The sequence below is a fragment of the Bacillus sp. FAU20 genome (assembly GCF_056033865.1).
In genome coordinates this window covers 230,686-346,028 of the sequence record NZ_JBVYHY010000022.1, presented here as the reverse complement: position 1 = coordinate 346,028, position 115,343 = coordinate 230,686, and the positions used below count along the sequence as shown (strand labels likewise).

Annotated in this window: 100 protein-coding genes, 1 pseudogene and 1 riboswitch; of the genes and pseudogenes, 65 read left to right on the top strand and 36 right to left on the bottom strand. The window is 35.7% G+C overall.

Features of this window, described 5'->3' with window-relative positions; translation table 11 throughout:
• Nucleotides 1–40 precede the first annotated feature (40 nt).
• The 4 genes from AC0OM3_RS20025 to AC0OM3_RS20010 all read right to left on the bottom strand — a co-directional run bounded on the left by AC0OM3_RS20025 (nt 41) and on the right by AC0OM3_RS20010 (nt 6,551).
• Entirely contained in the window at nt 41–979 is a 939-nt protein-coding gene (locus tag AC0OM3_RS20025) for a glycosyltransferase family 2 protein (RefSeq protein WP_000175830.1), read from the bottom strand.
• 96 nt (nt 980–1,075) lie between these two features.
• Nucleotides 1,076–3,742, bottom strand: coding sequence for a YfhO family protein (locus tag AC0OM3_RS20020; protein WP_474212804.1), 2,667 nt, complete (start codon nt 3,740–3,742; stop codon nt 1,076–1,078).
• Nucleotides 3,743–4,051: 309 nt separating this feature from the next.
• On the bottom strand, nt 4,052–5,473 hold the full coding sequence (locus AC0OM3_RS20015) for an oligosaccharide flippase family protein (protein WP_000856136.1): 1,422 nt from the start codon (nt 5,471–5,473) through the stop codon (nt 4,052–4,054).
• A 97-nt stretch (nt 5,474–5,570) separates the two neighbouring features.
• Nucleotides 5,571–6,551, bottom strand: a complete 981-nt coding sequence (locus AC0OM3_RS20010) for a glycosyltransferase family 2 protein (protein WP_061884814.1) — start codon at nt 6,549–6,551, stop codon at nt 5,571–5,573.
• A gap of 225 nt (nt 6,552–6,776) precedes the next feature.
• Between AC0OM3_RS20010 and AC0OM3_RS20005 the strand changes: the two genes are divergently transcribed.
• Nucleotides 6,777–8,054: a glycosyltransferase family 39 protein gene (locus AC0OM3_RS20005; protein WP_474212801.1), complete on the top strand. Its 1,278-nt coding sequence runs from the start codon at nt 6,777–6,779 to the stop codon at nt 8,052–8,054.
• Nucleotides 8,055–8,130: 76 nt separating this feature from the next.
• Here the strand turns inward: AC0OM3_RS20005 and AC0OM3_RS20000 are convergent, their stop codons facing one another.
• From AC0OM3_RS20000 to AC0OM3_RS19990, 3 genes are all read right to left on the bottom strand, one after another.
• A complete protein-coding gene (locus AC0OM3_RS20000) occupies nt 8,131–8,487 on the bottom strand; it encodes a DUF2304 domain-containing protein (RefSeq protein WP_001121769.1) in 357 nt (118 codons plus the stop codon).
• A 6-nt stretch (nt 8,488–8,493) separates the two neighbouring features.
• The gene (locus AC0OM3_RS19995) at nt 8,494–9,222 is read right to left on the bottom strand and encodes a glycosyltransferase family 2 protein (RefSeq protein ID WP_000021478.1); all 729 of its coding nucleotides are present in this window, start codon (nt 9,220–9,222) and stop codon (nt 8,494–8,496) included.
• A gap of 217 nt (nt 9,223–9,439) precedes the next feature.
• Entirely contained in the window at nt 9,440–9,952 is a 513-nt protein-coding gene (locus tag AC0OM3_RS19990) for an acyl-CoA thioesterase (RefSeq protein ID WP_000412126.1), read from the bottom strand.
• Nucleotides 9,953–10,250: 298 nt separating this feature from the next.
• Between AC0OM3_RS19990 and AC0OM3_RS19985 the strand changes: the two genes are divergently transcribed.
• A complete protein-coding gene (locus AC0OM3_RS19985; RefSeq protein ID WP_001015620.1) occupies nt 10,251–11,564 on the top strand; it encodes an ArnT family glycosyltransferase in 1,314 nt (437 codons plus the stop codon).
• 242 nt (nt 11,565–11,806) lie between these two features.
• Here the strand turns inward: AC0OM3_RS19985 and AC0OM3_RS19980 are convergent, their stop codons facing one another.
• From AC0OM3_RS19980 to AC0OM3_RS19970, 3 genes and pseudogenes are all read right to left on the bottom strand, one after another.
• Nucleotides 11,807–12,613 carry a methyl-accepting chemotaxis protein gene (locus tag AC0OM3_RS19980; RefSeq protein WP_431521029.1) on the bottom strand — a complete coding sequence of 269 codons (807 nt, stop codon included), beginning with the start codon at nt 12,611–12,613 and terminating at the stop codon, nt 11,807–11,809.
• Nucleotides 12,611–12,988, bottom strand: a pseudogene (locus AC0OM3_RS19975) (protoglobin family protein); the annotation flags it as partial. The pseudogene AC0OM3_RS19975 and the gene AC0OM3_RS19980, both read right to left, overlap by 3 nt.
• A gap of 256 nt (nt 12,989–13,244) precedes the next feature.
• Nucleotides 13,245–13,877, bottom strand: a complete 633-nt coding sequence (locus tag AC0OM3_RS19970) for a trimeric intracellular cation channel family protein (protein ID WP_474212798.1) — start codon at nt 13,875–13,877, stop codon at nt 13,245–13,247.
• Nucleotides 13,878–14,371: 494 nt separating this feature from the next.
• Between AC0OM3_RS19970 and AC0OM3_RS19965 the strand changes: the two genes are divergently transcribed.
• The 8 genes from AC0OM3_RS19965 to AC0OM3_RS19930 all read left to right on the top strand — a co-directional run bounded on the left by AC0OM3_RS19965 (nt 14,372) and on the right by AC0OM3_RS19930 (nt 23,759).
• Nucleotides 14,372–15,844: an O-antigen ligase family protein gene (locus tag AC0OM3_RS19965; RefSeq protein ID WP_000880762.1), complete on the top strand. Its 1,473-nt coding sequence runs from the start codon at nt 14,372–14,374 to the stop codon at nt 15,842–15,844.
• A 95-nt stretch (nt 15,845–15,939) separates the two neighbouring features.
• Nucleotides 15,940–17,049 (top strand): glycosyltransferase family 4 protein, encoded by a 1,110-nt coding sequence (locus AC0OM3_RS19960; protein WP_001221237.1) that lies wholly within the window; start codon nt 15,940–15,942, stop codon nt 17,047–17,049.
• Nucleotides 17,050–17,070: 21 nt separating this feature from the next.
• The gene (locus tag AC0OM3_RS19955) at nt 17,071–17,811 is read left to right on the top strand and encodes a WecB/TagA/CpsF family glycosyltransferase (RefSeq protein WP_000290757.1); all 741 of its coding nucleotides are present in this window, start codon (nt 17,071–17,073) and stop codon (nt 17,809–17,811) included.
• 214 nt (nt 17,812–18,025) lie between these two features.
• Entirely contained in the window at nt 18,026–19,225 is a 1,200-nt protein-coding gene (locus AC0OM3_RS19950) for an MFS transporter (protein ID WP_000521103.1), read from the top strand.
• Between the two features lie 218 nt (nt 19,226–19,443).
• Complete coding sequence (locus AC0OM3_RS19945; RefSeq protein ID WP_474212794.1) at nt 19,444–20,160, top strand: LytR/AlgR family response regulator transcription factor; 717 nt, start codon at nt 19,444–19,446, stop codon at nt 20,158–20,160.
• A gap of 122 nt (nt 20,161–20,282) precedes the next feature.
• Nucleotides 20,283–22,358 carry a carbon starvation protein CstA gene (gene cstA, locus AC0OM3_RS19940; protein WP_000854320.1) on the top strand — a complete coding sequence of 692 codons (2,076 nt, stop codon included), beginning with the start codon at nt 20,283–20,285 and terminating at the stop codon, nt 22,356–22,358.
• Nucleotides 22,351–22,554: a YbdD/YjiX family protein gene (locus tag AC0OM3_RS19935; RefSeq protein WP_000914506.1), complete on the top strand. Its 204-nt coding sequence runs from the start codon at nt 22,351–22,353 to the stop codon at nt 22,552–22,554. The genes cstA and AC0OM3_RS19935 overlap by 8 nt, the downstream gene beginning before the upstream one ends.
• Before the next feature lie 146 nt (nt 22,555–22,700).
• On the top strand, nt 22,701–23,759 hold the full coding sequence (locus AC0OM3_RS19930; RefSeq protein ID WP_000942903.1) for a GGDEF domain-containing protein: 1,059 nt from the start codon (nt 22,701–22,703) through the stop codon (nt 23,757–23,759).
• Between the two features lie 87 nt (nt 23,760–23,846).
• Here AC0OM3_RS19930 and pdxK read toward each other — a convergent pair whose 3' ends face one another.
• On the bottom strand, nt 23,847–24,671 hold the full coding sequence (pdxK, locus tag AC0OM3_RS19925) for a pyridoxine/pyridoxal/pyridoxamine kinase (RefSeq protein ID WP_000174252.1): 825 nt from the start codon (nt 24,669–24,671) through the stop codon (nt 23,847–23,849).
• A gap of 134 nt (nt 24,672–24,805) precedes the next feature.
• On the opposite strand from pdxK, the gene AC0OM3_RS19920 reads away from it, so the two are divergent.
• The 3 genes from AC0OM3_RS19920 (at nt 24,806) to AC0OM3_RS19910 (ending at nt 27,863) form a co-directional block, all read left to right on the top strand.
• Entirely contained in the window at nt 24,806–26,377 is a 1,572-nt protein-coding gene (locus AC0OM3_RS19920) for a GAF domain-containing sensor histidine kinase (RefSeq protein WP_474212791.1), read from the top strand.
• Nucleotides 26,378–26,397: 20 nt separating this feature from the next.
• Complete coding sequence (locus AC0OM3_RS19915) at nt 26,398–27,045, top strand: response regulator (RefSeq protein ID WP_000695799.1); 648 nt, start codon at nt 26,398–26,400, stop codon at nt 27,043–27,045.
• Between the two features lie 191 nt (nt 27,046–27,236).
• Complete coding sequence (locus AC0OM3_RS19910) at nt 27,237–27,863, top strand: FMN-dependent NADH-azoreductase (protein WP_000246723.1); 627 nt, start codon at nt 27,237–27,239, stop codon at nt 27,861–27,863.
• A 61-nt stretch (nt 27,864–27,924) separates the two neighbouring features.
• Here AC0OM3_RS19910 and AC0OM3_RS19905 read toward each other — a convergent pair whose 3' ends face one another.
• Nucleotides 27,925–28,596: a transcriptional regulator YeiL gene (locus AC0OM3_RS19905; protein ID WP_474212789.1), complete on the bottom strand. Its 672-nt coding sequence runs from the start codon at nt 28,594–28,596 to the stop codon at nt 27,925–27,927.
• 108 nt (nt 28,597–28,704) lie between these two features.
• On the opposite strand from AC0OM3_RS19905, the gene AC0OM3_RS19900 reads away from it, so the two are divergent.
• The 4 genes from AC0OM3_RS19900 to AC0OM3_RS19885 all read left to right on the top strand — a co-directional run bounded on the left by AC0OM3_RS19900 (nt 28,705) and on the right by AC0OM3_RS19885 (nt 33,404).
• On the top strand, nt 28,705–29,400 hold the full coding sequence (locus tag AC0OM3_RS19900) for a YjjG family noncanonical pyrimidine nucleotidase (protein ID WP_151522596.1): 696 nt from the start codon (nt 28,705–28,707) through the stop codon (nt 29,398–29,400).
• Nucleotides 29,401–29,582: 182 nt separating this feature from the next.
• Nucleotides 29,583–29,687, top strand: a riboswitch (SAM riboswitch).
• A 92-nt stretch (nt 29,688–29,779) separates the two neighbouring features.
• Entirely contained in the window at nt 29,780–31,078 is a 1,299-nt protein-coding gene (locus AC0OM3_RS19895; protein ID WP_474212786.1) for a bifunctional O-acetylhomoserine aminocarboxypropyltransferase/cysteine synthase, read from the top strand.
• A complete protein-coding gene (gene metA / locus AC0OM3_RS19890) occupies nt 31,062–31,967 on the top strand; it encodes a homoserine O-acetyltransferase MetA (RefSeq protein WP_001121539.1) in 906 nt (301 codons plus the stop codon). The genes AC0OM3_RS19895 and metA overlap by 17 nt, the downstream gene beginning before the upstream one ends.
• A 141-nt stretch (nt 31,968–32,108) precedes the next feature.
• The gene (locus AC0OM3_RS19885; RefSeq protein ID WP_000659099.1) at nt 32,109–33,404 is read left to right on the top strand and encodes a homoserine dehydrogenase; all 1,296 of its coding nucleotides are present in this window, start codon (nt 32,109–32,111) and stop codon (nt 33,402–33,404) included.
• A 30-nt stretch (nt 33,405–33,434) separates the two neighbouring features.
• Here the strand turns inward: AC0OM3_RS19885 and AC0OM3_RS19880 are convergent, their stop codons facing one another.
• Nucleotides 33,435–34,061, bottom strand: coding sequence for a YczE/YyaS/YitT family protein (locus tag AC0OM3_RS19880; protein ID WP_163051024.1), 627 nt, complete (start codon nt 34,059–34,061; stop codon nt 33,435–33,437).
• 97 nt (nt 34,062–34,158) lie between these two features.
• Here AC0OM3_RS19880 and AC0OM3_RS19875 point away from each other — a divergent pair, with 97 nt between their 5' ends.
• Genes AC0OM3_RS19875 through AC0OM3_RS19855 form a run of 5 tightly spaced genes read left to right on the top strand, consistent with a single transcriptional unit; the run spans nt 34,159 to nt 38,624 of the window.
• Entirely contained in the window at nt 34,159–35,136 is a 978-nt protein-coding gene (locus AC0OM3_RS19875; RefSeq protein WP_474212784.1) for a LacI family DNA-binding transcriptional regulator, read from the top strand.
• Between the two features lie 10 nt (nt 35,137–35,146).
• Entirely contained in the window at nt 35,147–36,028 is an 882-nt protein-coding gene (locus AC0OM3_RS19870) for an SGNH/GDSL hydrolase family protein (RefSeq protein WP_002164264.1), read from the top strand.
• The gene (locus AC0OM3_RS19865; RefSeq protein ID WP_000207704.1) at nt 36,025–36,942 is read left to right on the top strand and encodes an ABC transporter ATP-binding protein; all 918 of its coding nucleotides are present in this window, start codon (nt 36,025–36,027) and stop codon (nt 36,940–36,942) included. The genes AC0OM3_RS19870 and AC0OM3_RS19865 overlap by 4 nt, the downstream gene beginning before the upstream one ends.
• A complete protein-coding gene (locus AC0OM3_RS19860) occupies nt 36,935–37,927 on the top strand; it encodes an ABC transporter permease subunit (RefSeq protein ID WP_001206477.1) in 993 nt (330 codons plus the stop codon). The genes AC0OM3_RS19865 and AC0OM3_RS19860 overlap by 8 nt, the downstream gene beginning before the upstream one ends.
• A gap of 19 nt (nt 37,928–37,946) precedes the next feature.
• Entirely contained in the window at nt 37,947–38,624 is a 678-nt protein-coding gene (locus tag AC0OM3_RS19855) for a uracil-DNA glycosylase (protein WP_000432516.1), read from the top strand.
• Between the two features lie 41 nt (nt 38,625–38,665).
• Here the strand turns inward: AC0OM3_RS19855 and AC0OM3_RS19850 are convergent, their stop codons facing one another.
• The 3 genes from AC0OM3_RS19850 to AC0OM3_RS19840 form a co-directional block, all read right to left on the bottom strand.
• Nucleotides 38,666–38,959 (bottom strand): DUF3817 domain-containing protein, encoded by a 294-nt coding sequence (locus AC0OM3_RS19850; RefSeq protein WP_000953396.1) that lies wholly within the window; start codon nt 38,957–38,959, stop codon nt 38,666–38,668.
• A 209-nt stretch (nt 38,960–39,168) separates the two neighbouring features.
• Nucleotides 39,169–39,990: a Cof-type HAD-IIB family hydrolase gene (locus AC0OM3_RS19845; protein WP_000221382.1), complete on the bottom strand. Its 822-nt coding sequence runs from the start codon at nt 39,988–39,990 to the stop codon at nt 39,169–39,171.
• A 228-nt stretch (nt 39,991–40,218) separates the two neighbouring features.
• On the bottom strand, nt 40,219–41,502 hold the full coding sequence (locus AC0OM3_RS19840) for a purine/pyrimidine permease (RefSeq protein ID WP_000847032.1): 1,284 nt from the start codon (nt 41,500–41,502) through the stop codon (nt 40,219–40,221).
• A 95-nt stretch (nt 41,503–41,597) separates the two neighbouring features.
• Between AC0OM3_RS19840 and AC0OM3_RS19835 the strand changes: the two genes are divergently transcribed.
• The 3 genes from AC0OM3_RS19835 (at nt 41,598) to AC0OM3_RS19825 (ending at nt 43,317) form a co-directional block, all read left to right on the top strand.
• Nucleotides 41,598–42,590 carry a potassium channel family protein gene (locus AC0OM3_RS19835; protein ID WP_474212835.1) on the top strand — a complete coding sequence of 331 codons (993 nt, stop codon included), beginning with the start codon at nt 41,598–41,600 and terminating at the stop codon, nt 42,588–42,590.
• 6 nt (nt 42,591–42,596) lie between these two features.
• Nucleotides 42,597–42,884 carry a YwdI family protein gene (locus tag AC0OM3_RS19830; protein WP_001167350.1) on the top strand — a complete coding sequence of 96 codons (288 nt, stop codon included), beginning with the start codon at nt 42,597–42,599 and terminating at the stop codon, nt 42,882–42,884.
• A gap of 64 nt (nt 42,885–42,948) precedes the next feature.
• Nucleotides 42,949–43,317 (top strand): DUF423 domain-containing protein, encoded by a 369-nt coding sequence (locus AC0OM3_RS19825; RefSeq protein ID WP_000688315.1) that lies wholly within the window; start codon nt 42,949–42,951, stop codon nt 43,315–43,317.
• Nucleotides 43,318–43,348: 31 nt separating this feature from the next.
• On the opposite strand, the gene gerQ is transcribed toward AC0OM3_RS19825, so the two are convergent.
• The 4 genes from gerQ to hemQ all read right to left on the bottom strand — a co-directional run bounded on the left by gerQ (nt 43,349) and on the right by hemQ (nt 46,614).
• Nucleotides 43,349–43,777 (bottom strand): spore coat protein GerQ, encoded by a 429-nt coding sequence (gerQ, locus tag AC0OM3_RS19820; RefSeq protein ID WP_000068651.1) that lies wholly within the window; start codon nt 43,775–43,777, stop codon nt 43,349–43,351.
• A 27-nt stretch (nt 43,778–43,804) separates the two neighbouring features.
• A complete protein-coding gene (cwlJ, locus tag AC0OM3_RS19815; RefSeq protein WP_000538154.1) occupies nt 43,805–44,227 on the bottom strand; it encodes a cell wall hydrolase CwlJ in 423 nt (140 codons plus the stop codon).
• Nucleotides 44,228–44,399: 172 nt separating this feature from the next.
• The gene (locus AC0OM3_RS19810; protein ID WP_000722878.1) at nt 44,400–45,671 is read right to left on the bottom strand and encodes a serine hydrolase; all 1,272 of its coding nucleotides are present in this window, start codon (nt 45,669–45,671) and stop codon (nt 44,400–44,402) included.
• Between the two features lie 199 nt (nt 45,672–45,870).
• The gene (hemQ, locus tag AC0OM3_RS19805; protein WP_001287595.1) at nt 45,871–46,614 is read right to left on the bottom strand and encodes a hydrogen peroxide-dependent heme synthase; all 744 of its coding nucleotides are present in this window, start codon (nt 46,612–46,614) and stop codon (nt 45,871–45,873) included.
• Nucleotides 46,615–46,869: 255 nt separating this feature from the next.
• Between hemQ and pta the strand changes: the two genes are divergently transcribed.
• Complete coding sequence (gene pta, locus AC0OM3_RS19800) at nt 46,870–47,841, top strand: phosphate acetyltransferase (RefSeq protein WP_000067215.1); 972 nt, start codon at nt 46,870–46,872, stop codon at nt 47,839–47,841.
• 48 nt (nt 47,842–47,889) lie between these two features.
• Here the strand turns inward: pta and lipL are convergent, their stop codons facing one another.
• On the bottom strand, nt 47,890–48,735 hold the full coding sequence (lipL, locus tag AC0OM3_RS19795; protein ID WP_000071947.1) for an octanoyl-[GcvH]:protein N-octanoyltransferase: 846 nt from the start codon (nt 48,733–48,735) through the stop codon (nt 47,890–47,892).
• A 127-nt stretch (nt 48,736–48,862) separates the two neighbouring features.
• Nucleotides 48,863–49,549 (bottom strand): RsfA family transcriptional regulator, encoded by a 687-nt coding sequence (locus tag AC0OM3_RS19790; RefSeq protein WP_000868368.1) that lies wholly within the window; start codon nt 49,547–49,549, stop codon nt 48,863–48,865.
• Between the two features lie 284 nt (nt 49,550–49,833).
• Between AC0OM3_RS19790 and AC0OM3_RS19785 the strand changes: the two genes are divergently transcribed.
• The 6 genes from AC0OM3_RS19785 (at nt 49,834) to AC0OM3_RS19760 (ending at nt 55,846) form a co-directional block, all read left to right on the top strand.
• Nucleotides 49,834–50,058 (top strand): YuzB family protein, encoded by a 225-nt coding sequence (locus AC0OM3_RS19785; RefSeq protein WP_000526079.1) that lies wholly within the window; start codon nt 49,834–49,836, stop codon nt 50,056–50,058.
• A gap of 312 nt (nt 50,059–50,370) precedes the next feature.
• Nucleotides 50,371–51,426, top strand: coding sequence for a FecCD family ABC transporter permease (locus tag AC0OM3_RS19780; RefSeq protein ID WP_000388294.1), 1,056 nt, complete (start codon nt 50,371–50,373; stop codon nt 51,424–51,426).
• On the top strand, nt 51,423–52,439 hold the full coding sequence (locus tag AC0OM3_RS19775) for a FecCD family ABC transporter permease (RefSeq protein ID WP_061884804.1): 1,017 nt from the start codon (nt 51,423–51,425) through the stop codon (nt 52,437–52,439). Before AC0OM3_RS19780 ends, AC0OM3_RS19775 begins: the two co-directional genes overlap by 4 nt.
• Before the next feature lie 15 nt (nt 52,440–52,454).
• Nucleotides 52,455–53,267: an ABC transporter ATP-binding protein gene (locus tag AC0OM3_RS19770; RefSeq protein WP_000212068.1), complete on the top strand. Its 813-nt coding sequence runs from the start codon at nt 52,455–52,457 to the stop codon at nt 53,265–53,267.
• A 190-nt stretch (nt 53,268–53,457) separates the two neighbouring features.
• On the top strand, nt 53,458–54,396 hold the full coding sequence (locus AC0OM3_RS19765; RefSeq protein WP_000787724.1) for an ABC transporter substrate-binding protein: 939 nt from the start codon (nt 53,458–53,460) through the stop codon (nt 54,394–54,396).
• 145 nt (nt 54,397–54,541) lie between these two features.
• Nucleotides 54,542–55,846, top strand: coding sequence for an HD domain-containing protein (locus AC0OM3_RS19760; protein ID WP_000262742.1), 1,305 nt, complete (start codon nt 54,542–54,544; stop codon nt 55,844–55,846).
• A gap of 39 nt (nt 55,847–55,885) precedes the next feature.
• Here AC0OM3_RS19760 and AC0OM3_RS19755 read toward each other — a convergent pair whose 3' ends face one another.
• Nucleotides 55,886–56,071, bottom strand: coding sequence for a 2-hydroxymuconate tautomerase (locus AC0OM3_RS19755; RefSeq protein ID WP_001147171.1), 186 nt, complete (start codon nt 56,069–56,071; stop codon nt 55,886–55,888).
• A gap of 112 nt (nt 56,072–56,183) precedes the next feature.
• Here AC0OM3_RS19755 and AC0OM3_RS19750 point away from each other — a divergent pair, with 112 nt between their 5' ends.
• Complete coding sequence (locus AC0OM3_RS19750; RefSeq protein ID WP_000372452.1) at nt 56,184–56,858, top strand: site-2 protease family protein; 675 nt, start codon at nt 56,184–56,186, stop codon at nt 56,856–56,858.
• 25 nt (nt 56,859–56,883) lie between these two features.
• Nucleotides 56,884–57,393, top strand: a complete 510-nt coding sequence (locus AC0OM3_RS19745; RefSeq protein WP_000136678.1) for a YwhD family protein — start codon at nt 56,884–56,886, stop codon at nt 57,391–57,393.
• A gap of 34 nt (nt 57,394–57,427) precedes the next feature.
• Here AC0OM3_RS19745 and AC0OM3_RS19740 read toward each other — a convergent pair whose 3' ends face one another.
• Together AC0OM3_RS19740 and AC0OM3_RS19735 are read right to left on the bottom strand one after the other, a co-directional pair.
• Complete coding sequence (locus AC0OM3_RS19740; RefSeq protein ID WP_000372968.1) at nt 57,428–59,479, bottom strand: transglycosylase domain-containing protein; 2,052 nt, start codon at nt 59,477–59,479, stop codon at nt 57,428–57,430.
• Nucleotides 59,480–59,580: 101 nt separating this feature from the next.
• Nucleotides 59,581–60,306: a glycerophosphodiester phosphodiesterase gene (locus tag AC0OM3_RS19735; RefSeq protein WP_000595028.1), complete on the bottom strand. Its 726-nt coding sequence runs from the start codon at nt 60,304–60,306 to the stop codon at nt 59,581–59,583.
• Nucleotides 60,307–60,458: 152 nt separating this feature from the next.
• Between AC0OM3_RS19735 and AC0OM3_RS19730 the strand changes: the two genes are divergently transcribed.
• From AC0OM3_RS19730 to speB, 4 genes are all read left to right on the top strand, one after another.
• Entirely contained in the window at nt 60,459–60,866 is a 408-nt protein-coding gene (locus AC0OM3_RS19730) for a MerR family transcriptional regulator (protein ID WP_000276560.1), read from the top strand.
• A 5-nt stretch (nt 60,867–60,871) separates the two neighbouring features.
• Nucleotides 60,872–62,035, top strand: a complete 1,164-nt coding sequence (locus AC0OM3_RS19725) for an MFS transporter (protein ID WP_000444234.1) — start codon at nt 60,872–60,874, stop codon at nt 62,033–62,035.
• Between the two features lie 186 nt (nt 62,036–62,221).
• Nucleotides 62,222–63,049, top strand: a complete 828-nt coding sequence (gene speE, locus AC0OM3_RS19720; protein WP_000424696.1) for a polyamine aminopropyltransferase — start codon at nt 62,222–62,224, stop codon at nt 63,047–63,049.
• A gap of 216 nt (nt 63,050–63,265) precedes the next feature.
• Nucleotides 63,266–64,138 (top strand): agmatinase, encoded by an 873-nt coding sequence (gene speB, locus AC0OM3_RS19715; protein ID WP_001209827.1) that lies wholly within the window; start codon nt 63,266–63,268, stop codon nt 64,136–64,138.
• Nucleotides 64,139–64,526: 388 nt separating this feature from the next.
• On the opposite strand, the gene AC0OM3_RS19710 is transcribed toward speB, so the two are convergent.
• Complete coding sequence (locus tag AC0OM3_RS19710; protein WP_474212771.1) at nt 64,527–65,564, bottom strand: PTS sugar transporter subunit IIC; 1,038 nt, start codon at nt 65,562–65,564, stop codon at nt 64,527–64,529.
• 233 nt (nt 65,565–65,797) lie between these two features.
• Here AC0OM3_RS19710 and AC0OM3_RS19705 point away from each other — a divergent pair, with 233 nt between their 5' ends.
• Nucleotides 65,798–66,160 carry a YxeA family protein gene (locus tag AC0OM3_RS19705; RefSeq protein ID WP_000779931.1) on the top strand — a complete coding sequence of 121 codons (363 nt, stop codon included), beginning with the start codon at nt 65,798–65,800 and terminating at the stop codon, nt 66,158–66,160.
• A gap of 25 nt (nt 66,161–66,185) precedes the next feature.
• On the opposite strand, the gene AC0OM3_RS19700 is transcribed toward AC0OM3_RS19705, so the two are convergent.
• Entirely contained in the window at nt 66,186–67,172 is a 987-nt protein-coding gene (locus AC0OM3_RS19700; RefSeq protein ID WP_074595000.1) for a S66 family peptidase, read from the bottom strand.
• 202 nt (nt 67,173–67,374) lie between these two features.
• Between AC0OM3_RS19700 and AC0OM3_RS19695 the strand changes: the two genes are divergently transcribed.
• The 5 genes from AC0OM3_RS19695 (at nt 67,375) to AC0OM3_RS19675 (ending at nt 71,119) form a co-directional block, all read left to right on the top strand.
• The gene (locus AC0OM3_RS19695) at nt 67,375–67,812 is read left to right on the top strand and encodes a YwiB family protein (protein ID WP_000414867.1); all 438 of its coding nucleotides are present in this window, start codon (nt 67,375–67,377) and stop codon (nt 67,810–67,812) included.
• Nucleotides 67,812–69,482: an arginine--tRNA ligase gene (argS, locus tag AC0OM3_RS19690; RefSeq protein WP_001086444.1), complete on the top strand. Its 1,671-nt coding sequence runs from the start codon at nt 67,812–67,814 to the stop codon at nt 69,480–69,482. The genes AC0OM3_RS19695 and argS overlap by 1 nt, the downstream gene beginning before the upstream one ends.
• Before the next feature lie 153 nt (nt 69,483–69,635).
• Nucleotides 69,636–70,163, top strand: coding sequence for an RNA polymerase sigma factor (locus AC0OM3_RS19685; protein WP_002164261.1), 528 nt, complete (start codon nt 69,636–69,638; stop codon nt 70,161–70,163).
• Nucleotides 70,150–70,464: a hypothetical protein gene (locus AC0OM3_RS19680; RefSeq protein ID WP_001206382.1), complete on the top strand. Its 315-nt coding sequence runs from the start codon at nt 70,150–70,152 to the stop codon at nt 70,462–70,464. The genes AC0OM3_RS19685 and AC0OM3_RS19680 overlap by 14 nt, the downstream gene beginning before the upstream one ends.
• Nucleotides 70,448–71,119, top strand: a complete 672-nt coding sequence (locus tag AC0OM3_RS19675) for a hypothetical protein (protein ID WP_000568891.1) — start codon at nt 70,448–70,450, stop codon at nt 71,117–71,119. Before AC0OM3_RS19680 ends, AC0OM3_RS19675 begins: the two co-directional genes overlap by 17 nt.
• A gap of 26 nt (nt 71,120–71,145) precedes the next feature.
• Here AC0OM3_RS19675 and AC0OM3_RS19670 read toward each other — a convergent pair whose 3' ends face one another.
• The 4 genes from AC0OM3_RS19670 to map form a co-directional block, all read right to left on the bottom strand.
• Nucleotides 71,146–71,520, bottom strand: coding sequence for a hypothetical protein (locus AC0OM3_RS19670; RefSeq protein WP_000738221.1), 375 nt, complete (start codon nt 71,518–71,520; stop codon nt 71,146–71,148).
• 146 nt (nt 71,521–71,666) lie between these two features.
• Nucleotides 71,667–73,067 (bottom strand): M28 family metallopeptidase, encoded by a 1,401-nt coding sequence (locus AC0OM3_RS19665; protein WP_001232221.1) that lies wholly within the window; start codon nt 73,065–73,067, stop codon nt 71,667–71,669.
• Nucleotides 73,068–73,556: 489 nt separating this feature from the next.
• On the bottom strand, nt 73,557–82,928 hold the full coding sequence (locus AC0OM3_RS19660; RefSeq protein WP_474212766.1) for a SpaA isopeptide-forming pilin-related protein: 9,372 nt from the start codon (nt 82,926–82,928) through the stop codon (nt 73,557–73,559).
• 777 nt (nt 82,929–83,705) lie between these two features.
• Entirely contained in the window at nt 83,706–84,500 is a 795-nt protein-coding gene (gene map, locus AC0OM3_RS19655) for a type I methionyl aminopeptidase (RefSeq protein WP_139032807.1), read from the bottom strand.
• A 157-nt stretch (nt 84,501–84,657) separates the two neighbouring features.
• Between map and AC0OM3_RS19650 the strand changes: the two genes are divergently transcribed.
• The 4 genes from AC0OM3_RS19650 to AC0OM3_RS19635 are packed head-to-tail and all read left to right on the top strand — an operon-like array spanning nt 84,658 to nt 88,021.
• On the top strand, nt 84,658–85,560 hold the full coding sequence (locus AC0OM3_RS19650; protein WP_474212764.1) for an ABC transporter ATP-binding protein: 903 nt from the start codon (nt 84,658–84,660) through the stop codon (nt 85,558–85,560).
• Nucleotides 85,557–86,291, top strand: coding sequence for an ABC transporter permease (locus AC0OM3_RS19645; protein ID WP_001202431.1), 735 nt, complete (start codon nt 85,557–85,559; stop codon nt 86,289–86,291). The genes AC0OM3_RS19650 and AC0OM3_RS19645 overlap by 4 nt, the downstream gene beginning before the upstream one ends.
• Nucleotides 86,292–87,422 carry a sensor histidine kinase gene (locus AC0OM3_RS19640; protein WP_474212762.1) on the top strand — a complete coding sequence of 377 codons (1,131 nt, stop codon included), beginning with the start codon at nt 86,292–86,294 and terminating at the stop codon, nt 87,420–87,422.
• Nucleotides 87,419–88,021: a response regulator transcription factor gene (locus AC0OM3_RS19635; protein ID WP_000619252.1), complete on the top strand. Its 603-nt coding sequence runs from the start codon at nt 87,419–87,421 to the stop codon at nt 88,019–88,021. Before AC0OM3_RS19640 ends, AC0OM3_RS19635 begins: the two co-directional genes overlap by 4 nt.
• A 38-nt stretch (nt 88,022–88,059) precedes the next feature.
• Here AC0OM3_RS19635 and AC0OM3_RS19630 read toward each other — a convergent pair whose 3' ends face one another.
• Nucleotides 88,060–89,811, bottom strand: a complete 1,752-nt coding sequence (locus tag AC0OM3_RS19630) for a M4 family metallopeptidase (protein WP_001109502.1) — start codon at nt 89,809–89,811, stop codon at nt 88,060–88,062.
• Nucleotides 89,812–89,979: 168 nt separating this feature from the next.
• On the opposite strand from AC0OM3_RS19630, the gene plcR reads away from it, so the two are divergent.
• Entirely contained in the window at nt 89,980–90,837 is an 858-nt protein-coding gene (gene plcR / locus AC0OM3_RS19625; protein ID WP_474212760.1) for a transcriptional regulator PlcR, read from the top strand.
• Nucleotides 90,838–90,924: 87 nt separating this feature from the next.
• Nucleotides 90,925–91,071 (top strand): quorum-sensing peptide PapR, encoded by a 147-nt coding sequence (locus AC0OM3_RS19620; protein WP_000734730.1) that lies wholly within the window; start codon nt 90,925–90,927, stop codon nt 91,069–91,071.
• Nucleotides 91,072–91,087: 16 nt separating this feature from the next.
• Here the strand turns inward: AC0OM3_RS19620 and AC0OM3_RS19615 are convergent, their stop codons facing one another.
• The 3 genes from AC0OM3_RS19615 to cls form a co-directional block, all read right to left on the bottom strand.
• Nucleotides 91,088–93,766, bottom strand: a complete 2,679-nt coding sequence (locus tag AC0OM3_RS19615; RefSeq protein ID WP_061884796.1) for a DUF4084 domain-containing protein — start codon at nt 93,764–93,766, stop codon at nt 91,088–91,090.
• Nucleotides 93,767–93,892: 126 nt separating this feature from the next.
• On the bottom strand, nt 93,893–94,846 hold the full coding sequence (gene uvsE / locus AC0OM3_RS19610) for a UV DNA damage repair endonuclease UvsE (protein ID WP_000586777.1): 954 nt from the start codon (nt 94,844–94,846) through the stop codon (nt 93,893–93,895).
• A 31-nt stretch (nt 94,847–94,877) separates the two neighbouring features.
• Nucleotides 94,878–96,071, bottom strand: a complete 1,194-nt coding sequence (gene cls, locus AC0OM3_RS19605; RefSeq protein WP_474212757.1) for a cardiolipin synthase — start codon at nt 96,069–96,071, stop codon at nt 94,878–94,880.
• Between the two features lie 597 nt (nt 96,072–96,668).
• On the opposite strand from cls, the gene AC0OM3_RS19600 reads away from it, so the two are divergent.
• The 8 genes from AC0OM3_RS19600 to pyrG all read left to right on the top strand — a co-directional run bounded on the left by AC0OM3_RS19600 (nt 96,669) and on the right by pyrG (nt 106,585).
• On the top strand, nt 96,669–98,780 hold the full coding sequence (locus tag AC0OM3_RS19600; RefSeq protein ID WP_001086769.1) for a (Fe-S)-binding protein: 2,112 nt from the start codon (nt 96,669–96,671) through the stop codon (nt 98,778–98,780).
• Nucleotides 98,781–98,789: 9 nt separating this feature from the next.
• The gene (locus tag AC0OM3_RS19595; protein ID WP_474212754.1) at nt 98,790–100,073 is read left to right on the top strand and encodes an acetyl-CoA C-acetyltransferase; all 1,284 of its coding nucleotides are present in this window, start codon (nt 98,790–98,792) and stop codon (nt 100,071–100,073) included.
• A gap of 49 nt (nt 100,074–100,122) precedes the next feature.
• On the top strand, nt 100,123–100,974 hold the full coding sequence (locus AC0OM3_RS19590) for a 3-hydroxybutyryl-CoA dehydrogenase (protein ID WP_000538874.1): 852 nt from the start codon (nt 100,123–100,125) through the stop codon (nt 100,972–100,974).
• A gap of 73 nt (nt 100,975–101,047) precedes the next feature.
• The gene (locus AC0OM3_RS19585; protein ID WP_474212752.1) at nt 101,048–102,178 is read left to right on the top strand and encodes an acyl-CoA dehydrogenase; all 1,131 of its coding nucleotides are present in this window, start codon (nt 101,048–101,050) and stop codon (nt 102,176–102,178) included.
• A 21-nt stretch (nt 102,179–102,199) separates the two neighbouring features.
• Nucleotides 102,200–103,339, top strand: coding sequence for an acyl-CoA dehydrogenase AcdA (gene acdA, locus AC0OM3_RS19580; RefSeq protein WP_000545543.1), 1,140 nt, complete (start codon nt 102,200–102,202; stop codon nt 103,337–103,339).
• Between the two features lie 66 nt (nt 103,340–103,405).
• Nucleotides 103,406–104,035 (top strand): TetR/AcrR family transcriptional regulator, encoded by a 630-nt coding sequence (locus AC0OM3_RS19575; RefSeq protein ID WP_000238603.1) that lies wholly within the window; start codon nt 103,406–103,408, stop codon nt 104,033–104,035.
• 154 nt (nt 104,036–104,189) lie between these two features.
• Nucleotides 104,190–104,720, top strand: coding sequence for a DNA-directed RNA polymerase subunit delta (gene rpoE / locus AC0OM3_RS19570; RefSeq protein ID WP_000346280.1), 531 nt, complete (start codon nt 104,190–104,192; stop codon nt 104,718–104,720).
• 257 nt (nt 104,721–104,977) lie between these two features.
• Nucleotides 104,978–106,585 carry a CTP synthase gene (gene pyrG / locus AC0OM3_RS19565; protein WP_000170460.1) on the top strand — a complete coding sequence of 536 codons (1,608 nt, stop codon included), beginning with the start codon at nt 104,978–104,980 and terminating at the stop codon, nt 106,583–106,585.
• A 32-nt stretch (nt 106,586–106,617) separates the two neighbouring features.
• Here pyrG and AC0OM3_RS19560 read toward each other — a convergent pair whose 3' ends face one another.
• Nucleotides 106,618–107,142 carry a DUF2529 domain-containing protein gene (locus AC0OM3_RS19560; RefSeq protein WP_000912412.1) on the bottom strand — a complete coding sequence of 175 codons (525 nt, stop codon included), beginning with the start codon at nt 107,140–107,142 and terminating at the stop codon, nt 106,618–106,620.
• A gap of 201 nt (nt 107,143–107,343) precedes the next feature.
• Between AC0OM3_RS19560 and spo0F the strand changes: the two genes are divergently transcribed.
• From spo0F to AC0OM3_RS19525, 7 genes are all read left to right on the top strand, one after another.
• The gene (spo0F, locus tag AC0OM3_RS19555) at nt 107,344–107,712 is read left to right on the top strand and encodes a sporulation initiation phosphotransferase Spo0F (RefSeq protein WP_000398594.1); all 369 of its coding nucleotides are present in this window, start codon (nt 107,344–107,346) and stop codon (nt 107,710–107,712) included.
• 210 nt (nt 107,713–107,922) lie between these two features.
• Nucleotides 107,923–108,780: a class II fructose-bisphosphate aldolase gene (locus AC0OM3_RS19550; RefSeq protein ID WP_001131855.1), complete on the top strand. Its 858-nt coding sequence runs from the start codon at nt 107,923–107,925 to the stop codon at nt 108,778–108,780.
• 332 nt (nt 108,781–109,112) lie between these two features.
• A complete protein-coding gene (gene murA / locus AC0OM3_RS19545) occupies nt 109,113–110,402 on the top strand; it encodes a UDP-N-acetylglucosamine 1-carboxyvinyltransferase (RefSeq protein WP_474212748.1) in 1,290 nt (429 codons plus the stop codon).
• A gap of 116 nt (nt 110,403–110,518) precedes the next feature.
• The gene (gene glpX, locus AC0OM3_RS19540) at nt 110,519–111,484 is read left to right on the top strand and encodes a class II fructose-bisphosphatase (RefSeq protein WP_000442340.1); all 966 of its coding nucleotides are present in this window, start codon (nt 110,519–110,521) and stop codon (nt 111,482–111,484) included.
• A gap of 568 nt (nt 111,485–112,052) precedes the next feature.
• Nucleotides 112,053–113,324: a transcription termination factor Rho gene (gene rho, locus AC0OM3_RS19535; protein ID WP_001053903.1), complete on the top strand. Its 1,272-nt coding sequence runs from the start codon at nt 112,053–112,055 to the stop codon at nt 113,322–113,324.
• Between the two features lie 874 nt (nt 113,325–114,198).
• On the top strand, nt 114,199–114,444 hold the full coding sequence (locus AC0OM3_RS19530; RefSeq protein ID WP_000643433.1) for a type B 50S ribosomal protein L31: 246 nt from the start codon (nt 114,199–114,201) through the stop codon (nt 114,442–114,444).
• A 108-nt stretch (nt 114,445–114,552) separates the two neighbouring features.
• Nucleotides 114,553–115,140, top strand: a complete 588-nt coding sequence (locus AC0OM3_RS19525) for a thymidine kinase (protein ID WP_000280859.1) — start codon at nt 114,553–114,555, stop codon at nt 115,138–115,140.
• Nucleotides 115,141–115,343 lie beyond the last annotated feature (203 nt).

The following is a 115,343-nucleotide window of genomic DNA, read 5'->3' as shown; positions in this document are numbered from 1 at the left end:
TATAAAAAAGTTACTTCTACCTACAGAAGTAACTTTTTGGTTATGCCTTTTGTTTAACTTCACTAACTTTCTTTTCAGCTACAATAAAATGCGGTCTACGTTTTGTTTCATAATAAATACGACCGATATATTCACCAATAACACCGAGGAATATGAGTTGAATACCACCAATAAATAGTATAGCGGAAATGAGAGTAAAATAACCAGGAACTTCCACACCACCAAGGATGATTTGAACGAACGTAGTGATTACGTATAAAAGTCCTAAAATGGTTGTTAGTAATCCAAGATATATAGATAGACGTAACGGTTTATTATTGAATGAAATTACACCATCAATTCCGTAATTTAATAATTTTGAGAAGGTCCATTTACTCTCTCCTTCAGAACGTAATACATTTTCATATTCAATGATTAATTCGTTATAACCGATCCAAGAGAATAAACCCTTTGAAAATCTGTTGTATTCACTTAAAGACACTAAAGAATCCACTGCTCTTCGACTTAAAAGTCTAAAGTCACCAATACCATCTACTAATTCAATATCTACAAACTTATTCATTACCTTATAGTAAAGACGAGAGATGAAAGAGCGAACGGGTGAATCACCAGTTCTTGTCCTTTTTGCAATGACTTGGTCGTAGCCTTCGTTATATCCTTCTAACAGTTCTTTTATTAACGTAGGAGGGTGTTGTAAGTCAGCATCCATAATAACAATTGCATCGCCTGTAGCATATTTTAAACCTGCTAACATTGCTGCTTCTTTTCCGAAGTTTCGACTAAATGATATATAATGTACCGATGAATCTGAACTAGCTAAATCACGTAAAATATTTAATGTATCATCTTTACTACCATCATTAACAAAAACAAATTCATAATCGGTAGTTAATTTATGAATTTCAAGAGAAGTCTCTGAATAAAAGGCTCGAAGCACCTTTTCTTCATTGTAGCATGGTACAACGATTGAAAGAGTCATTTTTGACACTCCTTGTTTGTAGTGGGTTAAAACAATGTTATGCGTTTTTATATGAAGCTATCCAATTTGATAGCTTCATGATTCATTGATTGCTCATTATTGCTTTTTAAAAGAAAATTTCCGTCGTGTTTTTGGATTTGTGAAAATTAGTAAAGCTACACAAATAATTAGTGAGATGATTGATATAATCATACCTAATTTGAAGTAAGGTGTAACGTAAGTCATTTCGATTACATGTGAGCCTTTTGTAATGGGAACACCGATAAAGGCAGAATTTGCTTTCGTAAATTCTTTTTCTTTTCCATCAACTTTTATAGTCCAACCTTTACTATATGGAACAGATAAATATAGGAGCCCGTCTTTATTTGAGTTGATATCCCCTTTTAAATAATTGTTCTTATAATAAATATTTTCAAGCCTATTTTCAGTTAATTTTTTTGTTTCTTTTTGTACACTTTCATAGTTTACGATATTTGCTTGTAAGTCACCTAATTCATACTCACCTGCCATATCAATAGAGATAGTTAGGTTTTCTGGACGATCATTGCCTAAATTGTAAACAAATCTTTCTAACGGATACGAGTATGCACCAGCATCGTCACCTTTTCCTATTGTTTTTCCATTAACAGTTGCATTGAATGTACCTGTATTTTTCAATTTTAATTCTATCAGTAGATCACCAGGCGTATTAGGATAATTGATAGGTACAATCATATTTCCAAAGCCATGAACAATTAGTTTTTTTCCTTCTTTTTCCATGTTTTCGAATTTTGCTTTTTCCGTTTTAATAGATACTGCCTTTGATTTAAGGTCTTGTTTATTAAAATGATTTAATGAAAATTCTTTTGTATTATTAACGACAACAGCATGTAATAATAATTGATCACGCTGAGCGAAGTTTAATTTAGAAAACTCTTCTTCACTTATAGCCGAATCATATACATATCCTAACGGTAAGGAATAGTCATTTTTGTAAATATTATATGGTCCTACTTGCTGTAATAGTTTATATCCATAAGGTACATTCTTTGGATCTGTATCAGCACTTAATACGCGATATTTTATACCAAGCATATTTTCAAGTAGTAGTCGACTGTCAGTTTGATAAAACATTGAAGGTGTATCGTACATTTGGAATACGCCATATTTATTTTTCATAAAGTCATGGACATAATAATTAACCAAGCTTTGATACGTACTTACGCCATGATATCCTTGTAGCATTGGTGTGTTATATTCGCTATATGGATTAAGAATACGATAAAAGTCTTTATCATTTTCTTGTATGTAGCGAATTGCAGCAATTTCTTCGCTATTATCATAGCCTGGTTCGTGTAACTTTTCAGTTGAAATTTGACTCTGTCCGTAAACGGTGCTAAGTATATTATTCGCATACATATAATTCATAGAAATTGTGCTAACGAGTACGTTCAATACAACTAAAAATTGTATGAAGGGTTTAGAAATATAACGCCATAGACATACTGTAATAACAGAAAGAACGACAGTTCCGAGTAAAATGTTATCAACGTCTTGTAAAGGTTTATCAGTTACATTTATATTTATTTTTCTATAAAATGCATAAATGAATAATCCAATAGGCACTAATAAACTTATTAAATAAGGTAATTTGTAGTCTTTCTTATGAATAATCATCCAATCTAGAATGTATGCAATTGTTTGGGAAATTACAAATACAAATAAATAAAACCATCTAGATTGCATTGCTGAAAAACCATTAAACACAGAATATGTATATGGAAGCATAAACAGAATAAACATGAATAACGTAAAGAATACTTTATTTTTAATGAGTTTATCACGTATAAACATTCCAAATACGATTAAGAATAAAATTAAAGCTGGTAAAGCTAATTGATGATTTTCAGCATTATACATGAAGAAAATATTTTCCATTAAATCTTTATAAAATTTATCTTCAAATAATAATGGTATCTCAAACTTTTTTGATAATCGATCAGCGCTAAATACGGCATTAACTGATGGGAGGAAGCAAACGGCGGCTAAACCGAGTGATAATGCATACAATAAACCGATTCTAATATAATAAGTTAGAAAAGAGACAATCGTTTTATTTTGTTGTGTCGCAAAGTATTGGAATAATGCATAAATGAATATGAAAATACTTGTGATAAAAGCAAAATAAAAGTTTGATGCTAACATTAAAGTAGCAGCAATTAGGAAAAGTCCGCGCTTCTTTTCGATAATATATTTATCAAGCCCCCATATTACTAATGGTAAAAATACAATAGCATCAGCCATGAAATCCCATAGTAAAGAGTGGCGGATGAAAGTAATACAGCCACCATATATAATAGCAGCAACAAAAGATGAGAATGCTGTTTTATTATGGTAACGTAAAGAACCATACATGAATACCATAGCTAAAAAGTTTTTTAAAATACTCATGTATAATTTCACGTCATATACTTGCTCAAGACTTAGTTTAGGTAGTAACAGTGTAATCCAGAAAAATGGTGATGTGCTGTAATAATAACTAAACTCTCCAAATAAATCTCCACCTAACCCATAATCAAAGGACCAAAAAAGGTTGCCATCTTTAAAGGCATGTTGTAGAAGAAACGTAAAGAAGCCAAATTGACGTAACGCATCCCCTGTACCAGAAAAGGCTTGATTAGATGTTAAAAAGAAATAATGAAAAGCAAAAGCGCACAATAATAATATTGGCATAATTATCATTGTTTTCTTGGAAAAGAATTTATTATTCGGCTTTATGCTCATAAAAATTGATAATCCTCCTTTGAAAGTCGTTACATGTAACAACTAGTTTTTAGGTAGCATATAAAAACACACCAATTTTTAAAGGTGTGTTCTTTAGTTTTAACATGAGAAAATATATATTTTTGTTGAAGCATATATATTTTTACAAGCGTTGGAGTTCATAGTTTACATGTAATTTAGTATAAGGCATTCTCAGAAAGTAAGTCAATTTGAGCTGGAATATATAGCATTTTTTTACTGAAGAAAAATGATAGTATATAAAAAAAGCAAAAAGCTTTTCCTATTTAAAAATGGAAAAGCTTTTTGCTTTTAAGCGTGTTTGCGAATGAACTTTTGTTTTATAAACCCTAAAACAAATCCACGTATTTGAGGATCAATTACAATTCCGATCATACCGTATAGTATACCAGTAAGAGTTAAAGCAACTAATGGTGGTAAGTCGATTAATGCAATTCGGTATATACCGTAACTAATAATAAAGGCTAAGGAATTAAATATAATTCCTTTAACTAATAATTGCATGCCTTTACGAATAAAGAGGGTAAATCCGATTAATAGTGTAATTTCGGTAAGGATAGCTGCGGCAGCTGCCCCCATCATTCCATATTTACTACCTAATACAATATAACCTATGATGGCAACAACTAATCCAATAGTCATTGTTGTTGCACGTTTCCATTGCTGGCCAATCGTTGTTAAATTATCGGCTAGTGGATAGTTAATTGATTGTAAAATAACCATAAACGCTAGAATAGCAAGAGCGTTACCAGCGGGAGCGTATTCTTCTCCTAATAAACTAACAATCCAGAAACTTGGATCAGCAATAAAGGGGATAGAAATTCCCATTCCTAAAAAAGACATAAGTTTTAATTCAAAACTTGATAATTTTCTATGTTCTTCAATATTTTTCTCATTACCAAAAGCAAAAAGCCTTGGATAAAAGGCAGCTGCAATTACTCCAGGTATTTGATATAGTACAGCAGGTATTTTAGATGCAGCACCAAAGAATCCAACTTGATTATATGTTGAAACCTTTTCTAATATAATAGGGCCCAATTGTGGTAAGAGCATAATGATGATTCCGTTGATTGTGAAAATAAGTAATTGATCTAAAATGCCTTTATCCCAACCCTTATGAACTTGTGTATAACGTATTGTCATTATAAAGGCGATAACACCTGTTACAAGACTAGATACCCCGTACATAGCAGCAACCATCATAAGTGACCATTGGAAAGACATCCCTAGTAATAGGGCAGCAGCAGCTGTTACACCTTGTAGCACAGAAATAATAGCTGTAAATTGCATGCGTTCTGTTACTTGGAAGTAAGCCATTCCAACACCTTGTAAGGTTGCTCCGAACATTGTTGGTAGAACAACCCAATATACCATCGCACGTAAGTAAGCATCGGGATAGAAGAACTGGGCAAAAATAGCGAAAAGTACAGAAATTACGATAGCTAATATTAAACGAATACGTAAATAACTACTTATTAGCACGCTAATATTGGCATCGCTTCTCGTTCCTTCACGCATAAAGGTATGTGTCAAACCTGCATCTGTAAAGTAACAAATAACAGCTGAAACTGCTAACGCAGTTGTAAACATACCGTAATCACTTGGAGAAACATATCTTGCAAAGAAAATTGTTGCAATAGCCAGTACAAAACGTACAGTAATGTTTCCCACAAACAGGTAGGATGCGTTTTTTAGAATTTTATTTGTTTTCATGAGAAAAGACCTTTCTATTCTTTAGGACCCGGTTAGCTTGTCCTATTTGTAAATTTGATTTGTTCACAGAAAGAGAGAGTATCGTTATATTTTCAGTTTAAGAAAACAGAAATTTAATTCGTACAAACCAAAGCATTGCATATAGTTTTTTACTACGCTTTCCATTCTTTGAATAGATTTTACGGCAATATTTCCTTATATCTTTTTTGATTAATTGAACTTGTGATTTATCTAATCGAGAGTTTTCTTTAATATATATACAAGCGTTATTGATGACTGTATAAGGGAATAAATAAGTCTCAAGAATCTCAATCAGTGACTGAGGGTCTTTTGTAATGAAATCTTGAGATTTATTATGTACCCAATCTTTCATACGATTGAATACTTCCAACTCTTTTGTCGTTTTTAATTCATAATCTTTATACTTAGAAGAAAGATTTCCTTCTGATAAAATTCTATAATAAGTTAAGTATTCATCGACATAACATACATTTGTCACACTCATAAGTTTAAATAAAAACTCTAAATCTTCGCCCCAACTACATCCTGGTGTAAAACGAATGTTATGATCCATTACGATGGATCGTTTGAAAATCCAAGTACTTGTTTGAGCAACAACTTGATGTGTTAGGAATGCTTTTGCCATATCACCTTTAATAAAGTTTGTTGTATGTTCAACCTTCTCGCCTGTTTCTTCGTAGAAATTCATATAACCACAATAGCACGCGTCCATTTCGTTTTTATGCATACTTTTGACTTGCTTCTCAATTTTAGTTGGATGCCATAAGTCATCACTATCAAGGAAAGCGATATATTTTCCGCTAGCATTTTCGATACCTGTATTACGGGCTACCGAAACACCTTGGTTTTTTTGATGAACGTATTTTACTTGCCCTGGGTATTTTTCAGCAAGGTTTTTTACGATAGAAGGTGACTGATCTTTACTTCCATCATCTACAATTACAATTTCGATGTTTTTATATGTTTGATCTAGTATTGACTGTATCGTTTCTTCAATATATTTTTCCGTGTTATACAGGGGTATGACAACAGAAACAAGTTGCTTTTGTTCCATCATAGAATTTTTATCTCCTCAAGTTTTTTATGTCTTGCATCATATATACAAGCCTTTGGAAAGGAAGAAGATTACAAGAACATCTGTATAAGTTTAACGCATATAAACTTTGTAAATCAACTTTCTATTGTTGTACTTTGTATAAAAAGTATTTATTATAGAACGTATTGTGTTGTAAAAATATAGAAAAAAATTTTGAAGGTTATGTATCTGAAGGGAGAAGATGAGATGTTAGGGCGATTTACTCGCAAATCTAATATAGTCCTTTTAGGGATTATTATGATTGTCGGGTTTGCACTTCGTTTTGCAACTTTACAAACACATGGTGCAGATCTATCTATAGCTAGCGATGATATAGGTTATCAAAAAACGGCAAATATTTTATTGGAAACAGGGATGTTAACATACCATGAACCAGATAAACCAACGATTCATATTATGCCGGGTTTTCCAGCCTTATTAGCTGCTGTATTTTACTTTTTTGGAAATGGCAGTGAAGGTATTTTTATAGCCAAATTAATCATTATTCTATTAGGAGTACTTAGTATTTTGCTAACTTATAAGATTGGTACTTATTTATTGAATCCTGCTGCAGGATTAATAGGTGCTTTCTTATTAGCTGTGTATCCTCCAGAGATTGTTATGGAAAATTTAACTTTAACAGAAGGGCCGTTTCTACTCCTTTCATTAGGATTAGTATATTGGAGTTTAAAATTAGCTGATACTCATAAAACGAAACATCTTCTGATTGTATTAATTTTCTATTTTTTAGCACTGTACCTCCGCGTACAAATTGCCTTATATCCAATCTTATTATTTGGGTATCTTTTAATGAAACGCTATCCATTCCGGGTTATGATGAAGCAGGCGATTATAAGTATAGGAATAGGACTTATCGTACTTGGACCATGGTGGGCCCGCAATTACATTCAATTTGATAAATTTATCCCACTAACTGCAGGGGCAGGGAATCCGTTATTACTTGGAACGTATCAAGGGGAAGGTTACCCAGAAGGTAAGGATATGGGGGAACTTGAAATAGAATTACATGCAAAGTACCCTAATCTTGAAGCGCATGAATTTATGGAGTTAGAAGAAAAAATAGCCATTGATAAAATGAAAGAATGGTGGAAAACGAATAAGGGCTCTATGATAGAGAGTTATTTAGTCTTGAAACCAGAAATTCTTTGGAAAAAACCGTATTATTCTATAGAGCATAATATTGAAGTATTCAATGTTTCTGCAAAGGATATGAATGAAATATATAATTTTATTAAGACGACGTTTTTAATATGTACAGTACTTTCATTTATTTTCCTTTTAAAAAGGTGGAGAGAGACTACATTTTTATGGTCAATCCTTTTACTGCAAACAGCTTTAACGTGTTTTTATGTTGCATATGAACGATATGCATTACCGTTAATACCATTCTTATTTATTATAATTGGAGTAGGGACCGTGGCAACGATTATGAAAATTAATAAATTATTGATTAGAAAAAAATAATTTGCAATAAAAAACATCTTAATTTTTTTAAAAAATTAAGATGTTTTTTTGTATATATTAATATTTAAATAGAAAACTATTCGTTATCGGTTTCAGTTTGCGTTACTTTTAATTTTTGCTTTAATAACGCATAATCTTGCGTTAATGTTACAAGTTGATGATGTAATTTAGAAATTTTTCTTGTTAAGTCAAAAATTAAGATGAAACAGAATAATAGTCCAAATAAAAATAAAACAGATGGAGGATATTCTACGTGTAATAGTTGTCCAATCCAATTTATAATTTTTTCAGTAGAACTTAAAATTGCCATTGAAACACAAACAAAAATCCATAAAATGGCATATTTAGTTTCTAAAGCTCCACGACGAATGGAATTAATAATTAATAAAAATAATAATAGAATGAAGATAAATGAAAAGGTAATTATAGGCATTTATTATCAACCTTTCACAATTTTTTGCATCAATATAGCAAGGCTTACTTTAATCATGTAATATGCAGATTTAAGAGGTGTAATAGAAGATTGTCCCCCTTGGCGCTCTTGCATATTTACAGATATTTCATTAATGCGTAATTTTTTCTTTTTTAAATGAATAAGGACTTCTGGTTCTGGATAATCTTTTGGATAATTATGTGCAAAAATCTTAATTACTTCTCGATTGATAGCACGATACCCAGAAGTTGGATCCATAAAGGTTTGTTTTGTTAGTACTTTCAGTAGAGCAGTAAAATAAAAAATACCAACTCTTCTGGAAATACTACCTTTATAAGCTGTTTTCTCTGTAAAACGTGAACCTAGCACCATATCGCATTGGTCTTCAGCAATAGGTTTTATAATTTTGTACAAGTCATCAGGATTATGTTGCCCATCAGCATCGAACTGAATTGCAATATCATATCCATTTTCATAAGCGTATTTATAACCAGTTTGTACAGCTGAGCCAATACCTAGGTTATATGGTAAGTTCACAAGGTGAACAGGAAAATCATTTACGATTTGAGCTGTTTTATCATGTGATCCATCATTAATAACGCAAATGCTTAATTCTGTAAAATGCTGTTTTAGTTTTAATAGTCTTGTTAATGTATCTGCAATTGCTTCTTCCTCGTTATACGCAGGAATAATAATTAACGTTTTTGGTATTGAAATTGGTACCTCAATAGACATTATCGCACCATCCCTTATATACTTAATTATATTATAGTTATTTTTAAACGAACCTTATCTAATATACCATTAATAGTATAGCAAAATAAAGGAAAAACTGGTGGGTTATTTTAGGAGACAAACAGTAAATAAAAGATAAGAGCTGGAATTTTTTTATAATAAAAAATACATGCAAGGATGAAATAAACCTGTGCATGTATGAAGTGAGAGTAGCGTATTATATATTCCATGGCTTACTTAAAGTTAAAACTTCAGCCATCTCTTTACTTTTTAAACGTCCCTTTTTTCGGTTTTCCGCGCGTTCTAAACCGGTTGTGTGTAACCAATGTTCTTCCTGAGTTTCAGGGAGTACTTGTGGTACGGACGAAGGTTTTCCATCTTTTATTGCCACAAATGTAATAAAGCAAGTAGCGGCAATTCTACGCTCGCCTGCTAATAAATTTTCTGCGATTACTTTTACGAAAACTTCCATTGAAGATTTCCCTGTATAACATACAAATGCTTCATAACAAACAGAATCAGCTTGGTGAATTGGAGTTAAAAAATCAACTGAATCAATAGATGCTGTTACGCAATGTTTACGACTATGTCTTGCAGCCGCAATCGAAGCAATACTATCAATTTCTGCTAATAATTTCCCTCCAAAAAGTGTTTGGTGATTATTTAAATCGTTAGGAAAAACACGTGTTGTCTTAATTGCTTTAGATTCTCGCATGAATTTCTTTTCCATATATTCAGCCCCTATAGTCTGTTTTCAATCAGAATAATATGTGTAAGTGGATTACTCATATTAGATATTTAATGAAGTAAAGTGTATTCCAAAAGAGGATTATTTAAACTTCTGTATTTGTATTCATGTAACTGAAAGAAAATTTATTTTATCTAAAATGTAGTGTAAAAGAGGATTCGCTTACATTGCAAGTAAAAAGTAATGACTATGTATTTGTCATAGAAATTCTCTATCAGCCGTGTACCCATTCATGGTAGAATCGTTTTGTTATGAATGGAAATAGAGGTGCAATGGACATATGAATCATATACAAACAAATTTTTCATCTTTCTTCAATAAAATTATGATCGGTGCGATGCTCGCATTTTTTGTTTATAGTTGTTGGGCAGCATTTGAGACAAGTAAGCAATTTTTTGGAGGAAGTACAACAAGTGTAACAATCATATTGGCAATTTTCGTCATACTCATTTTGCTAGTGACATCAATTCTACAATATCGTTTTACAGATAAACAATTTCTTACTTTTCTTATAAGTATAACTATAGTTGTAAGGCTTAGTATGCTGTTATTTGTAGATGCTCCAATAATTGGTGATATGAAAGTGATGTATGAGTCTGCAAAGCAGATTGCAATTGGTAATAATATAGGGACTGTAACTCATTTGCCTTTTATTATATATGAGTCAATAATTATTCGTATATTTGGTGATACATTATTCGCTTTACAACTATTTAATGTGTTATTTTGCGCAGGAACCTCATTTTTTATTTATCGTATTGCGGCAATGGTTTTTGGAGAAGAATGCGGTCGTATTGCTTCCGTATTTTATGCTCTGTATATTCCAAATATATTCATGAGTTCCGTATTAACTCCTGAGTCACTTGCAATATTTTTATTTTATTTTGCTTGTTACATACTTTTATATAAAGGATTAGATCATCCTTATATGTGGGTGTTTTCGGCAATTTTATTTGCATTTAGTAATATGATTTTCCCAATGGGATTATTTCTTCCTATTTTTATCACGGTATATGTATTATTAATCGAAGTATTTCAATCAGCAACGAAACAAAAGGTGTTACTAAAGATGATAGGGATACTTATTCTATTTTATAGTGCCCATTTTGGTGTGAATTATGGAATTAAAACAATGGGGATGTCACAATATACGATTGCAAATGAGACGTATGTTCAATCTGTTTTAATTGGAAAAACCCAACATGAGGAAAAAATATCAAAAAATCAAAGTGTAACAGAGCATATTGATCAAAAGTTAAAAGAGATTGAGGGAGAAAGATTTAAACTTTTAGAACCGATAATAAATCAGTTTTCAGATGAGGGGATAAATTCTATTCTTTTCAAATGTGAAAAACTGATATATATAGCAGTAACATTGTTTATGACTATAGCTCTATTACACTTCCTTATTAAGAAACAACAAAATGAGGGATATATGTTGTTCTTATTTTTCATTAGTGGCTACGTATTGTTAAAGCTCTTCCAAGTAGATATGGCATATTACAATGTAATTATGCCAGCATTGTTTATTTTGCAGAGCTTTGGTGTTTATATGAGTTATGTGTATTGTCAAAAAATATTTTTCAGAAAATAAAAAGAATCCATTCTGGATTCTTTTTTGATGGGAGATGAAATTTAGTAGTCAGTGTAGATGAAAAGTATGCCTGACCTGAATTTTATCCCGCTATTTTCTAGGCAGTAAGACCCCCATCTCCAAATTCAGCGAAAGCAAAGAAATTAGGTGGGAACCCTGCTGCTCGTAAAAGCCTGATTGGTGAGGGCTCATAATCAGTGGGGAATGAACAAAACTCCCACTGATTAAAGTTTTACTTTATCTTATCGATTTAGTTCTAGTTGCAAATTATCGGCTGTTAGAGCCATTTGTGAGGAGTCATCTTGAATTCCTTTCATTACTTGTGAAATAGCTTGTAGTTCGTGTTCAATTTTCTTATTCTGTTCTTTTGAGTTAGACATATCTTGTACGATTTCTTGGAAGTATCGATCCGTTGCCGACATACTATCCGTTCCTTCCGATACGAGAGAGCTAATTTGTTTCACGGAAGACGAGACACGGGTAATTTGTTCATTTGTTTTTTCGACGAGCTTTGTAACGTTAAATATAGATTCTTTCGTTTGCTCTGATAATTTTCGGATTTCACCAGCAACAACAGAAAACCCCTTCCCAAATTCTCCAGCACGCGCAGACTCGATAGCAGCGTTTAGTGCGAGTAAATTTGTTTGCTCCGCAATTGATTTAACAATATCTATGATTTCATTAATTTTGTTAGAAATATTAAGAAGTTCATGAGTATCTGTAATAATCGTTTCCATATTCATTTGAATAGATCCCATTCGTTTATTCTGCTGGTTTAATTGTTCTTTCCCTTTATTCGCTTTTTCTTCAGATGTTGTAGCTAATGATGTACCTGTTTTAGCGATCTCTACAATAGTTTCAGATTTGGCGGTTAGTTTTTGAATAGAAGAGCTTGTTTTTTCAGATACAGCAGCTAGTTCTGTTGCGATATGCGTAATTGTCATAGCAGTTAGTTCTTTTTCTTTTTCATGCTCTTTTTGCATTCTTTCATATTCAGATTCATAAGCTGCAAGAACAAGTTCTTGTTCAAGAGTGAATAATTTATTTATGACATTTATAGAATAGGAAAAATCATCGATTGTCGTTATTTTTGTTTGCAAAATCTTCATGATAGAGCGGAATAATTCTTGATAAGCAGCAGTATACCATTTTCGATGTAAACCAATTTGTACATGTCTTTTGGCGATCCTAACACGTTGTTCAATAAAATCTTCATGCATATTGCCGCTGAATAATTCTTTAATATGTGTTTTTAAAGTTTGTTTTAGTTTTGGAATAGAGCTGTAACGTTCAATAATAGTAATTAAATTAGGTTGTTTTGTAATGTTGGCATAGAATTTTTCAGTAATCCAATCAATTTCTGCATAAATAAAAGGCTGTAGTACTTTTACAACTTGTAAATCTTCTTTTGAAATATGTAGCATATCCATTTGAATTTTCAATTCAGAATTAGTAGGGACATTAAAAGTTATTTGTTGGTCCTTACTTAATTCGATTATACTGGCATTTGTTTTATTAATACTTTTTTTGAAAACCCCAAGCATCATTCTTCCTCCCCTGTATATAAAGCGTTTTCAATTTTAAAACTAATATAGAGTAATTATATATGCTTATATACAATTACTCTATATTAGTTCGTTGAATAGTATATAAATTAAGAGAATTCTAGATAGAATTCTCTTAATGGCCTTTATTAATTTTAGCATGTGTTTTAAAGAAAACAGGGAAATGCACATTATATATTACAGTGACGACACGAATAACAAATGTTACTAATAAACAAACATAAAAAGCTAATACGTGCGCCCCTATAGCGTGTGTGATTAGGAAGCTAATTGCTCCTAAGATAGAAGCGATTGCGTAAATCTCTTTTCGGAATACGTAAGGGATATCTTGAGCGCAAATGTCACGCAAAATACCGCCTCCAATACCTGTAATGACTCCCATTGAAACAACTAGAAATGAGGCGTCAACATGATGTGACATTGCCGCATTTGCACCAATAGCTGTAAAAACGCCTAAGCCAACAGCATCAGAAAGCATAATAACGACTTGAAGTTTATTGATACGCTCAAAAAACATACAAGTAAATAATGCTGATAATACACTTACGAAAAAGTAAATGGGTTTTACAAATGCGACAGGGGGCAGGTTACCAATCATGATATCACGAATAATACCGCCGCCGAGCGCAGTAGCTACAGCTAAACAAAGGACACCAAATAAATCTAAATCTTTTTTTAAACCAACTAATGTACCAGAAATGGCAGCGGCGATAATGCCAAGAAACGTAAATATATCGATTAATAACATGGCCTTAATCCCTTCCTCTTAAAGATGTTCCAGAGAAAAAATATACACTAAAGTATTGGAAATAACAATTACTTTTCGCTACATGTAGAAAAACGGATAAAATACATAAAGAAAGCGTTTGAAAATGTTTGGAAAATAGACATAAAGTATTTTGAAAAAGGTATGAAAAGATTAACTTTACATTTTTTGATGTTACCTATTTGGTGAAATATTACAGTGATAGGCACTTTATTTATGCTTGTATAAATTGATAAATAAATATGTATATACTGACAAAAATAAGGGGATGGTTGTTAGATAGCTTTTGTAAAAATAGGGGATTATAGCTAAAGGACAGTAATTTCTATTATTGATTAATACTTGTCCTGGCTAGTTTTAGCTGGAAAAATAGTTCTCGATTTGAATATGAGTTATGTTATAATTGCTAGGTGTGTTTTAACGATAATAAATTATGATTAAAAGATAATGTTAAGATTTTGTATGGAGGTCTTGGAATGTTAGCAAATCAAGCTAGGGTTAGATTTGAGCATTTTTTGCTCTTTTTTATTATTTTACAGCCTGTTTTAGATTTATTAACGTCTCTTAGCATCACTTTATTAAAGTCAAATGCTACCGTTGGAATTTTAGTAAGATTCCTTATTATGGCTGTTGGTGGCATTTACATTTTAATTCAGGCAAAAGAGAAGGAAAATAGAAAGTTTTTAATTTATCTTATATTATTAGCCGGAGTTTTAGGAGTAGGATTTATTAATAACAAATTAGTTAAGGATCCTATTGTACTTAGTGAAGAAGTTAAATTCGTTGCGAAAGCATTATATATATATATCATGCTGGGATCATACATTTTAGCTTTAAAATCATTGAAAAAGACAGTTAATATTAGTGATAAGGTTCGAAATAGTATTGTATATTCTACATTAATCATTAACGCAATTATGGTTATTTCTATTTCAACATCTACTGACTTTGGTAGTTATGAATGGATGAAAGTGGGTTCTCGAGGTTGGTTCTATGCAGGGAATGAACTAGGTTCAATCTTAGCTATTATTTTCCCTATTGTAGTACTATATTCTATTCAAAAAACAAAGAGCTGGAAACACATTTTATATTGGATTCCATCACTTTTAATGATTTATTCGCTAATTCAAGTTGGTACAAAAGTAGGGATGGGCTCAATTGGTGCTACGTTAGCGGCAGCAATCGGGATTATTTTACTACAATTATTATTTGATAGAAAAAATCCGAACAAAAAATCCCTTGCGCTTAATGCAGTAATTGCTATTGTCCTATTAGCTGGTGTAGTTGGAACGTTTAAACAAACGCCATTAGCACAAAATATGGGTATTCACAATAATTATTTATCAGAGCAAAATGTGGCACAGCAAGGTCAAAAAGAAAAAGAAATTAAAGAGAAGCTGAAAAAAGAGCAAGAACTTAAAGCAAAAGAAGAAAATCATCATAAAGTTGAAAAGCCAGAAGAAAAGGCGAAGATAGAAGAGGAAGTTAAGAAAGAGCTTGAGAAAGAGCAAAAGAAAGAAAATCAAGAAAATCTTATTTTCAGTGGACGTCAAGTATATGAAGAAAGACATAAGCAGTTCTTTAAAGAAGCACCAGTGTCACAAAAGTTATTAGGCATGGGTTATGCAGGTAACTTTAAATACAATGAACAAAAGCAGCCAGATCCAAAACTAATTGAAATGGACTTCCATGATTGGTTTTATGATTTCGGGATTATTGGCTTTGTATTACTAATGATTCCATTTATTTATTACGGGCTAAGAATTCTACTAGCATTTGCTACGAGATTTAAGGACATATTTAATATAAAATATGGAATGATTTCAGCAAGCTTATTGTTAGCGTTAGGTATTGCTTATATTGCAGGACATATTTTAACAGCACCAGGAGTTGGGATTTACTTTGTAGTGGTGTTAGCTTATCTAATAGTAGACCTAGAAATTGAATGATAAAAATAAAAGCTAACTTTTGTTAGCTTTTATTTTTTAGTACAGTAAAATAAAAATAGATGGAAACGTAGCGAGGATTTAAAGGAGGAAAAAATATGAGAATATTGCATATGAATGCAGGAGCAGAAGATGGGGGAGGGAAAACACATATTATTTCACTTCTCGATCAGTTTCCAACTGGTGAAGTAGAATTAGCAGTATTTGAAGATGGAATTGTTGCGAAGGAAGCAAGGGAGTTAGGGATAAAAGTCCATGTGTTTTCACAAAAATCGCGCTATGATTTATCCATTTTAAAGAATATAAGTAAATTTATTAATAAAGAAAAATTTGATGTAGTTCATACGCATGGCCCTAGGGCTAATTTCTATGTTTCTTTAATGAAAAAGAGAATAAAGGCAAAATGGGTAACGACTATTCATAGTGATCCATTTCAAGACTTTACTAAACAGGGCTTAAAAGGTTGGATTTTTACGAAATTAAATTTGAAAGCCTTAAAAAATATAGACTTATTTTTCGTTGTAACAAATAGATTGAAAAAAAGCCTGGCAGCATTAGGTATTTCAAATGAAAAGATGCATGTTATTTATAATGGAATTGAATACGATAAGGAAAAAGCAGAAGGCTATAATAAAAAAGAAATGTTCAATATTGATGAAGATGTATTTACGGCAATCCAAGTAGCACGATTACATCCTGTCAAAGGACATGAAGTTTTATTTGATGCGTTACAACAAACAAAATTAGAGAAAATTAAAGTATTATTAGTTGGTGATGGCCCATTAGAAGAAAATCTAAAGTCATTAGCTACTGAAAAAGGGATTAACGATAAAGTAGAGTTTTTAGGACATCGTCAAGATGTAAAACAATTATTTGCGTCGTCACATGTAAATTTATTAACTTCCCATAGTGAAGGGTTCCCACTAGTTTTATTAGAAGCGGCAAATCAACGCGTACCATCAATTGTGACTAGGGCTGGAGAAATTGAACCCTTAATCGTAGATGAAACTTACGGATGGATTGTACCGACAGGTGATGGAAAGGCATTGGCATTAGCTTTAGAAGAAGCGTATGATAAGTGGAAAACTGGAGAGTTAGCAGCAATGGGTAAACATATTTATGAGCATGCTACTATGAACTTCTCACTTCAAAAACTATATGAAGATACAAAGGAAACATATAAGCAATTAATAGCAAAAAACTTGTAATGATAGAGAGGATAGTTAACTATGGCAGTACAAACAGTTGATATTCTAGGCGTTCCTTTTTCTACAATGACAATGGATGAAACGGTCCAATATTTAAAAGAACAACTAGAATCGGAGCGAACTCATACGTTTCAGGTAGTAACAGCAAACCCTGAAATTGTTATGTGTGCAAAAAAGGATGAAAAGTTCTATCAAACATTATTGAATACAGATTTAATTACACCTGATGGTATTGGTGTTGTAAAAGCAAGCGGTATGCTTGGTACACCTTTAAAAGAACGTGTAGCAGGTTTTGATTTAATGTGTAATTTACTGGCGAAGTTATCAGAAGATAGCAAACCGGTATCTGTTTTCTTATTAGGTGCAAAGCCGCATGTTGTGCAAGCTGCAGCAGAGCATTTAACAAAGACATATTCAGCTGTATCCATTGCTGGTATACAAGATGGTTATTTTAAACAAGAAGACGAAGAGAATATTATTTCTCGCATTCAAGAAGCAAAACCAGATTTATTACTTGTTGCACTTGGTTTCCCGAGACAAGAAAACTTTATCCAAAACAATAAGCATCGTTTAGAAACGAAAATGGCTGTTGGAGTGGGTGGAAGTTTAGACGTATGGGCTGGAGAGGTAAAACGTGCACCAAAATGGATTCAAGCGATTCATTTAGAGTGGTTTTATAGATTATGCAGTAATCCAACACGCTGGCGTCGTCAGTTAGTATTAGCGGAATTTTTAAAAGAAGTAATGCGTTCGAAAAAGTAGCGAAATATCGCTGCTTTTTTTATTAGTTCATTTTTAATAAATTGAAACTTTAATCAGTGAGGCATCCCCACTGATTATTAGCCCGCACCAATCAGGATAGACGTTTTACTTTTTGGGAATGATGAAGGAGAATTTTTTACACAAAAGTATTTTACTTATACAATTCACACATGTAAAATGATGTGTAAAGACACCTGTGTAAGGAGGACTTCTAGTGGGCAAGGTAAAAGAAATTTCGAAGCGCAAACTACTTGGGATAGCTGGGCTTGGATGGCTATTTGATGCAATGGATGTTGGAATGCTTTCATTTGTAATGGTAGCCTTGCAAAAGGATTGGGGATTAACGAGCCAGGAAATGGGCTGGATAGGCAGTATTAACTCAATCGGTATGGCAGTAGGAGCGCTTATTTTTGGAATACTATCAGATAAAATAGGACGAAAATCAGTCTTTATTATTACATTATTATTATTTTCTATCGGTAGTGGTTTAACTGCATTAACGACGACACTCGCGATGTTTCTCGTTTTACGCTTTTTAATTGGCATGGGGCTTGGCGGAGAGCTTCCGGTTGCCTCTACACTAGTATCAGAGAGTGTTGAAGCGCATGAACGTGGGAAAATTGTTGTGTTATTAGAAAGTTTTTGGGCAGGTGGATGGCTAATTGCAGCTCTTATCTCGTATTTTGTTATTCCTAAATATGGTTGGGAAGTTGCGATGGTATTGAGTGCAGTTCCAGCACTATATGCTTTATATTTAAGATGGAATTTACCGGATTCCCCAAGGTTCCAAAAAGTTGAAAAAAGGCCATCTGTTATTGAAAATATAAAATCAGTTTGGTCTGGGGAATATCGTAAAGCAACAATTATGCTATGGATTCTATGGTTTTGTGTTGTCTTTTCCTATTATGGAATGTTCCTTTGGTTACCGAGTGTAATGGTGCTAAAAGGATTTAGTTTAATAAAAAGTTTCCAATATGTACTTATTATGACATTAGCTCAACTTCCAGGATATTTCACCGCTGCTTGGTTTATTGAACGTCTCGGTCGTAAATTTGTTTTGGTTACGTATTTAATCGGGACAGCTTGCAGTGCCTATTTGTTTGGGGTTGCGGATTCATTAACAGTATTAATCGTTGCAGGTATGTTACTATCCTTCTTTAATTTAGGTGCTTGGGGAGCATTATATGCCTATACACCTGAGCAGTATCCAACGGTTATTCGTGGTACAGGTGCAGGAATGGCAGCAGCATTTGGTCGTATTGGTGGTATTCTTGGACCATTATTAGTGGGGTATTTAGTTGCCTCAGAAGCTTCACTATCATTAATATTTACGATTTTCTGTGGATCAATTTTAATTGGGGTATTTGCTGTAATAATACTTGGTCAGGAAACGAAGCAACGAGAATTAGTATAAAGTGAAATTTTAAACGTATCCCTGATCATTTATTACCCTACAATACTCAGCTCTTTATAGGTAGTTAGTGTAGGATAAAGGGAGAGAGGAAACCGAAGTGGTTTCCTTTTTTCTGTTTTTTTAGATAAATAATGGTATAGTAAGAAAAAGGGATTATTTCTTATAAAAGCGAATGTATACAGCAGGGCATATGGACAAAGAATTAGGTGGTTGAAGAAATGAAAATTTTACTGATCATGGAAGAGGCAGAAGAGAGAAGAGAGTTAGCTGAAAATTTCACTGAAAATATGAGAAATGTAGAATGTTTTGAAGCAAAGACAGGAACAGAATCTTTATTTATGATGAAAAAACATATACCAGACTTTGTTTTTTTAAGTTCCAAATTACTAGATGGTACTGGTTTTGAATATGCAAGTTTATTACGAGAAATAAATTGCTATACAAAATTTATTTTTGTAGGTAAAAACATAGAAGAATCTATTACAGCTTTTCGTTTCCAAGCATTTTATTATTTATTACGACCATTTCGTGAAGAAGATTTACAATTTCTTTTATATAAAATAGGTAAAGAACAAGGTGAGAAAGCAAAGAGTTATTTGCGTAAACTACCGATAGAAAGTCAAGAGGGTATACGATACATTCTTCCAGAAGATATCGTATATGTAAGTAAAAATAAAGAAAATAAAACTGTTTCAATTTACACAACGAATAATCAGTATATTTCAACATATACACTTCAGGAATTAGAAAATAAGCTAAATGTATATGATTTTTTACGTGTGCATAAAAGCTATTTAATTAATATGTCATATGTAAAAGAACTGAAACCTTATTACAATGGAACGTATAATTTGTATTTAGATAGGTATGATGAGCAACCGATTCCAGTCAGTCGTAATTATGTAAAACGCCTTCGAAATAACATTGAATTATAGTAGGTAATGAGAGTATTTTAACATGATAAACTGAAAATCCTTCATGATAGGGAGGATTCAAGTTAAATATTCAGAAAATTTAGTACAATCTCCACTAAGAAATAGTATTGGGGGAATTGTATGTGAAGACATTGAAATCAATCTTACTTTGGAGTGTTATTACAGCAGTAGGAGCAGGTGCTTTTGGGGTAATAGCTTTATCACAAGGTGAAACCATTAATGCTGTATGGCTCTTAGTAGCTGCCGTATGTGTATATGCAGTTGCTTATCGCTTTTATAGTAGATTTATAGCGAGAAAGGTTTTTAATTTAGATGATAATCGGCAAACACCAGCCCATACATTAAACGATGGGAAAGACTATGTTCCAACAAATAAGTGGGTATTGTTTGGACATCACTTTGCAGCGATTGCTGGGGCGGGACCTTTAGTGGGACCGATTTTAGCAGCACAAATGGGATATTTACCAGGGACCATTTGGATTATTGTTGGGGTAGTTGTTGCGGGAGCTGTCCAAGATTTTGTCATTTTATTTGCTTCGATGAGACGTAATGGTAAATCGTTAGGAGAAATGATTAAAGATGAGATTGGACCTGTTACAGGACTAATTGCAATGATAGGTATTTTAGGAATTATGATTATTTTATTAGCAGTATTAGCGTTAGTCGTAGTAAAGGCACTAATCGGAAGTCCTTGGGGAATGTTTACGATAGCAGCAACGATTCCTATCGCTATTTTAATGGGAGTTTATATGCGGTATATTAGGCCTGGTCGTGTTGGAGAAGGATCAGTAATTGGTATTATCCTACTTATTTTATCTCTTGTTGGAGGACAGTATGTAGCAGAAAATCCAACACTTGCAAGTATGTTCACATTTAGTGGTGAAACAATTGCTATTATGCTTATTGTATATGGATTTATTGCATCTGCATTACCAGTTTGGATGTTATTAGCACCACGTGATTATTTAAGTACATTTTTAAAAGTCGGAACAATTGTAGGTTTAGCAATCGGTATTTTAATTGTAGCACCAGATTTACAAATGCCAGCAGTTTCAAAATTTATTGATGGAACTGGTCCTGTGTTCTCTGGAAACTTATTCCCGTTCTTATTTATTACTATTGCTTGTGGCGCAGTGTCTGGATTCCATGCTCTCGTTTCATCAGGTACGACGCCGAAGATGATTGAGCAAGAGGGACACGCACAGCCAATCGGTTATGGAGCAATGTTAATGGAGTCGTTTGTAGCAGCGATGGCGATGATTGCAGCTTGTGTATTAACACCGGGAACGTATTTTGCAATTAATAGTCCCGCAGCACTTATCGGTACAGATGTCTCGCAGGCAGCTCAAGTTATTTCCTCATGGGGATTTGCTATTACACCAAATGAACTAAAAGATCTCGCTGTAAATGTTGGAGAGCAAACGATTTTATCACGTACAGGTGGTGCGCCAACATTAGCGATAGGTATGGCATATATTTTCTCACAAGTAATAGGTGGAACGGCCATGATGGCATTTTGGTATCATTTTGCGATTCTCTTTGAAGCTCTATTCATTTTAACAACAATTGATGCCGGAACGCGTGTCGGCCGATTTATGATTCAAGATATTTTAGGGCATGTATATAAGCCATTTGGGAAAACGGATTCTACATTAGCGAATGTAATCGCTACAACATTATGTGTATTAGGGTGGGGATATTTTTTATACCAAGGGGTAATAGATCCGCTCGGTGGAATTAATACATTATGGCCACTTTTCGGTATTGCAAATCAAATGCTAGCAGGTATTGCATTATTACTTGGAACGACAATTTTGTTCAAAATGGGAAAAAAGGCGTACGTTTGGGTAACACTTATTCCAACTGTCGGGTTGCTGATTGTAACGATGACGGCGGGGTATCAAAAGCTATTTCATGAAAATCCTAAAATTGGATTTCTATCGCATGCAAAGGTATTTCAGGGAGCATTAGATGAGGGGAAAGTGTTAGCGCCAGCTAAAAATGTCGCTCAAATGAAGCAAATTATTTTCAATGATTATATCGATGCAGCGCTTTGCGGAATTTTTATGATAGTTGTAATTGCTGTGTTAATTTCAGCACTTCGAATTTGGATCATAGTATTAAGAAATAAGCCAATGCCGTTAAAAGAGGCACCATATATTCCTAGAGATGAAAGTGAGTCGAGGAACTATGCTTAAAAAGTTGTGGCAAGTATGGAGTGAAAGAAAACGCTTTATTAGTTTGCTCGTTGGGGTACCAAGTTATGAAGTATACGTAGAGCATATGAAACAACATCATCCTGAAGAAGAGGTTTTATGTCAAAAGCAGTTTTTTGCTGAGGCACAAGAAGCAAGATTTAACGCAAAGGGTGGAAAAATATCACGCTGTTGTTAATGAAAAAAGGGCGAGTTTTCGCCCTTTTTATTTTTTGTTGTTTCACGTGGAACAGCAAAAAATAAACAAAAACTTTGGGAATTAAAGGTATTTCGTATACAATAAAGTGAGGAAGGGGATAGATGGAAAAGTAGGGAGATTATTTTATGTTAAGAGACTTATTTGTAAATACAACAATTATTCTTTCCTTTATTTTTATTGGAGGACAGCTTTTAAGGGATAAGCCGTTAAAAGAAGGATTCTCTTTTTGGCAGAAATGTGTAGTCGGTATTTTTACTGGAATATTAGGTATATTGCTAATGTATTTCGGTGTTCATGTTGGTACTATCCTATTAGATTTGCGCTACTTAGCTGTCATTTTAGCCGTTATAATTGGAGGACCAATAGCAAGTACTATAACTGTAGGTATGATTTTAGTAATTAGGCTATTATTTATGGATTATTCATTAGCTTCTCAAGTGGCTTTTTATACAATCATTGCAATAGGAATAGGTAGCATCTTTCTTTCGCGTATGAGGCTTTCCTTAGGGGAAAAGTGGGTATGGTTACACACATATATTTTATCTATTCTAATTCCAGCGCTATATATATGGTTAATTAAAGACATTCAAGTAGTAGGATTATATTTCATTTCTAGTATTACTACAGGTTACATAACATTCATAAGTGCAAACTATGTTTTACAATCTAACGAGTTATTTCAAACGATGAAGCAATACGCGACGATAGATGCATTGACAAGACTAGGAAACGTAAGGCAGTTTGATTTAGAGATGAATCGTCATATTAGTAATAAGAACATGAAAAATGATCCATTTTGTTTATTGCTTATAGATATTGATCACTTTAAGTATGTAAATGATATGTATGGGCATCCTGCAGGGGACGAAGTGTTAAAACAAGTAGGATGTATTTTACGAGAAACTTCACAATTTCCGGATTTAGCTTTTCGAAAGGGTGGAGAGGAGTTTGCGCTTTTGATACCAAATATGGGATTAGCTTACGGAGTTCGTGTGGGCGAGCAAATTCGTACAGCTGTTGAAAATCACCCATTTCAATTGTTAGATGGAAAGAAAATAAAAATTACGGTTTCGGTAGGAGTTTCAGAATATGAAGAATCACCGGAGCAATTTATTCAAGCGGCGGATGATGCGTTATACTACTCGAAACGAAATGGTAGAAATAAGGTCAGCTCTGCATCTTAAAGATAAGATGACCAGAAGACATAAAGCTTATAAAAAACACTCACAGAGGCAAATGTATGAACTTTGTGAGTGTTTTTTATTTATATATTAGACAAGTTCTTTTGATACAACGAATTTACGATATGCACCATGGTGAGTTGGACCTACGTATTCGTTAATTTTGAATGAGTAACGAATAGCAGCTGTGATGAATTCTTTAGCAGTTTTTACTGCTTCTTTCACAGGTTTTCCTTTTGCAAGTTCTGCTGTAATTGCAGCAGAATATGTGCAACCTGCGCCGTGTGTATTTGTAGTATCAATTTTTTCTGATTCTAAAAGATCGAATGTTTCTCCATCATATAGGACGTCGATTGCAGTTTCCGTACCAAGTTTGCTTCCACCTTTAATTAGTACGTATTTGGCACCTAAAGCGTGGATTTTCTTCGCTGCTTCTTTCATGTCCTCAAGAGAATTAATTTTCACACCGCTTAATTGGTAAGCTTCAAATAAGTTTGGCGTTACAACTAATGCCTTTGGCACAAGAACGTCACGTAAGCAATCGTTCGTTTCAGGGTGTAATGCTTCATCTGCACCTTTACATACCATAACAGGGTCAACTACTACATTTTTGAAATTGTGCTTTTCGATTGTTTCTGCAACCATTTCAATAATTTCTACTGATCCAAGCATACCTGTTTTTAAAGCGTCTACGCCAACACCTTCAATTGTTGTTTCTAATTGTGGTTTTAATGTAGAAGCTGGGATTGGAAATACGTTATGTGCCCAACCGTTATGTGGATCCATCGTTACGATTGTTGTAAGAGATGTCATTCCATATACGCCCAGTTCTTGGAATGTTTTTAAATCTGCTTGTATACCAGCACCGCCACTTGTGTCAGAACCAGCGATAGTAAGTGCTTTATTTAATGTCATTATGAAAGCCCCCTCGAGTGATATAATGAAAACTATGTTCTCACCATTATATCAATGTTACGAATAAGTACAAAGTGAAAAGTAGATGATTTATTTTAAGAGCTATTTAAAATCTTGTATGCAGGAGACTGAGTATGTTTCGAGATAATCGTACAAATGAATTAGTTATATTAAAGGAAATTGCAGAAACATTAAATACATCAAATGATACATATCATGTATTGCAAGCTGTCCTAGAGAAATTACTAAGTGTAACAGGTTTAACGACAGGATGGATTTTTCTTGCGGATGAAAATGGGAAGTATACAAAGTTAATTGACTATCAATTACCAGAGGCACTGACATATGAAAATAAACGCCCGATGTGCGAAGGTGAGTGTTGGTGTTTACGAGGTTTTGTAGATGGGAAATTAGAAAGAGCCGTTAATATTATTGAATGTAAAAGAATTAATAATGCAATTGAATATAATTGGGGAGATACGGAGGGCATTCTTCATCATGCTACTGTTCCTTTAAAAGCCGGAGGAGAAAAATTTGGGTTGTTAAATGTTGCAAGTCCGGGTAAAACACATTTTTCGGAAGAAGAATTAGTATTACTCCAATCGGTTGCTTTCCAAATTGGTACGGCTTTAAAGCGAACAAAATTATATGAAAATGAAAAAAGAAGAGCACATTATTATGTGAAATTAGAGCGTTTCATTCAAGATTTAAAAACGATTCATAAGTTTAATGTATTACCTGAAAAGGTGGTAAATCACGTAGGTGAAGTATTTCAATGGAATCAAGTGGCGCTTTTTATTAGGGAGGAAAAAGAATTATCTTTGCGAGCGTCTTACGTTCAGGAAGAATTACAAGAGGATGTAAAAGAGGCGGCCAAGAAGGCGTTAGAGCAAGATCAACCAGTTCTAATAAAACATCAAATAGGACATAATGTACATCTAAATCGGGCTGTTATTGCTACACCAATACATATTCAAAACCATATATTTGGTGTTTTATGTGTTAGCTTGAATAATGGAGAGTTTGATGCTAATACAATAGATGTAATTCAAGCGCTGTCGAACCATGTTTCGTTAATAATAGAGAATTTAAGGCTAAACGAACAGCGTCGTGAACTTGTAAGAATGGAAGAAAGAAATCGGCTAGCAAGAGATTTACATGATTCTGTTTCGCAAAAATTATTTTCATTAACCTTCATGACAAAAGGCGCCGAGGCAGTTTTAAAAGGTAAAAATGAAAAGGTAGATCAATCTTTGCATGAGATGCGTGAACTTGCGCAAGGAGCTTTGAAAGAAATGAGGACATTAATTTGGCAGCTTCGTCCGGCAGGATTAGAAAAAGGATTATTGCCAGCTCTAAAGAAGTACGGTCAAAATTTGGGACTGAAAATAAGGGAGCAAGTTACGGGTGTTCGTGATTTACCGCGTGTAGTAGAAGAAGGTTTGTGGCGCATAGGCCAAGAAGCACTGAACAATGTAAGTAAGCATGCAGGTGTAAAAGAAGCGACGATTTATTTTACAGTGAATGAGAAAAATGTATCATTAGAAATAGTTGATGAAGGAAAGGGCTTTGTGGAAAAGAATATAAAAGAAAAGAAATCACTAGGTATGACTACGATGCGCGAAAGAGTAGAATTAGTTGGTGGAACAATTAAAATTGTAAGTGATAAGAAAAGAACAAGTGTAAAAATAAACGTACCATTATGATGTGAAAATGAGGGAAGTTCGTGAAAATAAAAGTATTGTTAGTTGATGATCATACAGTTGTTTTAAAAGGATTAGCATTTTTCTTAAGTACACAGGAAGATTTAGAGTTAGTTGGAGAAGCGAATAATGGGAAAGAAGCGTTAGTGAAAGTAGGAGAAACAAATCCTGATGTTATATTAATGGATTTATATATGCCTGAAATGGATGGTGTTGAGGCGACGGCATATATTAAAAAAGAGTATCCAAATGTGAAAGTAATTGTATTGACTAGTTTTTCTGATCAGGCGCATGTGTTACCTGCATTAAGGGCTGGAGCAAGTGGGTATATTTTAAAAGATGTAGAACCGGATCAGCTTGTTGAGGCTATTCGAAGCGCATATAAAGGTAATATTCAATTACATCCGGATATAGCAAATGCTCTTCTCTCTCAAACATTACCTGTAGAAGAAAAGGAAGAAGAACCTTCTATTCAAGTGGATGTGCTAACAGCGAGAGAAAATGAAGTATTGCAGCTATTAGCAAAAGGGATGAGCAATAAGGAAATTGCATCTGTTTTAGTTATTACAGAAAAGACAGTTAAGGCGCATGTAAGTAGCATTTTGAGTAAGTTGAATTTATCTGATCGTACGCAAGCGGCATTATATGCAGTGAAAAATGGAATTGTATAAGACGAAAGTCGTAAGACCAAGTTCGCCTTTAGAAGGTGGACTTTTTTTATGGAAAAATACGTCTATGTGAGGACGAAATTGTCTTTATATAAAGATAGAATATGTTTGTAAGCAACAAAACAACAATTACAAGGGATACCTTTTTTGAAAGCATATAACAACATAAGAGTGAGTACTAGGAGGAATAAATAATGGCAACAGTTTTATTCGTTAAAGCAAATAACCGTCCAGCGGAACAAGCAGTTAGTGTAAAATTATATGAGGCATTTTTAGCAAACTATAAAGAAGCACACCCAAATGATACAGTAGTAGAACTTGATTTATATAAAGAAGAATTACCATATGTAGGCGTAGACATGATCAATGGTACATTCAAGGCAGGTAAAGGCTTTGATTTAACAGAAGAAGAAGCAAAAGCAGTAGCAGTTGCTGATAAGTATTTAAATCAATTCCTAGAAGCTGATAAAGTTGTTTTCGGCTTCCCATTATGGAACTTAACGATTCCAGCAGTATTGCACACATATATTGATTATTTAAACCGTGCTGGTAAAACGTTCAAATATACGCCAGAGGGTCCAGTTGGCCTAATCGGAGATAAGAAGATTGCATTATTAAATGCAAGAGGCGGCGTATATTCAGAAGGTCCAGCAGCTGAGGTAGAAATGGCTGTTAAATATGTAGCAAGTATGATGGGCTTCTTCGGCGCAACAAACATGGAAACAGTAGTTATTGAAGGGCATAACCAATTCCCAGATAAAGCAGAAGAAATCATCGCTGCAGGTCTTGAAGAAGCAGCTAAAGTAGCAAGTGAATTTTAATTAAAATTATAATCGTCACTCGAAAAAACAGTATTAACGTTTACATGTTAATGCTGTTTTTTTATATTTTTAGTTCATCAGCAAGTTTTTCTAATGTATTTCGATCTTGTATATAATATGTTCGGCCTTCTTTTCTTAAATAATTTTGTTGGCAAAACTGATTTAATACATATAAAAGATGACGGTAGCTGACATTTAAATATTCCGAGGCCTCGGTATGCTTTTCTATATAACAATTATTTTGCTCTGTTAATAAAATAAAAGCAGCTAATCGATTTTCAAAAGGATAACTATAGTTTTTTGCGTAATTTTCAGTGCGAGTAATTGTCTTTTCTCCAATAAATTTACATAAGTGCTGTAAAAACGTTGCATCTTGTAATAAAAGTTGCTGACAATCTTTAAGAGGAAGTGCCAAACATACACAATCTTCTAGTACTTCAACGGATTTAGTAATATTTTCTACTCCTATTAATCCTAATTCTCCGATAAAAGATGGTGCTTGAATAAAGTTAATTAATGAAACCTTCCCGTTTTGATGACTCATATATATTTTTGCTTTCCTAGAAATTAAGTAATAGAGATAAGGGAGAGCATTTCCTTCGCTACATATCATCTCTTTCGTTTGAAAAGAATGCAGCTCTACATATGGCAAGACATGAAATGAAAATGGGGTATGGAATTGATGGATTCGCATGTATTGATAAATTTCTTCCTCATTTTTGCTGATTTTCATATTTTCACCCCCCATGTATAGTATGAGATATCTCCTATTATCTTTACAAGAAGGAATGATACGATTTATGTAAATTTGTTTTTGTAGAAAAGAGAGTGTGAGGGGTTTATGAAAAAATACAAAATACTATTATTTGATGTAGATGATACATTGTTAGATTTTCACAAGGCAGAAAAAGAAGCGTTACGTATGCTGTTTGAAGAGAAAGGGATTCCTCTAAGTAGAGAGGTCGAAGCGCATTATAAAAAAGTTAATAAAGGTCTTTGGGATGCTTTTGAAAAAGGTGAACTATCACGCGATGAAGTTGTAAATACACGATTCTCTCTGTTGTTTAAAGAGTATGGAGAAGAAGTAGATGGGATATTATTCGAAAATAATTATCGTAGCTACTTAGAAGAAGGAGATCAACTTATGCAAGGTGCGTTTGAATTTATAAATCAAATTCAAGGGGAGTATGAATTGTATATAGTGACAAATGGTGTTTCTAAGACGCAAGATAAACGTTTGCGTAATGCAGGGTTACATTCATTGTTTAAAGATGTTTTTGTTTCTGAAGATACAGGTTTTCAAAAGCCGATGAAAGAGTATTTTGATTATGTTTTTGAACGGATTCCTAACTTTGCACTTGAAGAAGGGCTGATTATTGGAGATTCATTAAGCGCTGATATTAAAGGTGGATATGTAGCGGGAATTGATACTTGTTGGTTTAATCCAGAAAGAAAATTAAATGATAGTGGGATTATACCGACATATGAAGTGCATAATTTTGAAGAATTATACGCTCTATTAAAACAGTTTGTTTAATGAAAATAGATGATTCGGGTTTATTTTACATGAATCATTTTTTTCTAAGGTATTTTTCGAGTTAGTATGGAATATAATTCTTTTGTTGCTTTATATGAAACTGTTAACATTTATTTTAGAACATTCAGAAAAACTGTTTGACATTAGGAAATTATTGCTATAAAATCAACGGTAATTGCATAGTCTTATCAAGAAAAGGTGGAGGGACAGGCCCGATGAAACCTTGGCAACAGCCGTATAACGGAATTGTGCCAAATCCTGCAGGTAGTAATCCTGAGAGATAAGAAAGAGCCTTTAGAGCGTGTTTTCAAACTGCTCCTTTCTTGTTTTCAGGAAAGGGGCAGTTTTTTATTTTGTATAAAAGAAAGGAGAATGAGAGATGGGAGAATCATGGGGAAAAGGAACGATTTGTGTGCAAGGTGGCTATACGCCAAAGAATGGTGAACCACGTGTTTTACCACTTTATCAAAGCACAACGTATAAATACGATACTTCGGATGATTTAGCAGCTCTATTTAACTTAGAGGCAGAAGGATATATTTATACGCGTATTGGAAACCCTACTCTAGCCGCATTTGAGCAGAAGTTATCAGATTTAGAAGGCGGTGTAGGAGCTGTTGCAACGGCTTCTGGGCAAGCAGCTATTATGCTCGCCGTTTTAAATATTTGTAGTAGTGGGGATCATTTACTTTGTTCTTCAACGGTTTACGGGGGAACGTTTAATTTATTTGGAGTGAGTTTGCGTAAACTGGGCATTGATGTTACGTTCTTTAATCCAAATTTAACGGCAGATGAAATTACGGCGCTTGCTAATGACAAGACGAAACTTATCTATGCAGAATCGTTAGGAAATCCAGCGATGAATGTTTTAAATTTTAAAGAATTTTCAGCTGCTGCTAAAGAATTAGAGGTACCTTTTATCGTTGATAATACATTAGCAACTCCTTATTTATGCCAGGCGCTTGAACATGGGGCCAATATTATTGTTCATTCTACGACTAAATATATCGATGGGCATGCGAGCTCCTTAGGCGGTATTGTAATTGACGGTGGAAACTTTGATTGGACAAATGGGAAGTATCCTGAACTTGTTGAACCAGATCCAAGTTATCATGGTGTAAGTTACGTTCAAAACTTTGGTGCAGCAGCGTATATTGTGAAAGCACGTGTTCAGCTATTAAGAGATTATGGAAATTGTATGAGCCCATTCAATGCATATATTAGCAATATTGGCTTAGAAACATTGCATTTACGAATGGAACGTCATAGTGAAAATGCTCTTGCAGTTGCTAATTGGCTTGCTAATCATGAACGTATTGAATGGGTGAATTATCCGGGCTTAGATAGTAATGAAAATTACTCATTAGCACAACAGTATTTGAAAAAAGGTGCTAGTGGTGTTTTAACTTTCGGTATTAAAGGCGGATTAGAAGCAGCAAAAGAATTTATCGCAAATGTAAAACTAGCAACTCTCGTAACGCACGTAGCTGATGCACGAACTTGCGTTATACATCCTGCTAGTACGACGCATAGACAATTAAATGCTGAAGATCAGCGTTTAGCTGGTGTTACATCTGATTTAATTCGTTTATCGGTTGGTATAGAAGATGTTTCTGATATTATTGCAGATTTGGAAGCAGCTCTAGTTGGAGGCAAAACACATGCCGATCATAATTGATAAAGATTTACCGGCTCGCAAAGTGTTGCAAAAAGAAAATATTTTTGTAATGACGAAGGAGCGGGCAGAAACACAAGATATACGTGCTTTAAAAATTGCTATATTAAATTTAATGCCAACGAAGCAAGATACAGAGGCGCAATTACTTCGCTTAATTGGAAACACACCGTTACAATTAGATGTTCATTTGCTTCATATGGAATCACATCTATCTCGTAATGTAACGCAAGAACATTTAACAAGCTTTTATAAAACGTTTCGTGATATTGAAAATGAAAAGTTTGATGGGCTTATTATTACAGGAGCGCCAGTGGAGACCCTTGCTTTTGAAGAGGTAGATTATTGGGAAGAGCTTAAACATATTATGGAGTATTCAAAAACGAATGTAACATCTACGCTTCATATTTGCTGGGGAGCACAGGCTGGTTTGTACTATCATTATGGCGTTCCAAAGTATCCTCTTAAGGAAAAAATGTTCGGTGTGTTTGAACATGAAGTTTGCGAGCAACATGTGAAACTGTTACAAGGGTTTGATGAATTGTTTTTTGCCCCGCATTCTCGTCATACAGAAGTACGAGAGAGTGATATTAGAGAGGTGACAGAATTAACACTGTTAGCAAACTCTGAGGAAGCAGGTGTTCACCTTGTTATTGGGCAAGGAGGAAGACAAGTGTTTGCGCTTGGGCATAGTGAATATAGTTGTGACACGTTAAAGCAAGAATACGACCGGGACCGCCAAAAAGGGTTAAATATTGATGTGCCGAAAAACTATTTTAAGCATAATAATCCAAATGAGAAGCCGCTTGTACGGTGGAGGAGCCATGGGAATCTATTATTCTCTAATTGGCTGAATTATTACGTGTATCAAGAAACCCCTTATATATTGTAAAGAAAGATTGTGTAACACGTGGTAACGTTTTCCTTGTAAAGATTAACCTTTATTTTTCCGAATGTTCAAAATACATTGTTTTTCAGGTTTTTTACTCATATAATTTCATCTAAACACAATTTTTGAGGGGTGGAAAGTACTATGAAAGAAATTCAAGTTGGGTTATTAGGTCTTGGGACGGTTGGCAGTGGTGTGGTTCGTATTATTACGGATCATCAAGAACGACTCATACACCAAGTAGGTTGTCCAGTGAAGGTAACGAAAGTATTAGTGCAAAACATTGAGAAAGAGAGAGAGGTAGAGGTACCTTCTACTCTATTAACACAAGATGCACATGAAATTTTAGATAATCCAAATATTGATGTTGTCATCGAAGTGATGGGTGGCATTGATGATGCAAAATCATATATTTTACAAGCTTTAAAAAGCGGAAAGCATGTTGTAACTGCAAATAAAGACTTAATGGCATTACATGGAGCTGAATTATTAGCGACAGCAAAAGATAATAAGGCTGATTTATTCTATGAGGCGAGTGTGGCAGGGGGAATTCCAATTTTACGCAGTATCGTAGAAGGACTTTCTTCAGATCTTATTACGAAAGTAATGGGAATTGTAAATGGAACGACTAATTTTATTTTGACGAAAATGTCAGATGAAGGGAGAGCATATAACGACGTGTTAAAAGAAGCCCAACAACTTGGATTTGCAGAAGCGGATCCAACATCAGATGTAGAAGGTTTAGATGCAGCAAGAAAAATGACAATTTTGGCTACCCTTGGTTTCTCTACAAATGTAGAGCTTGGAGATGTGAAGGTAAAAGGGATTACTTCTATTACAGAAGAAGATATTGAATACAGTAAGAGTTTAGGATACACGATTAAATTAATCGGTCTTGCGAAGCGAGATGGTGAAAAATTAGAGGTTACAGTTGAACCGACTTTACTTCCAAATACACATCCTCTTGCGGCCGTGCAAAACGAATATAACGCTGTATATGTGTATGGTGAAGCAGTTGGAGAAACAATGTTTTATGGACCAGGTGCAGGAAGTTTACCGACAGCAACGGCTGTTGTTTCCGACCTAGTAGCTGTAATGCAAAATATTAGATTAGGGGTAACAGGAAATAGTGCTGTAGTCCCGCAATATCAAAAGGTACTAAAAGAGCCAGACGAAATTGTTGTGAAGAAGTTTTTAAGACTTCATGTAAAAGATGAAATTGGTGTATTTGCAAAGATCACTTCATTATTCTCTGAGCGCGGAGTTAGCTTTGAAAAAATTATTCAAATGCCGCTTGAAGAGAAAGGAAAGGCTGAAATTGTAATTGTAACGCATCGTGCGTCTCTTGCTGATTATGATTATATTCTACATACGTTGCAAGGGTATGAAGAAATAGATTGTTTGAAAGCGAACTATCGAATTGAAGGGGATGCTAAGTAGTATCTCTTACCATAAAACAGAAAGAGCCTATTAAGCAGCATGCTTAATAGGCTCTTTTCTATTTAAAATCTGCGTACCAACTTGAATAAATGCTTGGATAATCCAGCCTGTTGTAAAGGATAAGATGATTGTTCCAAAATAGATAGGTCCATCTAATAAAAAGCTTAGCGTTAAAAATAAAAAGGCTAATGAAATCTCTGTTCTTCTAAACGTCCATTTTTTCTTCTCAGCAACCGTTAAAACGAAAGCTTCTTGAGGTGCTGGGCAAAGGTTCGCAGAGACGTAAAGGCCAATTCCAGCTCCAACAAATAGATTTCCGCAAATAAGTGTTATATATTTTGGAAGAGAGCGGATAGCATCCATAATAGTTGTAGTGGAACCAATCCAATCAACAAAAAGAGAAATAAGAACCATCGTTACGATAGTACCAATTGTTATTTGTTTTTTATTCCAAAAGAGTACGATAAGTGTAAAAGCGAAGTTAATCATGAAAATCCAAAAACCTATACTTATCCCGAAATTTTGATATAGTGCAATAAAGAAGGAATCATAAGGGCTAAGTCCAAAGGAAGTAATGGTCGTCATCATATTAATACCGATGGCGAGAATGAGTAGACCGCCAATGAAAAATATATATTCTAATTTGAATCGAAACATAGTTGTATATCCTTTCAAAATGTATTTGCTAGGAAAGGATATATTGTGGAAAGCTTACCAGGTCAAGGGAGAATTTTTGTGAGAAGGGGAAAATGAGATGACAAATATAAGAAAGATTGCTGAACTTGCTGGGGTATCTATTTCAACTGTTTCACGTGTACTAAATAATCATCCTTATGTGAATGAACAGAAACGAAAAGAAATTTTAGCAATTATAGAAGAATTAAATTATATGCAAAATGTGAATGCAATTCATTTAGTGAAGGGAAAAACGAATGTAATTGGCGTTTTATTACCGCACGTAAATGATCAATATTATAGCGCTATTATTGAAGGAATATCGAAGGAAACAGCAAAGAATAATTATAATATGATGCTTTGCCAGACGAATTATAGCGAAGAAAGAGAACTAGAAATTTTAAATATGTTAAAAATGAAAAAGCTTGATGGGGTTATTATTTGTTCTCGGGCAAATAGTAAGGAGAAGCTTGAAGAATATACGAAATTCGGCCCGATTGTTATGTGTGAAGAAATAGATTCAAAATGCATTTCAAGTGTCCATATCGATTACTACAAAGTATTTTCACATGGGATGAAAAGCTTAATAGATACCGGTCATACACGTATTGGATATTGTATTGGAAGAAGTAATAGCGTTAATAGCCAAAGACGAAAGAAGGCGTATGAAGATTCGCTTCAACAGAGTACCGTAACACCGTTAGAGACCTGGAAATTTGAGGGTTGTTTTACAGTGGAAGATGGACGCAATGTAATTAGAGAATGGGCTCATATGTCAGTAAAACCGACGGCGTTCCTTGTATCTTGTAACCATATTGCAGCGGGGATGGTTACAGAAGCAAAAAAACAAGGAATTCGTATTCCGGGTGATATTACGATTATCGGGTGTGATGATCAAGAGGTGGCAGATATATTGGGTATAACGACGATTTCGCATTCTAGTAAAAACGTTGGAATGAGAGCGTTTGAATTATTATATGAAAAGATTAGTGAAGAGAAATTAGATGTGAAGCATATAGAGTTATTACCAGAGTTAGTAGATAGAGAAACGACATAATTGAGAAGGTGTGAGAATCGCTTTTCAAAATTTCGTTTGGTATAATTATGGACAATCTATGAGGGCTAAAAGGGGTTTTGATATGAGATCAAAAGTAGTAAAAGTAATTCTACTCATTACAATTGCATCTTTCTGTTTATTTGCATATGGCTTTGTTTCAGGTGTAAATGATGTATTAAATCCAAAAGCTTCAAATTTAATTAAAAAGACCGATGTAGTAGCAAAAGAGAAAAGGAAAACGGGAACATTACAAATCGTTAGTTTAGGTGATTCATTAACGCGTGGCGTTGGTGATAAAGAAGGAATTGGTTATGTTGGGCGAATGAAAGAGGATTTACAAAAAGATTATAAGCAAAAAATTGCATTAACAAATTTAGCAGTTAGTGGTGCAAAAATGCCCGATTTATTAAAACAAATTGAAAGTAATGGCGCTAAATATTCAATTAAGCAAGCAGATGTAATCGTGTTAACGATTGGTGGGAATGATTTGTTCCCGGGCTGGGAATCGCTTGGGAAAATAGATTTAGAGACGTATCGTCCTGACACAGAAACATTTCAAAATGAAGCAAAGAAAATTATAGAAGAAATTCGTAAATTAAATACAGATAGTCCGATTTTTTGGCTTGGTTTATACAATCCTTTTGAAGATGTAGAAGATTTAAAAGGGTCTTCAAACATTGTTGTGGACTGGAATGCATCTTTAGAGAAGTTAGCGCTAAACGATAAAAATGTGTATATTACACCGACATTTGATTTATTCCAAAACCGCGGGAAAGATTTATTATACTCTGATCATTTTCATCCGAACGAAGTAGGTTATACGTATATGGCAGAACGTTTAGTTCAAAACGTTGTAAGTAAATTAAAACTAGAACAAGGAGGGGTAAAATGACGACGATACTTTCTGTACGAGACTTGAAGAAGATAATTGGAAAGAAGACTCTTGTAGAGAATATTTCCTTTGATGTAAAGCAAGGAGAAGTGTTCGGGTTCTTAGGACCAAATGGTGCTGGAAAGACGACTACCATTCGAATGTTAGTCGGATTGATTAAGGCGACAGAAGGTACGATTTCTATCGGTGGTTATTCGATTAAGGAAAATTTCAGAGAAGCGATGCGTCAAATTGGGAGTATCGTTGAAAACCCAGAACTGTACACATATTTAACGGGATGGGAAAATTTAAAGCAATTTGCTCGTATGTTAGGTGATATATCAGATGAACGTATTATTGAAATTGCTGAAATGGTTCATTTAGATGAAAGAATTCATGACAAGGTAAAAACGTACTCACTTGGTATGAAACAACGCCTTGGAATTGCGCAGGCGCTCCTTGGGAATCCAAAATTGCTCATATTAGATGAGCCAACGAATGGTTTAGATCCAGCAGGGATTAGAGAACTTAGGGAATTTATACATAAGCTTGTAAAAGAAGAAAATATGAGCGTGTTTATTTCAAGTCACTTGCTAAGTGAAGTGCAAATGATATGCGATCGCGTTGCTATTATTCATAAAGGAAAGATGATAACAGTTGCCAAGGTTGAAGAATTAATTAAAACAGCAAGCGATCGTGTAGAATGGATTGTTACACCGATTTCTAAGGCGAAAGATATGCTAGAAGCGGCCGAGGAAATAAGAGAAGTGAGTGTAGAAGGCGAGCGATTACTATGCCGCATGGATATTGCATCTATAAGTAGTTGGAATAAACACTTTGTTGAAAATGAAATAGATGTACATAGCGTTAAGGAGCTCATATTTACGCTAGAAGATTTATTTATTGAACTCACAAGGGGTGAGCAGCATGCGTGAATTTGCGAATCTAGTTTTAAATGAATCAGAAAAGATTTACCGCAAGAAACGTATTTTTGTTGTCATGCTTATTTTAGCAATCTTGATCCCGCTTTTTGTGTACGCGCAGTATCGTGAAATAGAAACGACACAAAAAAGACTCGGTACAACTGATTGGAAGGTTTCATTACAACAGCAAATTGTTGATTCTCAAAATCGATTGAACAATTCTAGGTTGCCAGAAGAATGGCGTGATTGGTTAAAGGTAAGAGTTGAGCAACAACAATATTATTTAGATCATGATATTAACCCGATGGCACCGGGTGCACCGACTTTTGTCAGAGCATTTATTGAACAAGGAATTACGTTATTTATTCCGCTTCTCGTAATGATTGTCGCCATTGATATCGTTTCAGGAGAACGAAGTGATGGGACGATGAAGATGTTACTTACGCGGCCGATTCGGCGCTGGAAAATACTCCTTAGTAAATACGTGACGATGTTATTTTTCATTTCGCTCATACTGTTTCTTGTAGGTTTGTTTGCTTACATATTATCAGGGCTTGTATTTGGGTACTCGGGATGGAATTTACCTGTTTTAACAGGATTCGTCATTGATAAGGAAACGTTAAATACGAACTTTGTACATCTTATTCCGCAGTGGCAATACATCTTAATGGCGTATGGACTAGCCTGGTTTGTTGCTATCGTTGTTGGAACTATATCATTTATGGTCTCTGTTTTAATTCGTAATACACCAGCTGGTATGGGCGTTATGCTAGCTGCATTAATTGCAGGCGGTATTTTAAGCTCGTTCGCAACATCTTGGGAAGGCGCCAAGTATATTTTTAGTGTGAATTTATCATTAACGGATTATTTATCAGGAAAATTACCTGCATTACAAGGTTTATCGATGGGGTTTTCTTTGATGAATTTAACTGTTTGGGCAGTTGTTTCTCTTGTTATTTCGTTCGTAGTATTTACAAGACAGGATATGGTGAATTAATTAGACAGGAAGTGACAGTATGGAAAATGTTTTAAAGAATGATTGGGAGCCACTATTGGCACCAGAATTCGAGAAAGAGTACTATCTTACTCTATCCAGTTTTTTGACAGAAGAATACAGCATGCATGTTGTTTATCCGAAGGTAGAAGATATCTTTAACGCTCTTCAGTATACAAGTTATGAAAATACAAAGGTTGTTATTTTAGGACAAGATCCATATCATGGACCGAATCAAGCGCATGGTTTAAGCTTTTCTGTACAACCTGGTGTTAAAACACCACCATCATTGTTAAATATGTATAAAGAACTTCGAGATGAATATGGTTATGAAATCCCGAATAACGGTTATTTAGTAAAATGGGCGGAACAAGGAGTATTACTACTAAATACCGTATTAACAGTTCGTGAAGGCGAAGCAAATTCTCATAAGGGAAAAGGATGGGAGCACTTCACAGATCGTGTAATTGAACTGTTGAACGAACGTGAAAAGCCAGTTATTTTCATATTGTGGGGGCGCCATGCGCAGGCGAAGAAGAAGTTAATTACGAATCCGAATCATCATATTATCGAATCTGTACATCCAAGCCCATTATCGGCAAGACGTGGTTTCTTTGGTAGTAAGCCATATTCTAAAGTAAATACGATTTTAGCTAATATGGGCGAAAGAGAAATTGATTGGGAAATTCCAAATTTATAAATAGAAAAGGTAGTTAACAGTCGTTAACTACCTTTTTATTATCATTGTTGCTCGTTCTTTAATTTTGCATCTAGTACAAAAGTACCAAATGGGATAACTGATGAAACGAATGCTCCAAGTGCCCATAAAATTGATTTACGGTGTACGATTGTTACTTGAATTACTGCAAAGATGAATAGAATAAATAGAACACCATGAGCCATGCCTGTAATTTTAACAGCTGTTGCAAATCCTGCGAAATATTTTAATGGCATTGCTACAAATAATAGTAATAGGAAAGAAATACCCTCAACTAGTCCAATTGCTCTTAATCGTCCGATTGGTGTAGATAACATAAAGTAGCCTCCTTTAACGTATGCTTGTATATAGTAAATTTGTATTCTTTTTCAAAATAAAATAGTCTATTTTGTTTCATTATATACAAAAAGAAAGTTTACACTACGAGAATAGTGCAAAGTTCAAAATATAGTCACAAAAGCATGAGAATTTAAATAAAAACCTATTTGAAGTATTTGACTTCAAATAGGTTTTGTGAATGAAAATATTAAACAAGTACATCCGTTTTTAAAACGAATTTCTCTACAACTTTTGCAACACCATCGTTCATATTTGTATCTGTTACGTAGTTTGCAATTTCTTTAATATCATCAGGTGCATTGCCCATTGCAACGCCAAGACCAGCAAATTCAATCATTGCTTGGTCGTTATAGCTATCGCCCATTGCGATAACTTCTTCACGCTTAATGCCAAGCTTTTGAATCAGTTTGTTTAAGCTCGTTCCTTTTGTAACACCGGCTTCTGTAAATTCTAAGAAGAATGGTTTCGAACGCATCACGCTTAATTGGCCTTCTAGTTGTTTTTGTAGTTTCTTTTCAACTTCAACAAGGCGTTCAGCCTCTTTATTCATTAATACTTTTACTACAGGCTCTTTAACTGCGGCTTTAAAGTCATCTACTACAACAATTGGCATACCAGTAATATCGCCCTCAATTTCAGTATAAGGATTATTTTCTTCCGTTACGATATCATCGCCCATATAAGTATGAATCCATACATCTTCAGTTTTACTAATTTCAAATAGGTTGTGAACGATTTCAGGAGATAGCGTACTACTAAAGATTTCTTCGTTTGTTTTACAGTTAATAATTTTTGCACCATTAAAAGATAGAATGAAACTGCCGTATTCTTCTAAACGAAGCTCTTTGGCTACATTGCGCATACCAAACGTTGGACGTCCAGAAGCAAGTACAACCTTTACCCCTTGCTCTTGTGCAGTCATTAACGCTTCTTTCGTACGAGGTGAAATAGTATGGTCATCACGTAATAAAGTATCATCTAAATCTAAAACAATCATTTTATAAGTCATATAGAAAATTCCTTTCTTTAATTGAAATCAAAATACATGTTCATGAAGATGTTGAGGAATAATAGTAAGACATCAAACCTCTTTGAAAAGAAGTAGATAAATTATTATGAGTGTGTTGCTCATAATATTGGTTAATAATCATTGGGGATGAATAAAACCCCAATGATTCAAGTTTGATTTTATCGTAACAACTCTAAAGGTAGAGTGCAATAATGGAAGTTTTCCAATTTACGATATTTGTTTTGCTGTGGAACGAGAAAATAGTATTTCTAGCAAGATTGCCATTACAGATCCAAGAACGAGACCATTACTTAAAAACGATGCTAGAAATGGTGGAAGTGTGGAATATGCTCCTGCTGGAACAAACATAACTCCGACTCCTGTAAAGATTGAAAGACCGGCTACTTTAAATAATCGTTCTTTATCCTGGACAGTTTCGTATTCTCGAAAGGCGAGGCCAATCATGCTTGCGAATACAGGATAAATAGCGGCATAACCAACTGCAACAGGGATTGCTGCAAAGAATGAAGTAATCTTTGGAAATATACTAACGACAATAATAAAGCTTGACCCTAATATAAACGGGAGACGTTTATAAATATTAGTCGTTGCAATAAAACCTGCTGATCCAGAAATAGCGACAGGCCCAATAGCTGAAAACAGGCCGCCTAGCAATTGGTTGATTCCTGTTATAATGCCAGCTTGTTTAAAACGATCTGATGCAGCATTTTCTTCATATTTAGAGACAACCTTTTGTACAACGCGAATACTTGCTAACATATTTGTTAGAAGTAAGAGTGTAACGAAAATGACTGTAATTACCATATTCCATTCAACACGAGGCATTCCGAAAACAAATAAGGACGGAAAACGGATTATGTCTGTCACTGGTGTTATTGGATTAGATAATCCGAAGCATGCGAATAATATCCAGCCGCATATGATACTGAAAAGAACGGAATATTGTCCAATAATAGGTAGCTTCATGATGAAAAAGGATAGTAAAATAACAATGAGTGAAAGAATAAATACGTTAGGTTGTACTTCTGTATGTTTTCCATCAAGGCCAAACATTCCCTTTAAGAAGGAGCCACTAAGCTGCGCGACAAGAAGAAATAAATACGTTCCAATGACTGTCGGTGTAAAATAGCGAACAAGTTTATCAATAAGTCCAAAAACGCTAAGAATAATACAAATAATACCGCTTAATAAGAAAGCATATTGAAGAACTTTAAGTGTCTCATTGCTGGATCCAAATAATACGACACCTAAACTTGCGTAAAGGGAGAAAATTCCCCACCAAAGGCCAGCAGGACCTTCTTGAATAGGGAGTTTATGCCCAAATATAGCTTGCAAGAGACCAGCAAAGCCTAGAACAAATAACGTTCTTTGTACGAATGCGATAGCTTCAGCCCCATCAAGACCATAACTAGTTGCGACACTAATTGGTACAATAAGGCTTCCAGCTAAAATAAATAGTGCCCATTGTAAGGCGGAAAGAAATGTCTTCATTATATCAACCTCTTTCATAGATTCCGTATCTAGTATATACGTATTTTATTTCCACTGGCAAAGATTGTAGATAGAGAAAAGAGTTGAAACAAGGTATGAATGCACGTAAGCAATTATGGATAGCAGTTATATGTATGACTTTTGTTGTAATTCTAGGAACGATAGGATTTATGACGATCGAAGAGATTAGTTTGTTTCAAGCATTTTGGATGACGATGATTACTGTATTGACTGTTGGATACGGGGATGCCGTTCCTGTAACGCAAGCGGGGAAAGTATTTGCGCTCCTTATTATTCCTGTTGGCGTAGGTATTGTTACGTATGCAATTGGGGTAGTGGCAGCTATGATTATTGAAGGGAATTTATTTCATGCAGTACGGAGGAAGAAGATGGATAAACAAATAGCGCAGTTGAAAAATCATATTATAGTATGTGGTTGCGGTAGAGTGGGGCTTCAAGTTGTACATGAATTGCAAGAAAAGAATATTCCATTTGTCGTTGTTGATAAAGATGAAAGTATATCGGGGCAGGAAAAGCTTTTATTTGTACATGGAGATGCAACGGAAGATCAAGTATTACATAATGCCGGAATTTTAGAAGCAGCTGGTTTAGTTGCTATTGTTGCAAATGATGCCGAAAATGTATTTATTACATTAACAGCCAGAGGATTAAACGATACGATTAAAATTGTGGCGAGATCTGAAAAGCCAGAAACTGAAGAGAAATTAAGGCGTGCTGGTGCAAATAAGGTTATTAATCCATCTAGTATGGCAGGTATTCATATCGCAAAAGGTATTGCCAATCCATTAACCGTTCATTATATTGATACAGTGTTGTATGGAGTGGAACAGTCATTTGTCATTGAAGAAATTCTAGTTGGAAAAGATTCAATATTAGTTGGTAAATCGTTACTAGAGAGTAATGTAAGGAATCAGTTTGATGTAACAATATTAGCGATTTTAAGAAATGGTAATATTATACATAATTCAGCGGGGCAGGAAAAATTGAAAGAACGTGATATGATAATAGTATTTGGTTCAGTAGAGAAACTGGGACAATTCGAGAAAGAATTACAAAGTACGAGGTGATAAGGAATGCAAATATCTAGCGACAAGATTTTAAATAAAATGGCGAATGAAATTGCGAAGGCAAAAAGTAGTGAAGGACAAAAGTCAAAAGAACATTTATTAGTTGTGCGCGCTTTATGTGACTTATTATTAGATGAACAAGTTGAAACATCTACATATAGAGAACCACAAATTCCATCGAAAGTAATTGGATCACAACCAGTAACAACTATGCAACCAATTGCACCTGTTTCTGGGGAGCCAGTATATATAAAAGAAAGTGATGCAAACGGTAATTCTTTATTTGATTTTTAGAAGATAAATCGTTTGGCTTATATGCAAAAATTGCTTATGATAAAGGTAAAAAAGGGGAATTAAGATGAAAATTTTCTTTTTACTAGGTTGTATTGCAGCGGGGCTATCTGTTGCGTTAGGGGCCTTTGGAGCACACGGTTTAGAAAATAAAATTTCTGCAAAAATGTTAGAAGTGTGGAAAACAGGCGTTACATATCAAATGTTTCATGCAGGTGGACTATTCGTAGTTGCTTTATTAATGGATAAGGTCCAATCATCACTTTTAACTACTGCTGGTTGGCTAATGGTAGCTGGGATTATTATGTTCTCAGGTAGTTTGTATGCATTAAGTACGACAGGCATTAAGTTCTTTGGTCCAATTACACCTCTTGGTGGTGTAGCATTTATTGTGGCATGGATTTTAGTCGGAACTGCAGTTGTAAAAGGATTATAAAAAAACAAAAGCTGGCATATGCCAGCTTTTGTTATGGTCTTGGAGCATAAGTTGCTTGTTGACTAGGTAAATACGTAATTTCCTCTGGAAATTCTACGTAATCTAAGTAAATCATTAGTAGTAAATAGCGTTTTCCTGATTGTGGTTCACTAATAACGATATGGTCACGGCCAGCCGCTTCAATAATACCTGTATAAGATTGTGTACCAAGGGAACTGCCACGTTCATAAGTCATTACAACCGTAGCTTGCTTACCTTTGTTTAAGCGAAGGATATTTTCAATATAGGATTGCTCTAGAGGTAACATGCCTTGAGAAATTGCATATTGAGCTTGTGCAGCTTGAGCTGATTGTTGTTGCATTGCTTGCTGTTGTTGTTGAGTCATTTGTTGCGGTTGTACATAAGTTCCAGATGGTTGATAAAAACCTGTTCCATAGTACGGATTTTGTTGCTGTGCCATTCAAAAATCCCTCCTCATTTTCATCTCTTAATATACGCTAGGACAGTCTTCGCCAGATGGTTGGAAGAAGCAGTGTTTTTTGAAGCGACCAGAGTTTTGTTGGTTATACCAAGTTGGCGGACATGCACCCTCAGGTCTAAAGAACCATAAGGCAAAATTGGCAGGCCAAAAACGTTGCCCTTGAATGGTCCGTCTCGCCAGGGCAATATCTTGTTCACGTGCCCGTTGATAAAAATATCCTTTTTGCGTTGCTTCAAAACCGCCGGGGTTTTGATAAACCATTTGACGTAAATTACGAATGCTTTTAAAGTCTAAACAATTTCCGCGGACACGATTTACCCCAACGTTTCCGACCATTAACATTCCTTGTTGCCCTTCTCCTTCGGCTTCAGCACGCATCAGTCTAGCTAACAACTTTACATCTGCTTCGTTATAAGCAATAACGCCCATTATGTGTCACCTCTCTTTTTGTAATACCTTTTGGAAAGAGGTTTATCTCTAGATGAAGTGTGTAACAATTACTAGTTCATACGTATGAGGAAAAGGACTCAGATATGACAACCAAACGAAGTTTTACATTGAGAGTGGAAAATAAAAAAGCTAGCGTGAGCCAGCTTTTTTATTAAAAAACTTTAGACCATAAGTTTGAGAAGAAATCACCAATAGAGCGCATTGTTAACACAAACCAATTTGCTTTTTCAACTTCCTCTGTCGTTTTTGCAGTAACTTTCATACTTTTACTACCGTCTAAGAAACCATATTTATCAGTTGATTCTAAAGTAATTGAGCCTACTTTGGCATCTTTCTTAGTAGGAGCAACTAAATGTCCATCTTCAGCAAGAGATTTATCTAATTCAGTCCCAATTTTATAAGGCTCTTTGCTACCTTTTTTCGCAATTACTGTTATTTCTTTTTCGGGTGCAACAGTTACTTGGTCTTCTTTCCCTTTTACTACAGAGATTGTATTGTTCTTATTAACTTTTAGTTTTTGTTTTTCAAAGTTATTAAATCCATATTCGATTAATTCACGAGATTCTGTGAAACGTTCATCCATTGATTTTGTTTTAATAATAACTGAGATAAGACGTACATCACCACGTTTAGCAGTAATAGTAAATCCGTATCCAGCTGTATCAGAACTTCCGGTTTTTAAACCATCAGTACCTTCATAAGCGAAAGCAGCTCCTGGTAACATCCAATTCCAGTTTTCCATACGAATTGGTTTTGGATGATTGTCTGGGAAGTTTCTAAATCTTTGTTTTGTATCCTCTAGCATTTCTGGATACTTTGTAATCATTGCTTTTGAAAGCATACCCATATCACGAGCTGACATAGAGTTTTCTGCATTTAGATCAGTTCCCTCAGGATGTTTTCCTTTTAAGTCAGCGTTATTTAAGCCAGTAGCGTTTACAAATTTATATTTCTTTAATCCTAGCTTTTTAGCATGTTCATTTGCAAGATTTAAGAAGTTTTTCTCACTTCCTGCAAGAAGTTCTGCTAAAGCGATACTAGATCCATTTGCAGAGAATATAACAATAGAATGATATAATTCTTTTACAGTATATTGACGTCCTTTTTCGAACGGTACATTAGAGAATTCATTATTACGAGAGACTTCATAAGCGTAATCAGAAATATTTACTTTCGTATCCCATGTGATTTTTCCTTCTTTAATTGCTTCTAAAACAGCATAAACAACAATTAATTTTGACATACTAGCAATAGCTAGCAATTCATCTGGATTTTGCTCGTGAAGTATTTTTCCTGTATCTGCATCAAATAAAAGTGCAGCCGCCGCCTCAATATGTATTTTTTCTTCCGCATGGGATGTTGTTACTCTTAAGGAAGAAATTGACAATACAAGCAATAGTAAAATAGACAAGATTTTTTTCATATAGATTATCACCTTCGCATCGTTATTTAGCATATAGCTCGTATCATTTTAGCATATCTTTACATATAAAAAGGTTACAATTTTACAATAAATTTGAAAAAATGTCGGTTTTTCTTCAAAAGTGCAGAAAAAAGGAGATTTTTGAGGATAAATATAGAGAAGAATAAAAAAAGGAACGAAATTCGTTCCTTTTCACCATTTATATGTGTAAAAATTTCTCTACTTTTTCGTCTGGTAAAATGTTTCCAACGAAGAATGTTCCAAATTCACCATAACGAGCACTTACTTCATCGAAGCGCATTTCATATATAAGTTTTTTAAATTGAAGAACATCGTCAGCGAATAATGTTACGCCCCATTCGAAATCGTCGAATCCAACAGATCCTGAAATCACTTGGCGTACTTTACCTGCATATTGACGACCAATTTTACTATGACTGTACATCATTTTTTTACGCTCTTCCATAGGAAGCATGTACCAGTTGTCATCACCTTGGCGACGCTTATCCATTGGATAGAAGCAAATATGATTTGCTTTCGGCAATTCAGGATATAAGCGAGCTAAAATTTGTGGGTTTTGGTATGGATCCTCATCAGCTGGAAGATAGTTGCTTAATTCAACAACAGATACGTAAGAATATGCAGGAACCATATATTCAGCTAAAGTTGTTTTATTCAATTCTGTCTCAATTTCATTTAACTCTTCCATTGTTGGACGTAAAATCATAAGCATAATATCAGCTTTTTGGCCAACAACTGTATACATTGCGTGACTACCTTTTTTCGCAGTAGCTACTTCGTTCCATTTTTCAACGACATTTAAAAATTCAGACACTGCTTGTCCGCGTTCGTCGCTAGATAATGTTTTCCATGCAGCCCAATCAATAGAACGTAAATCATGTAAACAATACCAGCCATCTAACGTTGTTGTTGCTTCACTCATTCTATTCACCTCAGTTAATGATAGTTTTACACGTTAACTATAGCATATATAGTTTTAAAATCATCTATATAAAACCTTGGCGCATAAAATTGTCACATTTAAGTGTTTAAGCAAGTTGAATTTAACGGCTGAATTTTATGAAAATATAATCATTTTTATTTTATCTATTTTTTGGGAGCTATAAGTTTAAAATATAGAAGAAAAGCAGTATTCTTAAAGATAGAGTATTTTTAACATATGTAGGAGGGTTTATTCGTGAGCAACTTATTTACAACAGTAAAAGAAAAAGTTCAAGGAAAAGGCATTTCTATCGTACTTCCTGAAGGAACTGATGAAAGAATTTTAGGCGCTGCAGAGCGTTTAGCAAAAGAAGAGTTAGTAAAACCAATCTTAGTTGGTAATAAGGAAGAAATTAGCGCAAAAGCTGCTAGCATGAATTTAACATTAGCAGGCGTTGATATTTACGACCCAGCTACATACGAAGAAATGGATGCAATGGTAGCATCTTTCGTTGAACGCCGTAAAGGTAAAGCAACTGAAGAAGACGCTCGCAAAATCCTTAAAGACGAAAACTACTTCGGTACAATGCTTGTATACATGGGAAAAGCACACGGTTTAGTAAGTGGTGCAGCTCACTCTACAGCTGATACAGTTCGTCCAGCACTTCAAATTATTAAAACAAAACCAGGCGTTACAAAAACTTCTGGCGTATTCATTATGGTACGTGAAGAAGAGAAATATGTATTCGCTGATTGCGCAATTAACATTGCACCAAACAGCCAAGATTTAGCTGAAATCGGTATCGAAAGTGCGAAAACTGCTGAGTTATTCGGCATTGATCCACGCGTTGCTATGTTAAGCTTCTCTACAAAAGGTTCTGCGAAATCTCCAGAAACAGAAAAAGTTGTAGAAGCAACTCGCATTGCAAAAGAAATGGCTCCTGAGTTAACTTTAGATGGAGAATTCCAATTCGATGCTGCATTCGTACCATCTGTAGCTGAGAAAAAAGCTCCAGGTTCTACAATTAAAGGTGATGCTAACGTATTCGTATTCCCAAGCTTAGAAGCTGGTAATATCGGCTACAAAATCGCTCAACGTTTAGGTAACTTCGAAGCAGTAGGACCAATCTTACAAGGCTTAAACATGCCTGTAAATGACCTATCTCGTGGATGTAACGAAGAAGAAGTGTACAAGTTAGCTTTAATTACAGCAGCTCAAGCACTTTAATTCTATAATGAATTGAAATAAAGACCGTCGCTATTATAGCGACGGTCTTTATTTTTCTAAGCCAAGTGCTTTATTATTACGATCAATAATACGTTGTAAATTCGTCTCATATAAAGGAATCTCATCTATTGTTAATTGAGATGGAGTTAACTTTGGAGCGAATTGCTGCAATGTTTTTAAAAGACGCATCATTAAATCTTGTACTGTAATGGTTTCGTCAAGTAATTCTGAGAGTGAGGCCATCGTACTTGGTACAATTTCAGGGTACGTAAAGCGTGTTTCTTCCCCTTGAATTGCTAGGTTGTAGAAATCACGAACGAGTGCGGCACGCTCAGAGCCACTTCCTGTAGCACAAAGATAAATTTGGACAGCGACACCGCCGCGAATACGACGTTGTGAAATACCAGCGAATTTTTGATCGCGAATACTTAAATCATAACTACCAGGACAGTAAGAGCCGACAATTTCTTTTGCTTCGATAGTAACGTCGTAATCCTTTAACATCTCCTTAATCAAATGCCACATCGTATCGTATCCAAGATCAATATCGATACCTTTTTCTGTTTCTTGGAATAAAAGTGATACGTTTAAAACACCTTCATCAAGCACGACTGCAAGCCCGCCAGAATTACGAACAATAACATTGAAGTTGTTTTGTTTTAAAAAAGAAATACCTTCTTCTAAATGCGGAAGGCGTGAATCTTGAATACCAAGGACAATTGTATTGTGATGAACCCAAGAACGCATTGTTGCGGCTGACTTGCCATTTCCAATGCTTGTGCATAATGTGTCATCCATTGCGAATGACTGAAGTGCATGGAATGTTGGTCCCAAACTAGATTGATCTACAATGCGCCACTCTGGCTGAGATAAAATGGAACGGGAATTGCTCATATAACTAACCCCTTATCTTTAAAATGACAATCTCTATTATAGCAAAAAATGAAGAATGGAGTTTTCTCACATATAAAGGGGAGCTTAGAGGTGAAATAATAAAAAGGATGCATTACATGCATCCTTTTTATTCTGCAATTTTTTCTAAATTACCGTTTCGGTCCATTCGGAAAGATGTTTGAGAACGTTCTTCATCATCCATGACTGCCAATTTACGAGCTCGGTTCATAATGTTCATAAGTGTTTCGTAATCTTCTTGTACAGTATGAGATTGCTTTTCTAATTTTTCTAGTTTCTTTTCTAGTTCCTCATTCCTAAGAATTTGTGCTTTAATTTCTTGTTTCAATCTCGTATTCTCGTTTTCAAGAGCTGTCACTTTTATATTTGAAGATCCGACTGTTTGTAAAAAATAAATAACATCTTGCATTGTCATAGAGCTTCTTGCAGCAGTAGATTCTTGATATGGAATAGCTTCTTTATATTGTACGATTGAATCTTCTTGTACTAACTCTTCATAATTAGTTATCGAATCTGAAACTGGTGGTGTATAAAGTAAACGTTTTTTCGCTTGTTCACCGCTTGCAGCACGCATTTTATCTTTACGATGTTTTTTTGCTAGTTGAAGAGCTTGTTCATAGCTATAGCGAACGACAGCATTCCAGCGGAAACCACAAGCAGCAGATGTACGATTTAACTGATCCCCTACTTCCTCAAATGCATTTAATTGTGTACTTCCTTCTCTAACATGACGAAGTACCGTTTCAGCAAGTAATAAATCATCCTCATCTGTCCAAGCATCTTGTCTTACTTTCATAGATTCAACTCCCTTTCTTTTTATGAACTTCCTATTTTTATAATGGGCAAAAAAATAAACTTTTATACAAAGCTTTTAAAAATATGGTAGATTTCGATGAAAGGTAAAAATTTTCCCATGAATGGTGAGCGCTTCTGTAGGAGAGCATATAAATATGTAGCATTATGTAGAGAATAGGCTTTGTAGGGAAACTTGCAACGAGCTTCAAAGAGCGGTAAAATACCATTTAGTGTTTATTTTTAAATGTACTTGAGAAAAGTTTAAAATAGAGGAAGTGTTATGTAATGGGAAACGAGTTTCGCGTGTGCGATGACTGTCAGGCAACGAACGTTAAAACGTTAGTTCCGAAGTTAAAAAAAGTAGATTCATGTGCAACGATTGAAGTTGGATGTCAGTCTTACTGTGGTCCTGGTCGTAAAAAATCATTCGCATTTGTAAATAACCGTCCAGTTGCGGCTCCAACAGAAGATGAGTTAATCGTAAAAATTGAAGCAAAGTTAAATAAGTAAGAAAAAGAAGAGTGAAAAGATTACTCTTCTTTTTTTATGCCCATAAGAGGAATGGTTTATTCTGCAAAAGTAATCTTGTGTGTACGAACGTTTTCTAAAGGATGGACATAATTTTTGTATTAAAATTCCAATTTATATAAATTTATATTTCAAAATAATGGTTGACAGTCTTTTAAAGCGATAGGTAGAATAGAAGTGTCTGATTCTGAGAATCATTATCAGGAAAATAACAATTCACCTAATTTTTTTATTACTATTTGAGAATAAATTTCATTTTAATAAATATATGTTGTTGGTTAGGATGGTTGAGGGATGGAAGCGAGTGCAAGCAGTATAGAACAGCAAGAAGAGAATGTTAAAGAGATTAAGAGCAGACCGCTCATCGCTTCTATTATTTTAGTAGCGGGTACAATTTTGTTAGCTTTAAGCATGGCAGTTTCTATTTCTTTTGGGGCTGCAGATATTAGTTTAAAGACTGTATGGCAAGCTGTATTTCAGTTTGATGGATCTATTACACATCATAACGTAATTCAAGAGCTTCGCATGCCTAGAGCAATAGGGGGCGTAGTAGCAGGTGCCTTTTTAGCGGTATCAGGAGCAATTATGCAAGGTATGACGCGAAATCCACTTGCTTCACCATCATTAATGGGGATTACAGATGGGGCTGTATTTGGAATTGCAATTATGTATGCATTTTTCCCTAATTCACCTTATTTAATGTTTGTAATCGCATCTTTTATTGGAGCTGCGTTTGGTGCAAGCATTGTATATGGAATTGGGTCTTCTTCACCAGGTGGATTAACACCTGTGAAATTAGCTTTAGCAGGTGCAGCTATTAGTGCTTTATTAGGGGCAATTTCATCTGGAATCGCATTGTATTTCAATCTTGCCCAAGAGGTGAGCATGTGGAATGCAGGCGGAGTTGCTGGAGTGAAATGGCAAAGTATTAATATGTTAGTACCAATTGGCCTTGTTTGTCTTTTTATCGCAATTATGATGTCGAGATATATTACAATTTTGAGCTTCGGTGAAGAAATTGCAATTGGACTTGGTCAAAATACGACATTGATTAAATTTATCGGAACAGTACTTGTTCTTGTTTTAACGGGTTCTGCAGTTTCCATGGCAGGATCAGTTGGATTTGTCGGTCTTGTAATCCCGCATATGACTCGTTTCCTCGTAGGCTCGGACTATAGATGGGTTATTCCATGTTCTGCGGTCTTAGGCGGGCTGTTAATTGAATGTGCAGATATGTTATCTCGCGTTATTAACCCACCATTTGAAACGCCAATTGGAGCAATTACAGCGCTAATTGGGGTTCCATTCTTCCTCTACTTAGCACGTAATGAAGGGAGAGGAAAGATGTGAGGACGAGTGTCTTAACAAAAAAGAACATTTCTATATTAACGATTTTAGTAGGACTAATCATTTCTATATTTCTTATTAGTTTAAATACAGGAACTTTTAAAATCCCGCCAATGGACGTATTAAAGTCATTGGTTGGACTAGGGGCTGAAGATCAGTCTGTTATTTTATTTGAATTCCGTATGCCGCGTATGGTAATTGCTATACTAGTCGGATCTGCCTTAGCTATGTCAGGTGCGATTTTGCAAGGTTTATCGCGAAATCCGCTTGCTGATCCAGGTATTATAGGTATTAATGCTGGAGCGGGATTAACAGTTGTTATATTCGTCTACTTCTTCTTCGGGAAAGTAGGGACTGGTACATTTTTATCTGTATTCATTCTTCCATTCTTCGCACTAGTTGGAGCGATATTAGCAGCGGTAATTATTTATTTACTAGCATGGAAAGATGGCGTTTCATCGACTCGATTAATACTTGTCGGTATTGCCGTTGCAGCTGGATTTGGAGCTGTTAGTTTAATTTTCTCTATGAAGATGACATCTAACGATTTTCGTTTTGCTACGATTTGGCTAGCGGGAAGTCTGTGGGGTACAGATTGGAAATTTGTATTAAGTGTACTTCCATGGATGGTTATTTTCTTACCGCTTGCTATAAGTAAAGCACACATATTAAATGTAATGAACCTAGGCGATTCTACAGCAGTTGGCCTTGGTGTAAACGTAGAAAAAGAAAGACGTAAATTATTATTTATTGCAGTTTGTTTAGCAGGTGCATCTGTTGCTGTTGCCGGCGGAATTGGCTTTATCGGTTTAATGGCCCCGCATTTAGCAAGGCGCCTTGTTGGTGGTAAACATCAAATTATGTTGCCCACAGCTGCGCTAATAGGAACGTTTTTACTTTTATTCGCAGACGTAATTTCAAGAAGTGTACTAACAACTTCAGAAATACCAGTCGGTCTTGTTATTTCTGTAATTGGTGCACCGTATTTCATTTATTTACTTATGAGGACAAAATAAAGGGAGGCTTTTCGTATGGCAACTTTAGCGGTGGATGCGGTATCTGTTGGCTATAATGAAGGTTTAATTATTGATGGATTAACAGTTGAAATTCCGGAAGGCAAAATTACAACAATTATTGGACCAAATGGTTGTGGGAAGTCCACATTATTAAAAACGGCGTCTCGTATTTTGAAGGCAAAGCAAGGTACTGTTTATCTTGACGGAAAAGCAATTGAGAAACAGCCAACGAAAGAAATTGCAAAGAAAATGGCGATTTTACCACAAACTGCAGAAGTGCCAACGGGTCTTACTGTATTTGAGCTTGTGTCATATGGAAGATTCCCTCATCAAAAAGGGTTTGGCACGCTGAAAGAAGAGGATTATCGCTACATTAACTGGGCACTTGAAGTGACAGGAATGAAAGAATTTGCGAATCGTCCAGCAGAAGCGCTATCAGGTGGTCAACGTCAACGTGTGTGGATCGCAATGGCTCTTGCACAAGGGACAGAATTACTCGTATTAGATGAACCGACAACGTACTTAGATATGGCCCATCAATTAGAAGTATTAAACTTATTGAAAAAGTTAAATGAAGAAGAAGGTAGAACGATTGTTATGGTTATCCATGACTTAAACCACGCTTCTCGTTTCTCAGATCATATGATTGCATTAAAAGCAGGTAAGTTAATGAAACAAGGAACGCCAGATGAAGTTATGACAAGTGAAACACTTCGTAACGTATTTGAGATTGAAGCTCAAATCGTTCCATGCCCAGTAAACTGTAAGCCAATTTGTTTAACATATGATTTAGCGATGATTAGTAATCAATTGCGTAAAAAAGCATAAGTAGAACCCCCCTCGTGAAGAGGGGGACTTCTAATGGACGTTGAGCTTCTTATATAAGAATGGGAAGTTGAACGCCCGTTAGAATGGGTTATTAACAACAATTAATAAACATATATTGATTAATTGTTATCTTTGTTTCTTATAGTTCATTGTAACTTATAAGATAAATACAGCTAGAAGGAGTGGGAACATGAAGAATTTTAAAATGGCACTATTAGCAATGGTACTAGTTGTGACTTCTGTACTATTTGCAGCTTGTTCTAACAAAGAAGAAGAAAAGAAAGCAGATGCAAAGACTGAAGAGCGCACTGTAAAACATGCAAAAGGGGAAATTAAAATTCCTGCAAACCCAAAGAAAATTGCTGACCTTAGTGGTTCAACAGAAGAATTATTAATTTTCGGTATGAAACCGGTTATTACTGCTAATACATCTCAAGAAAAAATTGATGCACATATTGAAAAGAAACTAAAAGATGTTAAACCAGTTGGTTCTGCTTGGGGCGATAAAATTAACATCGAAGCAGTAGCTGCTGCAAAACCAGATTTAATTCTTGTAAATAATCGTCAAGAAAAGATTTATGACCAATTATCTAAAATTGCACCAACAGTTATGTTAAACACTCCATTAGATCAATGGCGTCCAAAATTCGAAGAAGTAGGTCAAATCTTCGGTAAAGAAAAAGAAACAAAAGAATGGTTCAAAAAGTATGATGAAAAAGCAAGCAAATTACATGACAAAATCGTCGCTAAAACTGGTGAAGCAACATTTATGAAAATGGCTGCATATCCAAATGCTTTCCGCGTATATGGTGATTACGGTTACGGTAGCGTAATCTTTAATGATTTAAAACTACCAGCAGTTAAAGGTACACCAACTGATAAACCGTTAGTACAAGTACAAAAAGAAGCTTTAATCGATTACAACCCAGATTACTTATTCGTATTTACAACTGGTGACGGTTCTCAGCGCTTAAAAGAATTCCAAGAAGAATCAATTTGGAAAAACATGAACGCTGTTAAAAATAACCACGTATTTACAATTAAAAATGAAGACTTAAACAAAGGTTACTTCCCACTAGGGAAAGATATGATCTTAGACGAAGTTGCTGAATTCGTTTTAGGTAAATAATGTATAAAGGAAATCACTTTTACTTCGGTAAAGGTGATTTTTTCTTTTTATAAAGGGAATTAATATAGTCTTTCATTTCTTTCTGTTTCTCATTTCGTTTATAATATAAAGTAAGAATGTAGTAAAGAAAGGGGGATGTCGGAAAGTGGTATATTTAAACGACAAACTCAGCGAAACAAAAGTGTTTAAAGACCCAGTACATAAATATGTGCACGTGCGTGATCGTGTTATTTGGGATTTAATCGGAACGAAAGAATTTCAACGCTTGCGCCGTATTAAGCAGCTTGGAACGACATTTTTTACATTTCACGGTGCAGAGCATAGTCGCTTTACTCATTCGTTAGGTGTATACGAAATTATTCGTCGTATGATTGATGATGTGTTTGATGGCAGACCAAATTGGAATGCTGAAGATAGATTGTTATGTTTATGTGCGGCATTACTTCATGATGTCGGCCACGGCCCATTTTCTCACTCGTTTGAAAAAGTATTTTCATTAGATCATGAGAAATTTACGCAAAAGATTATCGTTGGCAATACGGAGATTAATGATGTATTAAGTCGTGTTGATAAGGAGTTTCCACAAAAGGTAGCAGATGTAATTGCAAAAACGTCTACTAATAAATTAGCGATTAGTATGATTTCGAGCCAAATTGATGCGGATCGTATGGATTATTTATTAAGAGATGCTTATTTTACAGGCGTAAAGTACGGAAACTTCGATATGGAACGTATACTGCGTGTAATGCGTCCGTATGGGAATCAAGTAGTCATTAAAAATAGTGGTATGCATGCTGTTGAGCATTACATTATGAGTCGTTATCAAATGTATTGGCAAGTATATTTCCACCCGGTAACGCGAAGTGCAGAAGTTATTTTAACGAAGATTTTACACCGTGCGAAATCACTGCACGAGAAGTATTATACATTTAAAAATCATCCTGTTCATTTCTATTCTTTATTTGAAGAAGAAGTAACAGTAGAGGATTATTTAAAGTTAGACGAGAACGTTATGTATTACTACTTCCAAGTATGGCAGGAAGAAGAAGATCCAATTTTAAGCGATTTATGCCGCCGTTTTATGAATCGAAATCTATTTAAATATGTAGAGTTTACAGATAAACACGGTTTAGATAATTGGATGGAATTAAGTAGTTTATTTAAAAAGATTGGACTTGATCCGGAGTATTATTTAGTAGTTGATTCAACATCAGACTTACCGTATGACTTTTATCGTGCAGGAGAAGAAGAAGAGCGTCTACCAATCCTACTTCTTATGCCAAACGGAGAGCTTAGAGAGCTTTCACGTGAGTCGGATATTGTTGAGGCGATTACAGGTAAGAAAAGAACGGATCAAAAGCTATTCTATCCACATGATTTAATCTATGAAGATGGAAGAAAAGGAAAATATAAAGAGAGAATTATTGAGTTGTTAGAAGGAAAGAAATAAGAAGCAGCTAATGGCTGCTTCTTATGAAAAAACTTGAAATTATTTGTCGCTTAAGCGTTTTCCGCCAACTGCATAATGGTTTTTAGACATTTCTTCGATGAAAACAACGATGTTTTCTTCAGGAGCACCAGTTGTTTCGCTTACTGCTGCTGTTACTTTCTCAGCAAGAGCTTTCTTTTGTTCTTCTGTGCGTCCTTCTAGCATTTTCACTGTTACGTATGGCATGTACAATCGCTCCTTTTATGTAAGTTACACTCTTATTATAGCGGATTATGGGGAAGAACAATCGAAAAAACAAATAATTTCTTTTTTTGACATATGGAAGAGGAGATGAAGCATGGATCAGTTATTTAGATACCCGTTGCACCAAATTCCTTTGGTAGCAATGGCCATTATTATCGCATTATCAGTTCATGAATTTGCACATGCATATGTAGCATATAAATTTGGAGACGATACAGCAAAGAGACAAGGCCGTTTGACTTTATCACCGATGGCACACTTAGATCCTATAGGTTTGATTGCAGTATTAATTCTTGGATTCGGTTGGGCAAGACCGGTTCCTGTTAACCCATATAACTTTAAAAGACCGCGTCTTGCAGGTATATTAGTTTCAATTGCAGGGCCGATTAGTAACTTAATTTTAAGCGCAATTGGTTTAATTATTTGGTATAGCTTATTAAAATTTGGTGTATTATACTCAATTCCATCTGCAGTGGCAGATACGTTAGCTCAATTTTTCCAGATTTTTATTATGCTGAATATCGTTTTACTTGTATTTAACTTATTACCGATCCCACCACTTGATGGGTATCGCGTAGTGGAAGATTTAGCACCAGCAAATATTCGCGCGAAAATGACACAGTATGAAAAATACGGGGCAATTGCGTTATTAATTCTCGTTATTACACCGCTTAGTAATTACACAATTCAACCTATTTTTCAGGTAGTTATTCCGCATGTATTTGTATTTTTAGATAGCGTCATTGCGCCTATTTTTGGCCTTTTATAATTTTTAAGTGAGGAGGATTTTACATATGACAGAGAAAAAGAAAAAAATCGGTTTTAATATCGTGAAAAATGATTCAACAGATGGACATGGTGGATTTGGTGTTGGAGCATTAAGCTTAGAAAACATTTCACCTGTATTTGTTGATGTACTAGAGAAGACTGCATTCGTTGATATCGGTGCGATGCATGCGCGTAGTACAGTAGAAAAAGGTATTAAGTTTTTAACAAATAAAGATGAGGTTCCAAACGGAAAACCGTTTTGGCTTGTTTGGGTAACGATTGAAAGAACTGCAACGGGTGCGTATTACGCAGGTGTAACAGCTTGTGAAATGACAGTTGACCGTGAGATTCGCCGCGGATATAAATCACTTCCAGAGCACGTAAATAAAATGGATAAATCATTGAAGCGTCACATTATGGTTGACCATATGGACGAGTCATCTAAAAAGGTACTTGGTACGTTCTTAAAAGAACATAATGAAGCGATTTGGAACGAATCTAGTGAAGAATTGCGCCGTGCATTATTAAGTGAATAAAAAATAGCTGACGGGTGCCCGTCAGCTATTTTTTTTACCAAGGAAGATATTTTTTCCACCAACTTGTTTTTTTCTTTTCTTCAGTCGTTTTTTCAAATTCTTCTTTATCATCGACGTGATCCATACAATATTCAGTCGGTTCGGTACCTTTAGCGAAATACATTTTCACAGAAATAGGACAATTTTTTGTAGCAATTTTACCGTTCTCTGGATTGATATTAACCGCTACGACGTCACTTGGTTGTTTAAATTCTTTTTTAGGCTGTCCATCTAAGCCCTTCTCCATCGTATCAGTCCATATTTTCTTCGCATACCCTTGTTCTGCTACGTTTGAAATAGATTTAGGTTGATCGTATCCGACCCATACACCTGTTACGATTTGCGGAGTAAATCCGATCATCCAACTATCCGTTTCAGTAGAACCAGATTTGCCGGCATATGTTCTTGATAGTTTGGATAACATCGATTGACCAGTTACAGCAGCATAGCTGCTTAGTTTCTTATTAAACATACCAGTCATCATTTCTTCCATTACAAACGCTTTGCTCTTGTCGAGAACTTGTTTACTCTCTAAATGAGCATCGTATAATATATTTCCTTCATGATCCATAATGCGGCGAATGAAAGTAGGTTTTACTTCTTTTCCACCGTTTGCGAACATGCTATAAGCGTTAACCATTTCAATTGGTTTTACTGGTGATGTACCGAGAGCTAGAGAAGGCACATCTTTTAATGCACTTGTAATTCCAAACTGTTTCGCTGTTTTTGCAAGCGCGTCATCGCCTAAAAACAAATTTGTTTTCACAGCATAAATGTTATCAGAGACTGCGAGAGCTTGTGCCATCGTTACGAAATCATCTGCATAATAATCTTTATAGTTCTTCGGTTTATACTTTGAAACGCCGTCACCTAAGGTGAATACAGTATATTCGCTTTTTAAGCGTGTAGCAGGCGTGAATCCTCGTTCTAATGCCGCATAATATAGAAATGGCTTAAATGTAGAACCAGGCTGACGAATGGCTTGTGTAGCCCTGTTAAATTGACTCGTAGTATAATCAGTTCCACCAACAAGAGCAGCCACTTCACCTGTCTTTGGATTCATAGAGACGAGAGCAGTTTGTATGTTTGTTGTGTCAGGTATGTGATCTTTTACAGCTTGTTCTGCTACAGCTTGTAGTTTAGGGTCTAGCGTTGTATAAATTCGCAAGCCACCCCGTTGTAAAGCTTGTTCGTCTAATCCAACATCACGAAGGAGCGAAGCTTGTACAGCATCTTGGAAATATGGTGCGACCTCTGCTACTTTTTTCGTATCTAATGAGGCAAAAGTTAGTGGCTCTTTCTTCGCTAAGGCTGCTTGTTGCTTCGTAATATATCCTTGCTTTACCATTTCATCTAATATGAGAGCTTGTCGTCCTTTCGCACGATCCTCTTTCAAAAAGGGAGAATAGACACTTGGCCCTTTCGGGATACCTGCGAGCATACTAGCTTCTGCTAATGTTAACTCTTTTGCCGTTTTATCGAAATATAGACGGGACGCAGCTTCGATGCCATAAGCGCCATGTCCGTAATAAATTGTATTTAAATATCCTTCTAAAATATGATTTTTATTATAATTCACCTCAAGGCGAATTGTGTACATTGCTTCTAATAGTTTACGTTTCCACGTTTTATCATGATCTAAGTAAAGGTTACGAGCATACTGTTGTGTAATCGTACTAGCACCTTGGACTTTTGCCATCGCTTTTAAATCGGCAACAATGGCACCAGCAATACGTTTCATATCAAAGCCATGATGTTTGTAGAATCGTTGATCTTCAATAGATAGTGTCGCCTCTTTTACATAAGGTGAAATTTCATTAAGAGATACATTGTAACGTTTTTGCATTTCATTACTTTGTCCTATAACAGTGTCATCATTTGCGTAAAAGACGCTTGTTTGCGGGACCGCAACAGGAGGAGGTCCCATAATTTTTGCAACTATAATAATAACAAAAAAAGAAAAAACGAAGAAAAGGACGCAAGAAAACATTGCGGTGAAGAAAAGACGTTTATATTTTTTAAGTTTTGGATTCATAGTTTGATCCATCTTTTTTCAGCCCCTCATTAATACAAGCGTTATTGTATTAGTATTGAGGGTTTTCGTTTATTTTAAACAATGAAATTTCGAAAATAAAAAAGCCCCTTCCATTAAGAAAGGAGCTCAAAGGCACGTGCTGGCCAATCGGTAATGATGACATCTACACCATAATCAATCATAGTTTGTAAATCTTTGTATTCATTAATTGTATATGGACGGAAAACATACCCTTGCTCTTGTGCTAACTGCACAAATTCTTTCGTTAATAACTGGAAGTTTGGATGTAATCCATTTGCTTCTCTATGTTTTGCTTCGGCAATTGGATCAGCAAGTGGTGTATCATATAAAATTGCTCTTGGGATTTCAGGAGCAATTTCTGCTAATAATGAAACAGAGTCATGGTTAAATGATGAAAATACAATTTGATTAGAAAGATGATATTCACGCACAAGTGCGACAGCTTTTTCCTCAATGTTTGGGTAATGAATAACATCTGTCTTTAATTCAATATTTAGTTGTAAGTTCGTTGTGGAAAGCCAAATGAAAACCTCGCGCAATGTTGGGATTTTTGCTTCATGGAAAGAAGGGTCTTTATAGCTACCAGCGTCCAATGATTGTAGTTCCTCCACCGTTTTTTCCGAAACAAGTCCAACGCCATTTGTTGTGCGATCGACGGTTTCATCGTGAATTACGACAAGTTCACCATCTTTTGATAAGTGGACATCGAGTTCAATTCCGTGAGCGCCAATGCGTTCTGCTTCTTGGAAGGCAATCATCGTATTTTCGGGATGTGTTCCTTTTACTCCGCGATGAGCGAAAATAAGTGGTTTAATCATGTGAAATTCTCCTTATTATCTCATTTCTTTCATTATGGAACTGCTTTAGGGAAAATACAATTGAATATGACAAACATTTACAAAAGTCTAACAGTTGCAGAAAAGTTAACGTTAACGTAAAATGTAATAATCAAGTGAAGGGAGGAATAAACATGTATAAAATTGATGAAGTAACAAAGCAAGTCGGTTTAACAAAACGTACACTTCGTTATTATGAGGAAATTGGTTTAATTCATCCCCCAGAACGTAGTGAGGGAAATATTCGTCTGTATACTGATGAGGATATTGCCAGAATTAAAAGAATTGTAGAAGCGAAAGAAGTGCTAGGAATCACACTTCAAGAAATGCAGCATTTCTTATCACTAAAAGAAAGAATGGAGCAAAGGAGAAATAGCGAGAACCCTCGTGATCGTGAAGTGATTCAAGAAATTAAAGATATGCTTGAAAAACAAGTGCAAACGTTAGACGAAAAAATGGAGCAAATGCAACGTGTAAAGGCAGAACTCGAAGATAGTTTACATCGTGCAGTAACATTTTTAGAGAGCACAAAAGGAGAGTAATCAAAATGGAGAGCAAACAAAAACTAGGGAGATTGATTACAGTGGTGGCTACCTTCCTTGCCTTTTCGGGTATAGGAGTAGTCGACCCAATTTTGCCAATTATTGCAGAGAAAATTGGTGCAACACATTGGCAAGTTGAAATGTTATTTACCGCTTATATTTTAACGATGGCAATCATGATGTTACCAGCTGGTATATTTGCATCGAGATTTGGTGATAAACGGATGATGACAATCGGTCTTGCGATTGTGACTGTATTTGCGTTTATATGTGGTATATCGCAAACGATTGCTCAATTATCTCTTTTCCGCGCTGGATGGGGATTAGGAAATGCGATGTTTTTTGCTACAGCAATGACGCTGTTAATAGCATTAAGTAAAGAAGTTCATGAAGCAGTAGGATTATACGAAGCAGCTATCGGTTTAGGCATGGCTGGCGGACCATTATTAGGCGGGATATTAGGTGGTCATTCTTGGCGTTATCCGTTTTTCGCGACGAGTATTTTAATTTTCTTAGCATTTATTTTAGTATTCTTTTTTGTAAAAGAACCAGAGCGAAAAGTGAAGCGTAAGGCTGCTGGCGTAGGGGAATTACTTAACCTGGTGAAGTATAAACCATTTATGCAAGGTGCCATTTCAGGGATGCTATACTACTACGGATTTTTTGTCGTGTTAGCATATTCACCACTTATTATGCATTTATCAGCTATTCAATTAGGTTTTGTATTTTGCGGATGGGGACTCGCGTTAGCTTACGGTTCTGCAATTTTAGCACATAAGCTAGAAGGGAAATATGAACCAAAAACATTATTGAAGGGTAGTTTACTTGTATTTGCGATTTTCTTAATTGCACTATTCTTTGTGAAAATTATGTGGTTACAAATTACTCTTATCGTTTTATCAGGATTGGCATCTGGTTTAAACAATGCATTATATACAAGTTATGTAATGGATATTTCACCTTATGAAAGATCTGTTACGTCAGGTGTTTATAACTTCGTTCGTTGGCTAGGGGGCGCAATTGCTCCGATTTTATCAGGAGTTATCGGTCATACTGTTTCACCACAAAGTCCATTTTTAGTAGGTGGAATTGTGGTATTAGTTGGTTGTATTATGATCCTAATTCCAATTCGTAAACCAGTAGAAATTGAGACAAAAGCCCTTTCTTAAGAAAGGGTTTTCTTTCCTTTTACGGTGCAAACCCTTTCTGCACATATGTTAGAACCCTCTGACTAAAATATATTTTCGGTATTTTTGTACTTTTAACTATACATTTTGGATGTTTTGTTTTATTTTTGTTAGGGGACATTAATGATGTCCCTATTATAAATTTGCATTGAAAGGCGTGATTGTACGATGGAACTATGGTTCACTGAAAAACAAACAAAACATTTTGGGATTACGGCGCGTATTAACCGCACATTACATACGGAGCAAACAGAATTCCAAAAACTTGATATGGTTGAAACGGAAGAGTTCGGAAACATGCTTATTTTAGATGGCATGGTTATGACGACAGAAAAAGATGAGTTCGTTTACCATGAAATGGTAGCGCACGTACCTTTATTTACACATCCAAACCCTGAAAACGTATTAGTTGTTGGTGGCGGTGATGGCGGTGTTATTCGTGAAGTGTTAAAACACCCAAGCGTAAAGAAAGCAACTCTTGTTGAAATCGATGGAAAAGTAATTGAGTACTCTAAACAATACTTACCATCAATTGCAGGCGCATTAGATAATGAGCGTGTAGAAGTGAAAGTAGGAGACGGTTTCCTACATATCGCAGAAAGCGAAAATGAATATGACGTAATTATGGTAGATTCTACTGAGCCAGTAGGACCAGCAGTAAACCTATTTACAAAAGGCTTCTATGCTGGAATTTCAAAAGCGTTAAAAGAAGATGGTATTTTCGTTGCTCAAACGGACAACCCGTGGTTTACACCAGAATTAATTACAACTGTGTTTAAAGATGTAAAAGAGATTTTCCCAATTACTCGTTTATACACAGCGAATATTCCAACTTATCCAAGTGGTCTTTGGACATTCACAATCGGATCTAAAAAACATGATCCATTAGAAGTAAGTGAAGAGCGTTTCCACGAAATCGAAACGAAATACTACACAAAAGAATTACACAATGCAGCATTCGCATTACCGAAATTTGTTGGCGATCTAATTAAGTAAGAGAATCGTATCGAACAAATAAAGTGTAAGTAGCTCATTTAAGGTGTTTGTCCAGAAGACTTGAACATGCTAGCTATTTACACTTCTGTAAAGAAAATTGTCTTCTTGTATGAAACAGAAGACCCGGTAAATCGAGAAAGAGGAGCAACTCGCTCCAAATTTGAGAAATAATGAAAGGTTGGGATACCTTAAGTTCCACATAAGGAGGAAAAGAATATGCGTTTTGATGAAGCTTATTCAGGTAAAGTATTTATTAAAAGTCATCCAAGTTTTGAAGAGTCAGAGGTAGTTATTTACGGGATGCCTATGGATTGGACAGTAAGTTACCGTCCAGGATCTCGCTTTGGCCCTGCACGTATTCGTGAAGTATCAATCGGTCTTGAAGAATATAGTCCGTATTTAGATCGTGAACTAGAAGAGGTAAAATATTTTGATGCGGGTGATATCCCATTACCATTCGGAAATGCACAACGCAGCTTAGACATGATTGAAGAATATGTATCAAAACTTTTAGATGCCGGTAAGTTTCCACTAGGTCTCGGCGGTGAGCACCTAGTGTCTTGGCCAATTTTTAAGGCAATGGCAAAAAAATATCCGGATTTAGTAATCATCCACATGGATGCTCATACTGATTTACGTGAATCGTATGAAGGGGAGCCTTTATCCCACTCTACACCAATTCGTAAAGTGTGTGATTTAATTGGTCCGGAAAACGTATATTCTTTCGGAATTCGTTCTGGAATGAAGGAAGAATTTGAATGGGCGAAAGAAGTGGGTATGAACTTATACAAGTTTGACGTATTAGAACCGTTAAAAGAAGTATTACCGAAACTTGCAGGACGCCCAGTCTATGTCACAATCGACATTGATGTATTAGACCCAGCTCACGCTCCAGGAACAGGAACGTTAGAAGCTGGCGGTATCACATCTAAAGAATTATTAGATTCCATCGTAGCAATTGCAAATTCAAATATAAATGTAGTTGGAGCAGACTTAGTAGAAGTAGCTCCAGTCTACGACCATAGTGATCAAACACCAGTCGCAGCAAGCAAATTCGTGCGGGAAATGCTGCTCGGTTGGGTGAAATAAAAGTGAAGCCGACTGTTTAGACCCGGTGGCTAAGGTTCTTTCCTGCAAAAGGTGCTTTTTACCTTTTGGCAGGGAAGGTTCTTAGACGCAATGGTCTAGGAGGCGTAACTGGATAGTAATAAAAGCGGAGGCAGCTCGCTCAGAATCGCAGGTCATTGGAACGCTCGATCGAGAAGCACTTTTGGCGCAGGCCGAGAGTGTGAAATGGCCAGAGATTCTAGCCGCTGCAGCTAGATAAAGTAAAAGCCCTCTATATGATTAGAGGGCTTTTATTTTGTCGTTATGTGTCGGTAAGTCGATATATTTAAAAAATCGCCGATATAATTTCATTTACCGTTATGCAACATAAAAAAGAGCTATTCTCAAATGATGGGAATAGCTCTTTTTCTTATGCAACTTTCTCTTCTGAAGCAATGCCGCGAATTTCATCAGCAGAGCGGATCGGATATTTACGGAAAACAATAGATCCGATGTATCCGACAATAGTGGTAACGATTCCGCATAGTACGGCAGCAATCGTTACTTTTATAACGTCATTAAATCCGAATAGGACAAGAAGACCTGGAATTGGTGATGCTGTTCCAGGTGCATTATTAACAAGCTGGAATAGCGATGTAATAATACCAGCAAGTGCACCGCCAACGAAATTTGTCATATAGATTGGAATTGGATTTGCTGAGACAACATCGGCTTGTGTTAAAGGCTCGATTGCTACAGCAATTGTATCTTTCTTTGAACAAATTTTTAATCGTTTAAAGAAAATAAAGTTCATCGGGGCTGAGGCTGCAACGGCCAGACTAGCAATTGCCATTGGTAAACCTGTTAATCCAAGCATTGCAGTTAGTGCCATAGAACTCAGTGGAGAGGTAGAAATAACTGTTATTAATCCACCAAGCATAATACCCATAATGATAGGACTTTCTGTAGTTGCAACTGAAATCATAGAACCGATTTTACCGAGTGTTGCGTTAACGAGCGGATCCATAAACATTGCCATTCCGCGTGAGATTGGTGCAGCGATAAATAGGATTGCTAAAAATTCCACACCAGCTGGTAATTTCTTTTCGAGAAATTTCACGACGAAGGCACAAACGTATCCAGCGAAAAATCCTGGTAAAATACCGAATCCACTAGTAGCGATACCAATTAAAACAGCGTATACGGGGGAAACACCGATTGCTAATGCGACTAAAATCGCTGCTGCGACACCGCTCATACTACCGGAAGCTTCTCCTACTGATTGTAAAAAGTCATTATGAAACATTTCTCCACCTATATAACGGTGAAATGCTTCAATAAGAAAACTTGCAATTGCTGCATTAGCTAAAGCGCCCATCGCCTTCATTCCGTAAGGCGCGCGGTAACTGAAAAGTGTAAATAGACAAAGTACAACGAGTAATAGTGCTAAACCTTGCAAGATAGCCATTTGAAAACTGTCTCCTTTGATTTTTGTAATAAAAATTCGTATCATTCAATAATAATATAAAAGTGTATGAAACGGAAAAATTTTTTCTTGGGAACTTGCTGTAAGAAAAAATCCCTTACAATAATGTAAGGAAAGTGTAAGACTTTTAGATAGAGTATAGTATGCTCTTTTCCGTATAATACAAGTATAGATATAATACTAGCGAGAAAGAAGTGCAAACAGGAGGTTCATGTATGAAATTGGTAATTAAAGTTTTAGCTGTATTCGCCATTATTCTAGGTGGAACAGCGTATTATTTAAACACAAAAACAGAAGGTGTACATGCTTTTGTAGACAACTTCTTTTCAAATAAAGAAATACAAGATTATTATGCGGTTGTAGATAAAGGTGAGAAAAAAGACGGTGAATATTTGTATACATTTAAAGGGTATACAGAGGACGGAAAGCAACAAATTATTAAAAGAATGGTAAATCGTGAATTGCATGCAGGTGCTTTTATAAAAATTTATGCAAAAGGTATGCAAGGAAAAGGATGGGCTGAAATAACGAAAGAGTCAATACCGCAAAAAGCGTTGGAAAAAATAGAAAAACCATAAAAGGAGCGACTCATTCGCTCCTTCTTTAGTGCGTTAAAATAGTGATAGATGTCTTTTCTTTGTTAGAAATAATTTTTGCACTTCCACCAATTGGGAAAGTGAAAATCGGAGTTGTATGCCCGAAACTTGCGTTTGCAATGATAGGAATATGTGCAAGTTCAGGTTTTGAAGCAATCATTTCTTGAATGTCTTCTATCGTACATTCTGCACCTTTTTGCATCTTTCCTATAACGATTCCCTTTATGTATTCAAAATCTTGCTGCTGCATAAGGGAATGTAAATAACGATCAAAAGTTTTAAGAGTAGATGTTCCAGTTAAACTATCTTCTTCAATAAATAAAATTTTGTCCTTTAAATTTGGTATATATGGTGTACCTTGCAGTAAGTTAAATGTGCTCATATTGCCACCGATAATATCTCCCGTAGCTTCTCCTTCATGAATTGAAACGTATCCTTCATTTTTAATAAATTCTCGATTTTCCTGATCTATATACCAAGAATCATCGCTCCACGTTTCAGCCGGAACGATTTCAATAGGCTCATTAGCGGTTAAGCATTGTAAAAAGTAATCGGCTGTATACTCGAGTCCTTTCTCCATTCCAAATGAAGAGAAATGGGGTCCTGAATATGTAACAAGTCCTGTTTTTGCGTAAATTGCATTATTTAAGGCAGTAATATCAGAATAACCACAGAAAAATTTCGGGTTTTCACGAATTAAATCGTAATCGAGATGTTTTAATAAACCATTTGAGTTGTATCCGCCAAGTGTAGTCAAAATAGCTTTTACATTAGGATCTCCAAATGCTTCATGGAGGTCTTGAATGCGGGAAGAAGTAGAAGAGGAAGCAAATCGATCTATCTCATCGGCATATTTTGAGAATGTAACTTGAAAGCCCATGTCAGTTAATCTTTTTATAGCAAGTTTTCTATTTTCATTTGAAACAATACTTAAACTACACGATGGGGAAATCACTCGTATTTCATCGCCTTTTATTAATTTTGTTGGTATCACTAAATTCACCTCTATAATTAAAAGAATATTTAGATTTAAAAAACATTTTATCATATGAAATAAAGTATAAGTGAATTATTTTTTGAAATGGAGTTTTCCTGATTTTTCAGCAGACAGACAGAGTCTTTTTTTGATATGATAGGAAAAGTGATTTATTATAAGTAGTATTTAATATCTATAACATTTGAAAGGTGTGCAAGACGTGGAGAAACAACTTGCAGGCTTGCCGGTACACGTTCATTTCGTAACAGAAATCCGTGAAGGGGCGAGGAAGGAAACCGTTGCTTTTGAAGCAAATGGTCAATACTATGTAAAAGGTCAAGGTACATATGTAACATTCCAGGAGCCGAACGAACAAGGCGAAGTGAAAACAATTATTAAAATTCAAGATGAACAAGTTCTCATTATGCGTTCAGGTGCTGTTTCTATGCGTCAGACGCATGTGAAAGGTGAATGGACAACTGGTACGTATACGAGTGAACTTGGTACGTTTGCATTGCAAACAAAGACTGATAACGTTCTTTTTAAATGGTCGGATGAAAAGAAAAAAGGACAACTCTTCTTAACTTACGCATTGCTTCTAAGTGAACAAGAAGCTGGCAGATATACTATTACAATTAATTTGAAGGAGGCAAAATAATGAATTCCTTAGAACAGGTAAAAGGATTGATTAAAGAAGAAATTCAGGCTGCTGTATTAAAGGCAGAATTAGCGACAGAAGAACAGATTCCAAACGTTGTATTAGAATCTCCAAAAGATAAAACAAATGGTGACTTCTCTACAAATATGGCAATGCAACTTGCACGCGTTGCAAAAAAAGCACCTCGAATGATTGCAGAAGAACTAGTTGCAAACTTTGATAAAGCAAAAGCTTCTATTGAAAAAATCGAAATCGCTGGTCCTGGTTTTATTAACTTCTATATGGATAATAGCTATTTAACAGATTTAATTCCAACAATCGTAAACGCTGGTGAAGCTTACGGTGAAACGAATACTGGTAAAGGTGAAAAAGTACAAGTTGAGTTCGTATCTGCGAATCCAACAGGTGACCTTCACTTAGGACATGCACGTGGTGCGGCAGTAGGTGACACTTTATGTAACCTATTAGCAAAAGCAGGCTATGATGTATCTCGTGAGTACTACATTAATGATGCTGGTAACCAAATTCATAACTTAGCTCTTTCTGTTGAAGCTCGTTACATGCAAGCTTTAGGCTTAGATAAAGAAATGCCAGAAGACGGTTACCATGGTGCGGATATCATTGGAATCGGTAAACGTTTAGCTGAAGAATTCGGCGATCGTTATGCGAAAGCTGATGAAAAAGAAAGCTATGAATTCTACCGTGAGTACGGTTTAAAATATGAATTAGCAAAACTTCAAAAAGACTTAGAAAGCTTCCGTGTTAAATTTGATGTATGGTTCTCAGAAACATCACTATACAAAAACGGAAAAATCGATCAAGCTCTTGCCGTATTAAAAGAGCGCGAAGAGATCTTTGAAGAAGATGGAGCAACTTGGTTCCGTTCAATGACTTACGGTGACGATAAAAACCGTGTATTAATTAAAAACGACGGTTCTTACACATACTTAACGCCAGATATCGCTTATCACCGTGATAAATTAGAGCGTGGTTTTGATAAGTTAATCAACATTTGGGGTGCTGACCACCACGGTTACATTCCTCGTATGAAGGCTGCTATTCAAGCACTTGGTTACGATAAAGACACGCTTGAAGTAGAAATCATCCAAATGGTACAACTGTATCAAAACGGTGAAAAAATGAAGATGAGTAAGCGTACGGGTAAAGCAGTTACACTTCGTGAGCTTATGGAAGAAGTAGGCGTGGACGCAATGCGTTACTTCTTCGCAATGCGTAGCGGTGACTCTCATTTAGACTTTGATATGGACTTAGCGGTATCAAAATCTAATGAAAACCCAGTATACTATGCACAATATGCTCATGCTCGCGTATGCAGTATCCTTCGTCAAGGCGAAGAATTAGGATTAGCTGCAGATGGAGATGTGAACTATAAACTTGTTACTTCTGAGAAAGAAGTAGAGTTACTGAAAAAACTTGGTGAATTCCCAGCTGTAGTTGCGGATGCAGCACAAAAACGTCTGCCACACCGTATTACAAACTATGCATTTGAATTAGCAGCAACATTACACAGCTTCTACAATGCGGAAAAAGTATTAAACCAAGATAACTTAGAATTAAGTAAAGCTCGTTACGAGTTAATGAAAGCAGTACGCACTACACTTCAAAATGCATTAGCAATCGTAGGAGTATCTGCACCAGAAAAAATGTAATGAAGAAAAGCGGAAGCGGGCTTTCGTTTTTAAATAAAAGGCAATCACACGATGTTGTGATTGCCTTTTTATGTGGAGATAATAAAAAAAATAAAATTTTATCAAACAAAAGGGGAATTTGCGTCGTCTTATGTAAATGTTAGGAGGCTTATGATGGAAGAAAAGATAGAAGAATTAATTGATATATATAAGAAGCAAATATATTCCTTATGCTATAAATTAGCGAAAACGAAAGAAGATGCGGAAGATATTTTTCAAGAGACGTGGATAAAGGTTTTTTCATCAAGGCACCAACTTTCTTATGTGGATAATTATAAAAAGTGGATTACTACAATTTGCGTTCGTACATTTTATGACTTTTACCGCAAGAAGAAAAGATGGAAAAATCGCGTATTAGATTTATTTCATAAAGAAGGTGGTGGAGAAGTAGAGTTTGTAGATGATGTGAATATATCAGAGGAAATCATTCAAAAGGTAGAAGCCGAAATGATACGGGAAGTTATACAGTTATTAAATGAAAAATATAAAACGGTACTCGTACTCTATTACTATGAACAATATTCTTACAAGGAAATGAGTGAAATATTAAATATACCAATTGGTACGGTAAAGTATCGGCTTAATTATGGGAAAAAGAAAATGCGAGAACATTTGGAGGGGTTCGTTCATGAGGGAAGATAAACTTGAACAGAAAATAAAGAGCAGTTTAGCAGGAGAGATAATTCCAAGCGAAGAGCTAATCAATAACACGAAGCAGGGTGTGCGAAAGGCTCAGAAGTTAGAGAAGAGGTGGCTAATTAGTATTCATGCCATTTGGATTGTTTTGTTAACAATTGTTATAGAACAATTTATCACTCATTTGGATCATAAAACTCCTATGCTGATAGCAAGTTTGATTATGATGCACGTATACATTCCGATATATGTTGTAATACAGTCATTTTTAAAGAAGGAGTATAAATTACATGATAGAGTTCGCTAATCCATTTGTAGTATTTGAGATAGCTGGAATTACAATGTTTTTGGCTTTTATAGCACTTTTAATATGTGTTGCATCATGGGTATATACAGATGCTAAAGCACATCAAATGAGCAAAGGATGGAGTATTTTAGCAGTTATATTGCCATTCTTTATTGGATTTTTATTATATATGGTAAGAAGAAGTAAAAAGAAGGTTGAAGGAGAATGTAAGGTGAATTTTGTTAAAAAACAGAAAGTAACATTAGTTGCGATATTGGCAAGTACAATGTTTGTATTACTTAGTGGTTTTACTTTTGCACAAACGTTAGATGATGCGTGGAGAGCAGGAGATATATATTTAGAAAATGAGAAGCAAGGGAAAACAAGTTACGAGGCAAAATTCTCATCATGGGATATTGCCGGTAAGGATATTAAATTTCAATATGAAAAGGATACAGAAGTGACATTTTCTTATGAGACAGATGCAAAACGAGGGAACTTATGTTTTAGTGTGTATGAAAGACAAGGAGAAGGTATAAAAGAGTTAAAGGAAATTTGTGAATCGAAAAAAGGTACTTTTACAGTTACTTTAAAAGCAAATGAAGAATATGTATTGAATATAAGCGGATTAAAAGTAAAAGATGGATTTGTAAAAGTGAATTGGGAAGAGAAATAAAAGGGGTCCTATAAAGGACCTCTTTTCTATTGAATAGTATAAGTAACAGAAAAACTAACAGGACTATAGTAAACGTAAGGTGCATGAAATTGAACATACATATTTCCATCTGTTTTTGCAGTGAAAATTCGGCCGTAACCATCAGAATAACGTCCAATAAGGTTATGATTTGAGTCATAAACACTGTAACTAGGAGTTTTGCTGTTAGGATGAATTGTTAGTTCTTGTCCTTTTTGAAGGAAAATAGGTTCTTGTTCAGAACTACCTCCAGTTTGCAAAGAATAAAATTTTGTAAAGCTTTGTTCTTGAGCGGCAGCAGCGACTTTTGTTTCAGGGATAAACGCAGTAGCTCCAGTAATTCCTGCTAAAGTTAATGCACCTGCTAAAATCATTTTTTTCATAATAGAAAAAGCCTCCTTATTAGTTGTAATCGTTTTTGTTACAATTAATATTGTATACGATAATGGGTAGGATAAAATATGCTTTTATGCATATATATTTTTTCTCAATAAAAGACCACTGATAAAATCAGTGGTCTTTTAAATGATTAAGCAGCTTTCTGTTCAGTTTGAGGAACAGGTTTTTGAAGCGAGTTATAAACTCCTGTTCCGATAACGTCTAATGCCATTCTCATTCGTTCAGGCGAAATGTTTTCTAATACGTTATCTTGAGGTGTATGGTATACCTTCTCAATATGATAGATTAATGGATTCCAACTATCGACACCCATCCAAATGAATAGAGCAGCAGGAATACCAGCTTCAGCAAATGGAACATGATCACTAGAACCGAATTTACCTTGTAGGACGAGTTCATTATTTAGTTGTTTACCTGCTTGCAAGGCAGCGTCTGTTACAAAGTTTGTAGAGCCATCAGGTGTCATAGCGTATAAATTCTTTGCTTTATCATAATTTGTTGCAACCATGTCGGCGTTAAAGACACCTAAAATACGGTCGCGTTCTTTTGGGGATAGACTATTCACGTAATAATCCGAACCAAGTAATCCAGTTTCTTCAGAACCAAAGGTAATAAAGCGAATTTCTTTATCAGTTTCTACATTTTGAAAAGCACGAGCTAGTTCTAATACTAATCCAGTTCCAGAAGCATTATCATTTGCGCCAGGTGCTCCGACAACACTATCATAGTGCGAGCTTACAACGACTGCTTTTTCATTACCTGTACTCTTTTTTGGTTTCTTTTTGGCGATAACATTTAGAGATGTTAATTTAGATTCATGTCTCGCTTTTAGGGAAAGAATTGTTGTCCCTTTTTTAGCGATTTCTTCTTTAAATGCATTTCCTTGTGCATAAGCAAGACCAAAGACAGGGATAGATTGCTTTTTCGTTAGGCGGGGATTGAAGGTTTGTCCATAATTTCCGCGTCCGCCAATTAAACTGTATAAAAGAACACCTTTTGCACCTTTGCTAATAGCATTTTCAACTTGTTTATTATAGTCTGTAACTGTCGTTCCTCTTTCAAATAAAACAATTTTACCGTTTACTTCATTTGGAATATCTTCTAATTTTGTCCCACCTTGAACAAAGATAAGGGGAGCTGTAACAGCTTCTGTAGAAATTAGTGCATTAGGAGAAGCACCAGCTTGCCAAGTACGTTTTGTTGATAGTGGTGATTCAATGAATCCAACGTATTGATCGGGCACCTGAAATGGTTGATATTCTACGTCATAGCCCATTGATTTAAGCTGCATACCAATGTAACGAGAAGCCCATTCTTCAGATTTTGTCCCACCGGGGCGAGGACCAATTGTTTCAGACAAGAAACGAACATGTTCAATCGCGCGGTTTGGATCAATCTGTTTTGTAATAGATGGAGTTTGTGTAACCTCTGACGTGGAATCCGCTTTCGCTTGCCCGATTGGAGCTAAGCTAACAGCGAGTGATACAGCAAGCAAAGAGCTTACTATTTTTTGTTTCAATGATTTTCTCATTTTTTCCTCTCCTATTCTTCTATTCTCTCTGACTGACAAAAGAAGACGGATAATGACTTTATTTTACCTTCGCGCCTTTTGTTTTTCAATATTCTGACATTGATAAATAAAAACGATATATGCATATTTGCATATTTTTGAGGGAGATATGTATGCTATCATTTTAAACGAAGGTTCGCTTTCTACTCTGAAAGCTCCTACATTGCATGAATCTAGTGTACCCAAACTTTAGATTATGTAGAGGAATGGAATCACTGTAGGGTTTCATTTCTCATGTTTGAATCAGTTGATGGTAATTATGTTTCCGCATTTCATAATTATTATCAGTGATATATGTAAGGCATCCATATGAAAATAAGAGGCTGTTCAAAGGTTTTCCGTACTTTTGGGCAGCCTCACCCCGTTAAAAGGACGATACTTTATGTATCGTCCTTTTTGTATAAAAAAACATCCAATCAATTGAGAGATTGATTGGATGTGAAAAAATTATTAATAATTTTTTTTGCGTTTTGTAGCTAAAATACTTAATAATCCAGCTAGTAGAAGAACGATACCTACTGTTTGTGTAGGGTCTTCTTTATGACCTGTATTTGGAAGGTGTTTATCCGTATTTTGATCATCTTGCTGTTTGTTATCTGTTTTATTCGATGTTTCTTCAGAAGTTCCGTTTTCGTGTTTCTCAGATTTCTCATTGCCTTTGTTTTCTTCTTTATTTGGAGGAGTAACTGGCTTGTCATCTCCACCTGAAGAAGATTCAATTTTTTTATTTGAAACTGTAATTTGTAGTGGTGAAGCTTGGGCTTTTTCAATAGTAAAGCTTATTGGTGATGCATCTAATTGATAGCCTTCAGGAGCTTTTGTTTCCACTAGTTGATAATTACCAGGTTTCAAATCATTTACGATTAATTTACCATGCCCATCTGTTTTTAAACCTTCTCGTACTACTTTTCCATCTTGGTCTAAAATATTGAAAATGGCACCTTCAAGTGTTCCGTGGTGATCAATATCAACTTTAGTTAACTCAATTGAACCTGTTGTTAAACTATTTAAAGCTATAACAGAGGTAATCTGAGATTGTCCTTTCGTAATTGTGAAAGGAATTGGTTTAACGTTTAAATCATAGCCAGTGGGAGCTTTCGTTTCAATGAACTGATAATCTCCCGGACGTAAATCAGAAACAGAAATCTTCCCATCTTTATCAGTAGTTAAATCTGAACGAACATCCTTGCCGTCCATATCTACAATTTTAAAGATAGCCCCTTCAAGAGTAGTACCGTCGATGTCATCAACTTTAGTTAATTCAACTGTGCCCTTAGTTAAGCTATTCGTAGCAGTAACAGAGGCGATTTTTTCTTGGCCTTTTTTAACTGTGAACTTAATAGGTGTTTCGTTTAAGTCATAGTGTTCAGGAGCTTTTGTTTCGATAAACTCATAGTGTCCTGGTGGTAATTCATCAATGACTAAACGGCCGTTTTTATCAGTAGTTAAATCGGTACGGACGTCATGCCCATCCTTGTTAACAATTTTAAATACTGCACCTTCAAGTGTTGTGTTTTCTTCAACATCATCAACTTTAATTAACTCCACACTACCTTTCGTTAAGCTATTAATAGCTGTAACGAAGACATGCTTTGTTTGACTTCTTTCGATTGTGAATTTAATTGGTTCTTCATTTAAGTCGTAATGTTTAGGAGCTTTCGTTTCAATAAATTGATAGTCTCCTGGCTGTAAGTCTTTCGCGATGATTTTTCCGTCTTTATTGGTAACTAAATTCGTACGAATGTCGTTACCATTCATATCAGTAATTTTAAATACCGCACCTTCTAGCATTTCTTTCTTATCTATAGAGTCAACTTTAGTTAATTCCACGCCACCTTTTGTTAGGCCATTCTTAGCAGTAACAGAAACGGGAGATAGTTGACTTCTCTCGATAGTGAAGCTGATAGGTGTTTTATTTAAATCGTAATCTTTCGGAGCTTTCGTTTCAATGAATTGATAGTCTCCAGGGCGTAAGTTTGTAGCAGTAATCTTACCATCTTTATCAGTAGTTAAATCCGTGCGAACAATTTTACCATTCGCATCAATGATGTTAAACACTGCATCAGAAAGTTTTGTATCTGGATTTATATCATCCACTTTTATTAATTCTACAGAACCCTCAGTTAAGCTATTTGTAGCAGTAACTTGGAGCTTTTCTTTTTGGCTTTTCTTAATTGTAAACTTAATAGGTTTACTATCTAATTTATAGTGTTCAGGAGCTTTCGTTTCAATAAACTGATAGTCCCCAGGGCGTAAATCAGAAACAGAAATTTTTCCATCTACATCTGTTGTAAGCTCAGTGCGAATGTCGTTACCATTCATATCAGTAATTTTAAATATCGCATCTTTAAGAGCGGTACCATCTACATCATCCACTTTAGAAAGTTCCACAGCGCCTTTCGTTAAGCTATTTGTAGCTGTAACGGAGATAGGATCAGCTTGGCTCTTTGTGATTGTGAATGGAATTGGCTCTTTGTTTAAATCATAGTGTTTCGGAGCCGTTGTCTCGATGAATTGATAATCACCAGGACGTAGGTCAGAAACGCTAATTTTACCTTGTTGATTCGTAACAAGCTCTTTGTGAATTACGGTGCCATTCATATCCACAATTTTAAATACTGCGCCTTCAAGAGTAGTGCCATCGACGTCATCCATTTTAGAAAGTTCCACGCCGCCTTTTGTTAAACTATTTTTCATAGTAACGGTAGCAATATCTTTTTGGCTTTTTTCAATTGTAAATATAATTGGTTTTTTGTCTAAATCATAGTGTTCAGGAGCCGTTATTTCAACGAATTGATACGTACCAGGACGTAAGTTTTCGATAACGATTTTACCTTCACTGTTTGTTTTTAAATCTGTTTTAAGTACTTTGCCATCTTGATCTAGTAAATTAAATACCGCATCGGCAAGTTTTGTTTGATTGTTTAAATCATCAACTTTAAGTAATTCGATACTACCTTGTTTTAAGCTATTTGTAGCAGTTAAAGAAATAGCTTTCTTCTGTCCTTTTTCAATAGTGAATTTGATTGGTGTTTCATCTAAAACGTAATGCTTCGGAGCTTTCGTTTCGATGAATTGATAATCACCAGGACGTAGGTCGTTAATTTCGATTATTCCTTGTTCATTTGTAACAAGGTCTTTATGAACTACATCACCATTCATATTAACAATTTTAAATACTGCATCTTTAAGAACAGTGCCATCAACATCATCTGTTTTAGAAAGTTTAACTGCACCCTTTGTTAAAGCATTTGTAGCAGTGACATGAAGAGTTTCAGTTTGGCTCTTTTTAATTGTAAATACGATAGGTTTTTTATCTAAATCGTAATGTTCAGGAGCAATTGTTTCAACGAATTGATACGTACCAGGACGTAGATTTTCAACAACAATTTTACCTTCATCATTTGTTTTTAAGCCTTCTTCAACCAACTCTCCGTCTGCATCTAATAAATTAAATACGGCATTAGCAAGTTTTGTATTTATATCAATATCGTCAATCTTTGTTAGTTCAACGCTACCGTTTTTTAAAGCATTTTTGCTTGTAACATTGATCTCTTTCGTTTGACTTCTTTCAATTGTAAATGGAATCGTTGTTTCATCTAATACATAGTGCTCAGGAGCTTTTGTTTCAATGAACTGATAGTCTCCAGGGCGTAAATGAGAAACAGAAATTTTACCGTTTTTATCTGTAACAAGATTCGTATGAACTTCCTTACCATTCATATCCACAATCTTAAAGATTGCACCTTCGAGCATCGTACGATCGATGTCATCGATTTTTGTTAATGTTACTGCACCTTTCTTTAAACTGTTAGTAGCAGTAACAGTAATATTCTCTTTTTGACTTTTTTCGATAGTGAACGGAATAGGGTCTTTGCTTAAGGTATAGTCTTTTGGAGCTTTCACTTCAACAAATTGATAGTCTCCAGGACGTAAATCAGAAGCAGTAATTTTACCGTTTGTATCAGTCGTTAAACCTTTGCGAATTACCTTTTTAGTATCATGAGCGTCAACGATTATAAATTCTGCACCTTCAAGAGTAGTGCCATCAACATCATCAACTTTTGTTAAAGTGACGCCACCTGTAAGTAAACTGTTTTTTATAGTAACAGGGATAGGAAGATCTTCCTTACTACCTTTTTTAATTGTGAACTTAATAGGTGTTTTGTCTAATTTATAATGTTCAGGGGCTTTTGTTTCGATAAATTGATAATCCCCTGGTGCTAAATCAGGAATAACTAATACTCCGTGACCATCTGTTGTTAAATCTTTCATAATTTCTTTGCCAGTTGTGTCTTGCAATGTGAATACAGCGCCGGCAAGAGCTTTACTACTTTCCACATCATCTTCTTTAATAAGTTTAACTTTTCCTTTCGTTAAACTATTTTTGAAAGTAATAGGGATGAGTTTTTGTTGGCTCTTTTCAATTGTAAATTCAATAGGTTCTTCATTTACATCGTAATAAGTAGGAGCCTTTGTTTCGATTAGTTTATAATTACCTGGACGTAAGTCTTGTACTACTAATTTACCGTCTTTATTGGTAGTAAGTTCCGTACGAACATCCTCGCCTTTGTCATTAATTATTTTAAATACCGCACCTTCAAGGGTTTCCTTAGCATTTACATCATCAACTTTTGTTAATTCAATACCGCCTTTTATTAAGCTGTTAGTAGCAGTAACGTTAATAGCAGTTGCTTGACTTACCTTAATTGTAAATTCAATCGGTGTTTTATTTAAGGCATAATGCTCCGGAGCTTTTACTTCGATAAATTTATAGTTACCTGGACGTAAACCAGTAGCAATAATTTTACCTTCCTGATTCGTAACTAATTCTGTACGGACATCCTCATTTTTGTTATTAACAATTTTGAATACGGCACCTGTAAGTGGAGTGCCATCAACATCATCGATTTTTATTAGCTCAACATCGCCTGGTAGTAGACTATTTTCAGCTGTAATAACAATTGGTGTTTTTTGACCTTTTTCAATTGTAAATTCAATTGGTGTTGATCGCAGTTCATAATGTTCAGGAGCTTTCGTTTCAATAAATTTATATTTGCCTGGACGTAAGTCAGAAGCTTTAATAGTTCCGTTTTTATCGGTAGTTAAGTCCGTACGCACGTCTTCGTTTTTTTTATTAACGATTTTGAATATAGCTCCAGCAAGAGGAGTCTTTTTATCAAATTCGTCGATTTTTAATAACTCAACGGCACCTGTTGTTAAACTGTTTTTTGCAGTAATTGGAATGATACTTGTTTGACTTTTTTCAATTGTAAATGGAACTGGTTCTTTATTTAACTCATAGTATTTAGGTGGTGTTGTTTCAATAAATTGATACTCACCAGGCTCTAAATCTTCAACGGTTAAAGTTCCATCTTTTTCTGTTTTTAAGTTTGTACGCACGTCTTCGTTCTTGTTGTTAACAATTTTGAATACCGCACCTTCAAGAGTATTGCCATCTACATCATCAACTTTTGTTAAAGTAACACCACCTTTAATTAAAGTGTTTTTTGCTTTAATAGAAGCAGCTGTAGTTTGGCTTTTTTCTATTTCGAATAGGATAGGTGTTTTGTCTAATTCATAGTGCTCAGGAGCTTTTGTTTCGACAAATTGATATTTACCAGGACGTAAATCTTTTGCTTCGATTTGTCCATGTTCATTTGTTGTTAATTTCTCATATCCAGGAATATTTTTTCCGTTGCGATCTTGAACAGTAAACTCTGCCCCTGCTAAAGTTTTATTATAATTATCCACTTTTGTTAAAAGAGCAGATCCTTTAGTTAAACTATTTGTCGCAGTTAGATTTACTACTGTTGTTTGATCTATAGAGATAGTAAACGGAATAAGTTTGCTATCTAATTGATAATGCTCAGGAGCCTTCGTTTCTTGTAAGTAGTAAGTTCCTGGTTTTAGTTTATCTATAATAATTTGTCCGTTATTATTTGTTGTTAATTCTTTGTGTTCTGGAATTACTTTTTTATCTTTATCCAGTAGTGTGAAAATAGCGCCTTGTAGTGTTGCGTTTTTGTTCAGGTCATCAGATTTTGTTAAAACTACTTTCCCGACAAATTTCTTATTTGCAAGTTTATATGTTGTAGTCTCTTGTGTACCAAGTTCAACAATTTTCCCTTGTTTTAAATCCCAGCTAATTACATAGCCTTCAGGAGCCTTTGTTTCTTTTAATAAATATTTATCACGTTTTAAATTATTAAATTTAGCGATACCGTCTTTGTCTGTTGTAATTTTACGGATAACAGTTTTACCTGTACGATCGTATAAAGTAAATTCTGCCCCAGCTAATAGTACGTTCTTATTGTCGTTATCTACCTTTATAATTTCAAGGTTTCCACGACCTTTGGTAGCAGATCCTCCACCTGAACCAGAAGACATTCTCACTTCAATTGTTTCAGTAGTTTCTGTGTTTTTAACTGTCAACTTATTGCCTGTGATTTTCGCTTTATTACTTACTTTTTCTTTATCGTCTGCATTAATAAGTGAGCGATATTCTAAAATATAAGCTCGATCAATTTTTTTCAAGAAGGCAATTTCGAAATGTTGCTTTCCGGTATTATTGTCTGTTGTTATTTTGAGTTTATAGTCTGTTCCTTCTTTTAATTCGTTTACTTTATCTTTTGTTAAATTTCCATATGGATCAACAGTTGTAGGATATAAGTGGAATGAATCTTCCACAATTACCTGATTTTCGGTTGGGTCATCTGTTACAACCGCATCCGCAATGGTTGATTGGCTTTCGTTAATTGCGATACTCCAATTAATATAGTTGTCGTCTTGCACAGCTTTTTTAGTAACAAAGCTGCCACCTTTATTTACTTGAGTGTCACCTGTAAGGGTGTTTACAATTTTAGAGCCATCTTTTAAATCTGCCTCATTTTTGTAGGTACCTTGGATAAGTTCACCATCAAGGCTTGTTTTAAAGATAATATAGTAGGGTGAATTAATTGATTGTTTGAAATGAACCTTTAGGGTGTTTTTATTTTTCTCTGTAGGTTCTTCAAGTTCATATTTCTCAGTTGGTACAGCATTACCAGGTTGTGCATTATCAGGATTTCCATTTAAAATCATGTCGCGCACTTCAATGGATCCAGGAACTAACTTTTGTTTATCTTGTATTACGTCTATAACGTAAGGATCTTTAATCTCAACGTTATTATAGTTAAAGCCTATTATCCAAGTAATTTCCTTCGTTTGGGCGTTATAAGAACCGTATTTATAACCATTTGCCTTTGTGAAAGTATCAGGATCGAAATTAGCTTCAACTTTATTTGATTGTGGATTAGAATCCGTATCTATCCAAGATAGGTTACCTGTATTTTTAAATGAAGTTTTACCACTTTCTAGCTTTGTATAATCAAAGTCTGTCGTATATTTTACGACTAATGTCTTTGTCATATTAGACTGATATGTACCTATAAGAGTAATTGTAAAGCCTTTATCTGTTGCATCTAAAACATAGTCAGTCCCAGCTTGAAGGATATAATTTCCGTCTTTAATTTCTAGTTTTTTATCTTTTAATTGTAATCCACCGTGATCAAAGGTGTCCGTAATGATCGCTTTGTTTAATGGATAGTTGTTATTATTTACTATAATTGTCCAAGTTGTTGTTTTGTCTTTATAATTTGTTTCAGCTTTATTATTAGATTTAATAATATTTTGCTGCTTGAAGCTAGCTTCATTTTCTTTACTTGAATCATTATCAGCTGTAACTTTATTTTTTACTTTTCCATCTTCTATAACTTTATTAGTTGGCTTGGTTTTATAGGTAATCACATAAGCACTATTAATATCATTGTTAAACTGTAAATCGAATCCATTCTTCTTGTTACTTACAGTGTAATTATTAACAGCGTCACCTGTTACAAGCGTTCCTTTTTCATTATATGAAGCGTTTTTTACAACAATAGAATTTGCATCTAGTTCGTGTGTATCGTCAAAAATATCTTTTAAAATCGCATCTGCTTTTTTGATCTCTCTTTGATCACCATTGTAAGTAATTGTCCACTCAATTGTTTGCGTCTTTGGATCATATTTACTTGTTTTATTTAAGTGTGTACCACGAGAAACCGTTACAGTAGAGCTTGCGTTTTGTTGCTTTTGATTATCACTCGTTATCGTAACGTTATTTCGGAAACTTTTAATATTTTCATCAGTAATTTTTGTGGCATATTCGATTTGATATGCTTTATTGATAGAATCTTTAAAAGCAATCTCCAATTTTGAGCCATCTGATGAAATAATATTGTAATCTGTTGGCTCAGCTTCTGCACCACGCGTTACATTCCCATTAACATCAACTTCTAAATAATAAACTTTAATAGAATCTTTATTTAAGTTTGTACCTTGTGGAATGCTATCTTTAAAAATAGCGTTTTTAAGGGTGTCTTGCGTTTTGTTCATCTCTACTTTCCAATTAATTTCATTTGTATTAATTGGTCTATCAGGTAATCCTTTTTTATTCGTAGCTGTTTGTACATTAGGCTTAAAGTCAACTGTAATAGAAACATCCTTATCTTTAATTGGGAAAGGAATTTCTTGTGTTGTTGTACCTTTAATTTCAGCTCTATTAAATTCTGTCTTTAATTGTAGGTTACCAGCAACATCTGGATGCTCTTCAACATAATCGTTGAATGTCATCGTGACTTTTCCATCTTTTGTAACAGTAAAATTACCAATTTGATGGTTTTCACTATCATATAAAGGACTGTTAATTGTATTGTAAATCTTAAAATGTTTAGGAAGATCAAAAATATAGTAATCTCCATTTTTCACATTCATTGATTTTAAAAGTTCCCATGTAAACTCAATATTGGCAGGGGAATCTGTACTTGGACGGTTATCCTCTGTAAATGGTTTTCCGTCTTTATCCGTCAACTTTACACCGGTTAAAATGTTTGTTGTTATTTGCTTTGGACCTGAATTTGTATTCTCAGCAGGGTCGCTTGCTAGCTTTTGTTCTGGATTGTCAGTAGCAATTTTAGCTGCTAGGTTTTGTTCCGGATTATCAGTGGCAGTTTTAGCTGCTGGGTTTTGTTCCGGATTATCAGCGGCAGTTTTAGCTGCTGGGTTTTGTTCCGGATTATCGGTAACAGTTTTAGTTGCTGGGTTTTGTTCCGGATTATCGGTAACAGTTTTAGTTGCTGGGTTTTGTTCCGGATTATCAGTAACAGTTTTAGTTGTTGGATCTTGCTCCGGATTGTCAGTAACAGGTTTAGCTACTGGATCTTGCACTGGTTTATTAGTATCCTGTTTGGTGCCATCTTCTTTAGAGTCTTCTACCTGAACAGGAACTGATATAGGCTGAACCATTGTTCCTAAAGGAAAAGCGATTTGAACTGATTTTTCCCCAGTTTTTAAAGTTGAGTTAAACACGGTATCAACTTTAATTTTTCCTTTAGCGTCTTTCAAATTTTCTACTTGATCATTAAATATTAATTTTAATTTATTATCTTTAGCTGTTATAAAATATTGACCAATATTTTTTTGATCTGTTACTAAATCCCCTTGCAAATCTTTAGATACTTTTAATGCAAGTGGTATTTGAACTACTGCTGTATCATTTGCGTGTGCAACTTGTTGATCCTTTATTGACCAAGCGTATTCTACTTCAATGGTTGATCCTATCTTTACTAAGTTGCTAGGATTTTTTGCTTCGTCAATAATATGATTCGTTGCATCTTTCATTTCAACAGTGTCAAATAAGGAATCTCCTGTTAACGTTTCCGCTCTTACTTGATTGTATGGAAAACTAGCAAGTTGCGAAAATAGTACGAATACAATTAAACATACATTAAAAAGTTTTTTCATTTTTCCTCCTCTGAACATTCATTTGTCCATTGGGGACTTATTCCACATGAACAAATGGAATATTAAAAGTATTTGTTATAAGCTATTTATTTTTGTTATCCCTCCGTTTCTATACGCGTTCTCAGACAAACAGGATTATGTTCAAAGTAAAATTGTTTAACGTAAAACAAAATGTATATTTACACAGTTCTATGGAAATATACACAATTCGACAAAAAATGTCGAAAAAAATACTGATATAAAGAATGATATCAGACCTTCATATGTGAGATAGTTTTCATGTATATCTAGTAAAAAAGAATGGTTATAAAGGTAAGTTTTACGATACATACTAACCAAGGTAGTGTATCCCTTTGTGAAGGCTTATTTTTGCCTTAAAGTTATGTGGAAATAAAAATCTAGATAGGGTTGGTTTTGGTCAGAATGAAGACAATATGTACTTTGAAAATAGTCATTTATTTTGTCTAAAGAGAGTTGTGCGATTAGTGGACCGAAGTTGAAAGATGATAGTTTCTTACATTGTTAGAGAGATATAAGGATTACAGAATATTCGACTAACACGTTACTACGGTCATTTTTGAGCCTGTTTAAACAATAAGAAAGAAGGTGTTTTACTCCTTAGTTACAATATCTTTTTAGTAAAGATAAGCTTAAGTAACCTCCGCTAAAGATTATATACTTAAATGATAAAGAGTTCAACAATAGTTCACATATTTTCCCAAAAATAAAAACGGCTGTTTTATGTGGAATAAATCTACAAAACAGCCGTTTTTGGTATTAGATTTCTGTTAAAATTATTGGTTCACCGCGTGTTACGACAACGGTATGTTCACATTGTGCAACAAGACTTTTATCAGGTGTAACGAATGTCCAACCGTCGTCACCACGCTCAATAATATGATCAGCTTTCATAGAGATGAACGGTTCTACAGCGATAACAAGACCGTCTTTTAGAAGCGCATTATCCATTGGATCATAGTAGCTTAAAATGTGATTTGGTGCTTCATGTAAGCTAAGACCAATGCCGTGACCAGTTAAGTTTTGAATAACATTGTACCCACTTTTATGTGCGAAGTTTGAAACAGCACGACCAATTTGATTTTGTTTTGAGCCAGCTTTAACCTTTTTCATTGCTGTCCAAAATGCATCAACCGCTGCTTGGCAAAGTTTTTCTTTTTCCTCGTCTTCTCCAAGTACAAATGAAATACCTGTATCTGCATAATAGCCATCAAGTGCAGCAGATACATCGACGTTTACTAAGTCGCCTTCTTTTAATACACGATCTCCTGGAATACCGTGAGCAACTTCTTCATTTACACTAATGCAAGTTACACCTGGAAAATCATATTCTTTTTCAGGTGCAGAAATAGCACCATGCTCATCTAATACTTTTTTACCGATCAAATCAAGCTCTTTCGTTGTCATACCTGGCTTCGCTTGTTTTTTCATTTCTTCACGTGCAAGCGCAACGATGCGGCCGATTTTTCGTAAGCCTTCTAAATCTTGTTCATTACGAATAATCATGAAAACCACTGTCCTTCCTCGAATATATATCTTATCCGATTGTATCATGTTTATTTTCGTCCTGCTACTCGCTTGCGGTATGCGGGTTGATTCCTCTCATAAAGAATACATGACAATTGTCATATCGATGTCATGACGCATCATACTGTTTCCTAAGTTTTCCAAGTAATACAATGTAAATATAAGAAACAGCGGGGGTGGAGAGATGGAAAAGATTATTGAAGTAAATGGTGTTTCTAAAACATTTAAACATAAAAGCGCAGTAAATAATGTTTCATTTCATGTAAATAAAGGGGAAATAGTAGCGTTACTTGGTCCGAATGGTGCGGGAAAAACAACGACGATGTCGATGATGCTTGGATTAAAGGATCCAACAGAAGGTAAGGTCTTTATATTTGGAAAGAGTCCAAAGCATAGGGATGTTCGTAATAGCTTCGGTGCGATGCTGCAAGAAGTAAGTGTCATTGATAGTATTACGGTGGAAGAGGCAATTGAGTTATTCCGTAGTTATTATACGAATCCTATAGCGAAAGAAACGTTACTGCAGTTATCAAATTTAGAATCAGAGCGAAAGCAAAGATGTGAGAAATTATCAGGTGGGCAAAAAAGAAGATTAAACTTTGCGCTTGCACTTGCGGGAAATCCGGATTTGTTATTTTTAGATGAGCCGACAGTCGGAATGGATATTACGTCTCGAAGAACGTTTTGGGAAACGATTCGAAAGTTAGCAAGTGAAGGGAAAACGATTATTTTAACGACGCATTATTTAGAAGAAGCAGATGCTTTAGCAAATCGTATCTTATTATTTGCGAACGGAAAGATTATCGCAGATGGTACACCAGACGAAATGAAAGCAACGATTTCGAGAAAAACAATCACATTTTATTCGAAGGAAAGCATTCCTACAAAATTACTAAAGGAATTACCAAATGTAACAGAAGTAAAGTCAAACGAAGGACGCTTCATTTTAACAACGGAGGATACGGATGTAACTTTAAAAGCCATTTATCAAAGGAGTTTACCTGTAACAGATGTTTCAGTTGAACGTGGAAGCCTTGATGAGGCATTTGAACAGTTTGTCGCAAATCAGAAGGAGGAAATCGCATGAGAGCGTTATGGATGCAGTGCAAAATAGAAATTTTACGTACATTCCGCAATAAATTATTTATCTTTTTCTCATTATTAATGCCTGTTATGTTTTACTACATTTTTACAAATGTTGTTCAAGTACCACAAAACGGAGATGCGTGGAAAGCACATTATTTAATTTCGATGGCAACTTTCAGTATTGTAGGGACTGCACTCTTTAGTTTCGGTGTGAGACTTTCTCAGGAAAGAGGGCAAGGATGGACACATCTTCTAAAAATTACACCGCTTCCAGAGGGAGCATATTTAACAGCAAAAATTATCGCTCAAACAGTAGTAAATGCTTTTTCAATATTAGTTATCTTTATTGCAGGGATACTAATTAATCATGTTGAGTTAACGGTAGGGCAATGGATTGGTGCGGGGTTATGGTTATTGTTAGGGGTAACACCATTTTTAGCGTTAGGAACAGTAATAGGTTCCATTAAGAAGGCGGACGCAGCTGCTGGCTTAGCAAATATTTTAAATATGAGTTTAGCTATAGTTGGCGGGTTGTGGATGCCGATTGAAGTATTCCCAAAAATATTAAGAACGATTGGTGAATGGACACCGACATACCATTTCGGAAGTGGTGCGTGGGATATTGTAGCTGGAAAATCAATTGGATGGGAAAATATCGCGGTATTAGGAGGTTATTTCCTTATATTTGTTGTAGTATCAATATATATAAGAAAAAGACAGGAAGCGGTATAAATGATAGAGAAGAAGAGGGTTGAGATTTTTCCGAAACATATGGGATTCTTTCCATACATGTGGTTTGTTTATCTATTATTTCCAATTTATCACTTAGCACAAGCATCAGGATGGAAGCTTGTGCTAGGAAGCGGTATGTTGATACTTTTTATTATTACATACCGTCAGCTATATTTTGTTCAGAGGACGTTTGTTTTTTGGGCATGCATTCAAATGATACTCATCTTTTTATTTGCTTTATTTTATAATCCTTTTATGATATTTTTTGGCTTTTTCACAGCAAGTGCGATGGGATTTGCGCCAAATAAGAAAGTATTTCGAGTGCTGTTATGTTCGTTAGTTATCATGCTTGGAGCATTTTTATTTGTAAATATGAATCAACTAACAACTACAAGTTTAGTAAATATCGTTCCGATGTTTATTTTAATGCTTCTTACGCCATTTGGTATGCGCAATTTTAATCAGAAAAAGATGTTAAAGAACCAACTGAATGAAGCAAACGAGCAAATTAAAGACTTAGTAAAACGTGAAGAACGGCAGCGGATTGCAAGAGATCTTCATGACACATTAGGACATACGTTATCTCTTATTACTTTGAAAAGCCAGCTTGTAGAGAAGTTAATTGTGAAAAATCCGGAGCGTGCAAGTGTGGAAGCGAAGGAAATTACACAAACGTCTCGTACAGCCTTAAAACAGCTGAGAGAATTAATTTCTGATATGCGTATGATTACGGTAGAAGAAGAGCTAGAGCAAATAAAAGCGATCTTACAAGCAGCTAATATTGAATTAGAAGTGAGGCAAGAAGCAAGATCGAGCTCGTTATCACCAATTGAACAAAATATTGTCGGGATGTGTTTACGTGAGGCCGTTACAAATGTTGTAAAACATAGTAAGGCAACGCGATGCGCAGTTTCTGTATTAGAATCGCAAGGTGAGCTGATTTTGAAAGTAGAAGATAACGGAATCGGTTTAACAGATCAAAATCATGATGGAAATGGTATCCGTGGCATGAAAGAACGAATTGCTCTTATTGATGGATTTGTTGAACTAGGTACAATCAATCCAGGGACGTTGTTAACAGTAAAAGTTCCAGTTGTTATTAGAACAGGAAAAGATGAGGTGAGGGCATGATCCGAATTATTATTGCAGAAGATCAGCGGATGCTTCGTGGTGCGTTAGGGGCTCTGCTTGATCTAGAAGATGATATCGAAGTAATTGGGCAAGCTGCGAACGGGGAAGAGGCGTTAAAATTAATTGAATCGTTAAAGCCAGATGTAAGTATTATGGATATTGAAATGCCGATTCAAAGTGGATTAGATGTTGCTGAAGCGTTAAAGAAAGAAAAATCATCATGCAAAGTAATGATTTTAACAACATTTGCACGGCCGGGATATTTTGAAAGAGCAATGAAAGCTGGTGTGCACGGCTATTTGTTAAAAGATAGCCCAAGTGAAGATTTAGCAGCAGCAATTCGTAATGTAATGAAGGGAAAACGAGAGGTCTCCCAAGATTTAATGTTCGGCCTATGGCAGGAGCAAAATCCGTTGTCAGATCGCGAAAAGGAAGTATTGTTGCTTGCGAAAGAAGGAAAGACGGCAAACGAAATTGCGAAGGCACTTTATCTTTCGCCGGGTACAGTGCGTAATTATATTTCTGAAGTATTAACGAAGCTCGATGCGAAAAATAGAATTGAGGCAATTACAATTGCAGAAGAAAAGGGTTGGATATGAAAAGAAGTTTACCTATGATTGGTAAACTTCTTTTTTTATTATTGTACCGCTATTACTTTATTTATTTTTTGTAACGGTTTGTAACCGTGTGCTTCAAATGCCTTTGCAAATTCATTTGATACGGCAGTTCCATATAAATCTTTTGCAGCTTGTACGATATGAGATTGAAGTGATTCAAAGTCTTCAGCGGAAGTTGCATAATTTTGCAATGTACGCATAACAACTTTACTTACTTTTTCATTTCCTTGCTTTTGAACAGCAACACCGTTATATGTTTTACCTTCAGCTAATTGATATAATACGTGACTGATAATACCAGAATTCACGTGTGATTCTTGATTATTACCATCGTTATAGAAATCTTGTAAATTTGTATATAATTTATGACCGCCGTCACCAATTTCCCTTGGGATATCACGAATTGTTAGGCCACCTAATGTATCGCCCATAATCCAGTTTCCTTTATCTTTCTTTACGTAATATTCGATTTGTGTACCCCAGAAATCCGCTAATCCCTCGTTTAGTGCAGATGTTTCAGCGCTTGGATATCTCACGACTTTATTTTTCGTCGTGCCACTGAATACAGCATGTCCAAATTCATGAGCTGTTACATCAAGAGCGGATGTTAGTTTTCCGTCTAAACCATCACCAAATACCATTTGGTTCCAAGCGGGATGCCAAAATGCATTTACATAGTCTTCTTTTACACCATCACTAACTTCAGTAGAATCAAAACCGTGTACACTAGCGACAACTTTTGAATCTTTATTGTCGTAACTTTTTAGATTATGTTCTTTCTTAAAGTAATCGTAAATATCACTCATGTTCTTCATAGCGCCCGCGGCTTCTTTATCTGCAAAATTAGGAGTACTACTTGAAATTAGTGTCCCTGGATAACCAGCTTGACTATATCCCCCGAGGGAATCGGCGTAGTTTGCATTATAAATATAAATACCATTTCCGCGTGATAAATCCGCTAAATAAAATTTTCCATCAGTTCCTTTGGCAATATTGAAATAGATGTTTTCTTGAAGTGCATTTTTCCCAGTTCCTTGCTCACTTGCGGGGGATAATCTAGGTGATGTTACTTGATTTATAGTCTTATTCTCTTTGTTTTTAATGAATTTTTCTTGGAAAAGTACTTCGCCAGTTTTTAAATCAACTATAGCATTGCCGTTTATAATTTGTTCATTGTTTTCATAAGTAAATGTAATAACAGTTGCGAATGTATAATAGCCATCTTTTTTCTTATAAACAACGGTTTCGCTAGAGAATTCTGTCTCAACTGCATCACTTGGAATTTGAACTATATCGCGTAATTTAGATTTTACTTCATTTTTCGACAAAAAATTTGTTATAGTAAGATTAGGTTGTTGATTTAAATTTTGAACAACTTTACCACTAACAGTTGTGATTACTCCATTTTTATCTACTTTTACAATGAGATCTTGGCCATATACTTTATAGTTTTTATATGTTTGTGCAAGGCGAACTTCGGTTTGATTTTCTTTGGTTTCTTTATTTGTAGGTTGGAAATCTACATTTTTTTCAGTAGTGACTTGTTCTTGTTGAGCTTTCGCCCCATTTACCTCACCTTTTAAATACTTTTTAGCAATATTTTCTTTCGTATCATTTTGAGGTTGTGTTAATTTACCGATTGTTAAACCAGGCTGAGCAATTTCAACTTTGACTGCACCTTTGTCTAATTCTTGAGCATGAATAGCTTCTGTTGATAAAGGGCAAAGAAGACCGAATGTAACGAAAGCACTAGCAAGTTTTCTATAATTCATCTATAACACTCCTAATCTATTATTGTATGTGAGATGAATTGTATGAAAAATTTGCCGAATTTTATATATATTATGCATTATTTCATATCAAAAATTGTCGAATTCACATTATTGTAGTGGTATGACAACTCAAAAAATTAGATTGTTCTAATGGGATGGTGAGTAAGTATGCACGCAGAAAAATTAGGAAGTGAAATTAAGAGAATTAGGGTGATGAGAGGATTAACACAGAAACAGTTATCCGAGAACATATGTCATCAATCGGAAGTAAGTCGAATTGAATCGGGCGCGGTATACCCAAGTATGGATATATTGCAAGGTATCGCAGCAAAATTACAAGTTCCCATTATTCATTTTTATGAGGTACTCATTTATTCTGATATTGAAAGAAAAAAACAGTTTAAAGATCAAATCATTATGCTTTGTAAGCAAAAAAGATATAAAGAAATTTATAATAAAGTATGGAATGAGCTGAAAAAGGAAGAATATCATCCTGAATTTCAGCAGTTTCTTCAATGGCAATATCATGTAGCAGCTTACATATTAAAGAAAATCGATTACGAATATTGTATTTTAGAATTGAAAAAATTGTTAAATCAACAGTTAGCTGGAATAGACGTATACCAAAATCTTTATATAGAAAATGCGATTGCAAATATTTATGCTGAAAATAGCTATTTTAAGAAGAGTATTGAGTTATTTGAAGATATATTAAAACAATTAGATGTATTGCATGATAATGAAGAATTTGAAGTGAAGGTAAGATATAATCATGCAAAAGCATTATATTTAGATAATCAATATGAAGAGTCACTTTATCAAGTAAATAAAGCGATTGAAATATCATGCCGAATTAATAGTATGGCATTAATTGGACAGCTATATTATCAAAGAGGTGAATGCCTAGGGAAGTTGGAGTACGATGAGGCAGAGGTTGAAGATGCATATAAAAAGGCAAGTTTCTTTTTTGATATATTAGAAATGCATGCATATAAAGAAGCGCTCGTAAATAAAATCAGTAGATAAATATCCTAAAAAATGGGTATGCATAATTGCATATAATAGGGATAAATTTTCATGATATATTAAAATAAAAAATGTGGGTGATGGAATATGAAGAAATTACTTATTGGTAGTTTATTAACGTTAGCGATGGCATGGGGTATTTCATTAGGCGATACGGCATTAGAGAAAAGCCATATAATTTCTCATAACGATCAAGAGGTACAATTAGCTAAAGATTTACCTTTTGAATATTAAAAAACAACCGTCTTACTTAGGCGGTTGTTTTTTTATGGAGTAACATCCAAACGTCTTTACTAGAAACAGGTTTGCTAATAAAGAATCCTTGAATGTGATCACAATTTTGTTTATGTAAAAATTCCCATTCTTCTGCTGTTTCTACACCTTCTGCAATCACTTTTAAATTTAGTTCTTTTGATAGTGTAATAATGGAAGAGACAATTGCTTCTTCTAAAGGACTAGTTGTAATTCCACAAATAAACTCTCGAGCGATTTTTAATGTGTTGATTGGGTATTTTGTTAAATAAGCTAAAGAACTATAACCAGTTCCAAAGTCGTCGATTGAAATTTGAATACCGAGATTTTGAAGTTGTTCTAGTTTTGCAACTACAGATTGATTTTGATTAATTGCGATGCTTTCCGTAATTTCAATATCTAGTGCTTCTGGTTTCAGTTCTGTTTCTTCCAACACCTTTGAAATAGTTGGGATTAAATCTGCATGGTTAAATTGAACAACAGATAAATTTACACCAACTTTTAAGTGAGAAAAACCTTGATTATGCCATCTTTTTGCCTCTAAGCAGGCAGTACGTAAAATCCAATTGCCAAGTTCAATAATAAAACCAGTTTCCTCTGCTAGAGGGATAAATTGGGCAGGAGATACGATACCGAGTTTTGGATGCTTCCAACGTATTAATGCTTCAAAACCGATAATTTGTTTTGTTTTTGTGCTTACTTGTGGCTGGTATTCAAGGAAAAATTCATTTTGTTGTAATGCTTTTGAAAGTTCACCTTCTAAGAATTGAATTTCATTTTGAGCGATACTCATTTCTTTTGAGAAGAAAACAAATCTGTTTTTTCCATTTGCTTTCGCACGGTACATAGCCATATCAGCATTTTTCATTAACTCATTTACATTAGTTCCATAATCAGGGTACATCGCAATTCCGATACTTGGTGTAATAGAGAGTTCTTCGCCTTGAATGAAGAATGGTTTGTTTAAAATAGTTAAAATCTGTTCAGCTATAAAAATTGCACTTTTTTCTGAGTACATTTCTGGTAATAGAATTGTAAACTCATCTCCACCTTGGCGAGCGACGATATCTTTTGAACGCAAGCAACCGCGTAATCTTTTTGCTACTTCAATTAATAATAAATCTCCGACGTCATGACCAAGTCTATCGTTAATTTTTTTAAATCGATCTAAATCAAGGAATATGACGGCAACATCATTTGCGTTAGTTTGGGCTGTATTTAAAATGGCTTTTAAATCTTTTTCGAACTTTCGGCGATTTGGTAATCCAGTAAGTGCATCGTGAAAGGCTAAATGCTCTACTTGTTTTTGTTTTTCATATAAAGTTGTAATATCACGCGCTATCCCAAACATTCCGACCACTTCTTTGTTTATAAAAGTAGGGATAAGTGTAATATGAAGATAATAATAATAGCCTTCTTGTTCTTTTGTACGAACTTCTAACGTTTGTGGCCTACCTTCCTTTGTAATTTGTAAAGCCTTCTTTAGTAGTTCGTGGTCTTTTGAATCAATGAAGTGTACCAGAGAATAGCTTCCTACTTCACAATAATAGGCAGTAAATAAGCTTTCGCATGCCTTATTAGATTGTTGAAAAATGCCATTCATATTTAAAGAGAAAACGGCATCGGGATGATCTTCGAATAAAGACTTATAGCGTTGTTCACTTTTTGATAATGCAAATGCACCTTCTTCAACTTCGTCCTCTAGTTGTGTAGTCAACTGTTCATATGTAAGGATTAGTGCTTGATTATCTTTCCACATGTAAAGTTGCCGCAAGAATAACAAAATAAGTGATAATACAAGACCAATTAACATAAATTTATCATCCCAAGGTTGAATGATAATAAAGGAAAAAGTAATAATTATACTAAAATAAGGTAGTATAAAACGTACATAATCGAATCGATAATATTTTGCTTTCGTTTCATGCTGCATTGGTTTATCCAATATATATAGTATGGAAGAAAGTCCAATTAATAAAATAGAAGCAGTGTGTATTAAATAATTAAATTCAGGAGAAGTTTTCATCCCAAAATTTAATTGAAACAGATGAATGTAACCGTATACGAGTATAATAGTGAAACCGATAATTAATGCGATTCTACTAGAAGAATATTGTTCTCTTCTATAAAGACTAATAACGGCGTAAATTACTAATGATTGTGCAATAAAATAGCCAATTAAAATCCAAGTTTCCTTTGTTAACATACGGAAGCTTGAAAGGTCCAAGATAAAAGTTAAAGTGAAATAAATGTTCATAATAACAATAAAGATGCTATCGAATGAAAATTGAGCAAGACCCTTAATAGAGTAAATTTTTATAAACTTTATAGCAAATCCAACAAAGAGTAAAACATATTGTATGATAAAAAAAGGTAATGCTTTATATGAGAATATAACTTGCTCATGAATGGAAAGTGAATGAAGGAATAAAGTTATCTCCATAGCTAACCCGCATAGACAAGTACATAATAATAAAATCCAAAATAATTTATCACCATGTGTCATTTTTCTAATCGCTTTACATAAGCAATAGCAAGAAAAAAGTGCAGCGAAACAGAATAAGAAAAGAATCCCGGTTTCTTTTATATTCAACTCATTTGGTATAAGGAATATCCAAAGAGCAAATATAAATATGTATATTATGACAGATTGTATATACTTTTTTTGATTAATCATATTATGACTCCGTTTCAATAAAGTTGAATCTCGGGGAGAAAATGCTAATTTAAATAATAGCATATAAAATAGAATGTTTTTTACTATAAAAATTACTTTTTTGAAAAAATGGTACAAAGTTACAATTTACCACTGTAACTTTGCACCACCTATTCTTTTCATTCCTCTTATAGCAGAAAGTTCGTCTATTAATTGGAATAGTGCTAAGTCTTTTTGTTTACTTTCAATCATAATATCGAAATTATGATTGTTTTTTTTCGCAATGTGTAAGAAGGGCTTAATAAACTCTAAATCGATATATTCAGCATGGGCCCTAAATTCTTTTTCCGATCTCGGGGAGGAAATGTGAACTTTAGGAGAAATATTTGTATGTGACCAAGTTTCAAAAATTGCAGGAAGCAACTCTTCTAGTGGTTCTTCGCAAAGATTGGCCATATGATGATGATAATCAAATACAAATGGAATATTTTCTTTTTGGCAAATTGATAAAGTTTCAGCAGTTGTATATGTTTTATCATCGTTTTCAAGAGTCATTTGTTTTTTTATATGTGTAGGAAGTTTTTTTATGTTTTCATGGAAGCGCTCAATTGCCTTTTCTTTATTTCCATAGGCTCCACCTACATGAATATTAATGTAAGAAGAATCTGCAATGCCTATAGCATCTAATATTTTATAATGATAAGTCATATCCGTAATAGCGTTAGTAGTAATATGTGGCTTGTCGCTTGTAAATAGCGTAAATTGATTTGGATGAAAACTTATTCGTAAATTGTGTTCTTTAATTAAAGCCCCTATTTTACGCCAAAGTGGTGTGAATACCCCAATATAGTCAAACTCGACTTCGGGATGTGTTGCAAGTGGGACGATGGAAGATGATAGGCGATATAGTGGGATTTCATGTGCTATATTGTAATGAAGGATACGTATTGTGTGCTCTAAATTTTGCCTTATAACATGGTACAGTTTGTCTTCTCGTTCTTGCTTGCTGAGTTTCTTAAAGCTTGTAAACGTCATTGTTTTGGCAGGAGAACAGTCCCAGAGTGCCATTGCATGTGAGACATATCCAAACCGTATAATCATATGAGATACCCCCTTTTATTCATTGTTTTTCCTATAAAAAGAAAGCAAGCATTGTTCCAATCCATTCCTTTCCTCTATCGATAAGAGAAGGCGGGTTTACATCACTATAGGAAAGTACGGATGCATTCTCTAGATCTTCATGGAATTTATTTTTTACTGTTTGAATGAAATGTTTATTATATAACAGGCAGTTTATTTCATGGTTAATATATAAACTTCTCATATCAAAGTTTGCCGTTCCGATATCACAAATATCATCGTCCACTATAATAATTTTGGCGTGAAAAAATCCTTGTTGAAATGCATAAATATTGCAACCAGCCTGTATTAATTTTCGGCAGTACGGGAATTTTGCTTCTCGAACGAGAGGGTGATCAGCTTTTTCTGGAACAAGAATTGTGATTTGAACCCCTCTTTCTCTTGCTTTTAATAAGGCATTCATAATTTTTTTTCCAGGAATGAAATATGGTGTACCGATACAGATTTCTTTTTTTGCCCCGTTAATTAAATGTAAAAAAGTATGTTGTAAATAAGCACCATCAGTCGGAATAAATTGATGCAGGATGGTACCTGGTTTTTGTTTTGGAAAATAAAGAGAAGCATCCAATAAATTCTGTTTCGTATCATCAAACCAGTCATGCAAAAATTGCTTTTGTAAATCTTGAATCCCTTCTCCTGTAAGACGTAAATGATAGTCTCGCCATAATCCTAAATATTCATTATGCCCTAGATACTCTTCGCCGATATTAAATCCCCCGATATAGCCGGTTTTCCCATCAATCACTGTAATTTTCCTATGATTTCTTTGATTAGCAGAAAAGAAAGGCAGAGGAAATTTTACCTTATGACAAAATGAAAAAGATATACCATGTTTTTGCAGGGAGCGAATAGCTTCGTTTGATAAAGAATGGCTGCCAAATCGATCAAGTAAAAGTCGTACTTCAATTCCTTCCTGAGCCTTATCAATCAGCAATTTTAAAAATTCACGACTGATTTTATCGTTTTTTACAATGAAGAATAAAATATGAATGTGATGCTGTGCTTGTTTTATATCAGTAAATAAAGCGTCATATAAATCTTTCCCGTATGTATAAAGGTGAAAATCACTTTGACGTAAAGGGAAAGTGCGAGGGCTTACTCGTTTTAAATGAAGAAGTCGCCCGTATGAAAGGTCAATTGTAATCCAAAGAGCAACGGATATTAACAAAAGAGATAAGTAGAGCATCAGTGAATTCCCTCCTTCGCATTCTTTTCACCTTCAGTGTGTTACAAATGATACGGGTAGCATGGCTCTTATTATAAATTTTATTAGAGGATAGTATGTTGCACTGATTAAAGTTTCACTTTATCCCGCTTTAACGGGCAGTAAGCCATTCAACTCAAAACTGTTGAATAAGTAGAAGTTAGTTTGGAAATCAACTGCCCGTAAAAGCCCGATTGGTTCAACTAATAATCAGCGGGGGATGAACCGCCCCTACTGATTAAAGTTTCACTTTATCCCGCTTTAACGGGCAGTAAGCCATTCAACTCAAAACTGTTGAATAAGTAGAAGTTAGTTTGGAAATCAACTGCCCGTAAAAGCCCGATTGGTTCAACTAATAATCAGCGGGGGGATGAACCACCCCTACTGATTAAAGTTTCACTTTATAGTTTCACCGAAATAAACAGCTTTATGAAAAAATGTGTTGTTCTATAACAAAAAACTGTTGACTGAATGCTCACTCATTATATAATGGGGATAGGGGATATAATTCAGAAAATTATATATTTTTGAAGATTCGAAAAAAGAAAGAGGGCTTACAAAGAGAGGGGTAGCATAAAAATGAATAGCTTACTGATCATTAATTGGCTGGCTGCCATTGCTGTTATTGCTTATGCAGGATATTTGTTTGTATATCTTATACGGACGAGAATGGCCTACATACAATTAGGGAAAAAAATTGAATTTGACCGTCGTTTTAAAGAGCGTTGGGATCTCCTTAAGGTCAATGTTTTCGGTCAGAAAAAGCTGCTGAAAGATAAGAAAAGCGGCATCATTCACGTTATGTTCTTTTACGGATTTATTCTTGTCCAATTTGGAGCAATTGACTTCGTTTGGAAAGGACTCGCACCAGGATCACATCTTCCACTTGGACCACTATACCCTGCATTTACATTCTTCCAGGAAATTGTCACACTTGTTATTTTAATTGCAGTATTTTGGGCTTTTCATAGACGTTATGTAGAAAAGCTTGTTCGTTTAAAACGTAACTTCAAATCAGGTCTTGTTCTTATCTTTATCGGTGGCTTAATGATTTCTGTGCTACTTGGTAACGGTATGGGAATTATATGGCATGGCGAGGAGCTTTCATGGAGTGAACCAATTGCTTCTGCAATCGCTTACGTTTTTAGCGGGATAAATGAAACCGTAGCCATTTCAGTGTTCTATTTTTCTTGGTGGGTGCATTTACTAATTTTGTTAACGTTTTTAGTGTATGTTCCACAATCAAAACATGCGCATTTAATTGCGGGACCAGCTAATGTATTCTTCGGTCGTCTTTCAAACCCAGGGAAGCTTGAAAAGATTGATTTTGAAGATGAAACGCAAGAAACATTTGGTGTTGGTAAAATTGAAGACTTTAGACAAAATCAACTTATTGACTTATACGCTTGTGTAGAGTGTGGCCGTTGTACAAATATGTGTCCGGCAACAGGAACAGGAAAAATGTTATCGCCGATGGACTTAATTTTAAAACTTCGCGATCATTTAACTGATAAAGGAGCTGCGGTAACATCAAAAGCACCGTGGGTTCCAGTAGTTGCCTTCAATAATACACAAGGAAATCAGTTAGCGATGATGGCAGCTGGAAAAGGACAACAAGAATCAGCGTCTACAACACTCGCTTACGATCCGAGTTTAATCGGAGATGTTATTACAGAAGAAGAGATTTGGGCATGTACAACGTGTCGTAACTGTGAAGATCAATGCCCAGTTATGAATGAGCATGTTGACAAAATTATTGATTTACGTCGATATCTCGTTTTAACAGAAGGAAAAATGGACGCGGAAGCACAACGCGCGATGACAAATATCGAGCGTCAAGGAAATCCGTGGGGGCTGAACCGTAAAGAGCGTGAAACATGGCGCCAAGGTGATGACGAAGTAACAGTTCCAACTGTAAAAGAAAAATCAAAAGCTGGGGAGGAATTCGAGTATTTATTCTGGGTTGGTTCAATGGGATCATACGACAATCGTAGTCAGAAGATTGCGATATCGTTTGCGAAGTTAATGAACGAAGCAGGCATTTCATTCGCAATTCTCGGTAATAAAGAAAAGAATTCTGGAGATACACCACGCCGCCTCGGAAATGAATTTGTATTCCAAGAGATGGCGACAAAGAATATCGAAGAATTTGAAAAGGCAGGAGTGAAGAAAATCGTTACGATTGATCCTCATGCTTATAACACATTTAAAAATGAGTATCCGGACTTTGGCTTGCAAGCAGAAGTCTATCATCATACAGAATTGTTAGCTCAGTGGGTGAAAGAAGGGCGCTTAAAGCCTGTTCACGCTATTGAAGAAACAGTTACGTACCATGATTCCTGTTATTTAGGAAGATACAACGAAGTGTACGAAGCGCCACGTGACATTTTGAAAGCGATTCCTGGAGTGAATCTTGTAGAAATGGCACGTAATCGTGAAACGGGAATGTGCTGTGGCGCAGGTGGTGGCTTAATGTGGATGGAAGAAACAACAGGTTCTCGTATTAACGTTGCTCGTACAGAACAAGCATTAGCTGTACAGCCATCCATTATTGGTACAGGTTGTCCATATTGCTTAACGATGATCAGTGATGGAACGAAAGCGAAAGAGGTAGAAGAGAAAGTTCAAACTCTTGATGTGACAGAGATTTTAGAACGATCTGTTATCGGACAGAAAAAAGAAGCGATGTAGTTTGTAAGAATGTATACAACTTTAGAAAGAGGTGCAATGATTGCACCTCTTCTCAACGTAGGGATACCGAGCGAGCGCTCAGTGTTAAAAAATGAAATGGGGGAAAGAAACATGAGTAAAACAGTTATTTTAAGTGCTGCAAGAACACCAGTTGGAAAATTTGGAGGATCTTTAAAAGATGTAAAAGCGACGGAACTTGGAGGAATTGCAATTAAAGCAGCGCTTGAAAGAGCAAATGTTGCGGCTAGTGATGTTGAAGAAGTTATATTTGGAACGGTTATTCAAGGTGGGCAGGGACAAATTCCATCGCGCCAAGCTGCGAGGGCTGCTGGAATCCCTTGGGAAGTGCAGACGGAAACAGTGAATAAAGTTTGTGCATCAGGGCTTCGTGCGGTTACTTTAGCGGATCAGATTATTCGTACTGGCGATCAATCACTGATTGTAGCTGGCGGTATGGAGTCGATGAGTAACAGTCCTTACATTTTACGTGGAGCAAGATGGGGATACAGAATGGGCAACAACGAAGTTATTGATTTAAACGTTGCTGACGGTTTAACATGCGCATTTTCAGGTACACACATGGGCGTTTATGGCGGAGAAGTTGCAAAGGAAGATGGAATTTCTCGCGAAGCGCAAGATGAATGGGCATATCGTAGCCATCAGCGTGCGGTTTCAGCGCATAAAGAAGGGCGTTTTGAAGAGGAAATCGTACCAGTAACGATTCCGCAAAGAAAAGGCGATCCTATTGTCGTTGCAAAGGATGAGGCGCCACGTGAAGATACAACGATTGAAAAGTTAGCAAAGTTAAAACCTGTATTTGATAAGACAGCGACGGTGACAGCTGGTAATGCGCCAGGACTAAACGATGGTGGTGCCGCACTTGTATTAATGAGCGAAGACAGAGCGAAGCAAGAAGGAAGAAAGCCATTAGCGACAATTTTGGCGCATACAGCAATTGCAGTGGAATCTAAAGATTTCCCAAGAACGCCAGGTTATGCAATTAACGCATTGCTTGAAAAAACAGCCAAGACAATTGAAGACATCGATTTATTCGAGATTAATGAAGCATTTGCAGCGGTAGCAATCGCAAGTACAGAAATCGCAGGAATTGATCCAGAAAAATTGAATGTAAATGGCGGCGCAGTGGCGATGGGACATCCGATTGGAGCAAGCGGAGCGCGCATTATCGTTACACTAATCCATGCACTTAAGCAGCGCGGCGGCGGAATTGGAATTGCTTCGATTTGTAGCGGTGGCGGTCAAGGGGACGCAGTGATGATTGAAGTTCACTAATTAAAGTTCGAGGGTATAAAATTTATTAACAATTAAGGGGGAAGAAAAAATGGGTGTACAAAACATTGTTGTAATTGGTGCAGGGCAAATGGGATCAGGAATTGCACAAGTATGTGCAATGGCAGGATATGACGTGAAGGTACAAGATTTAAAACAAGAGCAATTAGATAGAGGATTGGCTATCATTACGAAAAACCTAGCGCGCCAAGTAGAAAAAGGACGCATGAAGGAAGAAGAGAAGGAAGCGACATTAAATCGTCTTACAGTAACGCTTGATTTAGATTGTGTGAAAGAAGCGGATCTTATTATTGAAGCAGCTGTTGAGAAAATGGATATTAAAAAGAAAATCTTTGCGAATCTAGATGAAATTGCTCCAGAACACGCAATTTTAGCGACGAATACGTCATCTCTGCCAATTACAGAAATTGCAGCGGTAACGAAGCGTCCGGAAAAAGTAATCGGTATGCACTTTATGAATCCAGTTCCAGTTATGAAGCTTGTTGAGATTATTCGTGGTTTGGCTACCGATGATGCGGTATATGAAGCAATTGAAGATATTACGAAAAAAATTGGGAAAGTACCAGTTGAAGTGAATGATTTCCCAGGTTTTGTATCAAACCGCATTTTGCTACCGATGATTAACGAAGCGATTTATACGTTATATGAAGGTGTAGCGACGAAAGAAGCAATTGATGAAGTCATGAAGCTTGGTATGAACCATCCGATGGGGCCTTTGACACTCGCTGATTTTATCGGTTTAGATACGTGTTTATACATTATGGAAGTGTTGCATGAAGGATTAGGAGATAGTAAATATCGCCCATGTCCGTTATTACGTAAGTATGTGAATGCAGGATGGTTAGGGCGTAAAACAGGTCGTGGATTCTACGTTTACGAATAAATGCCCCCTTTGTTACAACATAGTGGTCTTACCAAATTATTTAAAGGATATATAGCAAATGGAGGCGGAATATATGAACTTTCGTTTTAATGAAGAGCAGCAAATGATGAGGAAAATGGTTCGGGACTTTGCACAGAAGGAAATAGCTCCCTTTGTTCCTAGCATGGAACAAGGGGTGTTCCCGAAAGAGATTTTGCAAAAGATGGGTGAACTTGGATTAATGGGTATTCCAGCGCCTGCAAAATACGGCGGGGCAGAAATGGACTTTATTTCTTACATTCTAGCAATTGAGGAAATCTCAAAGGTCAGTGCAACAGTTGGTGTAATTTTAGCTGTACATACGTCAGTTGGAATGAATCCGATTTTATATTTCGGAACAGAAGAACAGAAGAAAAAATATGTTTCTAAACTTGCAACCGGGGAATATTTAGGCGCATTTGCTTTAACAGAGCCAAATGCAGGATCAGATGCAGGGAGTTTGAAATCAAGAGCTGTGAAAAAAGGCAATCATTATATTATTAATGGATCGAAAGTGTTTATTACAAATGGTGGTGAAGCAAGTACATACATTGTATTCGCTTCTACAAATCCAGAGGCAGGAAAAAGTGGTATTTCTGCATTTATAGTAGAGAAAGATACACCTGGTTTAATCATCGGAAAAGATGAACATAAGATGGGACTTCTCGGTTCTCGTACAGTACAACTTACTTTTGAAGATATGAAAGTGCCAGCTGAGAATTTACTTGGGGAAGAAGGACAAGGATTCAAGGTGGCGATGGCGAATTTAGATGTTGGGCGAATTGGAATCGGTGCACAGGCGTTAGGAATTGCTGAAGCGGCGCTTGCATGTGCGATTGATTATGCAAAAGAACGAGAACAATTCGGGAAGCCCATTGCGGCGCAGCAAGGGATTGGCTTTAAACTTGCAGATATGGCAACAAGTGTCGAGGCAGCAAGGTTACTCGTATATAGAGCGGCATCTCTTAGGGCACAAGGATTACCATGCGGTAAAGAAGCATCTATTGCGAAATTATTTGCTTCTAAGACAGCGGTTGAAGTCGCGATTGAAGCAGTGCAAGTATTTGGTGGTTACGGTTATACGAAAGACTATCCAGTAGAACGATTTTTCCGTGATGCGAAAATCACGCAAATATATGAAGGAACAAGTGAAATACAGAAACTTGTTATTAGCCGTGCTTTATAAAAGGGCGAGGGGGAGACGGAGATGCATTTTAAACTATCAGAAGAACATGAAATGATAAGAAAAATGGTTCGAGATTTTGCTAAAAATGAAGTGGCACCAACAGCAGCTGAGCGTGATGAGGAAGAGCGATTTGATCGAGAATTATTTGATCAAATGGCAGAGCTTGGTTTAACTGGTATTCCATGGCCTGAAGAGTACGGCGGAATTGGAAGCGATTACTTAGCGTACGTAATCGCTATTGAAGAATTATCTCGCGTTTGTGCTTCAACAGGCGTAACACTGTCCGCGCATACTTCACTTGCGGGATGGCCAATTTTTAAATTTGGGACGGAAGAGCAAAAGCAAAAGTTTTTACGACCGATGGCTGAAGGGAAGAAAATTGGTGCATACGGCTTAACGGAGCCAGGATCTGGATCGGATGCTGGTGGAATGAAGACAATTGCAAAGAGAGATGGAGACCATTATATTTTAAATGGATCAAAAATTTTCATTACAAATGGCGGTATTGCTGATATTTATGTTGTTTTTGCGCTAACTGATCCTGAATCGAAGCAGCGCGGTACGAGTGCATTTATTGTAGAAAGTGATACACCGGGATTTTCAGTTGGGAAGAAGGAGAGCAAGCTAGGGATTCGCTCTTCACCAACGACTGAAATTATGTTTGAAGATTGCCGTATTCCTGTAGAGAATCTACTTGGAGAAGAGGGGCAAGGGTTTAAAGTTGCGATGCAAACATTAGATGGAGGTCGTAACGGTATTGCGGCGCAAGCTGTTGGTATTGCACAAGGGGCTTTAGATGCTTCTGTAGAATATGCAAGGGAGCGCCATCAATTTGGAAAACCAATTGCGGCGCAGCAAGGGATTGGCTTTAAACTTGCAGATATGGCAACAGATGTAGAAGCGGCACGCCTTTTAACATATCAAGCGGCTTGGCTTGAATCAGAAGGGCTTCCGTATGGAAAAGAATCAGCGATGTCAAAAGTATTTGCAGGGGATACAGCTATGAAGGTGACGACTGAAGCGGTGCAAGTATTTGGTGGTTACGGCTATACGAAAGATTATCCAGTAGAGCGTTATATGAGAGATGCAAAGATTACACAAATATATGAAGGAACACAAGAGATTCAGAGGCTTGTAATTTCTCGTATGTTAACGAAGTAGGAACGAAAGCGTAGGTATTTTCCTACGCTTTTTCCTTCCAAAAAATAATAGAGAGAGGTGAAGGGAATGGTTAAACATAATGTACATGCATCGGTGAAAGATGAAAAATTAGTTGCGTTAAGACGTGAACAAATGATTAAAGGTGCGGTGCAACTGTTTAAACAAAAAGGATTTCCGCGTACAACAACGAGAGAAATTGCAAAAGCGGCTGGATTTAGTATAGGGACACTTTATGAGTACATTCGTACAAAAGACGATGTTTTATATTTAGTTTGTGATAGTATATATGAACATGTAAAAGAACGATTAGAGGAAGTAGTGTGTACAGAAAAAGGGAGTGTAGAAAGTTTAAAGATAGCAATAACGAATTACTTTAAAGTGATGGACGAATTGCAGGAAGAAGTATTGATAATGTATCAAGAGGTACGCTTTTTACCGAAAGAATCACTTCCGTATGTATTAGAAAAGGAGTTTCAAATGGTAGGAATGTTCGAGGATATTTTAGAACAGTGTACGGAAAATGGAACATTTACATTAAATAAAAAAGAAATACAGCTTCTTGCCCATAATATTTTTATACAAGGGCAGATGTGGGGATTTAGACGCTGGGCGTTGCAAAAACTGTATACGCTCGAAGAATATACAGAAATGCAAATTAGGTATGTATTGCAAGGGGCCCATATGCTTCCGAAATAAGGAACAGACAAATTATAATTTTACTACCCTATAAAAGTTTCCCGTTTTTTTTGTAGCATATTTGTGCGACTTTTGTTTATAATGAATAGTATGGATTTTTTTAAGCAGGCCGTTATATATAAGGTTATATTTGATGAAAGGAAGTGCCGCATAAGTGGATTTTAAGCAATATTCACCAGAAGAGCTAAAAGAATGTTCAATGATTGAAGTTGTACATAGCGTTTTAGGGGATAAAAAACAAGCAACGACATTCAACGAGTTGGTTCAAGAAATCGCTCAAGTGCTGGGACTATCTCAAGAGCAAGTTAATGCGAAAATCGCACAATTTTATACAGACTTAAACATCGATGGACGTTTCATTAATTTAGGAGAAAATCGTTGGGGACTACGCAGCTGGTACCCATACGAGCAAATTGATGAAGAAATCTTGCCTCAACCAAAACCGAAGAAGAAACGTAAAGTTGAAGAAGACGGTTTTGACGACTACATTGAAGAAGATGAAGATGACTTCGACGATGCAGACGTAAGTGAAGATGAAGACGATGTAGAAGATTTGGACAAGGTTCTTGAAGAAGAAGACGGAGATGACGACGATCTTGATGATTTAGACGAAGATGACGACGACTTCGCTGAAGAAGAACTTGAGTATGATGAAACTGAAGAAGAAGAAGAGGAAGAACTGTAGTTCTTGACTTTTCATTATCGTCCATGTAGAATCATTTTTGGGCTCTTTAAAAAAGGACGATAATACTTTTAAAGTGTAAATATAAAAGAAAATTGCTCCCTACTTATTACTTTTTGTGATGAGGGGAGCAATTTTCTTTTTTGTTTTTTGTTTAGAAAATAAAAAGAGTCTAACAATAAGATGGATACAGTGTTATCTACATACGTTGCGTTTTGCAACGGTGATTATATAACAGCAAAATAGAAGGGAGCTTTTTCATGACTAAGTATATTTTTGTAACAGGCGGTGTAGTATCGTCTTTAGGAAAAGGTATTACAGCAGCATCTCTTGGAAGACTTTTAAAAAATCGTGGTTTAAACGTAACGATTCAAAAGTTTGATCCATACATTAACGTAGACCCAGGGACTATGAGCCCATATCAACACGGTGAGGTATTCGTAACAGATGATGGCGCAGAAACTGACTTAGACCTTGGTCACTATGAGCGTTTTATCGACATTAACTTAAACAAATACAGCAACGTAACAACAGGTAAAATTTACTCTTCAGTTCTTCAAAAAGAGCGTCGCGGTGAATATTTAGGAGGAACAGTTCAAGTTATTCCTCACATTACTAACGAAATTAAAGAACGCGTATATCGTTCTGGTCGTGAAACAAATGCGGATGTTGTTATTACAGAAATCGGTGGGACTGTTGGTGACATCGAATCTCTACCATTCTTAGAAGCAATCCGTCAAATTAAGAGCGACATCGGTCGTGACAATGTAATGTACATTCACTGTACGTTAATCCCGTACTTAAAAGCAGCGGGTGAAATGAAGACAAAACCAACACAACATAGTGTTAAAGAACTTCGTAGCTTAGGTATTCAACCAAACATTATCGTTGTTCGTACAGAAATGCCTGTTTCTCAAGATATGAAAGACAAGCTTGCATTGTTCTGTGACATCGATACAAAAGCAGTTATCGAAGCTCGCGATGCAGATACTTTATATGCGGTTCCATTATCTCTTCAAGAACAAAACATGGACCAAATCGTTTGTGACCACTTAAAATTAGACAATCCAGCTGCAGATATGACAGAGTGGACTGCTCTAGTTAACAAAGTGCGTAATCTTTCTAAGAAAACAAAAATCGCTCTTGTTGGTAAATATGTAGAACTTCAAGATGCTTATATTTCTGTTGTAGAAGCACTTCGTCATGCTGGTTACTCATTCGACACAGATGTAGAAGTGAAATGGGTAAATGCTGAGCACGTAACAGCAGAAAACGTAAAAGAATTAGTTGGTGATACAGATGGTATCCTTGTACCAGGTGGCTTCGGTGATCGTGGTGTAGAAGGTAAAATCGTTGCGATTCAATATGCTCGTGAAAACAAAGTTCCATTCTTAGGAATTTGCTTAGGTATGCAACTTGCATCAATCGAATTCGCGCGTAATGTATTAGGTTTAGAAGGTGCTAACTCTTCTGAAATCAACCCTGACACACCATATGCAATCATCGACTTATTACCAGAACAAAAAGATGTAGAGGACCTAGGTGGTACACTTCGTCTTGGTCTATACCCATGTAAGCTTGCTGAAGAAACAAATGCTTACAATGCTTATAATGAGCCGGTTGTATATGAGCGTCATCGTCATCGTTATGAGTTCAACAACCAGTTCCGTCCGGATATGGAAAAAGAAGGATTTGTATTCTCTGGTACAAGCCCAGACGGCCGTCTAGTTGAAATCATTGAATTAAAAGACCACCCTTGGTTCGTGGCAGCACAGTTCCATCCAGAACTTGTTTCTCGTCCAAACCGTCCACAACCATTGTTCCATGACTTCGTAAGAGCTTCTATTACGAATAAAGAGAGCAAGTAATAAAAAAAGCGCCTGAAATAAGGCGCTTTTTTTTAATATTCGTTTAACATTTCATCGATTGTAAATTTGATTCCGTGATAAGCAAATAAAGCTACTATTAAACTTGGGAATCCGTAGCGATTACCTTCATCGTCTGGAATAAGACCTTTTAACAGTTTTATATCAATATGTACGTCTGTATATCGTTCGAGTGATTCCGTACCTTCTTGAAGAGCAGAAATGCCGACAATAGAGTGTCCCTCTTCTTGTAGTTTTTTTGCAATTTCTACAACCGCTTCATCTGTTGAAAAACGGCTAATAAGAAGTACACGATCCGCAGAGGTTACTTCTGCTTCTTTACCATTTTCAAATAAGCGTTTTGCTTGCTTCATTGGTTCAGCACCGAATAGTGCTTCGGCAATAACGCCCTCCATCTCATTTGTACCATATAAATAAATGAAACCATCGCCAACTAGTGCTTGAGCAAGTAAACGAGCGCTATCTTCTATATTCATTTCTTCTTTTTGAGAAACTCTGGAGAAATAACCACTTAATTGAGTTGAAAAAATTTTTAACATAATGTTACTCCCTTCGTACGTGTTTGCCGGCTTTCATTATAGTTTATTTTTTTAGAAAGGTGAAATCGTAGGGTAGCATAACAAAATAGGAAACGGTAAAATAAGAAAGAATAGGAAGGAATTTGCCAAAGAATAGCGAAAATAAATCGTTAAGATATAAGAAGCTTTAAATCTTGTACTTACACAGAAAGGTTGGGAATTATGGAAGGTAAAATTTTAATCGTTGATGATCAATATGGGATTCGTGTGTTATTACATGAAGTGTTCCAAAAAGAAGGTTATCAGACATTCCAAGCAGCAAATGGATTTCAAGCTTTAGATATCGTGAAAAAAGATAATCCAGATTTAGTAGTGTTAGATATGAAAATTCCAGGCATGGATGGTATAGAGATTTTAAAGCATGTAAAAGAAATTGATGAGAGTATTAAAGTAATTTTAATGACTGCTTATGGAGAGCTTGATATGATCCAAGAAGCAAAAGATTTAGGAGCTTTAATGCATTTTGCTAAACCATTTGATATTGATGAAATTCGTCAAGCTGTGAGAAATGAGCTCGCTGTAGAGGCATAAAAATGAATTTTTTATAAAAAATATGGAAAAAAGCGTTTACATGGACTATTGTGCAGGTGAATACGGTTGAGTTTTTGAGTACAAGTTGTTATCCTATTGAGTGTAGAAAAAAGTCCGGTATGTAGATATACATATTTTACCTTATTCTGGTCATACTACCAGCGATAAGAACTTATCGGATACAAAAAACGTTTTTTAGGAGGATTCACCATGCCTTTAGTTTCTATGAAAGAAATGCTAAACAAAGCACTAGAAGGAAAATACGCAGTTGGTCAATTCAACATGAACAACTTAGAGTGGACTCAAGCTATCTTAGCTGCTGCGGAAGAAGAAAAATCTCCTGTAATCCTAGGTGTATCTGAGGGTGCAGCTCGTCATATGACTGGTTTCAAAACAGTTGTAGCTATGGTTAAAGCTTTAATCGAAGAAATGAACATCACTGTTCCTGTAGCGATTCACCTTGACCATGGTTCAAGCTTCGAAAAATGTAAAGAAGCAATCGATGCAGGTTTCACATCTGTAATGATTGACGCTTCTCACCACCCATTCGAAGAAAACGTTGAAACTACTAAACAAGTAGTAGAATACGCACACGCTCGTAACGTATCTGTTGAAGCTGAGCTTGGAACAGTTGGCGGACAAGAAGACGACGTAATCGCTGAAGGCGTAATTTACGCTGACCCAGCAGAGTGTAAGCACCTTGTTGAAGCAACAGGTATCGATTGCCTAGCTCCAGCTTTAGGTTCTGTACACGGTCCTTACAAAGGTGAGCCTAACTTAGGATTCGCTGAAATGGAACAAGTTCGTGACTTCACTGGCGTACCTTTAGTATTACATGGTGGTACTGGTATCCCAACTGCTGATATCGAAAAAGCTATCTCTTTAGGTACTTCAAAAATCAACGTAAACACTGAGAATCAAATCGAGTTTACAAAAGCTGTTCGTGAAGTATTAAACAAAGACCAAGAAGTTTACGATCCTCGTAAATTTATCGGACCTGGCCGCGACGCTATCAAAGCAACTGTTATTGGTAAAATTCGCGAATTCGGTTCTAACGGTAAAGCGTAAGAATAAAATTCCGTTTTGGAAACCGTCTAGTCTTTTAGACGGTTTCCTTTCGTTGTATAATGAAAGCGTGAACAAGTCTAAAGATTTTATCATTTTTGGTTTTTAAATAGAAAATAATGTGCATAGTCCTATTAATAAATGTGATAACGTATCTAAATTGATAAAGTGAATTCGATGAATAGTTGATCTTTATCTATTCGTGCTATAGGAGAAATGAAGATAATGGTTTCCTATTTATTGAGTTTTGGGATGGAAAGAGTAATTGAGATTCTTAAGGGGAGCTTTCTATAAAAAGATAGAAAGTAAATACATTCACAAGAAGGGAGCTCAATATGGAAAAATTGCTAATTGAAGGCGGAAGAGCTTTAAATGGAACAATTCGAGTAAGTGGTGCAAAGAACAGTGCCGTTGCATTAATTCCAGCGACAATTTTAGCAGATACTCCAGTAACTATTGGTGGTGTCCCTAATATTTCGGACGTGAAAATGTTAGGAGACTTACTAGAGGAAATTGGAGGGAAAGTAACTTATGGACAGGAGGAGGAGATAGTAGTCGATCCTTCTAACATGGTTGCAATGCCTTTGCCAAATGGAAAAGTGAAAAAATTGCGCGCTTCTTATTATTTAATGGGTGCGATGCTTGGCCGTTTTAAAAAAGCTGTTATTGGGCTTCCGGGTGGATGTCATTTAGGACCGAGGCCGATTGATCAGCATATTAAAGGGTTTGAAGCGCTAGGTGCACATGTTACGAATGAACAAGGTGCCATCTATTTAAGAGCAGATGAGCTACGTGGGGCACGTATTTATTTAGATGTTGTTAGTGTAGGAGCTACGATTAATATTATGCTAGCAGCTGTACGAGCGAAAGGTAGAACTGTTATTGAAAATGCAGCGAAAGAGCCCGAGATCATTGATGTAGCTACATTGTTAACAAGCATGGGAGCACGTATTAAAGGTGCTGGTACAGATGTAATCCGAATAGATGGTGTGGACTCTTTACATGGTTGTCACCATACTATCATCCCAGATCGTATTGAATCTGGTACGTATATGATTCTAGGAGCTGCATCAGGAGGAGAAGTAACGGTTGATAATGTTATTCCTCAGCATTTAGAATCAGTTACTGCAAAGCTAAGAGAAGCTGGTGTTCAAGTTGAAACGAACGATGATCAAATTACGGTGAACGGTAATAGAAAGCTAAAAGTAGTTGATATCAAAACGCTTGTATATCCAGGTTTTCCAACGGATTTACAACAGCCGTTTACGACGCTTTTAACAAAGGCGCACGGGACGGGAGTTGTAACAGATACAATTTACGGTGCCCGTTTCAAGCACATTGATGAATTACGTCGTATGAATGCTCAAATTAAAGTAGAGGGTCGTTCGGCAATTGTAACTGGTCCTGTGTTACTGCAAGGTGCAAAAGTGAAGGCGAGTGATTTACGAGCGGGAGCGGCACTTGTTATTGCAGGGTTAATGGCAGATGGAATTACAGAAGTAACAGGACTTGAGCATATTGATCGAGGTTATGAGAATATAGTGGACAAGCTTAAAGGGCTTGGAGCAAACATTTGGCGAGAACAAATGACAAAGCAAGAAATTGAAGAGATGAAGAACGCATAAGTGATACTTCCGCAAGGGGGAAGCGAAGCATCACTACTTGCGGAAGTACACTTTATAGAAAAACATGGTTCACAAAATACGGCAGAAATATAAAGGCTTAAAGGAGAGGGATTATCGTGGAAAGAAGTTTATCTATGGAGTTAGTACGTGTAACAGAGGCTGCAGCTTTATCATCAGCGCGTTGGATGGGGCGCGGGAAAAAGGATGAAGCAGATGGTGCAGCAACATCAGCTATGCGTGATGTATTTGATACAATTCCGATGAAAGGTACAGTTGTAATTGGTGAAGGTGAGATGGATGAAGCACCAATGCTATATATCGGAGAGAAATTAGGTACAGGATATGGACCACGTGTAGACGTTGCGGTTGATCCTTTAGAAGGGACAAACATCGTAGCAGCTGGTGGCTGGAATGCTCTTGCTGTTATTGCAATTGCAGACCACGGTAATTTGTTACATGCCCCTGACATGTACATGGATAAAATCGCGGTTGGCCCAGAAGCAGTCGGGGCGGTCGACATTGATGCGCCTATTATTGATAACTTACGTGCAGTTGCGAAAGCAAAAAATAAAGATATTGAAGATGTTGTAGCGACAGTTTTAAATCGTCCACGTCATCAAGAAATTATCGAAGAAATTCGTAAAGCTGGTGCTCGCATTAAATTAATTAATGATGGAGATGTAGCTGGAGCAATTAATACAGCATTTGATCGTACAGGTGTAGATATTTTATTTGGATCTGGTGGAGCACCTGAAGGTGTATTAGCAGCAGTTGCTTTAAAATGTTTAGGTGGAGAAATTCACGGAAAACTATTGCCACAAAACGAAGCTGAATTAGCACGTTGTAAAAAAATGGGCATAGAAGACATTAATCGTATCCTTCGTATGGAGGACTTAGTAAAAGGTGACGATGCAATCTTTGCAGCAACAGGCGTAACAGATGGAGAACTATTACGCGGTGTTCAATTTAAAGGTAGCGTAGGCACAACGCAATCCCTTGTTATGCGCGCAAAATCAGGCACAGTTCGCTTCGTAGATGGCCGTCATAGCTTAAATAAAAAACCGAACTTGGTTATTAAGTAAAAGGTGGAAGCGGCTCGCTCAGAATCGCAGGACATTGGAACTCTCGACCTTGAAGCGCTCTTTGCTTCGAGTGAGAGAGTGAAATGACCGGAGATTCTAGCCGCTGGAACTGGATTTAAGTAAAAAGCGGAGGTGGCTTGCTCAGAAGGGGAAGGCATTGGAACTCCTGACGAAGAGGCGTTTTGTGCCTCGCAGGAAGGGGTGAAATGACTGACCCTTCTAGCCACCGGAGCTGGATTAAATAAAAAGCGTAAGCAGCTCGTTCAGAATGGGAGGGGGATGGAGCTTCTGACGTAGAGGCGCTTTTTGCCTCGTAGGAAGACGCGAAGCCACCGACCATTCTAGCTGTTGAAGCTGGAACTAAATTAAATAAGAAGCGAAGACAAATTTTCTTGTCTTCGCTTCTTGTATTTGTGTTCCAACGTATTGATTAAAACTAGATAAAAGGGTTACAATAGTGAATATTACCCTACTTGAACTTATTGCCTTTCATTATTAATTATTTGCCTTCCGTATTTTTTCCCTTTACCCATGAAAAAAGAGAATAATGTTAAAGTGTGGTGTCTGAATGAATTTGTCAATTGCAGCATTAGAAAACATGAAATTAAAAGAGTTATACGAGCTTGCGAAAGAATTTAAGATTTCGTATTATAGCAAGTTAACGAAAAAAGAGTTAATTTTTTCTATTTTGAAAGCTCGAGCAGAAAAAGAAGGTTTCTTTTTCATGGAAGGTGTATTAGAAATTATTCAATCAGAAGGATTTGGATTCCTACGTCCTATCAACTATTCTCCAAGCTCAGAAGATATTTATATCTCAGCTTCGCAAATTCGTCGTTTCGATTTACGTAATGGAGACAAGGTTTCTGGTAAAGTACGACCTCCGAAAGAAAATGAACGCTATTTTGGGTTATTACAAGTTGAAGCTGTAAATGGAGATGATCCAGATTCAGCAAAAGAGCGTGTGCATTTCCCTGCATTAACACCATTATACCCAGATCGCCAAATGAAATTGGAAACGGAACCGAAAAAGTTACCGACACGCATCATGGATTTAATCGCACCAGTTGGATTTGGACAACGTGGTTTAATTGTTGCGCCTCCAAAGGCTGGTAAAACAAGTCTATTAAAAGAAATCGCGCACAGTGTTACAACAAATCATCCGGAAGCAGAATTAATTGTACTTTTAATTGATGAGCGTCCAGAGGAAGTAACAGACATTGAACGTTCTGTTAAAGGGGATGTTGTAAGTTCTACTTTTGATGAAGTACCAGAAAATCATATTAAAGTAGCTGAGCTTGTGTTAGAACGTGCGATGCGTCTTGTAGAGCACAAGAAAGATGTTATCATTTTAATGGATAGTATTACCCGTTTAGCTCGAGCTTACAACCTCGTTATTCCACCAAGTGGTAGAACATTATCAGGCGGTATCGATCCAGCTGCCTTCCATAGACCGAAGCGTTTCTTTGGAGCTGCGCGTAATATTGAAGAAGGCGGTAGCTTAACAATTTTAGCAACAGCCCTTGTTGATACAGGATCCCGTATGGACGATGTTATTTACGAGGAATTTAAAGGAACTGGAAATATGGAACTTCACTTAGATCGTTCATTAGCTGAACGTCGTATCTTCCCGGCGATCGATATTCGTCGTTCTGGTACACGTAAAGAAGATCTATTAATTCCAAAAGAACATTTAGACAAGTTATGGGGCATTCGTAAAACAATGCGTGATACACCAGACTTCGTTGAAAGTTTCTTACGTAAGCTTCGTCAAACGAAGACAAATGAAGAGTTTTTACAAAACATTGTTGCAGACTCGAAAAGGTATGTAACAACTAAGTAAAGGGAAAAAATCAGGACTCGCTTATTTTATAGTAAGCGAGTTTTTTATGCTGTTTAGGTGATATTAAAGAGGGAAATAAGTGGAAGAACTTGAGTTAGTCAGAGCTGGATGAGCCGCTTCAGCAGTTAAAATTTTTAGTCATTTCGCTCTCTTGCATGAAGCAAAGAGCGCTTCAAGGTCGAGAGTTTAAAGTGCCCTGCGATTCTGAACGAGCCGCTTCTGCTTTTAAAATGTATCCAGTTCCGACGGCTAGCTCTTCGTGTCTAAGAACCTCCCGCATTAAAGGTAAAAAGCACCTTTTATGGGAGAGAACCTTAGCCAGTCAGAGCTGAACAAGCCGTCTCCACTTTCAATTTAATATCCAGCTCCAGCGGCTAGAATCTCCGGTCATTTCACTCTCTCGCTCGAAGCGAAGAGCGCTTCAAGGTCGAGAGTTTAAAGTGCCCTGCGATTCTGAACGAGCCGTCTCCACTTTAAGATAATATCCAGTTCCGGTGGCTAGCTCTTCGCATCTAAGAACCTTCCGCCCGAAAGGTAAAAAGCACCTTTAGGGCGAAAGAACCTTAGCTGGTCAGAGCTGAGCGAGCCACCTCCACTTTCAATTTAATATCCAGCTCCAGCGGCTAGAATGGTCGGTGGCTTCGCGTCTTCCTACGAGGCAAAAAGCGCCTCTACGTCAGAAGCTCCATCCCCCTCCCATTCTGAACGAGCCGCTTGCGCTTTTAAAATTAAAAAGACAAAAACAGGTAGTTGCAAAATGAAGTTAGCCTTGTTATAATTTCATCATATGTGTTTCATCAATATAGTTGTGTATGCAGCTGAAGATGAAAAACTCTGTTTCGAAAATGATTCAGGGCGGAAGGAGATGAAAAGAATGAAAGCAGGAATTCACCCAGATTACAAGAAAGTTGTATTCATGGACACAAACACAGGCTTCAAATTCTTAAGCGGATCTACTAAAGGATCTAACGAAACTGTTGAGTGGGAAGATGGTAACACTTATCCATTACTAAAAGTTGAGATCAGTTCTGATTCTCACCCATTCTACACTGGACGTCAGAAGTTTGCTACTGCAGACGGACGCGTTGACCGCTTCAATAAGAAATACGGTCTTAAGTAATAAAAACATAAAACAGGCAAGTGTATGTATTCGCTTGTCTGTTTTTTTTGCGAAAATATTATACCTTTACCCTACTTTTAACTGAAAAGTAGATGAAAGGAGAGCTTCATGTACTTAATAAATCAAAATGGCTGGATTGAAGTGATTTGCGGTAGTATGTTTTCTGGCAAGTCAGAAGAGCTAATCCGCCGTGTGCGCCGTACGCAATTTGCAAAACAACATGCAATTGTATTTAAACCATGTATTGATAATCGATATAGTGAAGAAGATGTTGTATCACATAACGGATTAAAGGTAAAAGCAGTTCCTGTTTCAGCTTCAAAGGATATATTTGAACATATTACAGAAGAGCTGGATGTTATTGCAATCGATGAGGTGCAATTTTTTGATGGGGACATTGTGGAAGTGGTGCAAGTATTGGCAAATCGTGGCTATCGTGTCATTGTAGCTGGTTTAGACCAAGATTTCCGTGGTCTACCATTTGGACAAGTTCCTCAGCTGATGGCGATTGCTGAACATGTGACAAAACTACAAGCAGTATGTTCTGTATGTGGATCTCCAGCAAGTCGTACACAACGATTAATTGATGGAGAACCAGCGGCATTTGATGATCCAATTATTTTAGTTGGAGCTTCAGAATCGTATGAACCACGTTGTCGTCATTGTCATGCAGTACCTGCAAACAAAGATAAGTAAAACTCGCTGCGCAAGGCGGGTTTTTTTCAAAATAGAGAGAATGAGCGGTGTGAGCCGCTTACGCTTTTAAATATATCTAGTTCCGGTGGCTAGCTCTTCGCATCTAAGAACCTTCCGCCCGAAAGGTAAAAAGCACCTTTAGGTCGAAAGAACCTTAGTTGGTCAGAGCTGAAAGAGCCACCGCCACTTTTAAATATATTATC

Coding starts and splice junctions, on each gene's coding strand:
- AC0OM3_RS20025 (WP_000175830.1), bottom strand. CDS start 979: ATGACTCTTTCAATCGTTGTACCATGCTACAATGAAGAAAAGGTGCTT.
- AC0OM3_RS20020 (WP_474212804.1), bottom strand. CDS start 3,742: ATGAGCATAAAGCCGAATAATAAATTCTTTTCCAAGAAAACAATGATA.
- AC0OM3_RS20015 (WP_000856136.1), bottom strand. CDS start 5,473: ATGAAAACAAATAAAATTCTAAAAAACGCATCCTACCTGTTTGTGGGA.
- AC0OM3_RS20010 (WP_061884814.1), bottom strand. CDS start 6,551: ATGATGGAACAAAAGCAACTTGTTTCTGTTGTCATACCCCTGTATAAC.
- AC0OM3_RS20005 (WP_474212801.1), top strand. CDS start 6,777: ATGTTAGGGCGATTTACTCGCAAATCTAATATAGTCCTTTTAGGGATT.
- AC0OM3_RS20000 (WP_001121769.1), bottom strand. CDS start 8,487: ATGCCTATAATTACCTTTTCATTTATCTTCATTCTATTATTATTTTTA.
- AC0OM3_RS19995 (WP_000021478.1), bottom strand. CDS start 9,222: ATGTCTATTGAGGTACCAATTTCAATACCAAAAACGTTAATTATTATT.
- AC0OM3_RS19990 (WP_000412126.1), bottom strand. CDS start 9,952: ATGGAAAAGAAATTCATGCGAGAATCTAAAGCAATTAAGACAACACGT.
- AC0OM3_RS19985 (WP_001015620.1), top strand. CDS start 10,251: ATGAATCATATACAAACAAATTTTTCATCTTTCTTCAATAAAATTATG.
- AC0OM3_RS19970 (WP_474212798.1), bottom strand. CDS start 13,877: ATGTTATTAATCGATATATTTACGTTTCTTGGCATTATCGCCGCTGCC.
- AC0OM3_RS19965 (WP_000880762.1), top strand. CDS start 14,372: ATGTTAGCAAATCAAGCTAGGGTTAGATTTGAGCATTTTTTGCTCTTT.
- AC0OM3_RS19960 (WP_001221237.1), top strand. CDS start 15,940: ATGAGAATATTGCATATGAATGCAGGAGCAGAAGATGGGGGAGGGAAA.
- AC0OM3_RS19955 (WP_000290757.1), top strand. CDS start 17,071: ATGGCAGTACAAACAGTTGATATTCTAGGCGTTCCTTTTTCTACAATG.
- AC0OM3_RS19945 (WP_474212794.1), top strand. CDS start 19,444: ATGAAAATTTTACTGATCATGGAAGAGGCAGAAGAGAGAAGAGAGTTA.
- AC0OM3_RS19935 (WP_000914506.1), top strand. CDS start 22,351: ATGCTTAAAAAGTTGTGGCAAGTATGGAGTGAAAGAAAACGCTTTATT.
- AC0OM3_RS19930 (WP_000942903.1), top strand. CDS start 22,701: ATGTTAAGAGACTTATTTGTAAATACAACAATTATTCTTTCCTTTATT.
- pdxK (WP_000174252.1), bottom strand. CDS start 24,671: ATGACATTAAATAAAGCACTTACTATCGCTGGTTCTGACACAAGTGGC.
- AC0OM3_RS19920 (WP_474212791.1), top strand. CDS start 24,806: ATGTTTCGAGATAATCGTACAAATGAATTAGTTATATTAAAGGAAATT.
- AC0OM3_RS19910 (WP_000246723.1), top strand. CDS start 27,237: ATGGCAACAGTTTTATTCGTTAAAGCAAATAACCGTCCAGCGGAACAA.
- AC0OM3_RS19905 (WP_474212789.1), bottom strand. CDS start 28,596: ATGAAAATCAGCAAAAATGAGGAAGAAATTTATCAATACATGCGAATC.
- AC0OM3_RS19900 (WP_151522596.1), top strand. CDS start 28,705: ATGAAAAAATACAAAATACTATTATTTGATGTAGATGATACATTGTTA.
- AC0OM3_RS19895 (WP_474212786.1), top strand. CDS start 29,780: ATGGGAGAATCATGGGGAAAAGGAACGATTTGTGTGCAAGGTGGCTAT.
- metA (WP_001121539.1), top strand. CDS start 31,062: ATGCCGATCATAATTGATAAAGATTTACCGGCTCGCAAAGTGTTGCAA.
- AC0OM3_RS19885 (WP_000659099.1), top strand. CDS start 32,109: ATGAAAGAAATTCAAGTTGGGTTATTAGGTCTTGGGACGGTTGGCAGT.
- AC0OM3_RS19880 (WP_163051024.1), bottom strand. CDS start 34,061: ATGTTTCGATTCAAATTAGAATATATATTTTTCATTGGCGGTCTACTC.
- AC0OM3_RS19875 (WP_474212784.1), top strand. CDS start 34,159: ATGACAAATATAAGAAAGATTGCTGAACTTGCTGGGGTATCTATTTCA.
- AC0OM3_RS19865 (WP_000207704.1), top strand. CDS start 36,025: ATGACGACGATACTTTCTGTACGAGACTTGAAGAAGATAATTGGAAAG.
- AC0OM3_RS19860 (WP_001206477.1), top strand. CDS start 36,935: ATGCGTGAATTTGCGAATCTAGTTTTAAATGAATCAGAAAAGATTTAC.
- AC0OM3_RS19855 (WP_000432516.1), top strand. CDS start 37,947: ATGGAAAATGTTTTAAAGAATGATTGGGAGCCACTATTGGCACCAGAA.
- AC0OM3_RS19850 (WP_000953396.1), bottom strand. CDS start 38,959: ATGTTATCTACACCAATCGGACGATTAAGAGCAATTGGACTAGTTGAG.
- AC0OM3_RS19845 (WP_000221382.1), bottom strand. CDS start 39,990: ATGACTTATAAAATGATTGTTTTAGATTTAGATGATACTTTATTACGT.
- AC0OM3_RS19840 (WP_000847032.1), bottom strand. CDS start 41,502: ATGAAGACATTTCTTTCCGCCTTACAATGGGCACTATTTATTTTAGCT.
- AC0OM3_RS19835 (WP_474212835.1), top strand. CDS start 41,598: ATGAATGCACGTAAGCAATTATGGATAGCAGTTATATGTATGACTTTT.
- AC0OM3_RS19830 (WP_001167350.1), top strand. CDS start 42,597: ATGCAAATATCTAGCGACAAGATTTTAAATAAAATGGCGAATGAAATT.
- AC0OM3_RS19825 (WP_000688315.1), top strand. CDS start 42,949: ATGAAAATTTTCTTTTTACTAGGTTGTATTGCAGCGGGGCTATCTGTT.
- gerQ (WP_000068651.1), bottom strand. CDS start 43,777: ATGGCACAGCAACAAAATCCGTACTATGGAACAGGTTTTTATCAACCA.
- cwlJ (WP_000538154.1), bottom strand. CDS start 44,227: ATGGGCGTTATTGCTTATAACGAAGCAGATGTAAAGTTGTTAGCTAGA.
- AC0OM3_RS19810 (WP_000722878.1), bottom strand. CDS start 45,671: ATGAAAAAAATCTTGTCTATTTTACTATTGCTTGTATTGTCAATTTCT.
- hemQ (WP_001287595.1), bottom strand. CDS start 46,614: ATGAGTGAAGCAACAACAACGTTAGATGGCTGGTATTGTTTACATGAT.
- lipL (WP_000071947.1), bottom strand. CDS start 48,735: ATGAGCAATTCCCGTTCCATTTTATCTCAGCCAGAGTGGCGCATTGTA.
- AC0OM3_RS19790 (WP_000868368.1), bottom strand. CDS start 49,549: ATGAAAGTAAGACAAGATGCTTGGACAGATGAGGATGATTTATTACTT.
- AC0OM3_RS19785 (WP_000526079.1), top strand. CDS start 49,834: ATGGGAAACGAGTTTCGCGTGTGCGATGACTGTCAGGCAACGAACGTT.
- AC0OM3_RS19780 (WP_000388294.1), top strand. CDS start 50,371: ATGGAAGCGAGTGCAAGCAGTATAGAACAGCAAGAAGAGAATGTTAAA.
- AC0OM3_RS19770 (WP_000212068.1), top strand. CDS start 52,455: ATGGCAACTTTAGCGGTGGATGCGGTATCTGTTGGCTATAATGAAGGT.
- AC0OM3_RS19765 (WP_000787724.1), top strand. CDS start 53,458: ATGAAGAATTTTAAAATGGCACTATTAGCAATGGTACTAGTTGTGACT.
- AC0OM3_RS19755 (WP_001147171.1), bottom strand. CDS start 56,071: ATGCCATACGTAACAGTGAAAATGCTAGAAGGACGCACAGAAGAACAA.
- AC0OM3_RS19750 (WP_000372452.1), top strand. CDS start 56,184: ATGGATCAGTTATTTAGATACCCGTTGCACCAAATTCCTTTGGTAGCA.
- AC0OM3_RS19745 (WP_000136678.1), top strand. CDS start 56,884: ATGACAGAGAAAAAGAAAAAAATCGGTTTTAATATCGTGAAAAATGAT.
- AC0OM3_RS19740 (WP_000372968.1), bottom strand. CDS start 59,479: ATGGATCAAACTATGAATCCAAAACTTAAAAAATATAAACGTCTTTTC.
- AC0OM3_RS19735 (WP_000595028.1), bottom strand. CDS start 60,306: ATGATTAAACCACTTATTTTCGCTCATCGCGGAGTAAAAGGAACACAT.
- AC0OM3_RS19730 (WP_000276560.1), top strand. CDS start 60,459: ATGTATAAAATTGATGAAGTAACAAAGCAAGTCGGTTTAACAAAACGT.
- AC0OM3_RS19725 (WP_000444234.1), top strand. CDS start 60,872: ATGGAGAGCAAACAAAAACTAGGGAGATTGATTACAGTGGTGGCTACC.
- speE (WP_000424696.1), top strand. CDS start 62,222: ATGGAACTATGGTTCACTGAAAAACAAACAAAACATTTTGGGATTACG.
- speB (WP_001209827.1), top strand. CDS start 63,266: ATGCGTTTTGATGAAGCTTATTCAGGTAAAGTATTTATTAAAAGTCAT.
- AC0OM3_RS19710 (WP_474212771.1), bottom strand. CDS start 65,564: ATGGCTATCTTGCAAGGTTTAGCACTATTACTCGTTGTACTTTGTCTA.
- AC0OM3_RS19705 (WP_000779931.1), top strand. CDS start 65,798: ATGAAATTGGTAATTAAAGTTTTAGCTGTATTCGCCATTATTCTAGGT.
- argS (WP_001086444.1), top strand. CDS start 67,812: ATGAATTCCTTAGAACAGGTAAAAGGATTGATTAAAGAAGAAATTCAG.
- AC0OM3_RS19685 (WP_002164261.1), top strand. CDS start 69,636: ATGGAAGAAAAGATAGAAGAATTAATTGATATATATAAGAAGCAAATA.
- AC0OM3_RS19680 (WP_001206382.1), top strand. CDS start 70,150: ATGAGGGAAGATAAACTTGAACAGAAAATAAAGAGCAGTTTAGCAGGA.
- AC0OM3_RS19675 (WP_000568891.1), top strand. CDS start 70,448: ATGATAGAGTTCGCTAATCCATTTGTAGTATTTGAGATAGCTGGAATT.
- AC0OM3_RS19670 (WP_000738221.1), bottom strand. CDS start 71,520: ATGAAAAAAATGATTTTAGCAGGTGCATTAACTTTAGCAGGAATTACT.
- AC0OM3_RS19665 (WP_001232221.1), bottom strand. CDS start 73,067: ATGAGAAAATCATTGAAACAAAAAATAGTAAGCTCTTTGCTTGCTGTA.
- AC0OM3_RS19660 (WP_474212766.1), bottom strand. CDS start 82,928: ATGAAAAAACTTTTTAATGTATGTTTAATTGTATTCGTACTATTTTCG.
- map (WP_139032807.1), bottom strand. CDS start 84,500: ATGATACAATCGGATAAGATATATATTCGAGGAAGGACAGTGGTTTTC.
- AC0OM3_RS19650 (WP_474212764.1), top strand. CDS start 84,658: ATGGAAAAGATTATTGAAGTAAATGGTGTTTCTAAAACATTTAAACAT.
- AC0OM3_RS19645 (WP_001202431.1), top strand. CDS start 85,557: ATGAGAGCGTTATGGATGCAGTGCAAAATAGAAATTTTACGTACATTC.
- AC0OM3_RS19640 (WP_474212762.1), top strand. CDS start 86,292: ATGATAGAGAAGAAGAGGGTTGAGATTTTTCCGAAACATATGGGATTC.
- AC0OM3_RS19635 (WP_000619252.1), top strand. CDS start 87,419: ATGATCCGAATTATTATTGCAGAAGATCAGCGGATGCTTCGTGGTGCG.
- AC0OM3_RS19630 (WP_001109502.1), bottom strand. CDS start 89,811: ATGAATTATAGAAAACTTGCTAGTGCTTTCGTTACATTCGGTCTTCTT.
- plcR (WP_474212760.1), top strand. CDS start 89,980: ATGCACGCAGAAAAATTAGGAAGTGAAATTAAGAGAATTAGGGTGATG.
- AC0OM3_RS19620 (WP_000734730.1), top strand. CDS start 90,925: ATGAAGAAATTACTTATTGGTAGTTTATTAACGTTAGCGATGGCATGG.
- AC0OM3_RS19615 (WP_061884796.1), bottom strand. CDS start 93,766: ATGATTAATCAAAAAAAGTATATACAATCTGTCATAATATACATATTT.
- uvsE (WP_000586777.1), bottom strand. CDS start 94,846: ATGATTATACGGTTTGGATATGTCTCACATGCAATGGCACTCTGGGAC.
- cls (WP_474212757.1), bottom strand. CDS start 96,071: ATGCTCTACTTATCTCTTTTGTTAATATCCGTTGCTCTTTGGATTACA.
- AC0OM3_RS19600 (WP_001086769.1), top strand. CDS start 96,669: ATGAATAGCTTACTGATCATTAATTGGCTGGCTGCCATTGCTGTTATT.
- AC0OM3_RS19595 (WP_474212754.1), top strand. CDS start 98,790: ATGTATACAACTTTAGAAAGAGGTGCAATGATTGCACCTCTTCTCAAC.
- AC0OM3_RS19590 (WP_000538874.1), top strand. CDS start 100,123: ATGGGTGTACAAAACATTGTTGTAATTGGTGCAGGGCAAATGGGATCA.
- AC0OM3_RS19585 (WP_474212752.1), top strand. CDS start 101,048: ATGAACTTTCGTTTTAATGAAGAGCAGCAAATGATGAGGAAAATGGTT.
- acdA (WP_000545543.1), top strand. CDS start 102,200: ATGCATTTTAAACTATCAGAAGAACATGAAATGATAAGAAAAATGGTT.
- AC0OM3_RS19575 (WP_000238603.1), top strand. CDS start 103,406: ATGGTTAAACATAATGTACATGCATCGGTGAAAGATGAAAAATTAGTT.
- pyrG (WP_000170460.1), top strand. CDS start 104,978: ATGACTAAGTATATTTTTGTAACAGGCGGTGTAGTATCGTCTTTAGGA.
- AC0OM3_RS19560 (WP_000912412.1), bottom strand. CDS start 107,142: ATGTTAAAAATTTTTTCAACTCAATTAAGTGGTTATTTCTCCAGAGTT.
- spo0F (WP_000398594.1), top strand. CDS start 107,344: ATGGAAGGTAAAATTTTAATCGTTGATGATCAATATGGGATTCGTGTG.
- AC0OM3_RS19550 (WP_001131855.1), top strand. CDS start 107,923: ATGCCTTTAGTTTCTATGAAAGAAATGCTAAACAAAGCACTAGAAGGA.
- murA (WP_474212748.1), top strand. CDS start 109,113: ATGGAAAAATTGCTAATTGAAGGCGGAAGAGCTTTAAATGGAACAATT.
- rho (WP_001053903.1), top strand. CDS start 112,053: ATGAATTTGTCAATTGCAGCATTAGAAAACATGAAATTAAAAGAGTTA.
- AC0OM3_RS19530 (WP_000643433.1), top strand. CDS start 114,199: ATGAAAGCAGGAATTCACCCAGATTACAAGAAAGTTGTATTCATGGAC.
- AC0OM3_RS19525 (WP_000280859.1), top strand. CDS start 114,553: ATGTACTTAATAAATCAAAATGGCTGGATTGAAGTGATTTGCGGTAGT.